The 111627-nt window shown below is 62.5% G+C and carries 111 protein-coding genes and 7 tRNA genes (2 of these 118 cut by a window edge); 30 read left to right on the plus strand and 88 right to left on the minus strand.

Annotation, left to right across the window (positions count from 1 at the left end):
• Positions 1–1911 carry the 5' portion of a radical SAM protein gene (locus tag BLS75_RS19645; protein ID WP_141323324.1) on the minus strand. The gene continues 45 nt to the left of window position 1, outside the view, so 1911 of the gene's 1956 nt are visible here — the first part of the coding sequence; its start codon is at positions 1909–1911; the stop codon falls past the left edge of the window.
• A 36-nt stretch (positions 1912–1947) separates the two neighbouring features.
• Positions 1948–2979 carry a radical SAM protein gene (locus BLS75_RS19650; protein WP_077933626.1) on the minus strand — a complete coding sequence of 344 codons (1032 nt, stop codon included), beginning with the start codon at positions 2977–2979 and terminating at the stop codon, positions 1948–1950.
• Positions 2980–3221: 242 nt separating this feature from the next.
• Here BLS75_RS19650 and BLS75_RS19655 point away from each other — a divergent pair, with 242 nt between their 5' ends.
• Positions 3222–3929 (plus strand): autoinducer binding domain-containing protein, encoded by a 708-nt coding sequence (locus BLS75_RS19655; protein ID WP_072451613.1) that lies wholly within the window; start codon positions 3222–3224, stop codon positions 3927–3929.
• Between the two features lie 265 nt (positions 3930–4194).
• Complete coding sequence (locus BLS75_RS19660; RefSeq protein WP_072451728.1) at positions 4195–4761, plus strand: acyl-homoserine-lactone synthase; 567 nt, start codon at positions 4195–4197, stop codon at positions 4759–4761.
• A gap of 48 nt (positions 4762–4809) precedes the next feature.
• Here the strand turns inward: BLS75_RS19660 and BLS75_RS19665 are convergent, their stop codons facing one another.
• The 4 genes from BLS75_RS19665 to BLS75_RS19680 form a co-directional block, all read right to left on the minus strand.
• Entirely contained in the window at positions 4810–5508 is a 699-nt protein-coding gene (locus BLS75_RS19665) for an HAD-IA family hydrolase (RefSeq protein WP_072451614.1), read from the minus strand.
• A gap of 152 nt (positions 5509–5660) precedes the next feature.
• Positions 5661–5840 carry a hypothetical protein gene (locus tag BLS75_RS19670; RefSeq protein WP_019095883.1) on the minus strand — a complete coding sequence of 60 codons (180 nt, stop codon included), beginning with the start codon at positions 5838–5840 and terminating at the stop codon, positions 5661–5663.
• 90 nt (positions 5841–5930) lie between these two features.
• Entirely contained in the window at positions 5931–6296 is a 366-nt protein-coding gene (locus BLS75_RS19675; protein ID WP_015634733.1) for a glycine zipper domain-containing protein, read from the minus strand.
• Positions 6297–6695: 399 nt separating this feature from the next.
• Complete coding sequence (locus BLS75_RS19680; RefSeq protein ID WP_072451615.1) at positions 6696–7136, minus strand: hypothetical protein; 441 nt, start codon at positions 7134–7136, stop codon at positions 6696–6698.
• 921 nt (positions 7137–8057) lie between these two features.
• Here BLS75_RS19680 and BLS75_RS19695 point away from each other — a divergent pair.
• Entirely contained in the window at positions 8058–8327 is a 270-nt protein-coding gene (locus tag BLS75_RS19695) for a hypothetical protein (protein WP_072451617.1), read from the plus strand.
• 182 nt (positions 8328–8509) lie between these two features.
• On the opposite strand, the gene BLS75_RS19700 is transcribed toward BLS75_RS19695, so the two are convergent.
• Positions 8510–8599, minus strand: a tRNA-Ser gene (locus BLS75_RS19700).
• Between the two features lie 318 nt (positions 8600–8917).
• On the opposite strand from BLS75_RS19700, the gene BLS75_RS19705 reads away from it, so the two are divergent.
• The 3 genes from BLS75_RS19705 (at position 8918) to BLS75_RS19715 (ending at position 11664) form a co-directional block, all read left to right on the plus strand.
• Positions 8918–9607: a crotonase/enoyl-CoA hydratase family protein gene (locus BLS75_RS19705; protein WP_072451618.1), complete on the plus strand. Its 690-nt coding sequence runs from the start codon at positions 8918–8920 to the stop codon at positions 9605–9607.
• Positions 9608–9825: 218 nt separating this feature from the next.
• A complete protein-coding gene (locus tag BLS75_RS19710) occupies positions 9826–10548 on the plus strand; it encodes a lysophospholipid acyltransferase family protein (protein ID WP_072451619.1) in 723 nt (240 codons plus the stop codon).
• A gap of 144 nt (positions 10549–10692) precedes the next feature.
• A complete protein-coding gene (locus BLS75_RS19715) occupies positions 10693–11664 on the plus strand; it encodes a magnesium and cobalt transport protein CorA (RefSeq protein WP_019093266.1) in 972 nt (323 codons plus the stop codon).
• A gap of 43 nt (positions 11665–11707) precedes the next feature.
• On the opposite strand, the gene BLS75_RS19720 is transcribed toward BLS75_RS19715, so the two are convergent.
• The 3 genes from BLS75_RS19720 to BLS75_RS19730 form a co-directional block, all read right to left on the minus strand.
• Positions 11708–12430: an amidotransferase gene (locus BLS75_RS19720; RefSeq protein ID WP_072451620.1), complete on the minus strand. Its 723-nt coding sequence runs from the start codon at positions 12428–12430 to the stop codon at positions 11708–11710.
• A 105-nt stretch (positions 12431–12535) separates the two neighbouring features.
• Positions 12536–14680 (minus strand): 3-hydroxyacyl-CoA dehydrogenase NAD-binding domain-containing protein, encoded by a 2145-nt coding sequence (locus BLS75_RS19725; RefSeq protein WP_072451621.1) that lies wholly within the window; start codon positions 14678–14680, stop codon positions 12536–12538.
• A gap of 25 nt (positions 14681–14705) precedes the next feature.
• Entirely contained in the window at positions 14706–15911 is a 1206-nt protein-coding gene (locus tag BLS75_RS19730; protein ID WP_072451622.1) for an acetyl-CoA C-acetyltransferase, read from the minus strand.
• Positions 15912–16520: 609 nt separating this feature from the next.
• Here BLS75_RS19730 and BLS75_RS19735 point away from each other — a divergent pair.
• Complete coding sequence (locus BLS75_RS19735; protein WP_011060155.1) at positions 16521–16970, plus strand: rhodanese-like domain-containing protein; 450 nt, start codon at positions 16521–16523, stop codon at positions 16968–16970.
• Positions 16967–17773, plus strand: coding sequence for a c-type cytochrome (locus BLS75_RS19740; protein ID WP_011060154.1), 807 nt, complete (start codon positions 16967–16969; stop codon positions 17771–17773). Before BLS75_RS19735 ends, BLS75_RS19740 begins: the two co-directional genes overlap by 4 nt.
• 68 nt (positions 17774–17841) lie before the next feature.
• Here the strand turns inward: BLS75_RS19740 and BLS75_RS19745 are convergent, their stop codons facing one another.
• The 14 genes from BLS75_RS19745 to BLS75_RS19810 all read right to left on the minus strand — a co-directional run bounded on the left by BLS75_RS19745 (position 17842) and on the right by BLS75_RS19810 (position 29417).
• The gene (locus tag BLS75_RS19745; RefSeq protein ID WP_072451623.1) at positions 17842–18615 is read right to left on the minus strand and encodes a transglutaminase family protein; all 774 of its coding nucleotides are present in this window, start codon (positions 18613–18615) and stop codon (positions 17842–17844) included.
• Positions 18612–19562: an alpha-E domain-containing protein gene (locus BLS75_RS19750; RefSeq protein ID WP_072451624.1), complete on the minus strand. Its 951-nt coding sequence runs from the start codon at positions 19560–19562 to the stop codon at positions 18612–18614. The genes BLS75_RS19745 and BLS75_RS19750 overlap by 4 nt, the downstream gene beginning before the upstream one ends.
• Before the next feature lie 11 nt (positions 19563–19573).
• Positions 19574–20983: a circularly permuted type 2 ATP-grasp protein gene (locus BLS75_RS19755; RefSeq protein ID WP_072451625.1), complete on the minus strand. Its 1410-nt coding sequence runs from the start codon at positions 20981–20983 to the stop codon at positions 19574–19576.
• A gap of 440 nt (positions 20984–21423) precedes the next feature.
• Positions 21424–21765, minus strand: a complete 342-nt coding sequence (locus tag BLS75_RS19760; protein WP_011060150.1) for a ribonuclease E inhibitor RraB — start codon at positions 21763–21765, stop codon at positions 21424–21426.
• A gap of 212 nt (positions 21766–21977) precedes the next feature.
• Entirely contained in the window at positions 21978–22211 is a 234-nt protein-coding gene (locus BLS75_RS19765) for a hypothetical protein (protein ID WP_015634724.1), read from the minus strand.
• Positions 22212–22354: 143 nt separating this feature from the next.
• Positions 22355–22963, minus strand: coding sequence for an START domain-containing protein (locus BLS75_RS19770; RefSeq protein ID WP_011060148.1), 609 nt, complete (start codon positions 22961–22963; stop codon positions 22355–22357).
• Between the two features lie 43 nt (positions 22964–23006).
• Positions 23007–23261: a YkgJ family cysteine cluster protein gene (locus BLS75_RS19775; RefSeq protein WP_011060147.1), complete on the minus strand. Its 255-nt coding sequence runs from the start codon at positions 23259–23261 to the stop codon at positions 23007–23009.
• Positions 23262–23431: 170 nt separating this feature from the next.
• A complete protein-coding gene (locus tag BLS75_RS19780; RefSeq protein WP_072451729.1) occupies positions 23432–23932 on the minus strand; it encodes a translation initiation factor 2 in 501 nt (166 codons plus the stop codon).
• 77 nt (positions 23933–24009) lie between these two features.
• Positions 24010–25449, minus strand: a complete 1440-nt coding sequence (locus BLS75_RS19785) for an aminotransferase-like domain-containing protein (RefSeq protein ID WP_011060145.1) — start codon at positions 25447–25449, stop codon at positions 24010–24012.
• Between the two features lie 205 nt (positions 25450–25654).
• Positions 25655–26467 carry an OmpA family protein gene (locus BLS75_RS19790; RefSeq protein ID WP_011060144.1) on the minus strand — a complete coding sequence of 271 codons (813 nt, stop codon included), beginning with the start codon at positions 26465–26467 and terminating at the stop codon, positions 25655–25657.
• On the minus strand, positions 26464–26820 hold the full coding sequence (locus BLS75_RS19795) for a DUF4398 domain-containing protein (protein WP_011060143.1): 357 nt from the start codon (positions 26818–26820) through the stop codon (positions 26464–26466). Before BLS75_RS19795 ends, BLS75_RS19790 begins: the two co-directional genes overlap by 4 nt.
• A 9-nt stretch (positions 26821–26829) precedes the next feature.
• Complete coding sequence (locus BLS75_RS19800) at positions 26830–27654, minus strand: substrate-binding periplasmic protein (RefSeq protein ID WP_072451730.1); 825 nt, start codon at positions 27652–27654, stop codon at positions 26830–26832.
• An 81-nt stretch (positions 27655–27735) separates the two neighbouring features.
• Positions 27736–28665 (minus strand): electron transfer flavoprotein subunit alpha/FixB family protein, encoded by a 930-nt coding sequence (locus BLS75_RS19805; RefSeq protein WP_011060141.1) that lies wholly within the window; start codon positions 28663–28665, stop codon positions 27736–27738.
• Between the two features lie 2 nt (positions 28666–28667).
• A complete protein-coding gene (locus tag BLS75_RS19810; protein WP_015634720.1) occupies positions 28668–29417 on the minus strand; it encodes an electron transfer flavoprotein subunit beta/FixA family protein in 750 nt (249 codons plus the stop codon).
• Positions 29418–29965: 548 nt separating this feature from the next.
• On the opposite strand from BLS75_RS19810, the gene BLS75_RS19815 reads away from it, so the two are divergent.
• The gene (locus BLS75_RS19815; RefSeq protein ID WP_011060139.1) at positions 29966–31630 is read left to right on the plus strand and encodes an electron transfer flavoprotein-ubiquinone oxidoreductase; all 1665 of its coding nucleotides are present in this window, start codon (positions 29966–29968) and stop codon (positions 31628–31630) included.
• Between the two features lie 169 nt (positions 31631–31799).
• Here BLS75_RS19815 and BLS75_RS19820 read toward each other — a convergent pair whose 3' ends face one another.
• Complete coding sequence (locus BLS75_RS19820) at positions 31800–32690, minus strand: AraC family transcriptional regulator (protein ID WP_011060138.1); 891 nt, start codon at positions 32688–32690, stop codon at positions 31800–31802.
• A gap of 180 nt (positions 32691–32870) precedes the next feature.
• On the opposite strand from BLS75_RS19820, the gene BLS75_RS19825 reads away from it, so the two are divergent.
• On the plus strand, positions 32871–33923 hold the full coding sequence (locus BLS75_RS19825; RefSeq protein WP_072451626.1) for an NAD(P)-dependent alcohol dehydrogenase: 1053 nt from the start codon (positions 32871–32873) through the stop codon (positions 33921–33923).
• A 92-nt stretch (positions 33924–34015) separates the two neighbouring features.
• On the opposite strand, the gene BLS75_RS19830 is transcribed toward BLS75_RS19825, so the two are convergent.
• The gene (locus BLS75_RS19830) at positions 34016–34495 is read right to left on the minus strand and encodes a GNAT family N-acetyltransferase (protein ID WP_011060136.1); all 480 of its coding nucleotides are present in this window, start codon (positions 34493–34495) and stop codon (positions 34016–34018) included.
• A 211-nt stretch (positions 34496–34706) separates the two neighbouring features.
• On the opposite strand from BLS75_RS19830, the gene BLS75_RS19835 reads away from it, so the two are divergent.
• From BLS75_RS19835 to BLS75_RS19845, 3 genes are all read left to right on the plus strand, one after another.
• A complete protein-coding gene (locus BLS75_RS19835) occupies positions 34707–35924 on the plus strand; it encodes an MFS transporter (protein ID WP_072451627.1) in 1218 nt (405 codons plus the stop codon).
• A gap of 84 nt (positions 35925–36008) precedes the next feature.
• Positions 36009–36335 carry a hypothetical protein gene (locus BLS75_RS19840; protein ID WP_011060134.1) on the plus strand — a complete coding sequence of 109 codons (327 nt, stop codon included), beginning with the start codon at positions 36009–36011 and terminating at the stop codon, positions 36333–36335.
• Positions 36336–36388: 53 nt separating this feature from the next.
• Positions 36389–36769, plus strand: coding sequence for a Rho termination factor N-terminal domain-containing protein (locus tag BLS75_RS19845; protein ID WP_019094643.1), 381 nt, complete (start codon positions 36389–36391; stop codon positions 36767–36769).
• A 25-nt stretch (positions 36770–36794) separates the two neighbouring features.
• Here BLS75_RS19845 and BLS75_RS19850 read toward each other — a convergent pair whose 3' ends face one another.
• From BLS75_RS19850 to BLS75_RS19945, 20 genes are all read right to left on the minus strand, one after another.
• Positions 36795–37715: a PfkB family carbohydrate kinase gene (locus BLS75_RS19850; protein WP_072451628.1), complete on the minus strand. Its 921-nt coding sequence runs from the start codon at positions 37713–37715 to the stop codon at positions 36795–36797.
• Positions 37708–39174 (minus strand): purine-cytosine permease family protein, encoded by a 1467-nt coding sequence (locus BLS75_RS19855; protein ID WP_041116809.1) that lies wholly within the window; start codon positions 39172–39174, stop codon positions 37708–37710. The genes BLS75_RS19850 and BLS75_RS19855 overlap by 8 nt, the downstream gene beginning before the upstream one ends.
• Before the next feature lie 141 nt (positions 39175–39315).
• A complete protein-coding gene (locus tag BLS75_RS19860; protein WP_072451629.1) occupies positions 39316–40314 on the minus strand; it encodes an ADP-ribosylglycohydrolase family protein in 999 nt (332 codons plus the stop codon).
• On the minus strand, positions 40311–41024 hold the full coding sequence (locus tag BLS75_RS19865) for a GntR family transcriptional regulator (RefSeq protein ID WP_011060129.1): 714 nt from the start codon (positions 41022–41024) through the stop codon (positions 40311–40313). The genes BLS75_RS19860 and BLS75_RS19865 overlap by 4 nt, the downstream gene beginning before the upstream one ends.
• A 70-nt stretch (positions 41025–41094) precedes the next feature.
• Positions 41095–41658, minus strand: a complete 564-nt coding sequence (locus tag BLS75_RS19870) for a DUF1285 domain-containing protein (protein WP_072451630.1) — start codon at positions 41656–41658, stop codon at positions 41095–41097.
• Between the two features lie 18 nt (positions 41659–41676).
• Positions 41677–42279 (minus strand): DUF4823 domain-containing protein, encoded by a 603-nt coding sequence (locus BLS75_RS19875; protein WP_011060127.1) that lies wholly within the window; start codon positions 42277–42279, stop codon positions 41677–41679.
• Positions 42280–42379: 100 nt separating this feature from the next.
• On the minus strand, positions 42380–43348 hold the full coding sequence (locus BLS75_RS19880) for a GTP 3',8-cyclase MoaA (protein WP_072451631.1): 969 nt from the start codon (positions 43346–43348) through the stop codon (positions 42380–42382).
• A 139-nt stretch (positions 43349–43487) separates the two neighbouring features.
• Complete coding sequence (locus BLS75_RS19885) at positions 43488–44126, minus strand: TetR/AcrR family transcriptional regulator (protein ID WP_011060125.1); 639 nt, start codon at positions 44124–44126, stop codon at positions 43488–43490.
• Positions 44127–44938: 812 nt separating this feature from the next.
• The gene (locus tag BLS75_RS19890) at positions 44939–45724 is read right to left on the minus strand and encodes a TatD family hydrolase (RefSeq protein ID WP_011060124.1); all 786 of its coding nucleotides are present in this window, start codon (positions 45722–45724) and stop codon (positions 44939–44941) included.
• An 84-nt stretch (positions 45725–45808) separates the two neighbouring features.
• Positions 45809–46795, minus strand: a complete 987-nt coding sequence (locus tag BLS75_RS19895) for a DNA polymerase III subunit delta' (protein ID WP_011060123.1) — start codon at positions 46793–46795, stop codon at positions 45809–45811.
• The gene (tmk, locus tag BLS75_RS19900; RefSeq protein ID WP_072451632.1) at positions 46788–47420 is read right to left on the minus strand and encodes a dTMP kinase; all 633 of its coding nucleotides are present in this window, start codon (positions 47418–47420) and stop codon (positions 46788–46790) included. The genes BLS75_RS19895 and tmk overlap by 8 nt, the downstream gene beginning before the upstream one ends.
• A 19-nt stretch (positions 47421–47439) precedes the next feature.
• Positions 47440–48639 carry an endolytic transglycosylase MltG gene (mltG, locus tag BLS75_RS19905; RefSeq protein WP_072451633.1) on the minus strand — a complete coding sequence of 400 codons (1200 nt, stop codon included), beginning with the start codon at positions 48637–48639 and terminating at the stop codon, positions 47440–47442.
• A 3-nt stretch (positions 48640–48642) separates the two neighbouring features.
• Entirely contained in the window at positions 48643–49458 is an 816-nt protein-coding gene (gene pabC / locus BLS75_RS19910; protein WP_072451634.1) for an aminodeoxychorismate lyase, read from the minus strand.
• Complete coding sequence (fabF, locus tag BLS75_RS19915) at positions 49458–50702, minus strand: beta-ketoacyl-ACP synthase II (protein WP_011060119.1); 1245 nt, start codon at positions 50700–50702, stop codon at positions 49458–49460. The genes pabC and fabF overlap by 1 nt, the downstream gene beginning before the upstream one ends.
• 110 nt (positions 50703–50812) lie before the next feature.
• On the minus strand, positions 50813–51049 hold the full coding sequence (acpP, locus tag BLS75_RS19920; protein WP_003175607.1) for an acyl carrier protein: 237 nt from the start codon (positions 51047–51049) through the stop codon (positions 50813–50815).
• Positions 51050–51245: 196 nt separating this feature from the next.
• Complete coding sequence (gene fabG / locus BLS75_RS19925) at positions 51246–51986, minus strand: 3-oxoacyl-ACP reductase FabG (RefSeq protein WP_072451635.1); 741 nt, start codon at positions 51984–51986, stop codon at positions 51246–51248.
• Between the two features lie 16 nt (positions 51987–52002).
• Positions 52003–52941 (minus strand): ACP S-malonyltransferase, encoded by a 939-nt coding sequence (gene fabD / locus BLS75_RS19930; protein WP_011060117.1) that lies wholly within the window; start codon positions 52939–52941, stop codon positions 52003–52005.
• 127 nt (positions 52942–53068) lie between these two features.
• Positions 53069–54079 (minus strand): phosphate acyltransferase PlsX, encoded by a 1011-nt coding sequence (plsX, locus tag BLS75_RS19935; RefSeq protein ID WP_072451636.1) that lies wholly within the window; start codon positions 54077–54079, stop codon positions 53069–53071.
• A 3-nt stretch (positions 54080–54082) separates the two neighbouring features.
• A complete protein-coding gene (rpmF, locus tag BLS75_RS19940) occupies positions 54083–54265 on the minus strand; it encodes a 50S ribosomal protein L32 (RefSeq protein ID WP_003179396.1) in 183 nt (60 codons plus the stop codon).
• Positions 54266–54278: 13 nt separating this feature from the next.
• A complete protein-coding gene (locus tag BLS75_RS19945) occupies positions 54279–54806 on the minus strand; it encodes a YceD family protein (protein WP_011060115.1) in 528 nt (175 codons plus the stop codon).
• Positions 54807–54911: 105 nt separating this feature from the next.
• Here BLS75_RS19945 and BLS75_RS19950 point away from each other — a divergent pair, with 105 nt between their 5' ends.
• Positions 54912–55490 carry a Maf family protein gene (locus tag BLS75_RS19950; protein ID WP_041116791.1) on the plus strand — a complete coding sequence of 193 codons (579 nt, stop codon included), beginning with the start codon at positions 54912–54914 and terminating at the stop codon, positions 55488–55490.
• 53 nt (positions 55491–55543) lie between these two features.
• On the opposite strand, the gene sppA is transcribed toward BLS75_RS19950, so the two are convergent.
• The 3 genes from sppA to rluC are packed head-to-tail and all read right to left on the minus strand — an operon-like array spanning position 55544 to position 58163.
• The gene (gene sppA / locus BLS75_RS19955; RefSeq protein WP_072451637.1) at positions 55544–56533 is read right to left on the minus strand and encodes a signal peptide peptidase SppA; all 990 of its coding nucleotides are present in this window, start codon (positions 56531–56533) and stop codon (positions 55544–55546) included.
• 21 nt (positions 56534–56554) lie between these two features.
• Entirely contained in the window at positions 56555–57217 is a 663-nt protein-coding gene (locus tag BLS75_RS19960; RefSeq protein WP_072451638.1) for an HAD-IA family hydrolase, read from the minus strand.
• Positions 57207–58163, minus strand: coding sequence for a 23S rRNA pseudouridine(955/2504/2580) synthase RluC (gene rluC / locus BLS75_RS19965; RefSeq protein ID WP_011060111.1), 957 nt, complete (start codon positions 58161–58163; stop codon positions 57207–57209). The genes BLS75_RS19960 and rluC overlap by 11 nt, the downstream gene beginning before the upstream one ends.
• Positions 58164–58877: 714 nt before the next feature.
• Here rluC and rne point away from each other — a divergent pair.
• Positions 58878–62096, plus strand: coding sequence for a ribonuclease E (rne, locus tag BLS75_RS19970; RefSeq protein ID WP_072451639.1), 3219 nt, complete (start codon positions 58878–58880; stop codon positions 62094–62096).
• A gap of 50 nt (positions 62097–62146) precedes the next feature.
• On the opposite strand, the gene BLS75_RS19975 is transcribed toward rne, so the two are convergent.
• The 12 genes from BLS75_RS19975 to BLS75_RS20030 all read right to left on the minus strand — a co-directional run bounded on the left by BLS75_RS19975 (position 62147) and on the right by BLS75_RS20030 (position 73630).
• Positions 62147–62758: a nucleotidyltransferase family protein gene (locus BLS75_RS19975; protein WP_072451640.1), complete on the minus strand. Its 612-nt coding sequence runs from the start codon at positions 62756–62758 to the stop codon at positions 62147–62149.
• Positions 62755–63750: an XdhC family protein gene (locus BLS75_RS19980; RefSeq protein ID WP_072451641.1), complete on the minus strand. Its 996-nt coding sequence runs from the start codon at positions 63748–63750 to the stop codon at positions 62755–62757. Before BLS75_RS19980 ends, BLS75_RS19975 begins: the two co-directional genes overlap by 4 nt.
• Positions 63750–66065 (minus strand): xanthine dehydrogenase family protein molybdopterin-binding subunit, encoded by a 2316-nt coding sequence (locus BLS75_RS19985; protein WP_072451642.1) that lies wholly within the window; start codon positions 66063–66065, stop codon positions 63750–63752. The genes BLS75_RS19980 and BLS75_RS19985 overlap by 1 nt, the downstream gene beginning before the upstream one ends.
• Positions 66062–66532 (minus strand): (2Fe-2S)-binding protein, encoded by a 471-nt coding sequence (locus BLS75_RS19990; RefSeq protein ID WP_011060107.1) that lies wholly within the window; start codon positions 66530–66532, stop codon positions 66062–66064. Before BLS75_RS19990 ends, BLS75_RS19985 begins: the two co-directional genes overlap by 4 nt.
• A 242-nt stretch (positions 66533–66774) precedes the next feature.
• Positions 66775–67794 (minus strand): UDP-N-acetylmuramate dehydrogenase, encoded by a 1020-nt coding sequence (gene murB, locus BLS75_RS19995; protein ID WP_072451643.1) that lies wholly within the window; start codon positions 67792–67794, stop codon positions 66775–66777.
• Positions 67791–68255 carry a low molecular weight protein-tyrosine-phosphatase gene (locus BLS75_RS20000; RefSeq protein WP_015634698.1) on the minus strand — a complete coding sequence of 155 codons (465 nt, stop codon included), beginning with the start codon at positions 68253–68255 and terminating at the stop codon, positions 67791–67793. Before BLS75_RS20000 ends, murB begins: the two co-directional genes overlap by 4 nt.
• Complete coding sequence (gene kdsB, locus BLS75_RS20005; RefSeq protein WP_011060104.1) at positions 68255–69019, minus strand: 3-deoxy-manno-octulosonate cytidylyltransferase; 765 nt, start codon at positions 69017–69019, stop codon at positions 68255–68257. Before kdsB ends, BLS75_RS20000 begins: the two co-directional genes overlap by 1 nt.
• Positions 69016–69201: a Trm112 family protein gene (locus tag BLS75_RS20010; RefSeq protein ID WP_011060103.1), complete on the minus strand. Its 186-nt coding sequence runs from the start codon at positions 69199–69201 to the stop codon at positions 69016–69018. Before BLS75_RS20010 ends, kdsB begins: the two co-directional genes overlap by 4 nt.
• A gap of 24 nt (positions 69202–69225) precedes the next feature.
• Positions 69226–70236 carry a tetraacyldisaccharide 4'-kinase gene (gene lpxK / locus BLS75_RS20015; protein WP_011060102.1) on the minus strand — a complete coding sequence of 337 codons (1011 nt, stop codon included), beginning with the start codon at positions 70234–70236 and terminating at the stop codon, positions 69226–69228.
• Positions 70236–70664 (minus strand): ExbD/TolR family protein, encoded by a 429-nt coding sequence (locus BLS75_RS20020; protein ID WP_011060101.1) that lies wholly within the window; start codon positions 70662–70664, stop codon positions 70236–70238. The genes lpxK and BLS75_RS20020 overlap by 1 nt, the downstream gene beginning before the upstream one ends.
• Entirely contained in the window at positions 70661–71296 is a 636-nt protein-coding gene (locus BLS75_RS20025; RefSeq protein ID WP_011060100.1) for a MotA/TolQ/ExbB proton channel family protein, read from the minus strand. The genes BLS75_RS20020 and BLS75_RS20025 overlap by 4 nt, the downstream gene beginning before the upstream one ends.
• 102 nt (positions 71297–71398) lie before the next feature.
• Positions 71399–73630: a DNA internalization-related competence protein ComEC/Rec2 gene (locus BLS75_RS20030; protein WP_072451644.1), complete on the minus strand. Its 2232-nt coding sequence runs from the start codon at positions 73628–73630 to the stop codon at positions 71399–71401.
• 139 nt (positions 73631–73769) lie between these two features.
• Here BLS75_RS20030 and BLS75_RS20035 point away from each other — a divergent pair, with 139 nt between their 5' ends.
• Complete coding sequence (locus BLS75_RS20035; protein ID WP_015634695.1) at positions 73770–74285, plus strand: DUF2062 domain-containing protein; 516 nt, start codon at positions 73770–73772, stop codon at positions 74283–74285.
• A 53-nt stretch (positions 74286–74338) separates the two neighbouring features.
• Here BLS75_RS20035 and BLS75_RS20040 read toward each other — a convergent pair whose 3' ends face one another.
• The 4 genes from BLS75_RS20040 to BLS75_RS20055 form a co-directional block, all read right to left on the minus strand.
• Positions 74339–75118 carry an ABC transporter permease gene (locus BLS75_RS20040; protein WP_011060097.1) on the minus strand — a complete coding sequence of 260 codons (780 nt, stop codon included), beginning with the start codon at positions 75116–75118 and terminating at the stop codon, positions 74339–74341.
• The gene (locus tag BLS75_RS20045; protein WP_011060096.1) at positions 75115–76047 is read right to left on the minus strand and encodes an ABC transporter ATP-binding protein; all 933 of its coding nucleotides are present in this window, start codon (positions 76045–76047) and stop codon (positions 75115–75117) included. The genes BLS75_RS20040 and BLS75_RS20045 overlap by 4 nt, the downstream gene beginning before the upstream one ends.
• A gap of 132 nt (positions 76048–76179) precedes the next feature.
• Positions 76180–76803: a glutathione S-transferase family protein gene (locus BLS75_RS20050; protein WP_011060095.1), complete on the minus strand. Its 624-nt coding sequence runs from the start codon at positions 76801–76803 to the stop codon at positions 76180–76182.
• Between the two features lie 42 nt (positions 76804–76845).
• Positions 76846–77505, minus strand: a complete 660-nt coding sequence (locus tag BLS75_RS20055) for a transglutaminase-like domain-containing protein (protein WP_011060094.1) — start codon at positions 77503–77505, stop codon at positions 76846–76848.
• 214 nt (positions 77506–77719) lie between these two features.
• On the opposite strand from BLS75_RS20055, the gene BLS75_RS20060 reads away from it, so the two are divergent.
• On the plus strand, positions 77720–80167 hold the full coding sequence (locus tag BLS75_RS20060) for an acyl-CoA dehydrogenase (RefSeq protein ID WP_072451645.1): 2448 nt from the start codon (positions 77720–77722) through the stop codon (positions 80165–80167).
• Between the two features lie 86 nt (positions 80168–80253).
• Positions 80254–80661 (plus strand): PA2817 family protein, encoded by a 408-nt coding sequence (locus tag BLS75_RS20065; RefSeq protein WP_011060092.1) that lies wholly within the window; start codon positions 80254–80256, stop codon positions 80659–80661.
• 106 nt (positions 80662–80767) lie between these two features.
• Here BLS75_RS20065 and BLS75_RS20070 read toward each other — a convergent pair whose 3' ends face one another.
• Positions 80768–81721 (minus strand): LysR family transcriptional regulator, encoded by a 954-nt coding sequence (locus tag BLS75_RS20070; RefSeq protein ID WP_011060091.1) that lies wholly within the window; start codon positions 81719–81721, stop codon positions 80768–80770.
• Between the two features lie 89 nt (positions 81722–81810).
• Between BLS75_RS20070 and BLS75_RS20075 the strand changes: the two genes are divergently transcribed.
• Both BLS75_RS20075 and BLS75_RS20080 read left to right on the plus strand, forming a co-directional pair.
• Positions 81811–82437, plus strand: a complete 627-nt coding sequence (locus tag BLS75_RS20075) for an alanyl-tRNA editing protein (RefSeq protein ID WP_072451646.1) — start codon at positions 81811–81813, stop codon at positions 82435–82437.
• 41 nt (positions 82438–82478) lie between these two features.
• Positions 82479–83111: a LysE family translocator gene (locus BLS75_RS20080; protein ID WP_015634690.1), complete on the plus strand. Its 633-nt coding sequence runs from the start codon at positions 82479–82481 to the stop codon at positions 83109–83111.
• 121 nt (positions 83112–83232) lie between these two features.
• Here the strand turns inward: BLS75_RS20080 and BLS75_RS20085 are convergent.
• The 6 genes from BLS75_RS20085 to BLS75_RS20110 form a co-directional block, all read right to left on the minus strand.
• A tRNA-Gly gene (locus tag BLS75_RS20085) sits at positions 83233–83308 on the minus strand.
• A 3-nt stretch (positions 83309–83311) separates the two neighbouring features.
• A tRNA-Glu gene (locus BLS75_RS20090) sits at positions 83312–83387 on the minus strand.
• A gap of 104 nt (positions 83388–83491) precedes the next feature.
• Positions 83492–83567, minus strand: a tRNA-Gly gene (locus BLS75_RS20095).
• A 3-nt stretch (positions 83568–83570) separates the two neighbouring features.
• A tRNA-Glu gene (locus BLS75_RS20100) sits at positions 83571–83646 on the minus strand.
• Positions 83647–83750: 104 nt separating this feature from the next.
• Positions 83751–83826: transfer RNA gene (locus BLS75_RS20105), tRNA-Gly, on the minus strand.
• A gap of 2 nt (positions 83827–83828) precedes the next feature.
• Positions 83829–83904: transfer RNA gene (locus BLS75_RS20110), tRNA-Glu, on the minus strand.
• Between the two features lie 379 nt (positions 83905–84283).
• Here BLS75_RS20110 and BLS75_RS20115 point away from each other — a divergent pair.
• A complete protein-coding gene (locus BLS75_RS20115) occupies positions 84284–85042 on the plus strand; it encodes a hypothetical protein (RefSeq protein WP_015634689.1) in 759 nt (252 codons plus the stop codon).
• A gap of 63 nt (positions 85043–85105) precedes the next feature.
• Here BLS75_RS20115 and BLS75_RS20120 read toward each other — a convergent pair whose 3' ends face one another.
• Positions 85106–87076: a methyl-accepting chemotaxis protein gene (locus tag BLS75_RS20120; protein ID WP_072451647.1), complete on the minus strand. Its 1971-nt coding sequence runs from the start codon at positions 87074–87076 to the stop codon at positions 85106–85108.
• 175 nt (positions 87077–87251) lie between these two features.
• Positions 87252–88013, minus strand: coding sequence for an SDR family oxidoreductase (locus tag BLS75_RS20125; protein WP_011060086.1), 762 nt, complete (start codon positions 88011–88013; stop codon positions 87252–87254).
• Positions 88014–88250: 237 nt separating this feature from the next.
• Here BLS75_RS20125 and BLS75_RS20130 point away from each other — a divergent pair, with 237 nt between their 5' ends.
• Entirely contained in the window at positions 88251–89255 is a 1005-nt protein-coding gene (locus tag BLS75_RS20130; RefSeq protein ID WP_072451648.1) for an NADP-dependent oxidoreductase, read from the plus strand.
• A 105-nt stretch (positions 89256–89360) separates the two neighbouring features.
• Here BLS75_RS20130 and pyrF read toward each other — a convergent pair whose 3' ends face one another.
• The gene (gene pyrF, locus BLS75_RS20135; protein ID WP_011060084.1) at positions 89361–90062 is read right to left on the minus strand and encodes an orotidine-5'-phosphate decarboxylase; all 702 of its coding nucleotides are present in this window, start codon (positions 90060–90062) and stop codon (positions 89361–89363) included.
• Between the two features lie 317 nt (positions 90063–90379).
• On the opposite strand from pyrF, the gene BLS75_RS20140 reads away from it, so the two are divergent.
• The 3 genes from BLS75_RS20140 to BLS75_RS20150 all read left to right on the plus strand — a co-directional run bounded on the left by BLS75_RS20140 (position 90380) and on the right by BLS75_RS20150 (position 92924).
• Entirely contained in the window at positions 90380–91144 is a 765-nt protein-coding gene (locus tag BLS75_RS20140; RefSeq protein ID WP_011060083.1) for a response regulator, read from the plus strand.
• Positions 91144–92184, plus strand: a complete 1041-nt coding sequence (locus tag BLS75_RS20145) for a sensor histidine kinase (protein ID WP_011060082.1) — start codon at positions 91144–91146, stop codon at positions 92182–92184. Before BLS75_RS20140 ends, BLS75_RS20145 begins: the two co-directional genes overlap by 1 nt.
• A 113-nt stretch (positions 92185–92297) precedes the next feature.
• Positions 92298–92924, plus strand: a complete 627-nt coding sequence (locus BLS75_RS20150; RefSeq protein WP_072451649.1) for an EF-hand domain-containing protein — start codon at positions 92298–92300, stop codon at positions 92922–92924.
• Positions 92925–92963: 39 nt separating this feature from the next.
• Here BLS75_RS20150 and BLS75_RS20155 read toward each other — a convergent pair whose 3' ends face one another.
• From BLS75_RS20155 to BLS75_RS20200, 10 genes are all read right to left on the minus strand, one after another.
• Entirely contained in the window at positions 92964–94016 is a 1053-nt protein-coding gene (locus BLS75_RS20155) for an AI-2E family transporter (protein ID WP_011060080.1), read from the minus strand.
• Between the two features lie 69 nt (positions 94017–94085).
• Positions 94086–94889, minus strand: a complete 804-nt coding sequence (locus tag BLS75_RS20160) for a DUF4892 domain-containing protein (protein WP_176876762.1) — start codon at positions 94887–94889, stop codon at positions 94086–94088.
• Between the two features lie 8 nt (positions 94890–94897).
• Positions 94898–95557, minus strand: a complete 660-nt coding sequence (locus BLS75_RS20165; protein WP_011060078.1) for a glutathione S-transferase family protein — start codon at positions 95555–95557, stop codon at positions 94898–94900.
• A 50-nt stretch (positions 95558–95607) separates the two neighbouring features.
• Complete coding sequence (locus tag BLS75_RS20170; protein WP_041116759.1) at positions 95608–96462, minus strand: alpha/beta hydrolase; 855 nt, start codon at positions 96460–96462, stop codon at positions 95608–95610.
• Positions 96459–97253, minus strand: a complete 795-nt coding sequence (locus tag BLS75_RS20175) for an alpha/beta fold hydrolase (RefSeq protein WP_011060076.1) — start codon at positions 97251–97253, stop codon at positions 96459–96461. Before BLS75_RS20175 ends, BLS75_RS20170 begins: the two co-directional genes overlap by 4 nt.
• Before the next feature lie 114 nt (positions 97254–97367).
• Complete coding sequence (locus BLS75_RS20180) at positions 97368–97811, minus strand: hotdog fold thioesterase (protein ID WP_011060075.1); 444 nt, start codon at positions 97809–97811, stop codon at positions 97368–97370.
• A gap of 31 nt (positions 97812–97842) precedes the next feature.
• Positions 97843–99510 carry an AMP-binding protein gene (locus tag BLS75_RS20185; protein WP_072451651.1) on the minus strand — a complete coding sequence of 556 codons (1668 nt, stop codon included), beginning with the start codon at positions 99508–99510 and terminating at the stop codon, positions 97843–97845.
• A 171-nt stretch (positions 99511–99681) separates the two neighbouring features.
• Entirely contained in the window at positions 99682–100131 is a 450-nt protein-coding gene (gene sixA / locus BLS75_RS20190; RefSeq protein WP_011060073.1) for a phosphohistidine phosphatase SixA, read from the minus strand.
• Entirely contained in the window at positions 100128–100475 is a 348-nt protein-coding gene (locus tag BLS75_RS20195; RefSeq protein WP_011060072.1) for a DUF4389 domain-containing protein, read from the minus strand. The genes sixA and BLS75_RS20195 overlap by 4 nt, the downstream gene beginning before the upstream one ends.
• 18 nt (positions 100476–100493) lie before the next feature.
• Positions 100494–101519, minus strand: a complete 1026-nt coding sequence (locus BLS75_RS20200; protein ID WP_072451652.1) for an NAD(P)H-dependent glycerol-3-phosphate dehydrogenase — start codon at positions 101517–101519, stop codon at positions 100494–100496.
• A 195-nt stretch (positions 101520–101714) separates the two neighbouring features.
• On the opposite strand from BLS75_RS20200, the gene BLS75_RS20205 reads away from it, so the two are divergent.
• From BLS75_RS20205 to fabB, 5 genes are all read left to right on the plus strand, one after another.
• Entirely contained in the window at positions 101715–103841 is a 2127-nt protein-coding gene (locus BLS75_RS20205) for a TonB-dependent receptor plug domain-containing protein (protein WP_015634679.1), read from the plus strand.
• Position 103842: 1 nt separating this feature from the next.
• Positions 103843–104772 (plus strand): ABC transporter substrate-binding protein, encoded by a 930-nt coding sequence (locus tag BLS75_RS20210; RefSeq protein WP_072451653.1) that lies wholly within the window; start codon positions 103843–103845, stop codon positions 104770–104772.
• Positions 104769–106670, plus strand: a complete 1902-nt coding sequence (locus BLS75_RS20215; protein WP_015634677.1) for an ATP-binding protein — start codon at positions 104769–104771, stop codon at positions 106668–106670. The genes BLS75_RS20210 and BLS75_RS20215 overlap by 4 nt, the downstream gene beginning before the upstream one ends.
• A gap of 248 nt (positions 106671–106918) precedes the next feature.
• A complete protein-coding gene (gene fabA / locus BLS75_RS20220; protein ID WP_011060067.1) occupies positions 106919–107434 on the plus strand; it encodes a 3-hydroxyacyl-[acyl-carrier-protein] dehydratase FabA in 516 nt (171 codons plus the stop codon).
• A gap of 11 nt (positions 107435–107445) precedes the next feature.
• Complete coding sequence (fabB, locus tag BLS75_RS20225; RefSeq protein WP_072451654.1) at positions 107446–108666, plus strand: beta-ketoacyl-ACP synthase I; 1221 nt, start codon at positions 107446–107448, stop codon at positions 108664–108666.
• A gap of 67 nt (positions 108667–108733) precedes the next feature.
• Here fabB and BLS75_RS20230 read toward each other — a convergent pair whose 3' ends face one another.
• The 3 genes from BLS75_RS20230 to BLS75_RS20240 form a co-directional block, all read right to left on the minus strand.
• On the minus strand, positions 108734–110359 hold the full coding sequence (locus BLS75_RS20230) for a methyl-accepting chemotaxis protein (protein ID WP_015634676.1): 1626 nt from the start codon (positions 110357–110359) through the stop codon (positions 108734–108736).
• Between the two features lie 139 nt (positions 110360–110498).
• Positions 110499–110963 carry a DUF3859 domain-containing protein gene (locus tag BLS75_RS20235; protein ID WP_072451655.1) on the minus strand — a complete coding sequence of 155 codons (465 nt, stop codon included), beginning with the start codon at positions 110961–110963 and terminating at the stop codon, positions 110499–110501.
• A gap of 72 nt (positions 110964–111035) precedes the next feature.
• A protein-coding gene (locus BLS75_RS20240; protein ID WP_041116746.1) for an amidohydrolase family protein crosses the window boundary here: on the minus strand, positions 111036–111627 show its 3' portion. It continues 443 nt past the right edge of the window; only the last 592 of its 1035 coding nucleotides appear in the window; the start codon falls outside the window, past its right edge; it ends in the stop codon at positions 111036–111038.

Genomic DNA, 111627 nt, shown 5'->3' on the forward strand with positions numbered 1-111627 from the left:
ACCTATTGCATACTCGATATACCGCACAAACAGCGCGGCATAACCTTTGCTATCAGGTGCTAGATGTTCTGCAAGTTTAATCCACTCTCCAGCATTGGAGAAACGCGCATAAAACAACTGCGTGAACACATAGTCACTGGATACAGGCTTCACACCGGAAAAGTGCTGTTTACCGAAAAATGATATAACCGGCTGAATGCTGCTTGAATTTCGCCCAAACAACTCAAGCAGCCAAGCGTGATAAACATCTTCCTGCAATGCTCTGTCATCAGTTGCCTCACGACTCAGCAAAGCCTTGATGTCGCTGGGCAAGAGTCGCCCCTGGTCATCCCTGCCAAGCAATTTTGCCAAGTCCGTCCAATACGCCGAGCAGTCATCAAGATGTTGCTCCAGATAGAGCGCTATAAATTGGCTGAACGACTTATCTTTGCGATGAGCCTGGCACATCAGGGTGTTGGAGACGTAGTTGAAAAAACTGTATATCCGTTCTCGATCTCCCAGAGCACTTACCAGAAACTCTGGAAAATGAAAGGTCGGCCATTTGGAGTCCGTGGCGATAACACCATCACGACCAAAGGAGTAAGTGGTATCACTTGCAACAAAACCCTGAGTCCGACCTATGCCAAATACCCGAGTACTGGGAATCACATACCCCGCCTCGTACTTGTTTGTCAGTCCACTTTCTTCGAGAAATGCCAACGTACGAGCAATGGTGTATCTGTCCGCATGCGCATTCCCCAGAAAGAACGAGATGAGATTGGAGTACTCAATTGGCGCACTGGCGGTAAACTTCGCCTGCTCTTCCAGCTTTCGCGTTCTTTCCTCATGAATTTCCGCACGTATCGAAGACAGGCTTTTGAGAAAGGTAACGGCCTGCTCTCTCTTGTACGGCACCTTCGCCCGCTTCAGGTTATCTTCGTCCAACGAAAGAATATCGTTCATGGCGCCGGTGTAACCGGCACGCATCATCGTCTTCAGCTCATCGTGACCCAGCGAAGGCAGCGAATATCCTGACCATTTAATCTGGCGCTTCTTATAACGCTCATTAAGACGAATCACCCGCTCGGCCAGCTCCAAGGCGAAACCAGCACCACCGATATTCAGTTCAGAGCAGATAAACCAGAAGTCATAGAGATCGTTTTTTAATAGAAACTCCAGGTCGGCTTCGACCACATCCAGATTACGCTTGTCAATCCGCTTGCCCTTGACGTCAGGTTCAACACAAAAATAGCACTGGAACGGGCATCCACGCGAAACCTCTACAGCAATGGTCGGTGGGGTTTTCGACTGTAATGCCGGGCCGTAAAAGGCCTTGATCTCGTTAACGATATCCAGCCGGTACTCGGTCACTTCGGCTGGCTTGTAGAAACCGACATCGTTATATAGGTACTCAGCCCCGTTCTTGTGAATCAGACCAGGCACAGCCCCCAGGTTTCGGCCGGAGAGAGTGTCGTTGAAGGAGCGAAAGAAGCCGTCTGGACAGCCCTGCAAGCCGAGATCGATTTCCAGATAGTTAGCCAACTTTCTGGCATGAGTGGTAAAACCAAAGCCACCCATGATGATAGGTGCATCCGTCAACTCCCTCACTAGGCGAATCAGGCGCCGGCTGTCTTCAACGGGGTAATAGGTTCTAAAGTAATTCCCAGGCTCGCCATCTACGGCATCATAATTGGAAAGATCAAGGGAGTCCCCTTGCCGCAGATGTATACCAATCATCTTCGGACGCTGGGTCTTTATCACGTTTTTAAGATATTCGTACCAATGTTCAACGTATAGCAAATCAATACGTGTGACCCTGATATCGAATCGCCGAGCAATCTCACTAATCTGAACAAAGGCATACGGATATATCGGACGCCACGGTAAGTTACAACAATTCAGCAATAAGAAATCGGTTTCCTGCATACTCACGGCGCGTCATCCCTGTACAACAGTGCAGAAAGCTATTTAGTTAGCCAAGAACATTGGCAGCTTGAAAACCGCCTTGCGTGAATTACAGCCCTGACAAATCTCCATATTGCCCAACTGTTTCACCCTGCTTTTCACAATCTTCTTCAGGTTGTCATCATCAATATGACCAATATTTGATACGTGCCCAAAATCCTGGAAACAACCGAGTATCTCGCCGGTATAACTGATACTGACGCTGCCATCGCCAATTGCACAAAAATTTCTATTTTCAAGGGTACCCAGCAGGGCATTCAGCATGAACTTGACCTTGCCCATGCCTGTTTTGTACTCGCTCTCAGACAGGTTCAAACCCAACTCGCGCACAAGTTTCTGACGGTATTCACTTTCGAGTTTGGCGTTGATATCCCCCCCTCGGTTCCAGAGCGGGAACAGATAGATCCGCTTGAAACCCAGGCTACGCAAATGTGCGACGGTCGCTGGCAATGTGCTATAGATTGCCGGGCCGCCAGTCAAATGGACAATGACCTTATCCGCCGCGGCCTCGGCCAACGCGGCAATGTTGCGCCAGATTTTCTCGTGGTTCAGGCCAATGTGAACCTTATCGAAAACCTCTTTCTGAATAGAACTGACAGACAGCCTGATGACATCAACGTTTTGTACACAGGCATCTATATTGCGCTGATTGAAAGTGACTGCCGTTGTTGTCACGTCAGTCAAGACTCCGGAGCGACGCATCATTCGCAAGAGCTCATGAAACTCTGGATGAATGGTCGGCTCCCCTCTGCCCGCCAAGTCCAGTTCCCAGACGTAGGAAGGGTCTATCTGCGAAACTATCTTATCCATGGTCTCCAGCGAAATAAAACCATAGTCCTTGATCACTGAGCGGGGGCACATACTGCATGCTGCTGGGCACGATGGCGTTGCCTCAACATTGACAAGTACCTTCTTAAGCACGGGCAGTTCTCTCCATTGATTTTTATATTCCCTGTGGAGCTCATCTAGACTGCCGGCGCGTTCAAACAGCGCAGCCCGTCCGTCCTTCAACAATCTAGAGACATTACCGCTCATCTGTAACTACCACTATTGGTAGGTACTCAGCGAGACGAAGTCTTTACTCTTTCTATTCCGGCAAGACGCCATCGAACAAGTTGCTGGCAAGCGCCCATTGCCACATCTTTTTTCTGACGCCAAACTTACATCTACGCATGTTTCATATTTATAAACTTGATTTCCATCGTAGAACTGGTCAGATTCGCGACGCAACTCGATGTCACCGCAGTACGAAAGGTGACTATACAAGGAGGGTATTTATGAAAAGCTGGCAAGATGACTTACTGATGATAACGGACCTGAAACTTTCCGAAGCTCAAATAGTCAAGCGGATTCAAGATGCGGCTACAACGCTTGAGTTCGAGTACTGTGCTTACGGGCTACAGGTGATTTTTCCCGAGGAGAAAGTCGTGATGTTCAACAACTATCCTCGCCAATGGCAGAGGCGCTACGACACTGAAAACTACCTGGCCACTGATCCAGTAGTGGCGCAAGGTAGACAATCCCAGGCACCGATCATATGGGAGGACGCGGTGTTTCGCGAAGCACCTGTATTTTGGGAAGAAGCACGGGCAGCTGGACTTAAAGTTGGATGGTCGCAGTCAAGTACCAATGCTGCCGGTGCAGCCAGCATGCTATCACTCAGTCGATCGTCACAACCCATCACCCGCCAGGAACTGGATGCCAACGAAATAAAAATGCGCTGGCTGGTAAGTGTGGCTCACATCACACTTTCAAACCGGATCAGCACACGTCTTGCCAACCCCTACGAAGTTAAGCTGACCTCCCGTGAGAAAGAAGTTCTAAAGTGGACCGGCAGCGGGAAGACCTCATTTGAAATATCCTGCTTGCTGGCCATTTCAGAAAACACGGTAAACTTTCATATCAAGAACTCCATTCTAAAACTAAGTGCTGCCAATAAAACTGCGGCCGTTGTCCAAGCCTTCCTCACAGGACTACTGATCTAAATAACAATAATAGAAAATAATAAAACAAACCCAAACCGAAAACTTTCTCTGCCTTCACATTCCCCTTTTGCACCTCAGCCTCAGGAACCCTTCTGCTCTTGAGCCATGCTGGCGCCGGCTGCCCATACCTCCTGTCCGGCGACCAGCACTAATACCGCAAAGCCTTTGCCCGACAAAAAAAGCCACCTACCTACCAATAATGGTAGGTACCCGGCTTTACTGGCTAATTTACGATCACGCTCGACTTGAACGCCGAGGATCTATGATGCGTATTTTTTCCGGAAATGGTAAAGCATTAGGCTCGCAGCTGAAGCAGGACATTGCTTCTTATCGTTATAAGGTATTTGTCGAAAAGCTCGGCTGGCCATTGGATTGCCCCGACCAGTTGGAACTCGACGAGTTTGACCGGGATGACACACTTTACCTCGCGGCCAAAGATGAAACAGGTGCCATTGTGGGTACAGCACGCCTACTACCCACAACCCGCCCTTATCTATTATCGGAAGTATTTCCCGACCTGCTGGGTTCAGATCAGCCGCCCTCTCAAACTCATGTCTGGGAGTTGTCCAGGTTCGCCGCTGTATCGCTCGATAAAGAGACCGATGTTCTGAATGCCTACTCTTCCTCCCAGTCAATGTCGCTGCTACTTGAAGCCTTCGAGTACGCCAAGTCTCTGGGGGCACGCAAACTACTGACGGTTTCGCCGAGTGCAATCGCACGCCTGCTGATCAAGAGAAAGTTCAATATTCGGCGCCTCGGCCCCTCCAGGCTCAGTGAGGGGCTGAGCATCATGGCCCTGGAAATCGACCTGTCTGCAGCACGCAGCCATTAAGGTAGAACGGCCCAGGAGCTCCAGCGCAGCGCCTGGGCAGGCACGGGTTTATGCTGGCCAATCCAGCCTGGGCAAGCCACACGCTGCGGGCTGAAAGGCCTTCAACGATCGCAGGATCGCATCTGCGTGGGCAAACTTGCTATCGGCCATGGCCGGATCGGGCACTGCGATCACGCTCATGCCCGCGGCCCTGGCAGCGGTCACGCCAAATGGCGAATCCTCGAACACCAGACACTCGGCCGGGGCCACCCCCAGGCGACGGGCAGCCGTGAGGAAGATATCCGGCGCCGGCTTGGCCGCCGTCACTTCCGGATCGTCGGCGGTGACGATGGTGTCGAACAGCGCGAACCAGTCGCCATGGCGGGTGGTTTTCTCGCCGAACGACATCTGCGACGAACTGGTGCCCACGGCAATGGGGATCTGGTGTTCCTTCAAGTGCCGCACCAGCTCTTGGGCCCCGGGCATGGCCTGGGCGCGGGGAAAGCGCTCACGCATCAACGGTTCGCGCATCACCAGGAACTCTTCGGCGCTGATGGGCAGGTCCAGGGCCTGGACCACATAACGCGCCAGGTCGCCGGCTCCCCGGCCGATGATGTTCTGCTTGATGGTCCAATCGTAGGTGCGGCCATAACGCTCGGCGATCAACTGGGTGATCTCGGTGTAGATGCCCTCGGTATCCAGGAGCAAGCCGTCCATGTCGAAAATGACGGCCTTGATCGGCCCCAAATCGTTCAACTGTGCATTCATCGCATCTGATCCGTTAGCAAAAGTACATTCCAGGGAGCGGCTCAGGTACGGCCAGTTATTCTTGGCAATTCATCAATTAAAGGATTCAGCAGCATAGCGGTGGGCTTGGGTCGGGAGCAACCGAGGGGGCTGGACGGCGGTTGCTGCGGACCTTAGTCGGCTGCACCAGGCGGGCTCTTGTCGCCTTCCGGCGCCTCTTGCAGAGGTACGCGTGCATCGTCCTGCAATGAACCGGGGTCTTCATTCCCGGGGTCGTTGATCACCTCCGGCTCGTCGGAAGCGGGCTGTGCCTGGCCTGGCGTCTCGCGGGGCATGATCGTCTCCTTGAACATCGGGACTCAGAGCCATGAGTATGGCGAAGCCTGGGGCAAGCCACACAAAAAACCCGGCGCAGGGCCGGGTTTTCTTCAGGCAAGGCAGAATCAGTGACGCTTCTTGTGACCCATGCTGCTACCCAGGGCGCCACCGGCCGCGCCGCCGATACCGGCACCGACGGTCGAGCCGGTGCTACCGCCCAGGCGATTACCGATCAGCGAGCCACCGGCCGAACCCAGGCCACCACCGATGGCCGCCTTGGCCCGGCTGCCTTTGCGCGCCCCGGCCGCACTGCCTGCCGCACCGGCAACACCCGCGCCGATTGCCGCACCGGTACTGCCACCGAGCTTCTGCCCGACCACATTGCCCAACGCGCCGCCAAGCCCGCCACCAATGGCCGCAGTGCCATCGCCGGCCATAGCGCCTTGAGCCAGCAGAAGCCCCACAACCAGGGCAGGTAGAGTTAAACGCATGACTTGAACCTCAAAGAAAGACTGTCGGACTGACAAGAAAGCCCAGTGCCACGCTGGCCAATTCGAGCTATCGCGGCCGCACCCGGGTTGCTCCCAGGTGCCTTGGACAGCTGATTTTAAAAGAGTTTTATCCCCGCGCAAAAAAAAGCCCGCTGGGGAACGGGCTAGGGATGCTGCTTTTAACGGATGGTTCGAGCCTACTCAGGCAGATGTGAAGATTATGTGAAAAGCGCCTGTCAGTGGGAGCAACACCAACAGACCTTGGGCTTCATCCATCCCGAGGCATCTTCAGCTCACCTTACCGAAAATGTTCAGAGCGGGCCGCTGGCAGGCAACGCCTTGGAACGTTGCCAGTGCAACGCCCCGATCTCCGCCACAGAGGCTCGAACGCAGTTGCATTCAACGAATGCTGCGGATGCTGCCTTTATTGCCTTTGACCGTGACCGAGACTTTCTTGAAGACGAAGTAGTTTTCTTCGTTCACTTCATAACGCGGAGCAACGATCAGGTCGGCGCCCGAAGATTTGACTGCCTTGAAAGCCGCAGCGGACTTGACCGCACTGACCGGATCGAGGCCCAGGCCACCCAGTGCACCACCGCCGTCACCACCGTAAGCCACACCGTCGGCAAACTGGCTATCGCCACCGAACTTCAGGAAACCAAACAGGATGTTGACCGACGATTGACCGGAAATCGCTTCGCCCACTGCTACATCCGCCTTCAGGTCAGCCTTGACCTGACTGTCGATTGGCGAAGATGGCTGGCTGATGTTGTAGCTGGTGCAACCTGCGGCGGTGGCAACGAGAGTGGACAATGCGAGGAGTTTGAAAATGGCTTTCACGTTTATTTCCTTATCGCGTTTCATATAAAAGGCATCATCGCTGGATGCGCAGCCCCGTTTGAATCGGGATAAGGAACATATCGTCACTTATAACAAATTGAGATAAGAAAATTCCTAAACATATAGAAAAAAATCTTAATAAATAATCCATAAAGCTCCCCACCGAACAATGGGCCCCCGCCGACCTTTCCCCTGAAAAATCTCCAGGCAATAAAAAACCCCGCATAAAGCGGGGCCGCCTGCATCCTGCGTTACCTTCTCTTCGGCAACGCCCTGGGGAAAAACATCTTGTTGCTGGCTACAGGCACCGCCGCCGCCTTTCTCTTGCTGACAACTGTGCCAGAAGACTCAACCTCTGCTTCGAATGCAGCCTGACCGCAACGCACCAAGTTGTTGATTGGGAACTCATCCCCGTTGTCTTCAATATAAGCAAGACTCCTCATACCCAGCTCCCTCCAACAACCGACCAGTACCGGCAAGCTCCTGATTGCCTGGAAAATACTGCTCGTCACGGCATTTCAGACTAGACAGTCATTTGCCGACCCGCTGTTCAAAGCAGGCAGACGCCGACGAGTGGCTGCATGCCATGGGCGACAATGGATCGCTCCACCTCCCAACCGCACGCAAAGGCTGAAAATGGGCCGGTTGTCATCGGGTTACTACAGCTGGCAATACAGCTTTAAAAACCAGTCTAGAAGCATGCACTCAAGCTCTTCGTTACTTCACCAGCCACCATCATCTAAAAAACCCAGTTTTTTATATTTTTGTCAATAGTGCCGTTGAGCGACTGTGCGAGAGATAGCGCGGTGCTAGGCTTTCCTGGCGTCACACCATGCGAGCGCCCGATCTGTTCAGGCTATTGATAAAGGCAGGTCAGGCTCAGGTATAAGCCGCTTGTCAGATGACTGAAAGGATTCGCACATGAAAAAGTCCATAACTGCTCTGGCCGTATCCGCGACGATCGCTTTCACCGCAACTGTCGCGAACGCTTCCGTACATCCAACCCCGATAATGGCTCCGCAGACCGTCAATCAGGTGACAGTTTCTACTGACACCCCTTTCGGAACCCAAAAAGCAGCGAGCGAAATCCAGATGGCCAGCCTGGCCAGAAGCTGCTCCGATAGCCGATATTCCTGGTGGGAATACAGCGGTTGGGAAATCGTCGGCTGCCTCATAAGCGGCCAGTGGTAACCCTTCAGGCGTAGCTGGTGCGTGGCTTGCCGAATGAGCGCGCACCAGAGCCTGCAACAGGCTGCCCCGGGTCAACCCAACACAACTCCCCCTACCCGTTCCATCGGGACATTTTTCAGACGCCAAAAACCACAAACCCCCGACTTTCTTTAGGAAAATCAGGGGTTTGTGTTTGTAGAATGTGGCGGTGAAGGAGAGATTCGAACTCTCGATACAGTTTCCTGTATACACACTTTCCAGGCGTGCTCCTTAAGCCACTCGGACACTTCACCGTATCTCTTCAAACCGATTCAGTCTGTCGAGGCGCGCTAATGTAGTCGATAGCTTTTCAGATGGCAAACTTTTTTTTCAGAATTTTCATGCGCTTAAGCTCGATCCCCGGCCAAGGGCAATGCAGCCCCCCATGCAATAAGGCAAACCGGCCATTCTTCAGCCTTGCCCACAACCCTATAGAAGAAACCATGCGTTACCTGCTGTGTGATGCAGGGCCCTTAGCGGCCTTGGGGCTGACTCACCAGTCAGTCATGGCGCTTTACCGCAGCTACCGTGGTGGGTAACTTCTGCAGCACTTCAATACAAGGAATTGCGTCATGAGTGAGTTGATTTCCTACCATCTCGAAGACGGTATCGCGACCCTGACCTTGAGCAATGGCAAGGTCAATGCCATCTCCCCGGACGTGATTGCCGCCTTTAATGCGGCGCTGGATCAGGCTACTGCCGATCGCGCGGTGGTAATCATCACCGGCCAGCCGGGGATTCTCTCTGGCGGCTATGACCTCAAGGTCATGACTGCCGGCCCCAAGGAGGCCGTGGCTCTGGTAACCCTGGGTTCGACCCTGGCCCGCCGCCTGCTTTCCCACCCCTACCCGGTGATCGTCGCTTGCCCGGGGCACGCGGTGGCCAAGGGCGCGTTCCTGCTGCTGTCGGCGGACTATCGCATCGGTGTCCAAGGCCCCTTCAGCATCGGCCTCAATGAAGTGCAGATCGGCATGACCATGCACCACGCGGGTATCGAGCTGGCCCGTGACCGCCTGCGTCGCTCGGCTTTGCATCGCTCGGTAATCAATGGCGAGATGTTCGACCCGCAAAGCGCGGTAGATGCCGGCTTCCTCGACAAGGTGGTAGCGCCCGATGAACTGCAAGGCGCCGCCCTGGCCGCTGCACGCCAGTTGAAGAAGATCAACATGGTGGCGCACAAGAACACCAAGCTGAAGGTGCGCAAGGCACTGCTGGATGCCCTGGACAACGCGATCATCCAGGACCAGGAGCACCTGGGCTGAAACCCGCGGATTTGCTACCTGAACCAGCCCGGCCTTCGCGCCGGGCTTTTTACTGCATGCCTTGCCAACAAGCCGCGACCGCTCTAGATCACCATCGCCAGCCATTGCTGGAAACATGTACTTAAACATCGCCCATCTCCCGGCTGAGAACGGTAATTGCCGAAAACAGTGCACATCCGTACACTGCGCCACCTTTTGTCCCCGGGTGGGCCGTTTAGATGCTGTATCTGCTTCGTATGTCGTTGATGGGCTTGCACTTTATCCTGGCAGGCAGCCTGGGCCTGCTGCTCGGCCTGTGCCGCCCATTCAACCCGGACAACAGCCGCCTGTGCGCCCGCTTCTACGCCTGGCCGGCGATGTGCATCCTGCGCCTGCGGGTCAAGGCCGAGGTCGGCCCGCTGATGGACAAACCCCAGGGCTGCGTGATCATCGCCAACCACCAGTCCAACTACGACCTGTTCGTATTCGGCAACGTGGTACCGCGAAGGACCGTGTGCATCGGCAAGAAGAGCCTGAAATGGGTGCCGCTGTTCGGCCAGCTGTTCTGGCTGGCAGGCAACGTGCTGATCGACCGTGGCAACCCGCACAAGGCCCGGCGCTCGATGCTCACCACCACCCACACCTTGCAGCACAAGGACACCTCGATCTGGGTCTTCCCGGAAGGCACCCGCAACCTCGGGGAAGAGCTGCTGCCCTTCAAGAAAGGTGCATTCCAGATGGCCATCGCCGCAGGCGTGCCCATAGTCCCGGTGTGCGTCAGCAGCTACATCAAGCACATGCGCCTGGATCGCTGGAACAGCGGCAAAATCCTGATCCGCTCGCTGCCCGCCATCCCCACGGCCGGGCTGACCCTGGACGACATGCCCCTGCTGATCGCCCAGTGCCGCGAACAGATGCGCGAGTGCATCGCCAGCATGGACCGCCAACTGCAGGCCGCCTGACCCCGGCGCCACAAAAAGCCCGCCTTGCGCGGGCTTTTATTTGTCCGCGAACTCCCTCGCGGCCAGTGACTCTGATGGAGCATTGCAGGCTAAGCTGCACCTGATCTGTCACCGCCCCTTGATAAGAAGAAGTGAACCGGAACCATGGGTAGAGTTGTTGCTGCCGCCGTCTACAGCGGCGGAAAGAAAGTCACGGATATCAGCCTCGACGAAGGGGCCGCCTGGGCCGCCAAGCCCGGCCACTTCGTCTGGATCGGCCTGGAGGAACCCAACGCCCACGAGCTGGCCAATCTGCAGCGCCAGTTCAACCTGCATGAACTGGCCATCGAGGATGCCCTGGAAAAGCACAGCCGGCCGAAGCTGGAAACCTTCGGCGACGCGCTGTTCATCGTCACCTATTCGCCGGTGCGCGAGCAGGGCAAGCTGGAGTTCATCGAAACCCACATCTTTGCCGGCAACGGCTACATCATCACCGCGCGCAACGGCCACTCGGCCTCCTATGGCTACGTGCGCCAGCGCTGCGAGGCGCGCCCGCTGCTGCTGGAGCACGGTGAAGACTTCGTGCTCTATGCCCTGCTGGACTTCGTTACCGAGAACTACCAGCCGGTCAGCGAAGCCATCCACGCGGAAATCGACGAGCTGGAGCGTAACGTCCTCTGCGACTCGCTGAACGAACGGGACATCCAGCACCTGCACGGCCTGCGCCGCGACGTGCTGCGCCTGCGCCGGCATGTAGCGCCCATGGTGGAGATCAGCGAAGAGCTGCAGAAGCTCAGCTTTCCCTTTATCGACAAGAACATGCGGCCGTACTTCCGGGATGTGCAGATTCACGTCACCCGGCAGATGGAAGACCTCTCGACCCTGCGCGATATCGCCAGCCAGACCATCGAGATCGGCGTACTGCTGGAGGCTTCACGGCAAAGCATCGTGCAACGCAAGTTCGCCGCCTGGGCCGCGATCCTGGCGTTTCCGACGGCGGTGGCGGGAATCTACGGGATGAACTTCCAGAACATGCCGGAGCTGAGTTGGCACTACGGCTACTTTGGCGTCCTGGGTTTTATCAGCGTGGGTTGCGTCGGCCTCTGGGCCAGCTTCAAGCGTTCCGGCTGGCTCTGAAGGGGCGACGGCCCTGCGCCTTGCGGCAGGGCCATGGCCGGGTTCAGGCAGCCTCGGGCTTGTGAGCGACGAAACGCATCATCCACTCCGCCACAGTGGTGCCGTGATGGTCGTGCTCAAGGCTGGCCACGCCCTTCTGGTAGATCTGCTCGCCGAGAAATTCCTGGCGCAGGTCCAGCAAGGCGCGGGAATAGTCGTGGATGAACTCGGGGTGGCCCTGGAAGCACAGCACCTGATCATTGATATGGTAGGCCGCGAACGGGCAGAAATCGCTGGAGGCGATCACCGTGGCGTTCTCCGGCAAGGCGGTGACCTGGTCCTGATGGCTGATCAGCAGCGTCAGCTCCTCCACCACCGGGCTCATCCACGGCGCCTTGGCCGCCAGCTTGTAGCTATGAGTACCGACTCCCCAGCCCTGGCTCGCGCGCTCGCTCTTGCCCCCCAGCAGCAATGCCAGCAACTGATGGCCGAAGCAGATGCCCAACAGCTTGTCGCCACGCTCGTAGCGCCCCAGCAGGTAGGTCTTGAGGGTCTGGATCCAGGGATCGGTGCCGAACGAATCGGCCTTGCTGCCCGTCACCAGATAGGCGTCGAATTCCAGGTCATCGCTGGGGTACTCCCCCTGGACCACGTTGTAGACGTTGAATTGGGCAGCGATGGGCTGCTGGGAAAACAGGCGCTGGAACATCTGCCCGTAACCCTGATATTGATCGACCAGTTCGGGACGCAGGATATCGGTTTCAAGAATGCAGATGCGTAGCGACATAAAAAATTCCTGACAAGGCGATGGCAATAATGAACAGTCCAGAGCCTGCCTCGAAATACCACGGCAAGGCAAGCCCCGGATCAGCTCATTGAGCGCCTGTCGGTGTCAGAACAACTGGCCCAGGCGAGCCTTTTCCAGAAGCAGCGTCGGCGGCCGGAAACGTTCGCCATATTGCTCGGCCAGGTACTGCGCACGGGCGACAAAATCCTGCACCCCGTACTGATTGATGAACTGCAGGGCGCCCCCGCTCCAGGCGGCAAAGCCGATGCCGAAGATCGAGCCGATGTTGGCGTCCGCCGTGGAGTGCAACACTCCCTCCTCCACACAACGCACGGTCTCGATGGCCTGGACGAACAGCAGGCGATCCCGCACATCCTGGGGCGAGATCTGCCCGTCGGCCTTGTAGAAGCGCGTGCGCAACTGCGGCCACAAATGCTTCTGGGCACCAGCCGGATAATCGTAGAAACCGCCACCGGCCGCCTTGCCCGGGCGCTTGTATTCGTTGAGCAGCAGGTCGATCACGGCAAATGCCGGATGTTCGATGGCCGGCTTGCCCTCGGCCTGCAGGTCCTTGGCGGTCTGCTGGCGGATATGGCTCATCAGGCTCAGGGAAACCTCGTCGGAAATCGCCAGCGGCCCCACCGGCATCCCGGCCTTGCGCGCTTCGGTCTCGATCATCGGCGCCGCGATGCCCTCGCCGAGCATGGCGATGCCTTCGTTGGTGAAAGTGCCGAACACCCGGGAGGTGAAGAAGCCGCGGCTGTCATTGACCACGATCGGGGTCTTCTTGATCTGCAAGACAAAGTCGAAGCCGCGGGCCAGGGTTTCATCGCTGGTTTTCGCACCCTTGATGATTTCCACCAGGGGCATCTTTTCCACCGGACTGAAGAAATGCAGGCCGATGAACTTGTCCGGGTTCGGCACTGCCGTAGCCAGACCGGTGATGGGCAGGGTCGAAGTGTTGGAGGCGATCACCGCGTCACCGCCGACTACCTGCTGCGCAGCCCGGGAGACCTTGGCCTTGAGCTCGCGATCCTCGAACACCGCCTCGATGATCAGGTCGCAACCGGCCAGGTCGGCATCCTCGGCGGTGGTGCGGATCCGCGCCAGGGTGGCGTCCCGCTGCTCGCGGCTCAACTGCCCGCGAGCCACCTTTTTCTCCAGCAGCGCCGCCGAGTGGGCCTTGCCCTTCTCGGCCGCCTCGGAGCTGATGTCCTTGAGCACCACCTCGATACCCGCCACCGCACTGACATAGGCAATGCCCGCGCCCATCATGCCGGCGCCAAGCACCCCGAGCTTTTTCGTGACCTGCGGCGGCATGCCCTGTGGCCGTGAGCTGCCGGCATTGATCTGGTTGAGCTGGAACCAGAAGGTGCCGATCATGTTCTTCGCCACCTGGCCTGTGGTCAGCTCGGTGAAGTAACGGGTCTCGATCAGTTGCGCGGTGTCGAAATCCACCTGGGCGCCTTCGACGGCAGCGCAGAGGATCTTTTCCGGCGCGGGGAAGCAACCCTGGGTCTTGGTCCGCAGAATCGATGGGGCGATGGCCAGCATCTGCGCAACCTTCGGGTTCGACGGCGTGCCACCAGGGATCTGGTAGCCGCGCACATCCCAGGGCTGCTGCGCGCCCGGGTTGGCGAGGATCCAGGCCCGAGCCTTGGCCAGCAGGTCGTCGCGGTCCGTCGCCAGGGCATCGATCAGGCCTGCTTGCAACGCCTGCTGCGGGCGCACTTTCTTGCCTTCCAGCAGATAGGGCAGAGCCTTTTCCAGGCCCAGCATGCGCACCATGCGCACCACCCCGCCGCCGCCGGGCAACAGGCCCAGGGTGACTTCCGGCAGGCCGACCTGTACCGATTTATCGTCCAGGGCAACGCGATGATGGCAGGCCAGGCAGATTTCCCAGCCGCCGCCCAGGGCCGCGCCATTGATTGCAGCGACCACCGGCTTGCCCAGGGTTTCCAGGGCTCGCAGCTGGTCCTTGAGGGCCAGCACCATGTCGTAGAAAGCCTTGGCCTCGGGCCTGCCGACCTTGATCAGCTCATTGAGGTCACCGCCGGCGAAGAAGGTCTTTTTCGCCGAGGTGATGATCACCCCGGCAATCGATTCCTGCTCGGCCTGCAAGCGCGCCACGGCACCGGCCATGGCGTCGCGGTACAGGGCATTCATGGTGTTGGCGCTCTGGCCCGGCATATCGATGGTCAGGACGACGATCTGGTCCTGGCCTTTTTCGTAACGGATGGCATCGGTCATGAAAGGGATTCCTTGAAGTCGGGGCTCAGAGGCGTTCGATGATGGTGGCGATACCCATGCCGCCGCCGACACAGAGGGTTGCCAGGCCATAGCGCTGGCGCCGGGTTTCCAACTCATCGAGCAAGGTGCCGAGGATCGCGCAGCCGGTGGCCCCCAACGGGTGGCCCATGGCGATGGAGCCGCCGTTGACATTGACCTTGGCCGGGTCGATGGCCATGTCCTTGATGAACTTGAGCACCACCGAGGCAAAGGCTTCATTGACTTCGAACAGGTCGATGTCCTCGACCCGCAGCCCGGCCTTGGCCAGGGCCTTGCGGGTGGCCGGCGCCGGGCCGGTGAGCATGATGGTGGGGTCGGTGCTGGTGACCGCCGTGGCCACGATCCGCGCCCGGGGCTTGAGCCCCAGCTCGCGGCCCTTGGCTTCGGAGCCGATCAGCATCAGCGCCGCGCCGTCGACGATGCCCGAGCTGTTGCCGGGGGTGTGCACATGGTCGATCCGCTCCACATGGCTGTAGACCCGTAGCGCCGTGGCATCGAAGCCCATCTGCCCCATCATCTCGAAACTCGGCTTGAGCTTGCCCAGGCCCTCCAGGGTCGAATCGGCGCGAATGAACTCGTCATGGTCCAGCAGCACGATGCCGTTCTGGTCCTGCACCGGCACCAGGGATTTGGCAAAGGCCCCGCCAGCCCGGGCGCGGGTGGCCTTCTGCTGGGAGTGCAGGGCGAAGCGGTCGACGTCCTCCCGGGAGAAGCCTTCCAGGGTCGCGATCAGGTCGGCGCCAATCCCCTGGGGGGTGAAATGGCTGTGCAGGTTGGTCTCCGGGTCCAGCACCCAGGCCCCGCCGTCGCTGCCCATGGGCACCCGCGACATGGACTCGACGCCGCCAACCACCACCAGTTCCTCGAACCCAGAACGCACCTTCATCGCCCCCAGGTTGACTGCCTCCAACCCGGAAGCGCAGAAGCGATTGATCTGCACCCCGGCCACGCTTACGTCCCAATCCGCAGCCTGGACCGCGGTCTTGGCGATATCGGCGCCCTGATCACCGATCGGCGTCACACAGCCCAGGACCACGTCGTCCACCTGGCTGGTGTCCAGCTCGCAGCGCTGCTGCAGGGCGCGCAACAGGCCCGCGGCCAGGTTCACCGGTTTCACGCTGTGCAGGGCGCCATCGGCCTTGCCTTTGCCGCGGGGCGTGCGTAACGCATCGAATATCAAAGCTTGGGTCATGACGTCCTCGAACCGCTGTGCAGGGGAAAATGTCGAGCTCCCACCTTAGGCGCGGCAGCGTCGGATTCAATGACCGATGCGCTCAGCCGCCTTGACGCCGACGCTCAGACGAACGGTAGGCAGCTAAGGGCTCTGCCGATGAAGGGTCGCGAGCTGTCTAGCCAGAGGGCGGCCAAGGCACGCCCGGGCCGATATATAGCCTTTTAATAAATCAGAAATATAAATTCATATGAATTGGATCTAAGCCAGAGGATTCAAGGCCCCTAAGGTAGAAACTGTAGGAAGTTCCAGACGGATTCTGCACTGGGGCAAGTAAGAAAAAGGACACATAGCCGGTTCATAGTGACTCGTAATGGAGTTCACCCACCGGCATGCATTGACGCTCAGGAATAACAACAAAAGGCATTCAGCCATGTTCAAGCATTCGAAAGTACGTCAGGCGGGGCTCATTCTTTTCGCAACCACACTGCTGTTGATCTTGCCGAATCTCACCAAAGTGATCGGCTGATCTGTGGCTGCTCGATCAACGAGACGGAAAATTGTCCCCGGTTCCTACCGGGGCCCGGACTTGTGTGCCAGTCTTCCTGAGGAACACCAAGGGGAAGACTCATGCGCCATTGGATTGCACTCGCCACACTCCTGAGCGCCTTTCACGCTCACGCCGGAATCATCGACGTCAACCGCGCGGTGGACGAAATCAATGATGGGGCGTTGATCCTAGACCTGCGCAACGAGAGCGACTTTGCCGCCGGCAATGTGCACAACTCGCTGCAGGTCAATCTCGAACTGGAGGATGGCACCGGCATCAGCGCCGAGGGCCTGGCCTATCAGTTGCGCAAAGTGGTGCTGGACCCAAACGCCACCGTGGTGATCTACAGCGACACCAACCAGCACGCCCTTGAAGCCGAAGACACGCTGGTCAAGCACGGCTATTTCGGTATCGTGAACGGCGGCAACTACGAAGAGCTCCGGGACGCCCTGTTCGACCATGTGTCGCGACCGGACGACGTGCTTCCCGGCGACGAACCCACTGACGACGACCCGACGGCCATCAATTGAAAGTATTCCTCCTTGGCGCTGCCCTGCTGCTGAGCAGCCCGCTGCACGCCGCGCAACTGCTGATCGACCTGGGCTCCGCCAGCCACACCTGGCAGACCGAAGAACTGCTAAGGCACCCCCAGGCCCAGACCATAACCATCAAGGACGATGTGTCCTACAAGCGCGACATGCAGTACCGCGCCGTGCCCATGGCGACCCTGCTCAAGGGCCTGAAGGCCGAAGACCATCTTCAAGCCGTGGCCCTGGACGGCTTTGCCGCGGAGCTCAGCGCCGCGCCGCTGCTTGAACGCCAGGGCGCCCAGGCCTGGCTGGCCGTGGAGGACCCGAGCCGGCCCTGGCCTGCGCTAGCTGCCGACAAACCCAGCGCCGGGCCTTTCTATCTGGTGTGGACCGACCCTGCCGCCGGGCATATCAGCCCGGAGCAATGGCCGTTCCAGGTGGCGCGCATCCAGCGCCTGGAGCCAGTGGCGCAGCGCTTCCCGGCCCTGCTTCCGGATCCGCAGTTAGCGGCCACTGATCCGATCAACCAGGGCTTTGCCCTGTTCCAGAAAAACTGCCTGGCCTGCCACCGGCTCAACGGTGCCGGCGATTCACAGTTCGGTCCGGACCTGAATATCCCCTACAGCCCCACCGAGTATTTCAGCGGCGATTTCCTCAAGCGCTATATCCGCGATCCGCAAAGCATGAGGCGCTGGCCCCAGGCGAAGATGCCCGGGTTCAACAACAACGTGCTGCCGGATCAGGAGCTGGACCTGCTGCTGGGGTATCTCAGGCATATGGCGGGGCGCAAGCAGGTTCCCTGAGCCTTGCGACATCGCCTTTGCCACCTCTGGCACCTTCGCCGGCAGCAGGCTCCTAGCGAAAACGCGTGTTACTGCTGGAGCACCCTGGCGTGCATCTGCTCACCGGCGGCGCCCCGGCGCATGCCGCGCACCGGGCAGGCATCCAGGTAGTCCAGGCCCACCGCCAGCTTGAGGTGGCGCTCGGGCCGCGCCAGTTGGTGGGTCACATCGAAGCTGTACCAGGCGCCTTCCAGCCAGGCTTCGGCCCAGGCGTGGCCAAGTAATTGCCCGCTGTCCTCGCGGTACAGATAACCGGAAACAAAACGTGCCGGAACGCCCAGGCTACGGGCACATGCAAGGAAGGCGTGGGTGTGGTCCTGGCAGACCCCGGCGCGCCCGGCGAAAGCCTGCGCCGCACTGGTGGCCACGTCCGTTGCCCCAGGCGTGTAGGCCATGAGCTGGTGCAGCCCAAGCATCAGGTCGATCAACCCTGTGCGATCACGCCGCCTTGCGCATTGCCGGCCGGCGAACTCGCGCAACTGCGCATCCGCCTCGGTCAGGCTGGTGAAACGCAGGAATGGCAAGGGCGACTGGCATTCATGCTCGGCCTCGCGCAGCTCATCGATATCCACTTGGCCACGGGCGCCGATGATCACCGCTTCGTGAGGCTCGTCCAGGGTCAGTACGTGCAGGATGTTGCCGAAGGGGTCCCGTTGCGCACGCACCGGTCGTGGCAGATCCAGCTGCCAGCAGAGCACTTGCTGGCGCTCGCTGTCATGGGGTGTCAGGCGCAGGTACTGGATGCTGGCGCCTACCGGATCGGCGTAGCGATAGGTGGTTTCATGGCTCACGGACAGTCTCATGCCGCCTCCAGATAAGAGCGGTGAATCGCGTTGCCCAACTGGCGCACCAGGGGGATGAAGTCGGTCAGCCAGGCGTGCAGGCCTTCGTCGAGAATCTGATCGATACCGATGTAGCGCAGGCGTGCATCCATCTGCGCCGCCAGACGCTGGGCCGGGCGCCCGTTGTCGCCGGGCAGGCTGGCGAGGATCTGGTCGATCTCCTCGGTACAGGCCCGCAGCGAGCGCGGCACGTCGGCGCGCAACAACAGCAGCTCGGCCACATGCCGGGCGCCGGGGGCCTCGCGATAGACCTCGGTGTAGGCCTCGAAGGAAGACAAGGCCCGCAGCAACGCACTCCACTGGTAATAGGCATGGGCGGTGCCGTCGCACACCGCATCGGCCTGGTCACCGGCCATCTCGTAGCGTGCGTCCAGCAGGCGCAGGGTGTTGTCGGCGCGCTCGATGAAGGTTCCCAGGCGGATAAAGCGAAAGGCGTCGTTGCGCATGATGGTGCCGTAGGAGGCGCCACGAAACAGATGGGAGCGCTCCTTGATCCATTCGCAGAAGCGGTTCATGCCATAGGCACTGAGGCCCTGGCTGGCGATCTGGTGGATGTCCAGCCAGGTGGCATTGACGTTTTCCCACATGTCGGCGGTGATCCGCCCGCGCACGGCATGGGCGCAGGCCCGGGCCGATCCCAGGCAACTGTAGATACTGGCGGGGTTGGCCGGGTCCAGGGCGAAGAAATGCAATAGCTGCTCGGCGTGCAAGGCCTGGTGGCGGGCGTGGTAATCCTCCAGGGTGCCGGTGATCAGCAGTGGCATGGCCAGCTCATGCAGGCCATCGCCGCGCCCGTCCTGGGGCATCAGCGACAGGGAGTAGCTGACATCGAGCATCCGCGCGAGGTTTTCCGCGCGCTCCAGGTAGCGTGACATCCAGTACAGGTCCGAAGCGGTTCGACTCAACATGGCAGGCTTCCTTAATCCTCGACCACCCAAGTGTCCTTGGTCCCGCCGCCCTGTGAGGAATTCACCACCAACGAACCTTCACGCAGGGCCACACGGGTAAGACCACCGGGCACCACACGGGTTTCACCACCAGAAAGGACAAAGGGCCGCAGATCGATATGCCGCGGGGCGATGCCGTTTTCGACAAAGGTCGGGCAGGTGGACAGCGCCAGGGTCGGTTGGGCGATGTACGCTTCGGGCCGGGCCTTGATCCGTACGCGGAACTCCTCGATCTGCGCCGCCGTGGCCGCCGGCCCCACCAGCATGCCGTAGCCGCCGGAACCCTGGGTTTCCTTGACCACCAGTTGCGCCAGGTTGGCCAGCACATGGGACAACTCGGCGGGCCGGCGGCACTGCCAGGTCGGCACGTTCTGCAGAATCGGCTCTTCGTCCAGGTAGAAGCGGATCATCTCGGTGACATAGGGGTACACCGACTTGTCATCGGCCACCCCGGTGCCGATGGCGTTGGCCAGTACCACAGTGCCCGAGCGGTAGGCTGCCAACAGGCCGGGCACGCCGAGCAGGGAATCGGGGTTGAACGCCAGGGGGTCGAGGAAGGCATCGTCGAGACGACGGTAGATCACATCCACCGCCTGCGGGCCGGCGGTGGTGCGCATGAACACCCGGTCGTCACGCACGAACAGGTCGGCACCTTCCACCAGCTCCACTCCCATCTCCCGAGCCAGGAACGCATGCTCGAAAAATGCGCTGTTGAAGCGCCCCGGGGTCAGTACCACCACCGTCGGATTGTCCAGGGGGCTGGAGCTTTTCAGAGTATCGAGCAACAGGTTCGGGTAATGGTCGATGGGGGCGATGCGCTGGGCGGCGAACAGCTCGGGAAACAGGCGCATCATCATCTTGCGGTCTTCGAGCATGTAGCTGACGCCGCTGGGGGTGCGCAGGTTGTCCTCGAGCACGCAGTAGCGGCCGCCGCCGTCGCGTACCAGATCAACTCCGCAGACATGGGCATGGACATCACCGTGCAGGTCCAGGCCCTGCATGGCCAGCTGGTACTGCTGATTGGCCAGGACCTGCTCGGCGGGAATGATCCCGGCGCGGATGATTCGTTGCTGGTGGTAGAGATCGGCCAGAAACAGGTTCAGCGCCCGTACCCGCTGGATGCACCCTTGTTCGATGATCCGCCATTCCCGGGCCGGGATGATGCGGGGAATGGTGTCGAAGGGAATCAGCCGCTCGGTGCCCTGCTCATCGCCGTACAGGGTGAAGGTGATGCCGGCACGGTGGAACAGCAGGTCGGCCTCGCGACGGCGGCGGGCCAGGAGTTCGTCGGGGGTATTGGCCAGCCAGCGGGCGAACTCGCGGTAATGCTCGCGAACCTGGCCGTCGGCCCCATGCATTTCATCAACAGCGCTGTGGTTCATGCCGTACTCCCTGTCACCTGCACACCCGGGCTTCGCCAGCCCTGTGCCTTCGGCACAAGCGCCCCAAAATCAGTCCGTTGCAGCCCAAGGCCGATGCCCGCATAACCGATGCATGCGGACCGCCCCTGCCCCGGCCATGGCTGGCATCGGTCTTGGCTATCACCAGCATAGTCAGAGTTGATTTCACTGCCCGCTGGCCGCTGGGGATAATCGCGCCTATCGAGCAAACACTTCGCCAAGCCTGATGAAGTCGCTGCTGCAACCTTGATGACGCCGATGACAACCGGGTCCGGGCTCTCCCGACCGGTTCCCTCTCCTGACCGGTCTTCCCTTTTAGCCACCCTCTCGGGTGGCTTTTTTTTACCTTGTGCGGGCCCCGAAAACACAATTGGCCGGCCCAGGGGCCAGCCAATTGTCTGTCTCGGTATATCTAGCGCAGGCTATACCAGCCGTCCACGGATCTCCTGTTTCACTCCCCAGCCCTCAATGATGCCGCCCAGGGGCTCGACCACCGCCTCGAAGTCCTGTTCAAAATCCCCGATGCCGCCATAGGTGGCGTACATCACCTTGCTCAGTTCCAGGTACCAGGCGCCGTCGTCACGCACGCTGACCTGGGCATTCAAGGATTCACCGCGAAAATGTCCTGCCGCCCTGCGTGCCCGCTCCTCATCCGGAAAAATGGCGTAGAACTCGATGGGATGGAATCGTGAAAAGTCGAAACCGCCTTCTTTCATGCGGCGCAGCACACTGCTGCTGATGTCTTCTTGAACGGCTGTGCTCATGAAACGTCCTCCTCAAACCGATGGATAGACTTTCCGTGTTTCCCGAACCGCAGGCCAAAGGGACCGGCATCACGACCCGGGGCGGGTCGTCAGGAAACAAGCATGGAGCTGACAAGATCAGAGCCTAGCGAAGAATTCGCTGATCTCGTTTGCAGATTAGCGCCTTGCTCTGGACGTCGCCAGAAATTGCTGCGAAGCGCGCTCTACCCTCTCTAGATCGGCGTGATACTGAGAATCTGAATGCTGTTCTGCTCTTTCAGGCTCTTGAGGGTGGGATCCTCGGTGCGCCCGTCCAGATCGTTCAGGTCCAGTTCGGCACTCACTGGCAACAACTTGGCCCGCACCAGTTGCGCGGCGCGTTCCATCGTCGGTTGCTGGTCGCAGTCGAAATGCTCGACGGACTGGACACCATGATCGTCAACGAAAGTGACTTGCCACTTTTGCATCAGTGCCTCCTCGATAGCCCCATGAGTGGGCTGACAACATCTCGACCCTGAGCAACGGGCAATCGTTCCACCGCGCTGCCGGAACACATCAATGACAAGGCCGCCCGAAGGCGGCCCTGATAATGCTGGCAAAACTCAGCCGATCAAGGCTTTTCGGCGCGAGCCTTGAGTGCCTTCAGGGTGTTGAACGGCGCATCCACCACGAACTTGTTGGCCAGCCAGGACGGCACGCTGCCACCCGGCTCGGTGTGCACCTGGTAAGTCACTTCCACCTGGTCGGCGCCTTTGGGTACGAACTTCCAGTAGCCCTCGACCTGGGCCACCCGCACGAAGCCTTTCTCTTCAGGGATGTAGGTGGGCACGCCCTCCAGTTTGCGGGTCAGGCTACCGTCGGCCGCTTCGCTGGTAGTGATATGCAGCACCGAGTCACGGGCAGTGACTGGCCACGGGGTGTTGAACTGGGTGTAGGTCCAGCTTTGATCGCCCTCGTGCTTGAGCAGTTTCTGGGTCTTGCACTCATGGATCCAGGAGCAGGCGCCCGCCACGTCTTCCTGAAGCGCGCGGAGCTTGGCGATGGAGGTCTTCATGGTGGTCACACCACGGTAGGCCTTGTATTTGGAGCCGGCCACTTCACTCAAGGAGACCTTGATGCCGTCTTCATCCTTGGCGGTTTGCCAGTCTTCGGCGTGGGCCGTTGCCGACAACAGCACGGTTAAACCACAGAGCACAGCCATTCGTTGCAGCGAACCCATTGTCTTATTCCTTATTGTTGAAGTTCCGTTCATTGAGAACACTCTATGCCGCGGTCACTTGTTCCCACCAGCCAATCAGGCGGATGGCTTCTTCGCGGCTTTCGCCACACACCTCGGGATCCGCCAGGAACGCCCCACACACCGCCGGCCGCTCCGGCAGGCCGAACAGCCCGCACAGGTGTTCGACAGAAAGATGCAGGCAACGTTCTCCCGCCGGCTTGCCCTGGGGCATTCCGGGAATCGGGGTGCTGATGGAAGGGGCGATGCAGCAGGCGCCACAACCTTCACGGCAGTTCATGAGGAAAAGCTCCTTGCGACAAGCAGAGTGTTGAATGACGCCCGCCAAGAGTAACCGCTAAAACAGCCGTTTAAAATTACTCAAAGAACGGATTTGACGCACAACCGTGCGTGACTGATCAGTCTCCGACAAAGTGTCGAGCCAACCCGTCACAGAAGAGGATGAAGAATTTACTGCTTGAACTCGAAATCCAGGGCCGCGCCTTCGATATCCCGACGTTCCTCGTTGCGCAGCTGCAATTGCATTTCATTGCTGAGCAAGCGGCCGTTGAGCTGGAACGGGCTACTTTCCTTGGGCTTCTCGCCAAACATCTGCGGCAGCAGCGGCTCGCGCTTGGGTAGCGGCACACTGCCCACCGGCTGCAGGTGCTTGACCATTTCCGGCGGCAGGCTCAAGTCCACCTTGGCACTGGGCAACGGTGTCTTGATGTCCTGATAGGCCCATTTGGACTTGGGCTTGACGGGCGCCTTCTTCGCCGCGGACTTGCTCTTGCTGGCACTGGCCGAAGGCTTGGCCTTGCTGGCCGGAGCCTTCTTGGCAGGGGCCGCCTTAGTGGCGTGGACCGCCCCCGCAGCCGGCTTGTCCTGGGAGGAAGCCGCCTGGACAGGAGCCATGAAGGCGGTTCCCAACAGACAGACACTTAACCAGAGGGCAGGTAGAAAGGCTTTCATGAAAGACAGGTAGATCGACAAAAGGTCCTCTATGCTCGCTTGTTGCAGGCCCCATGACAAGCACAGGGCCACACTGATTAAAATCCGCCCGCCGCCTCCTGGCACAACTGGCTGGCAAGCATTCCCAAAGTCATCAGGGCCCGCTCGGCCTCGCGATTCCAGGGCGTACCGCAATTGAGCCGCACACAGTGGTTGAACTGCTCGGTGTTGCTGAAGATCAGCCCCGGGGCGATGCTGATGCCCTGCTGCAAGGCTCGCACATGAAGCTCCTGGGTGTTGACCCGCCCCGGCAGGCTGACCCAGAGAATGAAGCCCCCGTTGGGCCGGGTGATCTGCGTGCCCTCAGGGAAGTACTGCTGCACCGCCAGCTGAAAGGCGCTGAGATTCTTCCGGTATTCCTGGCGGATGTACCGTAAATGCCGGTCATAACCGCCGTTTTCCAGGTAGGCCGCAACCCCCATCTGGGTCACGCTGCACGCTGAATGGGTGCTGAAGGTCTGCAGGCGCTGGATCTCCTGCTGGTACTTGCCGGCAATCATCCAGCCGATGCGCACGCCGGGAGACAGGGTCTTGGAGAAGCTCGAACAGTAGATCACCCGATCCAGGCGGTCATAGGCCTTGAGGGCCTTGGTACGCCCCACCTCGAACATCAACTCGCCATAGATATCGTCCTCGACCACCTGGATATCGAAATCCGATGCCAGGCGCAGCAACTGCTTCTGCCGCTCCTCGGGCATGGTGCCACCCAGGGGATTGCTCAGGCGTGTGGTCAGCACCAGGGCCTTGATCGACCATTGGTTGGCCGCCAGTTGCAGGGCTTCCAGGCTCATGCCGGTGGACGGATCACTGGGAATCTCGATGACCTTGAGCCCCAGCAAGTCCGCCAGTTGCAGCAGGCCGTAGTAGGTCGGCGACTCCGCAGCAATCAGGTCCCCGGGCCGGGTCAGTACCCGCAATGACATCTGCAGGGCATCGACGCAGCCGTGGGTGATCACCACTTCCGACGGGTCGACCACCACCCCGGCATCGCGCATGCGAATGGCCACCTGACGCCGCAGTGGCTCGAAGCCCGGGCTAAACATGTAACTGAATGCCCGGGGGCTGTGGAACCGGGTGACCTTGGCCAACTGCTGGTGCAGCGCCCGTACTGGCAGATAGTCAACGCTGGGCACTGCGGCCCCCAACGGAAACACACCTTCGCGACGGGACTCCACCAGCACCTGCTGAATGATGCTGCTGCGGGTCACCAGCCCCGGGCGCTCGACCCGGGCGATATCCGGCGTTGGCGCGGTCAGCGCCGGCGTCTGGTGCACGTAGTAGCCCGACTGCGGGCGCGCGCGAATCAGCCCCTGGTCTTCGAGGTTGGCGTAGGCCTGGAGTACCGTGGCGTGGCTGACATTGAGCTGCGAGCTCATCTTGCGTACCGACGGTACGCGCTCCCCCGGCTGGTAGACACCACGGCGAATATCCTCAGCCAGTTGCTGAGCGATACGTTGATAGAGCAAGAGATTGGTCATGGCGCAGCACTCGATTTCACGGCGTTTTATTCTTGTGTGAAACAATACCGGCACAGTTTAGAAGTGTACTGGGACAGTTTCTACAATAGTCGAGGACACGGGGCAGTGAAAAGCATAACTGTAGGGTTTTTGTGAACCTCTTGGCAGGCATAAAAAAACCCGACGCGGGCAAGGCGTCGGGTTTTTCCGTGGCACTGGCGCAGCTTCAGCGAGAAGCGCCCAACTGGCCTTTTTCGTCGGAGAACACGATCTCTACCCGACGGTTCTGCGCCCTTCCCCGCTCAGAAGCATTGGCCTCCACCGGATAGTCGTCGCCATAGCCTTCGACCTGGATGCGTTTTTCATCAATACCCAGGTCCACCAGCACATCCGCCACGGCTTGGGCGCGGTCCTTGGACAACTGCAGATTGCTCTGGCGCTCGCCGGTGTTGTCGGTGTAACCCTCGATGCGCACCACGCGCTTGGGGTTCAACTGGAGGAACTGCACCACCTTGAGCACAGTGCGGTTCGCCGAGTTCTTCAGTTCCGCTTCGCCGGTATCGAACAGCACGTCCCCCAGAGTCATCACCAGACCGCGATCGGTCTGGGTGGTGGCCAGGCTGATGATCTGTTCTTCCAGCCATTTGCCCTGCTGCTGCACGCTGAGCAACTTGGCTTCGCGCAGGGCCAGTTGCAGGCGCTGGCGCTCCAGCTCGAGCTTGGCCGCACGCTCGTTGTTGAGTGCCTGTTCGGTATGCTCACGGGCGATTTCGCTGTAGCGCCGACTCAGGTAAGCGTAATGCTCCACATCGCCACCGCTGCCCCAATAGGTGGAGAGGCGATCGGCACGTGCCAGGGACTCCCCGGCACGGATCACGTCCTTGGGCGCGATACGCAGCACGTTGGAGTCTTCCTTGACCTTCTGGAAGTCGTTACTGGCCTGCTGCAGGGCTTCTTCGCTGTGCTGGCCAGCGCAGCCATAGAGTCCGGCGCATGCCAGGAGTACTGCACTGCCGATGATCCGGGTAGACAGATTCATTGGGCATCTCCCAGTTGCTTGCGCAGGCGAGTGATGCGGGTATTGAGTGCATTCACCTGTTCCTGGCTCTTGCGGGTCAGGACCTTGGCTTCGGCCAGGCGCGCATCCAGTTCGGCCTGTTCGGCGCGCATCCGCGCTTTCTTGTAGGACTCATCCTGCATGTTGCCCTGCGCCCGGGAGAACTTGTCTTCGGCCAGTTTCAACTCGGGCATGTCCTCGGCAGAAGCCCCCACGGCCTTGGCCTGCTCCAGCGTCTGCGCGGTGAGGCGCATCTGCTCGATGGGCGCCGGATCGGTTGCACAACCCGCCAGGGCGAGAACAGCCATGGCGGCGAAAAGAGGTCGAATAGTCACACAAGATTCCTACTGTTTTGGGCTGCTGACGGGTTGCTGCAACTGGGCCTTCCAGCGCTCCAGATTGCGCTGCAGCAAGGTCTCCGTCAGACCGGACGCGGGCAATTCTGTCATCTTTTTGGCCAACTGTCCGCGCAACCATGGGTCATTGCAGGCGGAGTTATGGGACAGCGCAAGGAACAGCCCCGGTTTGTCGATGGGCTGGGGAAACGCCGCCAGATCCGCCGTCATGCCCAGGGTCTGGGCCATGGCCATGCCTGCGTAGCGAGGCGCCAGCACATAGTCCACCTCCCCCAGGAGCAAGGTCTGGAAGACCTGGGTCAGATTCGGCAGGCGCTTGAGTTGCAGATGCTCCTTGGCCATGGCGACAAAGGGCTGAGTCAGCCGGGCCTTTTCCGACATGGCGCCGGGATGGCCTGCCAGGTCTCCCGGCTGGGTGTAACTGAGAGTCGAATCCTTGCGGGTCCAGACCAGATAGTCGTTCTGCACCAGCGCCGGGTGGATGTAGTCCAGCGATTCCAGCTCATTGAAGGTCAGCGGTGCATCGGCGAGCAGGTCCATGCGCCCGGTGCGTACCTCGTCCAGCGCCTCGGAGCGCTTGCCGGCATACAGCACCTCGACCTTCAGCCCCAGCTCCCCGGCCACCTGCTGCAGCAGGTCGGCGCTGGCACCCATCAAGTGCTTGGGGTCCTGAGGGTCACGCCACAGGTAAGGCGGTGCATCGGGACTGCCAGTGACCACCAGACGCTCGCACTTGCCCGCTGCCATCGACAACGATGGCAACAACGTCAGGCCCAACAGCACTGGCCAGCCACTCATGCGGCGCAGATCCATGGCGAAACCCTCCCCCGGCAAAAAACACACATAAAAAAACCCGGCCAAAAGGCCGGGCTCTTTATAAGTGAAGACGCCGGATTAGACCAGCTTCTCCAACTCAGGTACGGCTTCGAACAAGTCCGCGACCAGGCCGTAGTCGGCTACCTGGAAGATTGGCGCTTCTTCGTCCTTGTTGATCGCGACGATCACTTTGGAGTCCTTCATGCCCGCCAGGTGCTGGATCGCGCCGGAGATACCGACGGCGATGTACAGCTGTGGCGCAACGATCTTGCCGGTCTGGCCGACCTGCATGTCGTTGGGCACAAAACCTGCGTCCACCGCAGCGCGGGACGCGCCGACAGCAGCGCCCAGCTTGTCGGCCAGGGCATACAGGTGCTTGAAGTTGTCGCCGTTCTGCATGCCGCGGCCGCCGGAAACGACGATCTTGGCTGCGGTCAGTTCAGGGCGATCGGACTTGGCCAGTTCTTCGCCAACGAAGCTCGACTTGCCGGCATCGTGAGCGGCGCCCACGGTTTCGACTGCAGCCGAACCACCTTCAGCGGCAACGGCGTCGAAACCGGTGGCACGTACGGTGATGACTTTTACGGCAGCCGAGGACTGCACGGTAGCGATGGCGTTACCGGCATAGATCGGACGCTTGAAGGTATCAGCGCTTTCTACCGAGATGATTTCGGAGATCTGGTCGACGTCCAGCTGAGCGGCAACCCGCGGCAGGATGTTTTTGCCGTTGGAAGTAGCGGCTGCCAGGATGTGGCTGTAGCCAGCGCCCAGTTCGGCCACCAGCGGCGCAACGTTTTCCGGCAGTTGGTGAGCGTAGGCGGCGTTGTCGGCCACCAGCACTTTGGCCACGCCAGCGATCTTGGCCGCGGCTTCAGCCACGGCGCCAACGCCCTGGCCGGCTACCAGTACATGCACGTCACCACCGATTTTGGCGGCGGCGGCAACGGTGTTCAGGGTGGCCGGAGCCAGCGCCTTGTTATCGTGTTCGGCGATTACCAAGATAGTCATGATCAGATTACCTTCGCTTCGTTTTTCAGTTTCTCGACCAGTTCAGCCACCGACTTGACCTTGATGCCCGCGCTGCGTGCAGCCGGCGCTTCGACTTTCAGGGTCTTGTTGGTGGAGGCGGTGGAAACGCCCAAAGCATCAGGAGTCAGCGTTTCAAGCGGCTTCTTCTTGGCTTTCATGATGTTTGGCAGAGACGCGTAGCGCGGCTCGTTCAAACGCAGGTCGGTGGTGACGATGGCTGGCAGGTTCAGCGCAACGGTCTGCAGGCCGCCGTCGATTTCACGGGTGACGTTGACCTTGTCGCCGGACACTTCGACCTTGGAGGCGAAGGTGCCTTGAGCGTAGCCGCTCAGGGCTGCCAGCATCTGGCCGGTCTGGTTGTTGTCGCTATCGATGGCCTGTTTGCCGAGGATCACCAGCTGTGGCTGTTCCTTGTCGACCACGGCCTTGAGCAGCTTGGCCACGGCCAGGGAGTTCAACTCTTCAGCGGACTCGACGAGGATCGCGCGATCGGCACCCAGTGCCAGGGCGGTACGCAGTTGCTCTTGAGCAGTAGCAGGACCGATGGAGACGACGACGATTTCAGTCGCTACACCTTTCTCTTTCAGGCGTACGGCTTCTTCCACTGCGATTTCGCAGAAAGGGTTCATCGACATCTTGACGTTGGCGAGGTCGACGCCGGAGTTGTCCGCTTTGACGCGAACCTTGACGTTATAGTCGACCACTCGTTTGACAGCTACAAGAACCTTCATGGATTCCTCGTTACTCTCCGGTGAAAAGAAAGTCGCCTAGGCGAGAACCTGGCGGTTGATGCTCATCGGCACAAGGGCACCTCCAAAAACGCTGGCGCACAAAAAGGTTGACCTTGCTCACGGGGTGATGACCGTTCGTCAGTGGTGACCGACGAGTCATTCATTATCGCGGCGTGTAGACTGCGCACTTTCAAGCTGCGCGCGCGTCACCTTTACTGCCTTTGCCCTGTCTTTAGAGGTGCTCTTGAAACCAACAGTCAGCCTACGGCGAGCGCAAAACCGACCGTATCTTGACCGGAACGCCTTTTCCGGTCAATACGGCAAAATAGCCGTTTATAAGCCGCGCTTCTTTGATTTATCTGGGCTGCGTCCAATTCAAACAAACGTTTGTATTGGACGCTGAGAGTGGTGTAGATATAATGCGCCGCCCAGAGAGAAAGGTCGGCCGTCCTCCCCTTCTCCCCCCATGCGCGATGGGAGAAAGCGGGGATGCAACGCCAAACCTCCAATTAGAAAAAACCGTTGAGCCTTGAGTAGGAGATAGCCTAGTGGAACGCGAATACATGGAATTCGACGTGGTCATCGTCGGTGCCGGCCCCGCAGGCTTGTCCGCCGCTTGCCGCCTTAAGCAGAAGGCCGCTGAAGCCGGGAAGGAAATCAGCGTCTGCGTGGTTGAAAAAGGCTCCGAAGTCGGTGCTCACATCCTTTCCGGTGCCGTGTTCGAACCACGGGCCCTGAATGAATTGTTCCCGGACTGGAAGGAACTGGGCGCCCCGCTCAACACCCCGGTCACCCGCGACGACATCTACGTCCTGCGCAGCGGCGAAACCTCCACCAAGGTTCCAGACTTCTTTGTGCCCAAGACCATGCACAACGAAGGCAACTACATCATTTCCCTGGGCAATCTGTGCCGCTGGCTGGCCCAGCAGGCCGAGAACCTGGGCGTGGAAATCTACCCGGGCTTTGCCGCCCAGGAAGCCCTGATCGACGAAAACGGCGTAGTGCGCGGGATTCTTACCGGCGACATGGGTGTCGACCGTGAAGGCCAGCCGAAAGAGGGCATGTACACCCCCGGCATGGAACTGCGCGGCAAATACACCCTGTTCGCCGAAGGCTGCCGTGGCCATATCGGCAAGCAACTGATCAAGCAGTTCAACCTGGACAGCGACGCCGACGCCCAGCACTACGGCATCGGCCTCAAGGAAATCTGGGAGATCGACCCGGCCAAGCACCAGCCTGGCCTGGTGGTGCACACCGCCGGCTGGCCGCTGGACATCATGAGCAACGAGAACACTGGCGGCTCCTTCCTCTATCACCTGGAAAACAACCAGGTAGTAGTGGGCCTGATCGTCGACCTGTCCTACGCCAACACTTACCTGTCGCCGTTCGACGAGTTCCAGCGCCTCAAGCATCACCCGGTGCTCAAGCAGTACCTGGAAGGCGGCAAGCGCGTCAGCTACGGCGCTCGCGCCATCTGCAAGGGCGGCCTGAACTCGCTGCCGAAGATGGTGTTCAAGGGTGGCGCGCTGATCGGCTGCGACCTGGGCACCCTGAACTTCGCCAAGATCAAGGGCAGCCACACCGCCATGAAGTCCGGCATGCTGGCCGCCGATGCGGTAGCCGACTCGCTGTTCGCCGGTTCCGAAGGCGCCGACGAACTCAAGAGCTACGTCGATTCGTTCAAGGCCAGCTGGCTGTATGAGGAACTGTTCGCCAGCCGCAACTTCGGCCCGGCCATGCACAAGTTCGGCCCGATCATCGGCGCGGGCTTCAACTGGATGGACCAGAATATCTTCGGCGGCAAACTGCCGTTCACCCTGCACGACACCAAGCCGGACTACGCCTGCCTGAAGCTGGCCAAGGACTGCGTGAAGATCGACTATCCGAAACCCGACGGCAAACTCAGCTTCGACAAGTTGAGCTCGGTGTTCATCTCCGGCACCAACCATGAAGAAGAACAGCCTTGCCACCTGAAGCTGACCGACCCGAGCATCCCGCTGAGCCGCAACCTGCCGCTATACGACGAACCTGCCCAGCGTTACTGCCCGGCCGGCGTGTATGAGGTGATCACCCAGGAAGATGGCGAGAAGCGCTTCCAGATCAACGCGCAGAACTGCGTGCACTGCAAGACTTGCGACATCAAGGACCCGGCCCAGAACATTACCTGGGTCACTCCGGAAGGCGCCGGCGGCCCGACTTACCCGAACATGTAAGCCGGTGCGATAAAAGAAGGCCCCCTTTATGGGGGCCTTTTTCATGCCCGGGATTCTCTGGCACAGCACCCTGCAGGAGCCGGCTTGCCGGCGAAGCGCCCCCCAAGCCTTGCTCCGGCCCAAGGGCGCATTCGCTTGCAAGCCAGCTCCTACCAGGGGCGCGGTGTTTTCAGGCGGCGCGTTCTTCGCCCGGGTTGCGTTCGAAGTAGCGCTTGTACTCGCGACTGAACTGCGAAGTGCTTTGATACCCCACCCGATGAGCCACCTGGGCCACGCCCAGCCCCTCTCCCAGCAGCAACTGCTGGGCCTTGAGCAGGCGCAGGCGCTTGAGGTACTGCACCGGCGACAGCAGGGTGCTGCGCTTGAAATGCTCGTGGAAGGTCGAGGTGCTCATGTTGGCACAGCGGGCCAGGGTCTCGACGTTCAACGGCTCGGTGTAGTGCTCGTGCAGGTGATTGAGCGAAGCCGCAACCCGGGCGAACTGCCCCTGCTGCTCCACCAGCGCCCGCAGCGCATCGGCCTGGGGCCCGCGCAAAGCGGCAAAGAGCAACTCGCGCACCCGTGAAGGGCCCATGACCTTGCACTCCAGAGGATCGTGCAGGCAGCGCAACAGGCGTTCCACGCAACCACGCATGGCGTCGTCGAGCACAGCCGAGGTCATCGACTCCAGGGTCTGCGCCGAAGCCGCCCGGCCTTCGGTGACGCCCATGGCCAGCACCAGCTCGCTCAACACCGCCCGGTCGATGGCGATGGAAACCCCCAGCAGCGGCGCATCGGGCAAGGCGAAGGTTTCGCACTCGAAGGGCACCGACAGGGCCTGGATCAGGTAATGCCCGGCACCGTACTCCAGGGTTCGCGTGCCCAGGTAGGCCAGCTTGCTGCCCTGGGCAATGATCATCAGGCTCGGCTCATAGATCTGCGGGCCCCGCGCCACGTCGCAACTGGCCCGCAGCACCTGGACCCCGGGCAAGGCGGTGGCAACGAAACCGTCACGGCTGGCAAGGGGCTGGATCAGCGAGACCAGGGTGGCGTTGGCGTCCAGATGGCGGGTCAGCAGCATGGGGAAAACTTCACGGAAAAAGGGACGAAAACATCATCGCAGGTCTGTACGCCAATGCCGCGTGAAAACCGCCAATGCCGGAGGAATAGGCATGACATGCCGAGGAATCGCCATGGTTGGCCCAGGGCCCGGCGCCGAGAATGCCACGCCTCAATCGTCAATGCTTTTGCGAGGTCCACCATGTACACCGCCATCGGTTATGCCGCCCAATCGGCCACCACTCCCCTCGCCCCCATGAGCTTCCAGCGCCGCAGTCCGCGTGCGGACGACGTCGCCATCGAGATCCTCTACTGCGGCGTCTGCCACTCCGATATCCACCAGGCCCGCAACGAATGGGGCATCGCCGTGTACCCGCTGATGCCGGGCCACGAGATCGTCGGCAAGGTCACAGCCGTCGGCACCAACGTCAGCAAGCACAAGGTCGGCGACCTGGTGGGCGTCGGTTGCATGGTGGATTCCTGCCGCCACTGCGAGGCCTGCGCCGCCGACCTGGAGCAATACTGCCTGCAAGGCCCGACCATGACCTACGCCACCCCGGACCGGGTCGATGGCAGCAGCACCATGGGCGGCTACTCCGACAGCATCGTGGTCAGCGAGCACTTTGTGGTGCGCATTCCGGAGAAACTCGACTTGGCCAGCGCTGCGCCAATCCTCTGCGCCGGCATCACCACCTACTCGCCACTCAAGCATTACGGGGTCAAGCCCGGTGACAAGGTAGGGATTCTCGGCATGGGCGGCCTGGGCCACATGGGCATCAAGTTCGCCAAGGCCCTGGGCGCCGAAGTGACCCTGTTCACCCGCTCCGCGAGCAAGGCCGAAGAAGCCCGCCGCCAGGGTGCCGACCATGTGATCGTATCCACCGACGTGGCGCAGATGCAGTCGGTGGCCGGGCACTTCGACTTTCTCCTGGACACCATCCCAGTGCCCCACGACCTCAACCCCTACCTCGACACCCTGCGCTTCGATGGCGTGCATATCCTGGTGGGCCTGATCGAACCGGTGGACCCGGCGCTGCATGCCGGCAAGCTGGTGATGAGCCGCCGGGTGCTGGCCGGCTCGCTGATCGGCGGCATTGCCGAGACCCAGGAAGTACTGGACTTCTGCGCCGAGCACGGCATCACCTGCGATATCGAAATGCTCGACATCCGCCAGATCAATCAAGCCTATGAGCGCATGATCAAGGGTGACGTGAAGTACCGCTTCGTGATCGACATGGCAACCTTGAAAGGCTGATTCTCGACACCGTCAAAGCATGGCTGGTCGCCGGGGGCGCCGATGGCGTGCGCCTTCGTCGGCACGCCGGCTCCTCCACGAGCAAGCTGGCGTCAGCCGCGAGCAAAGGCGCGCAGCACTTCGCCATCCATGCGGTACTTGACCCATTCCTCCTGAGGCTGGGCGCCCAGGGACTTGTAGAACTGGATCGCCGGCTCGTTCCACTCCAGCACGCTCCATTCGAAGCGCCCGCAATCATTGTCACAGGCGATCTGCGCCAGATGCCGCAGCAGTTGCTTGCCCGCCCCGCCGCCCCGTTGTTCCGGAGTGATGTAAAGGTCCTCCAGGTACAGGCAGTTGCTGCCCAGCCAAGTGGAATAACTGAAGAAGAACACCGCAAAGCCGATCGGCACGCCTTCGCGCAGGCAGATCAGGCCATGGGCCGTGGCCCCCTCGCTGAACAGGCTGCGCTCGATATCGGCGACGCTGGCGATCACTTCATGGCGGGCCCGCTCGTAATCGGCAAGTTCGGTGATGAACGCAAGAATCTGCGGGGCATCGCTGGGCAGTGCAGGACGGATTTCTACGGTCATCGACGGCTCTCTTGTTGGAATCAGGCGGCCATATTAGAACGGCAGCAGAAATACATGCACGACCATTTATGCCAAGCCCCCCGGCCCAGTTCCTTGCGCACGGCACTTACTCCGCTGCCGACTAACCCTGAGGCCTGCAGGAACACAACAAACACCCGGAGGCGCCATGTTAGAAAGCCCGGCATGACTTCAAGCATAAAGAGGCACTTTCATGTCGGCGTGCACCCCGCAGCAGTCCCGGGTCTCGGCCCCGTTATTCGGCCTGTTCTGCCTGGGCAGCTATCTGCTGTCGCTGTCCTACGGCTCGACCTTTCTCCTGTCGCTGCTGATCGGCAGCCGTGGCGGCAATGAACACGATGCCGGCACGGTGATTTCCACAGCCATGCTCAGCACCTTCGTTGCGGTGATCGGCTCCGGGCACCTCTCGGACCGCCTCGGCGCCGCGCGCTCGGTGGCAGTGTTCGGCTGCCTGCTGGCGGTGGCCAGCCTGGGCTTTGCCCTGACCCCGGGGGTCGGCCCCGGCCTACTGTTCTTCGGCCTGACCCTGGGCCTGGGCTGGGGGGTGTTCTATACCCTGGGACCGATCATCGTGGCGATGCTGGTGGAGCCTGCGCAACGGGCCCGCTATTTCGCACTGCTGTCGGGCAGCATGATGACCGGCATCGGCTCCGGCCCCTTGCTGGGGCGCCTGGCCAGTGCCCTGGGCTACCCACTGGCCAGCGCCTTTCTGATCGCCGCCGGTGCCAGCCTGCTGGGTGTGCTGATCTTCTGGCGGCTGGGCGGCCGGCTGCGCCAGCAGGCCAACCACCTGGGCACCGCAGCGGCTGGCATCACCTGGGCTGGCACCGCGCAGGTGCTGTCCTCCCGCGCCGTCTGGCCGATTCTCATGGTGGGCCTGGGAGGTTGCGTATTCGGCGGCCTTTCGAGCTTCCAGACCAGCTACGGCCCCTCCCGCGGCGTCGACTACTCGCTGTTCTTCCTCGGCTTCATGAGCGCCGCCATCGCCAGCCGCCTGCTGATCGCCGGGATCGTGGTCAAGCGCGATCCCTACCGTGCCGCCTGCCTGCTCTCGGGGCTGATGCTGGTGTCGATCCTGCTCTTTTTATTTGCTGTCGACAGCAGCGCCAGCTACCTGCTGGCTGCCGTGACCCTGGGGGTGGGCTATGGCCTGACCTACTCGGTGATCAACGGCCTGGCGGCCAACGAAGCGCCAGCCGGCCGCACCTCCCAGGCGTTGCTGCTGTTCAGCCTGTCGTACTTCATCGGGGTTTTCGGTTTTCCCTGGCTGGCCGGGCGGATCATCGTCGAAGCCGGCATCCAGGCGCTGCTGTTCACGGTGCTCGGCGTGGCGTTGCTGAACTGGCTGATCAGCCTTGGCCGCCTGGGCTGGCGGCGCCTGGGCCACTGGCGTATGGCAGCCGGTGCATAACACCGTTCGTCGATCATCAGGCACCAACCGGCCCCGGCAGCGGACCAATATCAGGTAACGACTCTAACGAATGGAGGCGACACCATGATCAAGGTCCAACTCTGCGCCCTGGCCCTGGCCGGGCTGCTGTCCACTGCTGCCCTGGCCGGCGCCACCGGCCCGACCAACCCGGTTGAAGGCCCGAAATCCCCGGCCACCCAGGGCACGCCGAAGATCAACATCAACCCACCGGCCATGGACGAAGGCTCATTGCCACCGGCGACCGGGACCGACCCGCGCATTCAGGGCAACGACAACGGCCGCCAGGGCGGTGTCGGCACCATGGACTCCAGCACACCCGACAGTGGCAAGACCGGTACCGGCTCGAAAACCACCACCGGCGGCTCAGGTTCTGAAGGCAGCAGCCAGTAACCGCCGGTTCAATCCAGCAGGCCCTGTGCGCCAGGGCCTTGAGGAGAGATGTCATGACTCGAGGAAGCAAAGCCAAATACACCCTGGCCCAGCGCCGCAAGGCCGCGGCCATCGAAGCCAGCTACGAAGAACGCGGGCTCTCGCCGGAGCAGGCCGAAGCACGGGCCTGGGCCACGGTGAACAAGCAGTCCGGCGGCGGTGAACGGGCGGGTGGCTCCGGTCGGGACAAAAGCCCGGCAGACAAGGCCCGGGCCCGCAGCGAGTCGGCCCGGCGCGCGGTGGCCACACGCCACGGGCATGCCCGCAACAGCGCGGCGTCCCTGGGCACCCAGAGCAAGGACAGCCTGATGCGCGAAGCTCGGGCGAAGAAGATTCCGGGACGCTCGCGCATGCGCAAGCAGGAGCTGATCGAAGCCTTGAGCAAGGCCGGCTGACCGGCGGCCAACTGCTCGCCCTGACTCAGCCGCGCGCCAGCAAGGCATCCACTTCGGCACTGCCCGGAGCGGTGGCCGGGCCACGCCGGGTGACGGCAATCGCCGCCGCGGCGTTGGCCCGACGAGCCGCCATCAGCGGCTCGAGGCCCGCTGCGAGCCCGGCGACCAAGACCCCGGCGTGGGCATCACCGGCACCGTTGCTGTCCACCGCCTCCACCTTGAACCCCGGCACCTGCACCGCCTGCCCCTGGCGGCTGACCCAACAGCCGCGGGGGCCATCACGCAGCACCAGCAACGCCGCAGGTGACAACCAGCTTTCGAGCTGCGCCAGCGCCTGGGCAATCTGCGAAGTACCGGTCAATTGCAATGCCTCGGCGCGGTTGCTGCTCCAGATATCGATCCGCGGCAACAGCGCCGCCATCAAGGGTGAATCTGCCGAACCGGCCAACGGCCCCGGGTCGAACATCAATGGGATCGAACGAGGCAGCGCCAGCAACCAGTCCAGCAGGGCCCGTGCCTTGCACTCCTGCAACAGGCTGTAGCCGCTGACATAGAGGTAATCCCCCGCCTCCACCCGGACCCGGGCCAGATCCTCGGCCGACAATTCGCCCTCGGCGCCGATATGGGAAATGAAGGTGCGTTCAGCAGAGGCTTCGGTCAGGGCCACGCACAGACCGGTATCAGCCCCCCTGCCGGGCTCCAGGCTCATCTGTATGCCTTCGCCCTGCATCGCCGCCCGCGCCAGGTCGCCAAAGCGCCCCTGCCCGTGGCGCCCGAGGTAGACCACCGGCAACCCGTTGCGCGCCGCGGCGGCCATCACGTTGAAGCCGCCACCGACCTCGAAGCCCGCAGATTGCGCGAGCACATCGCCTCCGGAGGCCGGCAGGCGCTCTACCGCCATCACCAGGTCGACTATTACCTGGCCGGTGTGCAGCAACCTAGGCATTGGCGTTCTCGACAAAGGCCGCGCGCCGGTCCCGGGCACCGCCCAGTAGAGCGTAACCGCCGCCGGCCACCAGGAAGGTAACGATCCAGCCCAGGCCGTTATGCCCCAGCCAGGAATCTGCCAGGGGCCCGGTGAACCAGACGTCTTCGGCAGTGGTGCCGATGGTGGTGAAACAGAAGCCCAGCACAATCGCCAGCACCCAGGCGCCAAAGGCTCGCCATTCGATGCCGCCCCGGTACCAGTAGGCGCTGCTCGGGCCGACGTTGAGCAGATCATCGGCGCTGTAGTGATGACGATGGATCAGGTCCACCACGAAGATCCCCACCCAGGCGGTGATCGGCACCGCCAGCAGGGAGATGAAGCTGATGAAAGGGCCATAGAAGCTGTCGGCAATCAGCATGAAATAGATCGAGCCGAGGAAGATCGCCACGATATCCACCAGCACCGCATAGACCCGCTTGACCTTGAGGCCCAGGGTCAGCGCGGTGAGGCCGGCGGAATACACAGAGAGGTTGTTGGACAGCAGCAGGCCGCCAAAGGCCGCGACCAGGTAGGGCACGGCCATCCAGGTCGGCAGCATGTCGCGGATCGCGATGATCGGGTCCACTGCCGAGGCCAGGTGATCGTTGCCCACCGACAGCAATCCGCCCAGGGTAATCAGCAACACCAGCGGAATGCCGGCGCCAAACGCCGCCGAGGCCACCAGGCGCCCGGCCGTTACCGAACGGTGCTGATAACGCGACATATCGGCCCCGGAACTGGCCCAGCCAATCCCGGTCCCGGCGGCCATGGTGCCGACGCCGATGATCATCGCGCTCATGGGGGCCGGCGCGGCATTGAAGACCGCCGCCCAGTCGATGGTGGCGCAGAGGAAACCGCCCACCAGCACGTTCAGGGCACCAAAGCCGTAGGTGGCCCACTTCTGGATGACCAGCAAGGTGGCGTGGCCCAGGCCGGAGACGCTCAGGGTCATCAGCACGAAGATGCCGATGAACAGCAGGGTCAGCAGCGGCGCATCCTTGGCCGAGGCCGGGGTCTGAAACAGGATCGAGCTCAGGGACAGCAGGACAAAGGCCGCCGTGGTGGTATTGACCGTCTCCCAGCCAACCCGTGAAAGCATCGACACCAGGGTCGGGCCGATATTGCCCCGCACCCCGAAGATTGCCCGGGACAGGGTCAGGCTCGGCGCCCGCCCGCGCCGGCCGGCTACCGAGATCAGGCCGACCACGGCGAACGACCCCACCGACCCCAGGATGGCCACCAGCAGCACCTGCCAGATCGACAAACCGCGAAACGCCACCAGAGTCGCCCCCAGGGGCAGGCCGAGAATACTGATGTTGGCCGCGAACCAGACCCAGAACAGCTGCAGCGGGTGCCCGTCGCACTCGGCCTCGGGAACCGGCTCGATACCGCGGGTTTCCAGTTGCCCGGCGCCTGATCCGGCCGTGGATGAACTCATGATAAAACTCCTGTTGCCGTTGTTAGGGGTATTGGGCAATTTCGGAAGTCACAGAACATCCCGGCATTCCTGGCCGTGTCATAGCTTTCCATAGCGATCGGCAACATGGCCGCACACCGCGGCCAGTACCTTAAAGGCGGCTCAACGCAGCGCCAGCAGCTGTTCCACCAGAGGCTGCAGGTCCAGCTCATTGACCTTTCGCACCTGCCCGATCAGTTCGCCAGGCCAGATCTCCATCCCCAGGCAAGCGCCGAGCATGGCACCGAGAATCGCCGCGATAGTGTCGGTGTCGCCCCCAAGGCCCGCGGCCATGCACAGTGCCTCGAAGGCCGGCAATTGCCCCAGGGCCACTTGTCGGGCCAGGGCGAAACTCACCACCACCGATTCCTGGGAAGCCACCGAGGTGCCGATCAGCTCGTAGAGCATCCGCGCAAAGCCTTCCCGGTCGCCGTCGACACGCAGGGTGCCGGTCCAGTCCAAGCGAGCACCGATGGTGGCACCCGCTACCCAGTGCCCCTGGGCCTGGGCCTGCCAGGCGACCTGCACACCAAGTGCCAAGGCTTCGGCCAGAGGCTGGCCGTTGATTCCGGCGGACACCACCGCCGCCACCGCCGCCGCGCTGGCAATGCCCAGGCTGGTGTTGTGCGTCACCTGGCAGGCCTCGACCACCGCCTGCAGAAACGTCTCGGGCCGAGCCACATCGGCGGCGATGCCCACCGGCGTGATGCGCATGGCGGCGCCATTGGTGGTGCCATAGCGGCCCGCCTCTTCAACGGACTCCCCGGCGAGGATCACTTCAATGGCGCGTTTGGTGGAAGGCCCCAGCAGATCCTGGGAACCCTTGGCCTGCATCTGCGCCTCCCACTCGATCAGGCTCTGGGCCAGGGCCGCCGGAGCGATCCGGCCCTGCCCCCGGACCAACAGGCGAGCCACCAGGATCGCCTGCTCGGTATCGTCGGTAATGGAGCCCCGGGGCATGTTCGCGGCAATCGGCTGGTCCGGGCCGGCGTCCTCCAGGGTGCGAATGACGCCGAAGCGCTGCTGGATCTGTTCCCGGCTCAAGGATTGGGTCGGCATGCCCAGCGCATCGCCCAGGGCCAGCCCGTAGAAGGCGCCCAGGGCGCGCTGCAATGCATTCACCGCGGCTCTCCGAACTGCAGGTGCATGCGAAAATGCTGCGGGTCCAGCAGGCTTTCGACCTGCTCCATAAAGCGCCCCTGGCGGTCGTAGGTGGTACGCAGGGCCTTGAGGAAGACTTCGCCCGGCGCACGTCCGAGCAATTGGGCATCTTCAGCATTCAAGGGCTCGGCGCCGATCCACTGATCGCCGCGCTCGCCGATATAACCGTAGGCGGCCAGGGTAATGGTCAGGGAATCATCGATCAGGCCGACCCTAGGCAGGCCTTCCAGCTCGCCGGAAGCCGGGATCAGAGAGCGCTCCAGGGACAGCACCCGGCCATCGGTGCTGCGGCGCCGGCGATCGAGGGCGATGAACTGGTCGGTGCCCAGGCGATGCTTGAGGTCCGGGCGCTGGATCGCCTCCAGGCGCAGCACCTCGGTGTTGACCAGCGCACCGCTGTCGGCCAGGGCCTGGGCCCAGCCATGATGCTGATCCAGGGCAACACCGTCGAAGGTGACGATGGAGCCTACGCCGCTTTGCGTGGCGATGTAGTTGCGCCGCTTGAGCTCGGCCAGGGCCTCGCGCAAGGTGCCACGGCTGACACCGAACTCTTCGGCCAACTGATGCTCGCCCGGCAGTTGAAAGCCGTCCTCCAACAGGCCGCTTTCAATACGCCGGATCAACTCGTCGACCACCCTTGTTTTCTTATCGAATCGGACATGTTTGATCATGTCCGGCTTGATACATGAAAGGCCCGAGCCAGAGCAAGAAATATCTTCTTACAGCCGTCTGAAACGCCCGTCAGGGTTCAAGACCAATGGGAAAGAACACCCCGCAACTCCACACCCCCAGCCAATTCTGGCCGTCGATCTGGCGGGCCTGCGCCAGCTCCACCAGTTGGTAGAAGACGTTGCGATGGATCAGCGCTTCAAGATTGTGTCGAACCAGAATGTAAGGCGCCGGTTCCTGGGTCAGGGGGTCGATCACCACCCGCAGCGGGTGCTCATCATTGGCGACCACCTGCTCCTCGACGTTGGTAGAAAAGCGCAGCACCTGAGCCTCGCCCTGCCCTTCGACCTCCAGGGTCACGGCGACGAAGGGTGCGTCATCGACCTTGATGCCGACCTTCTCCACCGGAGTGATGAGGAAATAGTCATCGCCATCGCGGCGAATGATGGTGGAGAACAGCTTGACCATGGGTTTGCGGCCGATCGGCGTACCCAGGTAATACCAGGTGCCGTCGCGGGCGATGCGCATGTCAATATCGCCGCAGAAGTCGGGGTTCCACAGGTGGACCGGCGGCAGGCCTTTTTCAGCCTTGGGAATCTGCGCCAACAGGTCGTTGGCCTTGCCTGGACCACTCATACCGCTCTCCTCCCTCAATCAGTCGCTCAGGCCCAGCAGGCCGCGCGCGTATTGCTGCAACGGCGGACCAAGCAGATCCTGTGGCTTGTTGTCGTGGAACGTCAGTAAACCGCCACGGCTGCGAATCCGCGCGGAATCGATCAGGTACTGGGTACTGGTTTCGATCAACATGATCTGGATGGTACTGGTATCCACCCCCAGGCGGTCCACGGCTTCCTGATCCAGCCACTCGTCAGAGTTACCGATACGGTCATCGGCCTTGGCGAAACGGGCGTAGAGCAGATAGTGCGCCCCCGCTTCCCGGGCTTCGGCCATGGCTTCATTCAGGCCCTCGGGCGCCTTGGCCCGACGCACCATGGGGAAATACTCGACAAAGCCGTTGAAGGCTTCCTCGGCTACCACGTTGGGCCGCGGATAAGCGCCACCCGGCGGTACGAAATGCCCCTGGGCAATGAAAATGAACGAATCCGGTTGAATGCGGAACGAGCTGGTGCGGCGTGTATCACTGTGATCGAGCACCCCCGCATCACTCAGGTGATAGCGCACCCCTTCGCCCATATCACTGACATTCATGCAGCCGCCGAGTGCCAAAAAGGCCAGCAGCAAAACCAGGCTACGCATCCTACCCTCCAAAATCCGGTGACGGAAAACCGGCGAATGGCCACGGGATGCAGCTTCCGCGCCAGCTCCGCCAAGGAAGGGAATTCGTCGGCAAAGCACCTCAGCCGCCAATGATCTTCATCACCGTGGCTCCACCGGAAAAGGCCAGCTCCTGCTTGTCCCCCAAGGCCTTGACCAGCAGCCGCTGCATGGCCGGCAGAGCCTGATGGCGCGGCTTGTCCAGCAGGTCGCCGACATAGTGACGATTGCTCGAAGAAAGGCAGCCGTGCAGCCAGCCCGTGGAGGACAGCCGCAAACGCGAACAGGTGCGGCAGAACGGCACGCTTTCGTTGGCGATCACGCCGAAATGACCGTGCCCGGGAATGGCGTAGCGCACCGCGGTAGCATCCACCGGCGCATCGGCCTGAAGGTATTCGTAGCGCTGGCCGATCAGGTCCAGCAACTGTTGCAGGCTGACAAACTGCTGCAGGAAAGCGTTGCCATCATTGGCCAGGTGGCCCATGCGCATCAGCTCGATGAAACGCAGCTCGTAACCCCGTTCCAGGCAGTAATCCAGCAACGGCATCACCTGATCCAGGTTCTGCCCGCGCAACGGCACCATGTTGACCTTGATCTTCAAACCGGCACTGCGGGCTTGCTGCATGCCATCGAGCACCGTGGCCAGGTCGCCGCCACGGGCAATGCTGCGAAAAGCCGTCGCATCCAGGGTATCGAGGGAAACGTTGATCCGGCGGATACCGGCCTCCACCAGCAACGGCAGCTTGCGCGCAAGCAATTGGCCATTGGTGGTCAGGCTGATGTCGTCCAGCCCCATGCGCCCCACCGCGCCCATGAAGGCTTCCAGCTTGGGACTGACCAGGGGTTCGCCACCGGTGATGCGCAAGCGCTCGATGCCCGCCGCTTCCATCAGGTACGCCACGCCGCGAGCCATTGCCTCGGCCGACAACTCGTCCTGGGCAGCCACCAGCCGCTTGCCGTTGGGCACGCAGTAGGTACAGGCGTAGTTGCAGGCAGACGTCAGACTGATCCGCAAGTTGCGAAAGCGCCTGCCTTGACGATCAACGATCATGGATGACTCCGGCGTAGGAAGGGAGAACCGGGCAAAACCTGACCCAAAAATCAGGTTTTGGCAAGTCCCATGCCTGAGTATATTCCTCGGACACTGCGCCATACAGTTTGTCGATGGCGCAATACAGCGGCTGAATGCCTTAGCTGTTCGAGGTGTCGGGGTCGCGCTTGCGCTTGTTGCCCATGCGCACACCGATGTCCATCAGGAACTGGAAGAAGCCTTCCTGATCTTCCAGCACATTGCTCCAGAACGGCGAGTGGTACAGCGCAACCGCACCATGCACCAGCGCCCACGAGGCACAGTAGTGGAAGTACGGCGGCACGTCTTCAAGCTTGCCTTCACTGATGCGACCCTTGATCAGCAGGGTCAGGCGCTCGAAGTTGGACGCGCGGATCTTGTGCAGTTCCTCGACCATCTCCGGCACCTGGTTGCCCTTGACCACCTTCTCTTCCAGGCGGTCGAACAACCGATAGCGCTGCGGGTCACGCATGCGGAATTCGAAGTAGGCCCGGGACAGGGCTTCCTTGTCCTTGTCGACGTCGGCCGAGTGCAGCAGCTCGTTCAGGTCGCGCTCGTAGTCGAGCATCAGGCGCAGGTAGATCTCCGCCTTGGACTTGAAATGCTTATAGATGGTCCCTTTGCCGATACCCACGGCATCCGCAATCATCTCGACGGTGACACTGTCTTCACCTTGTTCGAGGAACAGCTTGAGCGCGGTATCGAGAATTTCTTGCTCGCGGCGACGAAACTCACGGACCTTACGAGGTTCTTTCTGCATAAGAAAAGGTCTGTTCGGGGTCAAAATCGAAGCCGCGTATTATGCCTAACTTGCGCCAAAATGCACGGATCATCCATCGTTGCTGGTGTTTCTGGCGCAAAAGCCGCCCCGTCAGAACCTTCCAGACAGGCGCCAAAAGCCAGGGAAATCCCGTGAATACGGGGCCGGGCCAGGGTTCAAATAGCAAACTTCCACAGCCGCCAAGCTCCGGATCAGACCGCGAAGTCTGGTTTTTCCCGCAACCAGCACCCTGGATTGCCCCACGCCCTGCGTGCGACGCAAAGACCTCGATAAGTCGCAATTTCATCATTGCCCGGCTGATTCGTCGCTCAGCGGGGGCCAATGCAACTGCCGTCCCACAGCATCAGAGAAGCCCTAGAAGAGCGGAAGAATAATCCGAAAGTATCGATGGCGTTGATAACTGCCAGCCGGACAGGTACCGCAAACTGCAACAGATTATGTAGGCAACCTTCAGGAAAATGCGGCTATTTTTAGTCTTATCGGCTAAAAATCAGGTGATATTCAGCGATCGCGTCGAAAATTGCGATACAGGCAACCCAAATGAGAACTCAAGCGAAGCGCGCGTATTCCAAATTTGTTTAAAAAACGAGCAGGGGCAACTGGACTGAATGCAATAGTGATCAATACTTCAACTGTCGGCGGGACATCTCCCCCAAGTGAAACGCCGATCAAGGTACCGAAGGACCGCGTGCCTTAGTTTTACTCCTAATGGTCTTAACCCGGATTCACCCCCCAGAACCCGGGTTTTTTTTTGCCCGCCATTCAGCGCCAGTGCACCGTACGACCCAGGCTCAGCCCTTGACCCGCGCCAAGGGGAACAGGCGCTTGAAGTTGGCCGTGGTTTGCTGGGCAAAGGCTTCATAGCTTTCGCCCCGCAGCATCGCCAGGAACTCCGCCACCTCGCGCACGTACTGCGGCAGGTTGGGCTTGCCACGATAGGGGATCGGCGCCAGGTAAGGCGAATCGGTCTCCACCAGCAGGCGGTCGGCCGGCACCTGTCGGGCCACGTCCCGCAGGGCATCGGCATTGCGGAAGGTGACAATCCCCGAGAGGGAAATATAGAAACCCAGGTCCAGGGCCGCCTTGGCCATTTCCCAGTCTTCGGTGAAGCAATGCAGCACACCGGCATTGGGCAATGCCGCCTCGCGCAACAGTGCCAGGGTGTCGGCGCGGGCGCCGCGGGTGTGCACCACCACCGGTTTGCCGGTCTGCTGGGCGGCCTGCAGGTGCAGGCGGAAGGATTCCTGCTGCAGCTCGGCGGCTTCCGGCTCGTAGTGATAGTCCAGGCCAGTCTCGCCAATGGCCACTACCCGGGGGTGATTCAGTTCATCCAGCAGCCAGTCCAGGGCCGGCGCTGCGCCGGGCTGCACATCCAGCGGATGCACGCCCACCGAGCAGTCGACATCGTCATAACGATCGGCCAGGGCCTTGACGTCCGCCGCGTTGTCGGCGCTGACACCGATGCACAGGAAGTGCCCTACCCCCCGCTGGCGGGCAGCAGCCAGCGCGGCATCCAGGGAGCCGTCATGAGCGGCGAGGTCGAGGCGGTCAAGGTGGCAATGGGAATCTACGAGCATAGGAGGCTACAACTACATCCGATCAATGAAAGGCCCGGGTTGTGGCGCCCGGGCGGAAACAACGCTGAGTCTAGGCGCTGCGGGTCAATTCTGGGTAGGCAGGGCCGCCCACTGCACCAGCAAGGCTTCCAGCAACAGCACGCGGTTGAGGTTGGCCTTGCTCAGGACCTTCTGGCGCTGGGCGAGGATCCAGTCCTGGATGTTCAGCACCTTGGCCTGGGCGGACTTCTGCGCCAGGTATTGCAGCACCTTGCGCATGTCTTGCAGGCCCAGTCCCTGCTCATCCTGGGTCAGTTGATAGCGCAGGACCAGGTTCGACCAGTCGCAGAACCAGTCGAACAGCAGCAACAAGGGAATGGCACTCCAGGATTCGGCCAGTTGCGTGGGCGACTGCTGCTGTTTCAGCAGCTTCTTCACCCCTTCCACCACTTGCGCCCGCTGCTCGCGAACACCCTGGGCCTGCAGGCTGACCGCTGCCAGCGGCGAACCGGCAGCCAGGGTCAAGAGCTCCACCCGCTCCTCCTCGGAGCAATCAGGCAGGGCCTGGGCCAGCCACTCAAGGCTCATGGCCTCGCTGGGCAGCGGACAGGCCTGCTGCACGCAACGGCTCTTGATCGTGGGCAACAACCGGCTGGGCTGGTGGCTTACCAGCAACAGCACAGTGTTGCCGGAAGGCTCCTCGAGACTCTTGAGCAGGGCGTTGGCGGCGTTGATATTCATCGACTCCACCGGCTCGATCAGCACCACCTTGCGCCCCCCCAACTGGGCTGTCTGGACCACGAAGCTCACCAGTTCGCGGACCTGGTCGACCTTGATCGCCTTGTCCGCTTCCTCCGGCTCCAGCACGTAGTTGTCCGGGTGGCTGCCGGCCAACAGCAACAGGCAGGACTTGCATTGACCACAGGCGTCCAGGCCTTCCGGGCGCTGGCACAGCAAGCGCGCCATCAGCCGCTCGGCCAGGGCCCGCTTGCCGATACCCGCCGGGCCATGCAACAGGTAGGCATGGGCATGCTGGGTACGCCCCGCCAATTGCTGCCAGAGGCTGTCCTGCCAGGGGAAGACTTCAGCCACGGGCGCGCTCCAGCAACTGCGGCAACAAGCTGTCCAGGGACTGCTGGACCTGGGCCAGGGGCTGCGCCGCATCCACCAGCACATAACGCTGCGGCGCCGCTGCGGCGCGGGCCAGGAAGGCTTCGCGAACCTTCTGGAAGAAGGCCTGGCCTTCCTGCTCGAAGCGATCCAGCCGGCCACGGGCACTGGCTCGCGCCAGGCCGACATCCACCGGCAGGTCGAAGACCAGGGTCAGGTCGGGGCGCAACTCGCCCTGAACGAAATCCTCCAGCGCAGCAATGCGCACAAGGCTCAGGCCGCGGCCCGCGCCCTGGTAGGCGTAGGTGGAGTCGGTGAAACGGTCGCACAGCACCACCGCACCGCGCTCCAGGGCCGGGCGAATCACCGTTGCCAGGTGCTGGGCACGCGCGGCGAACACCAGCAACAGCTCGGTATCGGCATTCATGACCTCTTCCACCGGGGTCAGCAGTACATCGCGAATCCGCTCGGCCAGCGGCGTGCCACCGGGCTCACGGGTCAACAGCACCTCGATCCCCGCAGCGCGCAGGCGCTCGGCGAGGTACTCGCGATTGGTGCTTTTGCCCGCGCCTTCCGGGCCTTCCAGGGTAATAAACAAGCCAGTCACGGGCAGTCCTTAATCAATGTCATTGCGGGCTTTTCGCCGCGGGCTCGGGCACAGGCTCGGCAGGAGCCGGAGTCGCAGCCGGCTCGGGCGCAGCTTGCGGGGCGCTTGCCGGAGCCGTCTCCGGGCCAGGGGCTGCAGGCGTCTCCGGTGCCTGACCTGCCGCTTCGGGAACCGCTGGCGTGGCGGCTGGGGCCGGGCTGGAACGGTAGTCGGCGCGACGCTTGAGCTGAAACTCGCGCACCGCGCTGTTGTGGGCATCCAGGTCATCGGAGAACACATGGCTGCCGTCGCCCCGCGCGACAAAATACAGGCTCTTGCCGGGCACCGGGTTGAGGGCGGCGTGAATCGCCTCGCGTCCGACCATGGCGATCGGCGTCGGCGGCAGGCCGGCAATCACGTAGGTGTTATAGGGCGTGGCTTCCTTGAGATGAGCCCGGGTCAACTTGCCGGTGTAACGCTCACCGAGGCCGTAGATCACCGTAGGATCGGTCTGCAGCAGCATGCCAATCTGCATGCGACGCACGAACACGCCTGCGATCTGCCCACGCTCCTGGGGTACGCCGGTTTCCTTCTCCACCAGCGAGGCCATGATCAGCGCCTGATAAGGATCGCTGTAAGGCGCATCGTCGGCACGCTTGCTCCACTCCTTGGCCAGCACATCGTCCAGGCGGTCGTAGGCTTTTTCCAGGAGCTCGGCGTCGGTCATGCCCCGAACGAAACGATAGGTGTCAGGGAAGAAACGCCCTTCAGGGAAAACCCCGGGATGCCCGAGCTTTTCCATCACCTGGCTGTCGCTGAGCCCCGTCAGGGTCTGCTGCAATTTTTCGCTCTTGGCCAGGGCGCTGCGTACCTGGCGGAAATTCCAGCCTTCCACCAGGGTCAGGCTGTACTGCACCACCTCACCGCGCTGCCAGAGGCCGATCAGGCCTTCGGCAGTCATGCCTGGGGTCATGCGGTACTCGCCGCTGTGCAGAGGCTGGCCCGCCATATTGAAGCGCCAGTAAAGGCGCAGCCAGAAGGCATCATCGAGCACACCCTCGGCTTGCAGACGATTGAAGGTGCCGGTGGGCGTCGAGCCGGCGGGAACATCGAGCAACTGTTCCTGGCTCAGGTTCAGCGGTTGTTCCAGGGCCGAGTGCAGTTTCCAGGCACTCGCACCCAACAGCAGTCCTGCCAGGACCAGTCCGGTTTCCAGCAGGAGCAGTAATTTACGTCTCACGAATCAAGCATCCAGTAGTGCGCGGGTAATGCCCTGCAGTTTACGGGTGAGCGCACCCGCCGACCAGCTCATCCCGGCACAGCCAAGCACTGGCCAGACGCCATAGACACTGTTGCAGACAAAGACTTCATCAGCCTGTTGCAGTTGATCGAGACTGATATCCCCGACTTGCGCGGGGATGCCCAATGACTCGGCCTGAAACAATATTTCAGCGCGCATCACCCCGGCCACGCCGCAGCGACCGAGGTCAGCCGTCAGCAGCCGCCCCTGGCTGACCAGGAACAGGTTGCTGAACACGCCTTCGATAACTCGCCCAGAGGTATCTCGCATCAAGCCTTCGGCATGCTCGGCATCACGCCACTCGGCACGAGCCAGAACCTGCTCCAGACGATTGAGGTGCTTGAGGCCGGCCAGCAGCGGCTGCTCGGCCAGGCGCGTGGTACAGGGAAACAGACGAATGCCTTGCTCGGCATGGGCCAGGGGATACACCGGCAATGCGGAGCCCTGGAGAATACGCCGTGCAGCGGTTGCAGGATCGGCGGCATAGCCGCGCTGGCTGTCGCCCCGGGTGAGGATCAGCTTGAGCACACCCTCCCCCAAAGCCGCCGCATACGCCTGCAGCTCACTGCGGATCAGGGCTTGATCCGCCGTCAGCGCCAGGCGCCGGCATCCTTCGGTCAGACGCTGCAGATGCCGCTCCAGCAGCTGCGGGCGCCCGGATTTGACGGCAATGGTCTCGAACAGACCATCACCGTAAGCCAGGCCGCGGTTCTTGAGCGACAGTGCGTCAGCCGGCTGACCATCGACCCAGCTGTGCATCACTCGGAGAACCGGCGGAACACCAGGGAGCCGTTGGTGCCACCAAAACCGAAGGAGTTGGACAGTACTACGTCGATGTCCATGCTGCGCGCGGTGTGCGGCACGAAATCGAGATCGCAGCCTTCATCCGGCTCATCCAGGTTGATGGTGGGCGGCGCGGCCTGGCTGTTGATTGCCAGCACACTGAAGATCGCCTCGATCGCCCCCGCGGCACCCAACAGGTGACCCGTCATGGACTTGGTGGAACTGACCGCCAGCTTGTAGGCGTGATCGCCGAACACGCTCTTGATCGCTTCGGCCTCGGCCAGGTCGCCGGCCGGGGTCGAAGTGCCATGGGCGTTGATGTACTGCACCTGGTCCACGTTGAGCTTGGCGTCGCGCAGGGCATTGGCGATGCAGCGCGCAGCACCGGCACCATCGGCGGGAGGCGACGTCATGTGATAGGCGTCACCGCTCATGCCGAAGCCGATCAGCTCCGCATAGATGGTGGCCCCACGAGCCTTGGCGTGCTCCAGCTCTTCCAGAACCAGGGCGCCGGCGCCGTCGGACAGGACGAAGCCATCACGCCCCTTGTCCCAGGGACGGCTGGCGCGGGTCGGCTCGTCGTTGCGGGTCGACAGTGCACGGGACGCACCGAAGCCGCCCATGCCCAGGCCACAGGCAGCCATTTCAGCACCGCCGGCGATCATCACATCGGCTTCGCCGTAGGCGATGTTGCGCGCAGCCATGCCGATGCAGTGGGTACCGGTGGTGCACGCAGTGGAAATGGCGTAGTTCGGCCCCTGGGCACCCAAGTGGATGGACAGGAAACCGGAAATCATGTTGATGATCGAGCCAGGCACGAAGAACGGAGAAATCCGTCGTGGGCCGGAATCGTGCAGGATGCGGCTGGTTTCCTCGATATTGGTCAAACCGCCAATACCCGAGCCCATGGCCACGCCGATGCGTTCACGGTTGGCATCGGTGACTTCCAGACCGGCGTTGCGTACCGCCTGGAAACCGGCTGCCAGGCCGTATTGAATGAACAGGTCGAGTTTGCGGGCCTCTTTGACCGACAGGTATTCCTCGACATTGAAGCCCTTTACCGAGCCGCCAAAACGGGTGGAATAGGCAGAAAGGTCGGTGTGTTCGATCAGACCGATGCCACTTTGGCCAGCCAGAATGCCCTGCCAGCTGCTTGGCACATCCGTACCCAGTGGCGACAACATACCCATACCGGTGACTACGACGCGTCTACGCGACACAGCACTCTCCTTTTTCTAATGACGACACTTTGTATCAGGCCTAAAGAAAAAACCGCACGCCGTAACGGCAGTGCGGTTTTTCCATGACAGCAAAAGACGACTACAAACGATTAAGCCTGGTGGCTGGTAACGTAGTCGATAGCTGCTTGAACGGTAGTGATCTTTTCAGCTTCTTCGTCAGGGATTTCGGTCTCGAATTCCTCTTCCAGAGCCATCACCAGCTCAACGGTGTCAAGGGAGTCGGCACCCAGGTCTTCAACGAAGGAAGCGGTGTTAACAACTTCTTCTTCTTTAACGCCCAGTTGCTCAGCAACGATTTTCTTGACGCGCTCTTCGATGGTGCTCATACCTTGTTTTCACTCCTAATGGACAAATTCAGGCAGCTGGCCAGTGGGTAAGTGTATAGAAAGGCTTTTCAGCTTTTCAACTGAAAGCTTTGTCCCTCAAACCCTTTGGCCATCTGCCTATAAATTGATTGCAGCTTTATAACGGATTTTAGACAGCTCGTATGACATTTTTTTGAAGCAATCCGTCACATTTGACTCACATATACATCCCGCCGTTGACCGGGATTGTAGCCCCGGTAACGTATGCCGCACCGTCGGATGCCAGAAAAGCGACCACTTGCGCGATCTCTTGAGCCTGGCCCAGACGACCCAGCGGAATTTGCGTCAGCAGTGCTTCACGCTGCGCTTGCGGCAGTTCGCGGGTCATATCGGTGTCGATAAAACCTGGAGCAACCGAGTTCACCGTGATCGACCGCGAACCCACTTCACGGGCCAGGGCACGGCTGAAACCTTCGAGACCGGCCTTGGCGGCCGCGTAGTTTACTTGGCCTGCGTTGCCCATGGCACCCACAACCGAGCCGATACTGATAATTCGACCCCAACGAGCCTTGGTCATGCCACGCAGAACGCCCTTGGACAGGCGATACAGGCTGTTCAGGTTGGTATCGACCACGTCGTACCACTCGTCATCTTTCATGCGCATCATCAGGTTGTCGCGAGTGATGCCGGCGTTGTTCACCAGGATCGCCGGCGCACCAAACTGCTCGGTGATGCTGGCCAGGGCTGCAGCCACGGACTCGTCACTGGTAACGTTCAGCTCAAGGCCAGTGCCCTGGATGCCATTTTCCTTGAGGGTGGCAGCAATGCGCTCGGCACCCGAAGCGGACGTGGCGGTACCCACCACGGTGGCGCCCATACGCCCCAGCTCAAGCGCGATGGCCTGGCCGATACCACGGCTGGCGCCGGTCACCAGTGCAACTTTACCTTGCAGACTCATGCAAGCTTCTCCTAGTTCAGGCCAACGCTGCACGGGCGGCAGCGAAAGCATCTGGGGTGTTCAGGTTAGAGGTCGACACGCCTTCGGCGCAGCGCTTGTTGAGGCCGGCCAGGACCTTGCCCGGACCGCACTCGACCAGCTCGGTGGCGCCATTGGCTGCCAGAGTCTGGACCGACTCGACCCAACGCACCGGCTTGTACAACTGCTCCAGCAGGTCGCGCTTGAGGGTGTCCAGGTCGGCGGCCACAGCGGCGCTGACGTTCTGTACCAATGGAATCTGCGGTGCCTGCCAGTTGATCGCAGCGATCGACTCGGCAAAGCGCTCGGCGGCCGGGCGCATCAGCTCACAGTGGGAAGGCACGCTGACCGGCAGCGGCATGGCGCGCTTGGCGCCCCGCGCCTTGCAGCCCTCGATCGCGCGATCCACAGCCGCCTTAGCCCCGGCGATCACCACCTGGCCAGGGGAGTTGTAGTTCACGGCGCTGACCACCTCGCCCTGCGCGGCTTCAGCACAGGCGGCGACCACATCGGCATCTTCCAGGCCGAGAATTGCAGCCATGCCGCCCTGCCCTGCCGGCACGGCTTCCTGCATCAACTGGCCACGACGCTCGACCAGCTTGGCCGCTTCACCCAGGGTCAGGCTGCCAGCGGCGACCAGGGCACTGTATTCACCCAGGCTGTGACCGGCGACGAAAGCCGGGCGCGCGCCACCTTCGGCCAGCCATACACGCCACAGGGCGATGGACGCGGTAAGGATGGCCGGCTGGGTCTTGTCGGTTTGATTGAGCAGCTCTGCAGGACCTTCCTGGGTCAGAGCCCAGAGGTCGTAGCCCAGAGCATCGGAGGCTTCTTTGAACGTATCGAGGATCAGTGGGTACTGCGCGCCCAGCTCGGCCAACATGCCGAGGGACTGCGAGCCCTGTCCTGGAAAGACGAATGCGAGGGATGCAGACATGTAACAAGCCCCTAATGATCTTGTCGTCGGAGAATTGACGTCACACCGTGTGTGGACGCAAGAAACTGACAGTTGGATGGCCAATTGAACTGAGCGGTCACATTTAAGCACTCCACAGGGAAAACGCCTAAAGCAACAAGTCTTCAAGACGCCCATGCAAGCGGCGCGGCAGGTCTTCCTGGATCTCGATCAACGCCCGCTGAATGGCACTCTGGAAACCTTGAACGCCTGCAGAACCATGGCTTTTCACCACGATCCCCTGCAAGCCGAGGAAACTCGCACCGTTGTGCCGCGCCGGCGCCAGATCCGCCTGCAACCTGCGCATCAGCGGCAAGGCCAGTGCCCCAACAGCCCGGGACAGCAGATTCTGCCTGAACAAGGCTTCTATACGAGCGGCAATCATGGTCGCCAGCCCCTCGCTGGACTTGAGCAGGATGTTGCCGACAAAACCGTCGCACACCACCACGTCCGCCTCGCCCCGATACAACCCATCGCCCTCGACGAAACCGATGTAGTTGAGGCCGCGGGCCTGCTGCAGCAAGCTCGCCGCCAGCTTGACCTGCTGGTTGCCCTTGATGTCCTCGGTGCCGATATTCAGCAAGGCCACCCGCGGCCGCACGATGCCCAGGGTTTCCGCCGCAACCGAGCCCATGATGGCGAACTGCAACAGGTGCTCGGCACTGCAATCGACGTTGGCTCCCAGGTCCAGCAATTGGCAATAGCCACGCTGAGTCGGGATGGCAGCCACCATCGCCGGCCGATCGATTCCGGGCAGGGTTTTCAGCACATAACGCGACAGCGCCATCAGCGCACCGGTATTACCGGCACTGACGCAGGCCTGGACCTTCTCATCGCGCAACAGCTCAAGGGCCACCCGCATCGAAGAGTCCGGCTTGCCCCGCAGGGCCTGGGAAGGCTTTTCGTCCATGGTGATCACCTCGCTTGCAGGGGTAATCGTCAGGCGCGCGCGATCCACAGCCGTTTGACCGGAAATCAGTTCTTCAAGAAGGGAGGGTTGACCAACCAAGGTCAGGTGCAGCGAGGGGGTAGCAGACAGACAAGCAATACTCGCCTGAACAATGCTGCGGGGACCGAAGTCCCCGCCCATTGCGTCAATCGCGATGACTTGAGCGGACAAGGATTACTCGTCAGCGCCCTTGTCGATCACTTTACGACCACGGTATACGCCTTCTGGCGATACGTGGTGACGCAGGTGAACTTCACCGGTGGTCTTTTCTACGGACAGGGTGCTAGCCTCGAGAGCATCGTGGGAACGACGCATGTCACGGGCAGAGCGGGATTTTTTGTTCTGCTGAACAGCCATAATTGATTAACTCCTAAACGTTTGGGTCACGCTTTAACTGCGCCAATACACTGAACGGGTTGGACCGCGTTACCTCGTCCTCGCTCGGTTCGGGCTCATCGAGCCCCGCCGGCTGCTGGCATTCTTCCGGATGATGAGCAGGCACGATTGGCAAGGCAAGCAAAAGCTCTTCCTCGACCAACGCCTGCAGATCCAAAGGATCTTCGCCCAGTTCCAGCACGTCATAACCTTTCGGCAACGACTGGGTATTCGCACCCTCCTTCACCACAGCGTAACTGCACTCACTGTGGATCGGCAGGGTGACCAGCTCAAGACAACGCTGGCAAACCATTTTGACTTCGACGTCGATGGAGCTGTGGATAACTACAGCTTTACGTTCGTCACGCTCGAAAACGAATTTAGCCTGCACCGTACCGACATTGTCGGAAAGCGGGTCGCAGAGTCTCTCCAAATCGGCCAGCAGCAGCTCACCTTGAAGGGTGGTGCCACGGTCAGCCAATTTGCGCGGGTCAACGTGAGGTGGAATCGGGTCATTCAACATAGGCGCAGCATTATAGGGATGCCCCAGGCCATGTCAAAGGAAATTCAGCCCTGTCCGTCACTTGCAAGCCTCGCTAGAATTCCCGGCCTGCCTCAGGAGACGCACATGCTGCCTTTATTACTCGCCTCAAGCTCGGCCTACCGCCGGGAATTGCTGTCCCGCCTGCGCCTGCCCTTCACCTGCAGCTCTCCTGACATCGACGAAAGCCATCGTCCCGGAGAGTCTGCCACGGCCCTGGTGAAACGCCTGGCCGAGGAAAAGGCCCGCGCCCTGGCAAGCAGCCATCCAGCACACCTGATCATCGGTTCCGACCAGGTCGCGGTGCTCGGCGAGCGCATCATCGGCAAACCCCATACCTTCGAAAAAGCCCGCCAGCAACTGCTGGACGCCAGCGGCGCCAGCGTGACCTTCCTCACCGGCCTGGCCCTGCTCAACAGCCAGACTGGCCACTGCCAGGTCGACTGCGTCCCGTTCACGGTCAACATGCGCACCCTGGACAGCACCCGCATCGAACGCTACCTGCACGCCGAACAGCCCTATGATTGCGCCGGCAGCTTCAAGGCCGAAGGCCTGGGGGTCAGCCTGTTCCAGAGCACCGCCGGCAGCGACGCCACCAGCCTTATAGGCCTGCCACTGATCCGCCTCGTGGACATGCTGCTGGCCGAGGGCGTAGAGACACCCTGAGCCGCCATAAAAAAGCCGGCACTCAAGCCGGCTTTTTATTGAGCAACACCCGATCAGCGCAAGGTTGGGCCCTGAAAGCCCATCCACATGGCGATCTGCTCTGCCACGCTGGCACCGAGCTTCTTCGAGAAGCGATCAAATGGCGATTCCTGGACGGTAAAGTCCACCACCTCTTTCTCGCCAATCACATCCCGCGCCACCGAACTGGTATTGCCCAGGCCATCGATCAACCCCAATTGCAGCGCCTGCTCGCCCGACCATACCAGGCCGGAGAACAGCTCCGGATGCTCCTTGTCCTTCAGGCGATCGCCACGGCCCTGCTTGACGCTGGCAATGAACTGGCGATGAGTGGTGTCCAGCACGCCCTGCCAGAACTGGGTCTCTTCAGGCTTTTGCGGCTGGAACGGGTCCAGGAACGACTTGTGCTCGCCCGAGGTATAGGTGCGACGCTCAACCCCCAGCTTCTCCATGGTGCCGACAAAGCCGTAGCCGGCCGCCGTCACACCAATGGAACCCACCAGGCTCGCCTTGTCGGCATAGATCTCGTCAGCAGCGCTGGCGATGTAGTAAGCACCCGACGCCCCGAGATCCGAGATTACCGCGTAGACCTTGGTGTCCTTGTGCAAAGCCCGCAGACGACGAATCTCGTCATAGACGTAGCCGGACTGCACCGGGCTGCCGCCAGGGCTGTTGATACGCAGCACAATGCCCTTGACCTTGGGATCATCGAACGCAGTACGCAGACTGCCGACAATATTGTCAGCACTGGCCGATTCCTTGTCGGCAATCACCCCCGTGATATCGATCACCGCGGTGTAGCTACCGCCACGAGTGGCATTCTTTTCCATGGTCATCAGCGGCGTGAACAACGCCAGCGCCGCGAACAGGTAAACAAAGGTCAACAGCTTGAAGAAAATGCCCCAGCGCCGCGAGCGACGCTGTTCCTGGACACTGGCCAACAGCGTCTTCTCCAGCAGTTTCCAGCTTTTATCATCACCACCTTCAGCGCCCGCCTTGCTCGGCGCCTTCCATTCGTCGGTCATGCCTACTACCCCAGCAAAAACTTAATCGGCACCCTGGCTCAGCCAGGCGTGCAATTGAGGAAAACGGTCGATGGACAAGCGAGGCTCGAATGCCTGCAAGGCCTCGATGGACTGAGCACCGTAGCTCACGGCCACCGAATCCATTCCGGCATTGCGCGCCATCAACAGATCAAAGGACGAATCGCCAACCATCAAAGCCTGCCGCGGCCCAACCCCGCAATGAGCAAGGATTTCCTCCAGCATCAACGGATGAGGCTTGCTGGCAGTTTCGTCGGCCGCCCGGGTGATATCGAAATACTCCTCCCAACCATGGGCCTTCAACACTCGATCCAGCCCTCGCCGGGCCTTGCCAGTGGCGACAGCCAACTGATAGCCCTCATCCCGAAAGGCGTCGAGAGACTGCATCACACCAGCAAACAGAGGCGAAGGCTCTGCCTCGAGAGCAATGTAGTGATCCGCATAATGCTGACGAAAGGCTACCAACTGCCCATCATCTATTTCCGGATACAGTGTGCGAATCGCCTCTGGCAATCCCAGACCGATAATGCCCTTGACGACGTAGTCATCGCGGCGAGGAAAGCCGGAACGATCAGCAGATGCGTGCATCGACTCGACAATCCGACCAATGGAATCGGCCAGAGTGCCGTCCCAGTCGAAGATCAGCAGTTTGTAATCAGGGTGCACTCAGGCGCTCCACGGTCTTGGCCCACATCTCATCCACCGGGGCCTGCAATTTCAGCTCGCCGCCATCGGGCAGCGGCACAGTCAACATATAGGCATGGAGAAACAGGCGCTTGCCGCCCAGCTCACGGATCTCGCGAGTGAAATCGTCATCGCCGTACTTGCTGTCACCGGCAATACAGTGCCCGGCATGCAGGGTGTGCACACGAATCTGGTGAGTACGCCCGGTCACCGGCTTGGCCTCGACCATGGTGGCGAAATCACCGAAGCGGCGCAGCACCTTGAACACGGTCAAGGCCTCCTTGCCCTCTTCGTTGACCTCCACCATGCGCTCGCCGGAGCGCAGGTTGCTCTTGAGCAGCGGCGCACGCACCTGCTTCACCGCCGTGGCCCAATGGCCACGGACCAGCGCCATGTAACGCTTGTCCACGCCATCGCCCCGCAGCGCGGCATGCAGATGACGCAGCATGCTGCGTTTTTTCGCGATCATCAGCAGGCCGGAGGTGTCCCGATCGAGGCGATGCACCAGCTCCAGCTCCTTGGCGTCCGGGCGCAACTGACGAAAGGCTTCGATCACCCCGAAATTCAAGCCGCTGCCGCCATGCACGGCAATCCCGGCAGGCTTGTTGATCACAATCAGGGCCTTGTCTTCGAAGACGATCGAGGCTTCCAGGCGCTGCAGCAACCCTTGAGCCAGCGGCACCGGCTCGTCGCGCTCGGGCACACGCACGGGAGGCACGCGCACCACATCACCCGCTTGCAGCTTGTACTCGGGCTTGATCCGCCCCTTGTTCACTCGCACTTCGCCTTTACGCAAAATGCGGTAAATCAAGGTCTTGGGCACGCCTTTGAGCCGGGCGAGAAGGAAGTTATCAATACGTTGGCCGGCATATTCCGGCGAGACCTCAAGCAATTGAACGCCTGGAGTCGAGGGGGCAGTAGTCGTCATGGCGCGAATGATAACAATTTTTTATGGATTTGAAGCACTTAATGATTGCTGCTATAGTCGCGAACGCCGCCAAAAGCGGCTGGGCAGAGGAACAGCGGCAAACAGCCGGCCCTGACCAACGCAATTCATAAGGACGCAAGGCCGTCCTACGCAGTTTTCACTATCTAACGGAAGAGTTCGGCGTTGTAACAAGCGCAGGTGACATGAGGCCTGAAACCCGTAGAAAGCAGAGTGACTACTCGCCTTTTACGCAGCGATTAACGGCCAGTTCACAAAGTGCAGTCAGCGACAAACGATCCCGAGCGAAAGTTGCGGAAACAACGCCTTTAGCCATGATGCGTGACCTCCCCTTTCGGAGTTCACGGTAAATGCCAACCCGCTGCGGATTCTGCGCGCGGCAGCACCCGAATTATCAGGGATACGTGTAGGGTGGAGATGCACAACCGTCGGACTGTGTAGCATTAGGCTTTATCAAGACGCTTCATCTCGTCCACAGTCGCCGGTTGATTCCTCCTCCTGACAGACTTTTGCTTAAGCGGTGCCTTAGTCACCACAGCAAGCAGGACGCGTAAGTCGCGACTTCGTTCTTAGTTACCCGGACGAACCTCGCTAGACACTCGAGTGGTCAACCACTCCTGACGCACCTGACACCGACCGTGAGAAGTCGTGTGTGCCGAACGCCGTTTCCGGCAGCCCGGAAACCGACGGTACTACATGAAAAGAATGCTGATTAACGCAACTCAACCCGAAGAGTTGCGTGTTGCTCTGGTAGACGGCCAGCGCCTCTACGACCTGGACATCGAGTCCGGAGCCCGCGAGCAGAAAAAGGCCAACATCTATAAAGGCCGCATCACTCGCATCGAACCAAGCCTCGAGGCTGCCTTTGTCGATTTCGGCTCTGAGCGCCACGGCTTCCTGCCCCTCAAAGAAATCTCCCGCGAATACTTCAAGAAAGCCCCCGAAGGCCGCGTCAACATCAAGGACGTCCTGAGCGAAGGCCAGGAAGTCATCGTCCAGGTCGAGAAAGAAGAGCGTGGCAACAAGGGCGCCGCCCTGACCACCTTCATCAGCCTCGCCGGCCGTTACCTGGTACTGATGCCGAACAACCCGCGTGCCGGCGGTATCTCCCGCCGCATCGAAGGCGAAGAGCGCAACGAACTGCGTGAAGCGCTGAACGGCCTGGTGGCACCCGCCGACATGGGCCTGATCGTGCGCACTGCCGGCCTGGGCCGCAGCAGCGAAGAGATGCAGTGGGACCTCGACTACCTGCTGCAACTCTGGACCGCCATCAAGGAAGCGTCCCTGGATCGTTCCGCGCCATTCCTGATCTACCAGGAAAGTAACGTGATCATCCGCGCGATCCGCGACTACCTGCGCCAGGACATCGGCGAAGTGCTGATCGACAGCGTTGAAGCCCAGGACGAAGCCCTGACCTTCATCCGCCAGGTGATGCCGCAGTACGCCAGCAAGATCAAGCTGTACGAAGACAGCGTGCCGCTGTTCAATCGTTTCCAGATCGAAAGCCAGATCGAGACCGCTTTCCAGCGCGTGGTCGAACTGCCTTCCGGCGGCTCTATTGTCATCGATCCGACCGAAGCCCTGGTGTCCATCGACATCAACTCGGCCCGCGCCACCAAAGGCAGCGACATCGAAGAAACCGCTCTGCAGACCAACCTGGAAGCAGCGGAAGAAATCGCTCGCCAACTGCGCCTGCGTGACATCGGCGGCCTGATCGTCATCGACTTCATCGACATGACCCCGGCCAAGAACCAGCGCGCCGTGGAAGAAAAAGTCCGCGAATGCCTGGAAGCCGACCGCGCCCGCGTGCAGATCGGCCGCATCTCGCGCTTCGGCCTGCTGGAAATGTCCCGTCAGCGCCTGCGTCCATCCCTGGGCGAAAGCAGCGGCATCGTCTGCCCGCGCTGCAACGGCACCGGCATCATCCGTGACGTCGAGTCGCTGTCCCTGGCGATCCTGCGCCTGATCGAAGAAGAAGCCCTGAAAGACCGCACCGCCGAAGTGCGCGCCCAAGTGCCGATTCCGGTCGCCGCTTTCCTGCTCAACGAAAAACGCAACTCGATCACCAAGATCGAACTGCGCACCCGTGCCCGCATCGTCATCCTGCCGAACGATCACCTCGAAACGCCACACTTCGAAGTTCAGCGCCTGCGTGATGACAGCCCGGAAGCCAACACCAACCAGTCCAGCTACGAAATCGCAGCGGCCGCCGCCGAAGCCGAAGAAGTCCAGCCAACCGCCGCCACCCGCACCCTGGTTCGCCAGGAAGCGGCAGTGAAGACTGCCCCGGCCCGCGCCAACGCTCCGGTTCCGACCGAAGTCGTCGCAGCCCCTGTAGCTGCACCGGCTCCAGTGGCCGAACCAAGCCTGTTCAAAGGCCTGGTGAAGTCCCTGGTCAGCCTGTTCGCTACCAAGGAAGAGCCAGCCGCACCGGTCGTGGTCGAGAAGCCAGTGACCGAGCGCCCTGCTCGCAGCAACGAAGAACAGCGTCGCAATGGCCGCCAGCAGAGCCGCAACCGTAACGGTCGCCGCGATGAAGAGCGCAAGCCGCGCGAAGAACGTGCTCCGCGTGAAGAACGCGCACCACGGGAAGAGCGTCAGCCACGCGAAGTTCGCGAAGCCCGTGAAGAAGTTCAAGCGGTAGCCCGCGAAGAACGCGCACCCCGTGCACCGCGCGAAGAACGCCAGCCACGCGCCCCGCGTGAAGAGCGCAAGCCACGTGGCGAGCGTGAAGAACGCGTGCGTGAACTGCGCGAGCCTCTGGACGCCGCTCCAGCTGCAGCCGCTGCTACCGCCGCCGTTGTTGCCGAAGAACGTCCGGCGCGCCAGCCTCGCGAAGAACGCCAGCCACGTGCGCCACGTGAAGAGCGCCAACCACGTGCCGAACAGGCTCAAGCCGTTGCCGCCAGCGAAGAAGAAGCGCTGCCGAACGAAGAGCAACTGCAGGAAGACGGCCAGGACAACGCCGAAGGCGAACGTCCACGTCGTCGCTCCCGCGGCCAGCGTCGTCGCAGCAACCGTCGCGAGCGTCAACGTGATGCCAACGGCAATGTGATCGAAGGCTCGGAAGAAAACGCCGAAGAGCCAAGCAGCGCCGATCTGGCTGCCGGCCTTGCGGTAACTGCCGCGGTTGCCAGCACCGCCATCAGCGCCAACGCTGAAGCCGAAGCTCACCAGCAAGCCGAACGTGCTACTGCCGCTGTAGAAGACAAGGCTCCGGAAGCCCCAGTGGTTGAAGCCACCACGCCGGTAGAAGCCCCAGTGGTTCCTGCAGTGGAAGTGGCTCCAGTGGCTGAAGAGCAGGCTCAGGTTGAAGTGGCTGCCGAACCGGCCGTGGTTGTCGAAGCCCAGCCTGTGGTTGCCGAACAACCGGCAGCAGAACCTGTAGCCCAGGCGCCAGTGGTTGAGGAAAAGGCCATCGAGCCGGTTCAGGAAGCCCCTGCGCCAGCCCCGGTTGCCGAGCCAGCAGTGGTGGTTGAAGAGCCTGTAGCGGCCCAGCAGCCTGCCCAGGTTGAAGAGCCGGCTCCGGTTGCAGTACCGGTGGTGGCCGAAGAGCCCGCACCCGCTGTCGAAGCTGAAGCCGCGCCGGTCAGCACCCTGACCAGCAATGGCCGTGCACCGAACGACCCACGCGAAGTGCGTCGCCGCAAGCGTGAAGCCGAGCGCCTGCAGAAGGAAGCCGAGCTGGCTGCCGCTGCTGCTCCGGCTGAAGCCGTGGTGACCGCCGAGCCGGCTCCGGTAGAAGCGCCAGAGGTGGTCGAGGCCGCCCCTGCGCCAGCCGAAGAGACTGCACCGGCGCCAGTGGCCGAACCTGCAGTGGAAGAAGCGGCCCCTGTGGCCGAGCAAGCACCGCGCGCTGTCGAGCACGCTGCGCATGCCGAGGAAGAACAGCACGAGCCTAAACCTCTCGTCTGATTCCAGCAGCCCATGAAAAAGCCCCGCCCGGGTAACCGGGCGGGGCTTTTTTATACCTGGAGCACCTGACAATCCGGAAACAGCAACGCCTGCGGAACGTCCACATCCCAGGTCACCCCCGGATCCGTCACCGGAACTTCCACCACCCGCCCCGAAGCGAACAGTAGCCGGGCTCCCCGATCACCAGACAGGCCCTGCAACGCTGCACCATAAGACCGGCCAAAGCCCACCGGATGACCCAACTCATCCCCCAGCCGCGGCACGCTGATGCCCTCCTCGGTCATTGCCTCCATCACCCGACTGGCGGTGGCGGGCAGGATAAAGGGCATGTCCCCCAGCCAGACCATCCAGCCATGGGCATCGACGCAGGCAGCCACTGCCGCGGCCAGGCTATGCCCCATGCCCACGGAGTCCAGCACCAGTACCTGACAACCGTAGGCACGCGCCAGCTCCACCACCTGGGGTCGATCCGCCGTGGTCACCAGTACTCGCCGGGCAACGTCCACCGGCAGGCTCACCAGCACCTGCTCCAGCACCGGCCGCTGCACCCCGTCACGCCCGCGGCAGGGCGCCAGCAGCTTGTCCTGCCCGGCCCCGGCCACCTGGCGAAAACGCCTGCCCTGCCCCGCCGCCAGGATGATCGCGCAAGGCTTGCGGCTCACCTCACCGTCTCCGCCACTCGCACCGGCAGCTTCTTCTGCACCGGTTCGACACCATTTTTCAGCGCGACGATTTCGGCCAGCAACGACAAGGCAATCTCCGCCGGCGTATGGCTGCCGATGGGCAATCCGACCGGCCCGTGCAAGCGCTCGATGGCCTGCGCCGAAAGCCCCAGCAGCGCCAGATTGTCCCGGCGCTTCTGGCTGTTGGCCCGGGAACCCAGGGCGCCGACGTAAAATGCCCGGGAGTCGAGCGCCGTCAGCAGCGCCATGTCATCCAGGCGCGGATCATGGGTCAGGGCCACCACCGCCGTGCGCTCGTCGGGCTCGATGCTCAGCACCGCATCGTCGGGCATCCCGGCGACAAATCGTCCATCCTGCCCCTCCCAGCCATGCACGAACTCCTGGCGCGGATCGCAGATCAGCACCTCGAAATCCAGCAAGCGGGCCATCTGCGCCACATAGCGCGACAACTGCCCGGCGCCGATCAGCAGCAAGCGCCAGCGCGGTCCATAGATCGCCCGCAGGGTGACCCCGTCAAACGCCAATTCATCGCCACGGTTCGCAGCCTTGAGCAGCACCTGGCCGGTGCCCAGGTTCAGCTCCCGGGCCACGATCTGGTGGGCTTCGCAGCGCTGGAGCAATTCGGCGACCCAGGCCGGGTCGCCAACCCGCTCTTCGGTGAGGCGCAAGGTGCCGCCGCAGGGCAGGCCGAATCGCGCCGCTTCCTCCAGGGTCACGCCGTAGGTCACCAGTTGCACCGGCGGCCCGTGGCGAGACAGGCGCCCATCGCCCTGGCGGCTGATCAGGTCATCCTCGATACAGCCTCCGGACACCGAGCCGGTCACCACTCCGTCGTCGCGCAGGGCCAGCATGGCGCCGGGTGGCCGCGGCGCGCTGCCCCAGGTCTGCACCACGCTGTACAGCAGCACGCCGCGCCCGGCGCGCCGCCATTCCAGGACACTGCGCAGGACATTCAGGTCGACGCTGTCCATCAGGCGCTCGCCTGCTGCCAGCCCTGCAACTGGTAGCGCACCGGCAGGTTGCGTATGCGCTTGCCGGTGGCGGCGAAGATCGCGTTGCACAGGGCCGGCGCAATCGGCGGCACACCGGGCTCTCCCACCCCGCCCAGGGGCACGTCCCCCGGCGGCGTCACCAGGTGCACCTGCACCTGTTTCGGCGCCAGGGACATGCGCGCCACTTCGTACATATGGAAATTATCCTGCTGGACCTTGCCCTCCTTGAAGCTGATCTCCCCCAGCACCGCATTGCCCAGGCCCATGACGCAGGCCCCTTCGAATTGCGAGCGGATACGCTCGGGGTTGATCTGCGGGCCGCAATCCACGGCGATATCGGCCTGATGCACGATCAGCGTGCCATCGTCCTTCACTTCCACCTCGATCACCGCCGCCACATAGGTCACGAAGCTGTAGTGCACGGCCAGCCCCAGACCGCGTCCCTTGGGCAGCGAGCGCCCCCAGCCGGCCGCCTTGGCCGCGGTTTCCAGCACCGTGCGCAGGCGCCCGGTATCAATGGGGTAGCGCTCGGGGGATTCGCCGTAGTTCCACTCTTCGCTCAGGGTTCGGGGGTCGATCTGACGATCCGGCCCCAGCAGCTTGAGCTGGTACTGCAGCGGATCCTGGCCGGCCTTGTGGGCCAGTTCGTCGACAAAACTCTGGATCGCGAAGCCATGGGGAATGTTCGACACCGAACGGTACCAGCCGACCCGGGTATGGGCCGCGGCCTCGGGGTTTTCCAGGCGCACGTTGGGAATCGCGTAGGCCATGTTGGTAAAGCCCATGCCCAGCTCGAAGGCGCCTTCGTGATTCATCCCCGGGGCGAACAGCGCGGTGATGCTCGGCGCCACGGTGCGGTGCAGCCAGGCCGCCGGCAGGCCGTCCTTGTTCAGCCCGGCCTTGAGGTATTCCGCCGACACGGTATGGAAGTAGGAGTTGTGGATATCGTCCTCGCGGGTCCACTGCACCCGCACCGCCTTGCCGGGAAAGGCCTTGGCCAGGATCGCCGCCTCCAGGATGAAGTCGGGCTTGGACTTGCGTCCGAAGCCGCCGCCCAGCAGCGTGACGTTCACCGTGACCTGCTCGAAGCCGATCCCCAGGCGTTCGGCGATTCGCTCGCGGGTCACCTGTGGCGCCTGGCTCGGTGCCCACGCCTCGCAGCGACCGTCCTGGAATCGCGCCACGGCCACCATCGGCTCCATCGGTGCCTGGGCCAGGTGCGGCAGGTAATAGCTGGCCTCCAGGCTGCTCTCGGCACCCTTCAGGGCCTCATCCAGGTTGCCGGTACTGCGCACCACCTTGCCCGGTTGCCGCGCCGCCGCCTCCAGTTGCTTGCGGTATTGGATGGAGTCGTAGCCAGCGTTGGCGCCATCCTCCCACTCGATCCTCAAGGCATCGCGGCCCTTGATCGCCGCCCAGGTGTTGCTCGCCACCACAGCCACGCCGCCCAGGGGCTGGAACTCCGAAGGCAAGGGGCGGCTGTCGATGGGCACGACCTTGATCACCCCCGGTACCTTCAAGGCAGCGCTGTCATCCACCGACTTGACCTTGCCGCCATACACCCGGGGCCGCGCCACCGCCGCGAACAGCATGCCGTCGAAATGCACATCGGCGCCGTACACCGCACGGCCGTTGACGATGTCCTGGCCATCGATGGCCCGGGTGGCCTCCTTGCCGATGTAGCGGAACTCCCCGGGCTGCTTCAGGCGCAGGCTATCCCGGGCAGGCACCGCCAGGGCGCCTGCCGCAGCGGCCAGGGCGCCATAGCCCAGCTCACGCCCGGTGGGCTGGTGAACCACCTTGTGCAACTGCGCCCGACACTGCGCCAATGGCACCTGCCACTGCGCAGCGGCGGCCTGTTCCAGCATGGTCCGCGCAGCCGCGCCACAGCGGCGCATGGGCTCGTACCAATGACGCATGCTGCGCGAGCCGTCGGTGTCCTGGTTGCCGAAACGCACCTCGTCACCCGGCGCCTGGCGAACCTTGACCTGCGCCCAGTCGGCGTCCAGTTCATCGGCCACCACCATGCTCAGGCTGGTGCGCACGCCCTGGCCCATCTCCGAGCGATTGCAGATCACCGTGACGCTGCCGTCGCTGGCAATGCTCACGTAGACCTTGGGGTCATCGACCCAGCCGTGGGGCATGCCGTCGGCACCGAATTTCTTGTCCTCGGCAAAGGCCTCCTGCCAGCCCCAGCTCGCAGCCAGCACCAGGGCCCCGGTGGCCCCCACACCTTTGAGAAAGCCCCGGCGGCTGAGGTTGCTCAGGGCAAAATCCTGCGGTAGGCGGTTCATGCCTTGGCCTCCTGCAGATGGCTAGAAGCCTGTCGGATCGCGGTCTTGATCCGGTTGTAGGTGCCGCAGCGGCAGATATTGCCGAGCATCGCCTCTTCGATCTGCTCGTCGCTGGGGTTGGGGTGAACCTTGAGCAAGGCAGTGGCCGACATGATCTGCCCGCCCTGGCAGTAACCGCACTGGGCCACCGCCGTATCCAGCCAGGCCTGCTGCACCACCTGCCCTACCGGGTCGGTATGCAGGTTGTCGATGGTGCTGACGTTCTTGCCCTGCACCGAGCCTATCGGCGTGATGCAACTGCGCGCCGGGTCGCCGTCGATATGAATCGTACAGGCGCCGCACAGGCCCATGCCGCAGCCGAACTTGGTGCCGTTGTAGCCCGCCACGTCGCGGATAGCCCACAGCAGCGGCATGTCCTCGGTGACGTCCAGTTGATGATCTTGACCGTTGAGCTTCAGGGTAATCATGGGCACGCCCGCATTTTCTGAGTGATGGGGTCGAGTCATCCGCCGTGCAGTACCGCCGCTACGGTGCACGCAGATCGGCTCAGGCTAATCGGGCTCTCTTGTGAAGACAGGCTTCACCGGGCCTTTGGGAACAGCAGAAAGCTGATTCTTAGCCTGCTAAGTTAAGCCGCAATTAACAAAAAAGCCTTGCCCGAACGTCAGCCAGGCAAGGCTTTTTGCTATCCACCGCAAGCCGTCTCTCGCTAATAGAGGTTGGGCTCCATCTCCAGCTCGACACTGAAACGCTCGGCGATATCGCGCTGGATCCGCCGCGCCAGTTCCAGCAACTGCAGGCCGCTGGCGCCGCCATAGTTGACCAGCACCAGCGATTGCAAGCGATGGACCCCGGCATCCGCCTCGCGAAAGCCCTTCCAGCCCGCCTGTTCGATCAGCCAACCGGCCGCCAGCTTCACCTGCCCATCGGCCTGGGGGTAACCCACCAGCCCCGGATGCGACTGCTTGATCTGCGCCGCCAGTGCCGCCGGCACCACCGGGTTCTTGAAGAAGCTGCCGGCATTGCCCAGCACGGCAGGGTCCGGGAGCTTCTCGCTGCGGATGCTGCAGATCGCTCGGCTGACATCGCTGGCCGTCGGCTGTTCGATGCCCTGCTCGCTCAGGCGCTGGCGCACCGGACCGTATTCCAGGTGCAGTTGATCGACACGGTTCAGGGCAAAGCGCACCCGCAGGATCAACCAGCGACCGGCCTGATGCTTGAACAGGCTGTCGCGGTACGCGAACTGACACTGCGCCAGGTCGAATTCCCGCAGCTCGCCGGTCTGCCGATCGAGGGCGGTCAGGCCGGCGAACACGTCCTTGATCTCCACCCCATAGGCGCCGATGTTCTGCATCGGTGCGGCGCCGACGGTGCCGGGAATCAGGCTCAGGTTCTCCAGCCCGGACAGGCCCTGCTCCAGGGTCCACTGGACAAAGGGATGCCAGGTTTCCCCGGCCTCGGCCTCGACCACCACCCGCTGCCCGTCATCGCTGAGCAGGCGAATGCCACGACTGGCCATGCGCAGCACCAGGGCCTGGATATCCGCGGTCAGCAGCAGGTTGCTGCCGCCGCCGATCACCAGCAGCGGCACCTGGTGGGTAGCGCAATAGGCCAGGGCCTCGCGTACCTCGTCGTCGCTGTGGGCCTGGGCAAACCACTTCGCCTTGACCTCGACCCCGAAGCTGTTGAACGGCTTGAGGGACACATCGGCCTGAATGTCCAGGGTCATAGCCGCCCCTTCAATTCGACCACCAGCCGGTCGCAGGCATCCTCGATCAGGTCCAGCACCTGCTCGAAACCCTGCTCGCCGTCGTAGTACGGATCCGGCACTTCATCCAGCGCCGCCTCGTAGCGACGCAGGAACAGGTCCAGCTCGGCCTTGCCCCGGGCCGGTTGCAGGGCCTTGAGGTTGCGCAGGTTGCTCTGGTCCATGGCGAAGATCAGGTCATAGGCAGCGAAATCGGCGCTGCCGACCTGCTGCGCCCGTTGCGCCGACAGGTCGTAGCCGCGCCGCAAGGCAGCCTGCTGGCTGCGCTTGTCCGGGGCCTTGCCGATGTGCCAGTCGCTGGTGCCCGCAGAGGCGACCTGCACCTGGTCACCCAGGCCGGCCTCGTGCAACTTGCGGCGCAGCACGCCTTCGGCGGTGGGCGAGCGGCAGATATTGCCCAGGCAGACGAACAGAACCCGCATCAGGCCTCCAGCAGGCGCCGAACGCGCTCAAGGTCTTCGGCGGTATCGACGCCGGTAGGCGGTGCTTCCAGGGCGTCGGCCACGTGGATCCGCACGCCATGCCACAGGGCACGCAGTTGCTCCAGGGATTCGGTGTTTTCCAGCCAGCACGGGCCCCAACTGACAAAGTCGTGAAGAAAGCCGGCGCGGTAGGCATAGATGCCGATGTGACGGCGATAAGGCACGCCTTCGGGCAATTGCTCACGACTCTGGGCAAAGGCATCCCGGGCCCAGGGCAAGGTGGCGCGGCTGAAGGTCAGGGCCAGGCCGTTGAGGTCGCTGACCACCTTGACCACATTGGGGTTGAACAGGGTCTGCACGTCCTCGATCGGCTCGGCCAGGGTGGCCATGCGCGCTTCGGTGTGGGCTGCCAGGTTGGCCGCTACCTGATCGATCACCGACGGCGGGATCAACGGCTCGTCGCCTTGTACGTTGACCACGATCGCATCCGCGGCCAGACCCAGCTGGGCGGCGACTTCCGCCAGCCGGTCGGTGCCGGAGTTGTGATCTTCCCGGGTCAGCAGCGCCTCGGCGCCAAAGCCCTGGCAGGCCTCGACGATGCGCTGATCATCGGTGGCCACCACGACCCGCTCGGCGCTGCTCTTGCGCGCCTGTTCCCAGACCCACTGGATCATCGGCTTGCCAGCGATCAGTTGCAGCGGCTTGCCTGGCAGGCGAGTGGAGGCGTAGCGCGCCGGGATGACAACGGTAAAGGCGCTGCTCATTTGTCCAGGCGCTCTTCGGTGGTCAGGGTGCGCGCCTCGCTTTCCAGCATCACCGGGATGCCATCGCGAATCGGATAGGCAAGGCCCGCGCCCTTGCTGATCAGCTCGGTCTTGTCGGCGCTGAGTTTGAGGGGGCCTTTGCAGATCGGGCAGGCGAGGATGTCGAGCAGTTTGGTGTCCATGAGGATTCCCTGGATAAAAGCGAATTAAGGCAGCAGACGATCAGGCAGCAGGCGCATCAACTGGGTGTCGAACCAGGCGACGAAGGCCGGCGAAGGCTGGGCATCGACCGCCAGGTACCACCAGTCGTCTGCCGCGAAAGCCCGGCACTTGACCGCATCTTTCTCGGTCATGACCAGCGGCAATGACGGGGTGAAGGTCAAGGCCTGCGCACTGTATTGAGCGTGATCGGCAAATGCATGGGGAACAGGCCGCCAGTGTAGCGTTTCAAGGGTGTTGAAGAAACGCTGGGGATTGCCGATGCCCGCCACCGCATGCAGCGCCTGGCCGGGGGCGAAATGCTCCAGCGCACGGCGCTCGCCACTGCGCAGGTTGACCAGCACCGAGGGCTTGAGATGAAAGGCGAACCCGTCGTCACGGTCATCAACTGCGCCGTTGTAGAGCACCGCGTCGACGCTCTGCAAACGCTCCGCCGGCTCGCGCAGCGGCCCGGCAGGCAGGCAGCGGCGGTTGCCCAGGCCGCGGGCGGCATCGATCAGCACCAGCTCCAGGTCACGGGCCAGGCGGTAGTGCTGCAGGCCGTCGTCGGAGAGGATCAGGTCCAGCGGCTCGGCGGCCAGCAGGGCCTGTACGGCGCGGCCGCGATCCGGGTCGATCATCAGCGGCACGCCGCAGCGCTGGACGATCAGCAGCGGCTCATCACCGGCCACCGCGGCGCAATCTTCGGCGCTGACGCGCCATGGCAGTTGCGCCGGCTTGGCACCGTAGCCGCGGCTGACCACCCCGACCCGCAACCCGAGGCGCTGGCAGTGCTCCACCAGCCACAGGATCAACGGCGTCTTGCCGGTGCCGCCGACGGTGATGTTGCCCACCACGATCAGCGGCACAGGTGGTTGATAGATCGCCCCCTCACCTGCAAGAAAGCGCTGGCGCTTGCCCGTCACCACTCGGCGATACAGGCATTCCAGGGGGCGCAGCAGTTTCAGCGCGGGGTGGCCGTTGTACCAGGCATTGAGCAGGCGATCGGAAAGTGCCATCAGGGTGCCGGGTCCGCCTCGACGGTGGTCATGCGCAGGTGGCTGAAACCGAGCTTGCCGGCTGCATCCATGGCTGTGATCACCGCTTGATGCTGGGTCTTGCCGTCGGCGCTGATGGACAGCGGCAGGTTGGTGTCGCCCGCCGACTCCTTCTGCAGGGCCTCGATCAAGGTCTCCAGGTCATTTTTGGGCAGGACCTGGTTGTTCACCGAAAACACGCCGTCGGCGCTGATGGCGATATCCAGTTGCTTGACCTGCTGGTCTTCGGCCGGCGAGCCGCTGACCGCTTCCGGCAGGTCGACCCGCAGCTCGGTTTCCCGGGTGAAGGTGGTGGTGACAACAAAGAACAGCAGCAGGATGAACACCACGTCGATCAACGACGCCAGGTTGATGTCCACGGTTTCCCGGGGCTTGCGACGGAATTTCACGCTTTGCCCTCGGCCAGATCGACATCGCGGTCGCCCTGGATCACTTCCACCAGCTTGATCGCCTCCTGCTCCATGCCCACCACCAGTTCATCGACCCGGCGTTGCAGGAAGCGGTGGAAGAACACCGAGGGAATGCCCACCATCAGGCCGGCGGCGGTGGTGATCAGGGCTTTGGAAATACCGCCTGCAAGGATGTGCGCGTTGGTGGTCATGCCCGAGCCCATGAACGAACTGAAGATGTCGATCATGCCCAGCACGGTGCCCAGCAGCCCCAGCAGCGGTGCCATGGCGGCAATGGTGCCGAGGGCGTTGAGGTAGCGTTCCAGCTCATGGATGACCCGGGCGGCAGCCTCTTCGATGCATTCCTTCATGATCTCGCGGCCATGCTTGGAGTTGGCCAGGCCCGCCGCCAGAATCTCGCCCAGGGGCGAATCGGCGCGCAGTTCCTTGAGCTTTTCCTTGTTCAGCTGCTTGTCCTTGATCCAGCGCCAGACCTGCCCCAGCAGGTGGGGCGGGGTGACACGGCTGGCCCGCAGGGTCCACAGACGCTCGGCAATGATGCCCACGGCAGCAATGGAACTCAGAATGATCGGCAACATCATCCAGCCGCCGGATTTGACCAATTCCCACACAGTGACAGCCCCCTCGAAAAAGTGCGCCACTCTAACATAGGGGCCGGACGCACCGAAGACCGTGATGTCGCATGCTCACAGGCTTTAATAACCCACGGTTATTTAAGGCATTGCGGGCGGCTCACGCCAGAATCGCTGTTGCTCGCGAAGGCCATGCGCCGCCCCGAAAGCCCCCAGTTGCAGCCTCAGAGCGCCCTGTTCGGCGCTGTCATAAATTGCCATGTCCAGGCGCCGATAGCGTGCCAGCACTTGAGGATGGGGGTGGCCGAAGGCATTGCCCCGCCCACGGGAAATCAGCACCGCGTCGGGGGCCAGCCGTTGCAGCAAGGCCATGGATGAAGAGGTGCGGCTGCCGTGATGGGGGGCCTGCAGCCAGTGGGTCCGCACCGCCAGCGGGCTGTCGAGCAAGGCTCGCTCGGCACGGGCGTCGATGTCCCCGGTGAGCAGCAGGCGCTCGCCGGCAGCCTCGACCTGGAGCACGCACGAAGCCTGATTGCCGTCGGTCGCCGCTGCCCATTGCCACTGGCGAAAGCGCACGCCATTCCACACCCAGCTCAGCCCACTGTCGCAAGGCCTTGCCTGCAGGCCCGCGGGCAAGGCGTCGGGCTGGCCACCGCGGACCTCGCCCACGGGCATTGCGCGCTGCACCGCCTGGGCGCCACCGGCATGGTCGTTGTCGGCATGGCTGAGCAGCATCAGGTCCAGCCGCCGGATGCCGAGCCTGTGCAGGGTCGGCACTACCACTCGCTCTCCCAGGTCGAACTCGGCGACCCGCGCGCCAGCGTCATACAGCAGGGCGTGATCACGGGTACGCAGGATGAATGACAGGCCCTGCCCCACATCCAGCTGCCAGACCTCCACCTCGCCTTCGGGCACGCGCGCCAGGGGTGGCCAGACCGCCAGCAGCAACAGCGGCCAACCCAGAACCCGCATGGGCACGCCCCTGGGCAACAGCAGCAACAGGCAACCCAGAGCATTCATGCCCCATAGCCACAGAGGGATCTGCGGCGGCATCCAGGCCGGCCACCCACCGGCAATCAATCCGAGCAAGCGGAACAACCCGTCCAGCAATCCACCGGCCAGCCACAACAGGCCCTCCCCCACATAAGGCACCGGCAGCAGCAGGCTGCCGAGCAAAGCCGGCGGTAACACCAGAAAGCTGACCCAGGGCACCGCCAGCAAATTGGCCAGCGGCCCGCTGAGGCTGATAGGCAGCCCCAGAGCCAGCAACGGCGGCAGCAGGCCAATGGCGATCAACCATTGGGCCCGGGTCCAGCCCTGCCACCAGCTCCACGCCCCCAGGCGCCCGGCAAAGATCAAGATCAGGATTGCCACTGCGGCAAAGGACAGCCAGAACCCCGCCTGCAAGCTGGCCAGCGGCTCGGCCAGCAACACCGCATTCAACGCCAGCAGCAGGGGCCAGCCAGCCCGCAGATGGCGAAAGCGCATGCGCCAGAGCAGTACCAGGGCGACCATCACACAGGCGCGCTGCACTGGCACATCGAACCCCGCCAGCAGGCCGTAGCCCAGGGCGCCGAGCCAGGCCAGGGCACAGGCCCAGGGCAACCACGGCAAGCGCTCGGGCCAGAGACCATGGCGGGCCAGCCCGGCCACCGCGAAATAGATCACCCCAGCCAGCAGGCTGATGTGCTGCCCGGAAATCACCATCAGGTGGACGGTGCCGGTGTCCTGCAACAGCTGCCAGTCTTGCCGCGTCAGGCCGGAACCGTCGCCCATTACCAGCGCCGCCAGCCCCGCACCGCGTCCCTGAGCCTCGACCTCTAGCAAGCGCTGGCGCAAGCCTTGCCGCCAGGCCTGTGGGGCCGGTGCCAGCAACTGCCCGGCCTTGACCGTGCCGGTGGCGCCGTTACGGCGCGCCAGCAGCCAGGCCTGGTAATCGAAGCCCTGGGGATTCAACAAACCCATCGGTTGGCGAAGCTTGACCGCCAGCCGCCAGCGCTCGCCACTCTTGAGCGCCGGGCCCTCACGCCAGGCCAGGCGCATGCGCCGGGGCAGCCGCTCACGGCGGGCCTGGGCATCTTCCAGCTCGAAACGCACCACGCCGCCCGCCTGCTCCGGCAGGCCGCTCACCCGCCCCTCCAGCCAGCGGGTCTGTGCCTCCAGGCGCGGCGCCAGGCGATCATCAAGGGCCGACTGCGCGGAGACACAGGCCCAGGTGAAACCGAACAGGAAAAATGCCACCGGATGTGTACGAAACGGCAACAGCATCAAGGCCAGTATCGCCATACACAGCAGCAGCCAGCCTGGGGGCAAGGCCGGCATGAAACCCAGCGCCAGCAGCCCCGCAGCCAGCGCCAGCATTGCGCTACGCATCCGCCCGCCCCTCCTTGGGAGTTCATACTCTTGGCTTAGTCGAGGATGGGCAGCGCGGCATTATCATTTGTCACAATGTCTGAATTTTCGCCGACTAGAATCCGGTCATAATCGTCGCCTGACCCGACCGAGAAGCCTTATGCCCCGGCGCTTATTCAAACGTTACATGCCAGATCCGACCAGCATCCGGGAACACAAGTCCTTACGCTTTCTCGGCACCCTGCTGCATGACGCCAACCTCTGGCACCTCAATCGACACTCGGTGGCCCGGGCCATGGCCGTGGGCCTGTTCGCCGCCTTTATTCCCATTCCGATGCAGATGTTGCTGGCTGCGGTACTGGCCATCTGGCTGCGCGGCAATATGCCCATCAGTGTCAGCCTGGTCTGGTTGACCAACCCCATCACCATGCCGCCGGTGTTCTTCTGCACCTACCAACTGGGGGCCTGGCTGATGAACGTGCCGCCGCGCACCCTGCCCGACGAGCTGACCTGGGAGTGGATCAGCAGCCAGCTGGCAACCCTGTGGCAACCCTTCCTCCTCGGCTCGGTGGTGGCCGGGCTGGTGCTGGGGGCCACTGCCTATTGCCTGACCATGCTCTATTGGCGCTGGTGGGTCGCGCGCCAATGGTCCAGGCGCAAGCAGCAACGGCAGTGACCAACGAAAACGGCCTCCCGAGGGAGGCCGTTTGCATGACGCACTAAAGGCATTTACTGACGCATGCCGCGCCCGCTCACCAGCAGCCGTGCGCAACCGATATACAGCACCAGGGTGGCCACCAGCATGAAGGTAATGGCGATGCTGATCTTGATGTCCGACACCCCGAGGATGCCGAAACGGAAGGCGTTGACCATGTGCAGCACCGGGTTGGCCAGGGACACCGTCTGCCAGAACGGCGGCAGCAGGTTGATAGAGTAGAACACCCCGCCCAGGTAGGTCAGGGGCGTCAGCACGAAGGTCGGGATGATCGAGATATCGTCGAAGTTGCGTGCAAAGACTGCGTTGATGAAGCCCAGCAGCGAGAAGATGGTCGCGGTCAGCACTACCACCAGCACCGTGATGCCCAGGTGGTGCACCTGCAGCGTGGTGAAGAACAGCGACAGCAGCGTCACGATGACCCCCACCATCAGCCCCCGCAGCACCCCGCCCAAGGTGTAGCCGATGAGAATGGTATGGGGCGACAACGGCGAGACCATCAACTCCTCGATGGAGCGCTGGAACTTGCTGCCGAAGAAGCTCGATACCACGTTGCCGTAGGAGTTGGTGATCACCGACATCATGATCAGCCCCGGGACGATGTACTCCATGTAGGTGAAACCACCCATGTCGCCGATCTGCCGGCCGATCAGGTTACCGAAGATGACGAAGTACAGGACCATGGTGATGGCCGGGGGCAGCAGGGTCTGCGGCCAGATCCGGGTGAAGCGCCGGACTTCGCGATAGACAATGGTGTTGAGCGCCACCAGGTTGGGTTTGAACTCCGAACTCATACCGCCACCTTCGACAGATTCTTCTCCACCAGGGACACGAACAACTCCTCAAGACGGTTGGTTTTGTTACGCAGGCTCAGCACCTCGATGTTCTGCAGGGCCAGTTGGCCGAACAGCGCGGTGATGCCCACGGCCTTGTCCACCTGGACCTCCAGGGTATGGCTGTCCACCAGCCGGGTCGGATAGCCGGCCAGTTGCGGCGCCACGCTCAGGTCGTTCTTCAGGTCGAGGAGGAAAGTCTCCACATGCAGCTGGCTGAGCAACTGGCGCATGCTGGTGTTCTCGACGATGGTGCCGTGGTCGATGATGCCGATGTTGCGGCACAGCTGCTCAGCCTCTTCCAGGTAGTGGGTGGTGAGGATGATGGTGATGCCTTTCTGGTTGAGCTCGGTGAGAAAGCTCCACATGGAACGGCGCAGCTCGATATCGACCCCGGCGGTAGGTTCGTCAAGGATCAACAGGCGCGGTTCATGCACCAGCGCGCGGGCGATCATCAGGCGCCGCTTCATGCCACCGGACAGGGAACGCGAAGGCACATCGCGCTTGTCCCACAGGCCGAGCTGGGTCAGGTACTGCTCGGCGCGCTGCTTGGCGATCTTCGCCGGAATGCCGTAGTAGCCGGCCTGGGTCACGACGATGTCGAAGGTTTTCTCGAACTGGTTGAAGTTGAATTCCTGCGGCACCACGCCGATGCAACGCTTGAGCGCCGCCGGCTCACGATCCAGGTCGTGGCCGAAGACGCTCACCGTACCGCTGGTCTTGTTCACCAGGGTCGAGAGAATGCCGATGGTGGTGGATTTGCCGGCCCCGTTAGGGCCGAGCAGGGCGAAAAAGTCACCTTCGGCGACATCCAGATCGATACCACTCAGGGCCTGGAAACCGTTGCCGTAGGTTTTGGTTAGCTGCCGGATGGACAGAGCGGAACTCATATCGGATTCATGCACCAAGAAGGGGGAATTTTATAAGTAAGGGCGGCCCGAGCCGATTGCAACGACGCCGGACGCCCGCCATGTTGCGTGCCTGCGTCGTGCAAGTACAGTCACCCGTATCGATAGTGGGTATTAAGTCAACGCGGTCATCACGGCCTGGCGATAGGCCGGGCGCTGTTTCAAGCGCTCATACCAGGCTTGCAGATGGGGCATGGAAGGACGCTCGATGGGCATCTCGAACCAAGCGTAGATGAAACTGCCGAGGGGAATGTCGCCCACGCCGATCTCCTGCCCGGACAGGTAAGGCTGCTCGCCCAGAGCCTGATCGACTCGCGCTAGCAGCTCGGCACACGTGGCCTTGGCGGCGTTGATCTGCGCCCAGTCCTGCTGCTCGGCCGGGGTGCGCAATACGCCCCAGAACAGATGCCGGAAGGGTTCAGCGAAGGTCGAGGTGGTCCAGTCCATCCACTTCTCGGCGCTGGCCCGCAGTTGCACGTCGGCCGGGTACCAATGGCTATCGGCGGCGTAGCGCGCAGCCAGGTAGCGCACGATGGTATTGGACTCCCAGAGCACGAAGTCGCCGTCTTCAATCAGTGGAATCCGGCCATTGGGGTTCAGCGCCCGGTACGCCGGGGTGTCCACCACCCCAAAGGCGCCGCCGGCGTCCAGGGACTCATAGGCGAGCCCCAGTTCCTGCGCGCACCAGAGTGCCTTCCTGACATTCGACGAGTTCTTGCGACCCCAGATCTTCAGCATGACCATCCCTCAGTAATGAATGCCGGGGCAGTCTACGCCTGATCAGCCGCGACTCAAATCGCCGCGCAGGTCTGCCAGCACTTGCGGCTGCTGCGCGTCGAACAGGTGCGGGTAGCATTTTTCCAGGTGGCCGAAAAACAGCTCCTGCGGCACGTCGGCAAACTGCCCGTGGTCCACCAGGTACTCCATCGACTGTTCGCCCTGGCGATTGAAAGGCTGGAAAACGCTGTCCTCCAGGCCGTCGAAATCCAGCGGCGCCACATCGAACATTTCACACAATTGCCGGTTGAACGCCGGCGTGGCCTTGACCCAACGACCCTGCAGATAGAACTCGGTGTAGCCGTGCATGGCGAACACATCGCTGCGCAGCAGCTCCAGCAGCCTGGGTGTGGACAGGTGATTGCGCACATCGGCCAGGCCGATGCGCGCCGGTATCCCGCAATGCCGGGCACAACCGGCGAGCAAGGTGGCCTTGGGCACGCAATAGCTCTCGCCGGTGGCCAGGGCATGGCTGCCGCGCAAGGTCTGGGGATCACGGCTGAAACTGTAGAAGTTGTAGCGTACGGCCTCGCGCACCGCGTAATAGAGGCTGACGGCTTGCTGTCGGGGATCGCGGCTGGCACCGCGATGAGTTTCGGCGAACTCCACCACCGCCGGGTGGTCACTATCGATGAAGCGGCTGGGACGCAGGTACTCGTGCATGGGCATGACCTCCGAGAGGAAGCCTGAGTCTATCGAGGCGTCCGCCCCAGTGATAACGACGTATCGGCCAAAGATCATGGCCCCCACGATCAACCGGGCCCGGCCCGCAAGATACAGTCTTGCGCTGCACCCGCACTGCCCTGCTCACCCGCGCTGTCGAAGGCCGACTACGCTCTGAGGGTGATTTCACCCCTGGTTTCACGGAGGATTGAATATGCTGTTGTTGTGGATACTGGTTCTGGTGCTCGCAGTGGCCTACCTGGCCCATCGCCGTACCGCCCCCCTGCCCGCCCTGGGCGTGGTCGCCATCTACCTCTTGGCCATGGGCGCCTTTAGCCGCGCCCCCGGCTGGCTGCTGCTGATTTTCTGGGTGCTGCTGGCAGCGGTCGCCGCCCCTCTGCTGCTACCCGATCTGCGGCGCAAGTATTTCAGTGCGCCGCTGTTCAGCTGGTTCCAGAAGGTTCTGCCGCCGATGTCCCAGACCGAGCGCGATGCCATCGATGCCGGCACCGTCTGGTGGGACGGCGAGCTGTTCAGTGGCCGCCCCGACTGGAATACCTTGCTGGCCTACCCCAAGGCCCAGTTGACCGAAGAAGAGCAGGCGTTCATCGACGGCCCGACCGAGGAGCTGTGCGCCATGGTCAGCGACTGGCAGATCGGCCAGCACATGGACCTGCCGGCCGAAGCCTGGGCCCACATCAAGGAGCACGGTTTCTTTGCCCTGATCATTCCCAAGGAGTTCGGCGGCAAGGGCTTCTCGGCCTACGCCCACTCCCAGGTGGCCATGAAGCTGGCCACCCGCAGCGGCGACCTGGCCTCCACCGTGATGGTGCCCAACTCCCTGGGCCCGGCCGAACTGCTGCTGCACTACGGCACCGACGAACAGCGCAATCATTACCTGCCGCGGCTGGCCCGGGGCGACGACATTCCCTGCTTCGCCCTCACCGGCCCCCTGGCCGGCTCCGATGCCGGGGCCATGCCCGACACCGGGATCATCTGCAAAGGCCAATGGCAGGGTGAAGAAACCCTGGGCCTGCGCCTGAACTGGGAAAAGCGCTACATCACCCTGGGCCCGGTGGCCACCCTGCTGGGCCTGGCCTTCAAGGCCCATGACCCGGACCACCTGCTGGGCGACCAGGAAGACCTGGGCATCAGCCTGGCGCTGATCCCCACCGACACCCCCGGCGTGGATATCGGCCGCCGCCACCTGCCCCTGGGCGCGGCCTTCATGAACGGCCCGAACTCCGGCAAGGACGTGTTCATTCCCCTGGACTTCCTCATCGGCGGCCAGGAAATGCTCGGCAAGGGCTGGATGATGCTGATGAATTGCCTGTCCGTGGGCCGTTCGATCTCCCTGCCCGCGGTGGGCACCGGCGCCGCCAAATTCACCAGCCTGGTGACCGGCCAGTACGCCCAGGTGCGGGAGCAGTTCAACGTGCCCCTGGCCGCCTTCGAGGGCATCCAGGAGGCTCTGGCCCGCCTCGGCGGCAATGCCTGGCTGATGGACAGTGCACGCATGCTCACTGCCAACGCCGTGGACCTGGGGGAAAAACCCTCGGTGCTGTCGGCGATCCTCAAGTACCACCTCACCGAGCGCGGCCGCGAGTGCATCAGCCACGCCATGGACGTGCACGGCGGCAAGGGCATCATCATGGGCCCCAACAACTACCTGGGCCGCAGCTGGCAAGGGGCGCCGATCTTCATCACCGTGGAAGGCGCCAACATCCTTTCGCGCAACCTGATGATCTTCGGCCAGGGGGCAATCCGCTGCCATCCATTCGTGCTCAAGGAAATGGCCCTGGCCGGTCGCGAAGACCACGACCAGGCGCTGCAGGAGTTCGACGCCCTGCTGCTCAAGCACATAGGTTTCGCCGTGAGCAACGCCGCCAGCACCCTGGTGCTAAACCTCGGCCTGGGCCACTTCGAACACGTTCCGGGAGACAAGGTCAGCCAGGGCTATTTCCGTGCCCTGAACCGCCAGGCCGCGGCCTTCGCCCTGCTGGCGGACTTCTCGATGATGCTGCTGGGGGGCGAACTCAAACGCCGCGAGCGCCTTTCCGCCCGCCTGGGGGATGTACTCAGCCACCTGTACCTGGCGTCGGCAGCGCTCAAGCGCTACCACGACCTGGACTCCCCGGAATACCTGCGCCCCCTGCTCGCCTGGGCCATGGAAGAGAGCCTCGGGCATTCCGAACGGACCCTGGACGAGTTGCTCAGCAACTTCCCCAACCGGGTGTTCGGTTGCCTGCTGCGGGTGCTGGTGTTCCCCTTCGGCCGTCGCCATACCGGGCCATCGGACCAGCTGGATGCCGAAGTGGCGGCGATCATCGGTCGTGCCCAGGGCGATCCGGCCCTGGAAGCGGTGCTTGCCGGCTGCTACCGCCCGCAATCCAAGGACGACCCGGTGGGCGCCCTGCAACATGCCAGCAACCTGCTGAGCGCCGTGCACCCGTTGCACAAGAAGCTCCACGAAGCGCTGAAAAGCGGCCAGGTCAAACCGGCTGCCGGCGAATCGGCCATCGACGCGGCGCTGGAAGCCGGCGTGTTGCAGGCCGCCGAGGCCCAGAGCCTGCACGAGGCCGAGGCGGCGCGGCGCAAGGTCATCGATGTGGATGATTTTGCCAAGGAGGAGCTGACCCTGAGCGAAGGCAAGACCCGCTAGACGGCCGCCTTCGGGGCAGGTCGATTATGAAACCGGGCGCGGGAGCTATATACTCCCGCGCCCGTTTTGCTCTTGAGGACCCTGTCATGTCCAACATCGTCGCCGATCATCTCGTCCTGCTGGACCACCTGCGCAGCATCCTGGTCGCCGTAGGTGAAGCCGAACAGGTGCCCGAGGAAAGCCACGCGCTGTTCCTGGAGCGCTTCGACGAACTGCGCGCCTCGCTGCCGATCGACCCGATCGAAAGCCAGTACCTGGGCCAGGACCTGCTGTGCCAGATCATGCAGCGCTACCCGCAGATCGCCCACCTGGTGCCTCGTGACCTGCTGTGGTTCTTCGCCGGTGACTGCCTGCACTACATGCCCGATGAAGAAATCGACCTGTACCAGGCCCTGGAAGAGCGCCGTTTCGAAGCCGAGCAGAACGACGAGCCCTTCGACTGGAACCAGGAAAAGCAGCTGCTGGCGCTTTCTGCCCAGGACAGCAAGCACTGATCACTGCGCCCGGCGCAGCCAAGGCCCGCACGGTTCGCCCGGCGGGCCTTTTTCATGGGCGCCTTTTAGCGCCGGCTTGTCAGAGAATTCGCTGGCAAGCCAGCTCCTACAGCGGGCGTTCCGCTTTGCCCGGGCGGTTGAGGGTCGGCTCCTTGGCCAGGCACTCCACCAGGTAGTCGATGAAAACCCGCAACTTGGGCGGCAGGTAACGGGTCGGTGAATGCAGCAGCCATGCACCGCCGTGGTAGGAGGCCAGGAAGGTCCACTCCGGCAGCACCTGGACGATCAGCCCCTGCTCCAGGGCATGGCGCGCGGTGAAGTACGGCAGGCTGCCGATCCCCAGGTGTTGCAGCACCGCATCCAGGCGCACCCCGGTGTGGTTGGCCGCATAGCGCCCGCGCACCCCCACCGTGACCGCCTTGCTGCCCTGGGTGAATTTCCAGCGCGCATCGCTGGGGGTCTCGCCCAGGTAGATGCAACTGTGCTGGCGCAGGTCCTGGGGATGGGCCGGCGTACCGTGCTCGGCCAGGTACTGCGGGGTGGCGCAGAGCAGGTGATCGATGCGCAACAGCTGGCGGCCGATCAACCCGGGCGGCGGGCGATCGGTGATGCGGATCGCCAGGTCGACGTTGTCGTCGATCAGGTCGACATCGCGGTCCTCATGCAGCAGTTCCACATCGACCTGGGGATAGCGCCGCAGAAACTCCGGCATGTGCGGGTGCACCACGAAACGCCCCACCGCCTTGGGCACGCTGACCCGCACCACGCCTTCGGCTTCGTGGGTGAACTGGCCGCTGACCTCCATCACCGAACGGGCCGCACTGACCATTTCACTGCAACGCTTGAACACCTCTTCGCCACCGTCGCTCAAGCGCAACTTGCGTGTGGTGCGCTGCAACAACCGGGTGGCCAGGGCCTTTTCCAGGCGCGAGATGCTGCGGCTGACCGCCGAAGGCGAGGAGCCCAGCTGGCGTGCCGCCTCGGAGAAGCTGCCGGTCTCCACGACCCTGACAAAAATGGCCATTTCTGCCAGCAAAGGCAGGGGTAGATTTATGCTCATGACGCAATAGTCCATTGAGTTCCGAACGGATTATCACGCAATTGCCCAGGCCGCATAATAAAAAAACACTGAATTCCAGGGTTAGAGAAATGACGCGGCGCCTGTATTACGACAATGACCAGTTACTGACCTCCGTCGAGGTCCTGAGCTGCATCCCCCACGAACAGCAATTCGCGGTCACCCTCAACGCCACGCCCTTCCACCCCCAGGGTGGCGGCCAGCCCAGCGATACCGGCTGGATCGGCCAGGCCGCCGTTCTGCGGGTGGCCCAGGAAGGCGAGCAGATCGTGCATTACCTGGACCAGCCGCTGGAGCCGGGCATTTTCGAGGCCCGGGTCGATGAGGCCGCGCGCCTGTTCAACAGCCGCATGCACTCCGCCGGGCACCTGATCGGCCACTTCGTGCAAAGCCAGGGCTGGATACCGATCAAGGCCCATCACTGGCCAGGTGAAGGCCGGGTGTCGTTCAAACCGGCAGAGCAGCCCCGGGAGATCGACGGCGCCAGCGTGCAGGACGCGATTGCGCTGTGGATAGAGGCCGACCTGGAACGGCATAGCACAATGGCGGACGGTTCGCGCCAGATCAGCTTTGGCCAACTGCCGGCCTATGGTTGCGGCGGCACCCACGTCAGCCACCTGCAGCAACTGGGCGCGGTGCTCATCACCGCGGTCTCACTCAAGAAAGGCACCCTTTCGGTCAGCTACAGCCTCGACTGAAAACGGCCTGCCACTCAACCACCCTGCTTTGCGGAGTCCGCATGCTCTCCAACTATCTTGGCGAGTTCCTCGCCCTGGCCCTGGTTCACTTTCTCGCGGTGGTCGCTCCCGGGCCGGATTTTGCCGTGACCATCCGCCAGAGCGTGCGCTTTGGCCGCATGACCGGGGTCTGTACCGCCCTGGGCATCGGCGCCGGCATCTCGGTGCACGTGCTCTACACCCTGCTGGGGGTGGGCGCCCTGATGCACGCTACGCCCTGGTTGCTGAGCGCGGCCAAGCTGCTGGGCGGCGCCTACATTCTGTACTTGGGTATCAGCCTGCTGCGCAGCAAGGCCAAGACCAGCCTTCCCGGCGAGGCGCCCACCGATGAGCCCCAACAGACCTTGCTGCGAGCCTTTACCACGGGGTTTCTGACCAATGCCACCAACCCCAAGGCGACCCTGTTTTTCCTGGCGATCTTCACCACCCTGGTCAGCGCCACCACCCCACTGAGCATCCAGGCCCTATATGGCGCCTGGATGTGCCTGGTGAATGCGCTGTGGTTCGTGATCGTCGCGCTGTTCTTCTCCAGCTCTCGGGTGCGCTTGCTGTTCATGCGCCTGGGGCACTGGTTCGAGCGCTGCATGGGGCTGATCCTGCTGCTGTTCGCCGGGCGGTTGCTGCTGTCGCTGTAGGCAAGGCAAACGACAAAGGCCCGCGCAGGTGTACTGGCGGGCCTTTTTTCTGGGCACTGGCTGCAGCGTTGAATCGCAGGCAAACAAAAACGCCGCTCTATGAGCGGCGTTCTTGTGAATTTGGAGCGGGAAACGAGACTCGAACTCGCGACCCCGACCTTGGCAAGGTCGTGCTCTACCAACTGAGCTATTCCCGCAAATGGCGTCCCCTAGGGGACTCGAACCCCTGTTACCGCCGTGAAAGGGCGGTGTCCTAGGCCACTAGACGAAGGGGACACGCTAACCGCAACACATGGTGTGTGTTTCGGCGCCCAGAGCCGCGTCCGAAGACTCGGGTTCTGGTTTCACTCAGCCCCGCCCGAAGGCAGTGCTGCTTAAATTGGAGCGGGAAACGAGACTCGAACTCGCGACCCCGACCTTGGCAAGGTCGTGCTCTACCAACTGAGCTATTCCCGCAAATGGCGTCCCCTAGGGGACTCGAACCCCTGTTACCGCCGTGAAAGGGCGGTGTCCTAGGCCACTAGACGAAGGGGACACGCTAACCGCAACACATGGTGTGTGTTTCGGCGCCCAGAGCCGCGTCCGAAGACTCGGGTTCTGGTTTCACTCAGCCCCGCCCGAAGGCAGTGCTGCTTAAATTGGAGCGGGAAACGAGACTCGAACTCGCGACCCCGACCTTGGCAAGGTCGTGCTCTACCAACTGAGCTATTCCCGCAATGGCGTCCCCTAGGGGACTCGAACCCCTGTTACCGCCGTGAAAGGGCGGTGTCCTAGGCCACTAGACGAAGGGGACACGCTACAGCATTCACTTCCTTCAACGTTTTGCTATTTGCTTTCCGTTGAAAGTGGCGCGCATTCTATGGATGCTTTGGGAGGCCGTCAACCCCCAGATATAATTTTATTTAAATCAATGACTTCGGGGCTGTTTTAGGCCCGCTTCAGGGTTTTCTGCCGTCCGCGCTTTGACGCCTATATTCTGGCACTCGACAAGGCGTTATAGTCCTCCACAGCCGGTGATGGCAATTTGAACCCTGGGATCCCCCGAGGCAAATGCCACCTATATAAGCAGCACAATCCATGCCCGGCTCGTCGAGCGGCGCTATGCGTCTAAATGCCAAGCCACTACACTCGCACGCGAATCCCATAACGAGGTTTTAACGGTGACACCACTCATGATCACCCTGCTGGTAATAGCCGGGATCGCACTATTGATCGCCATTGGCTACATGAACCATGTGGTGGAAAACAACAAACTGGAAAAAGCCCGCACCAAGGTCGAACTCAATGATCGCCTGCGTCGTTGCGGCGAGATCACCGAAACCTTCCCCGGCCAGTTCATGTCACCGGCCCTCAAGCTGCTGCTGACGCGCCTGGAGCTGAACGTCGTTCAGCGCATGCTCAACCTCGATAAAACCGACAGCGCCCTCAAGGCTCGCCTGGCTGAGCTCAATACCCTGGTGGGCCAGGGCGAGTCGATCCCGGTGAACAACCCACCGGCACCGATCCAGACCGAAGCCAAGGCCAAGGACGTGCGCTTCCTGCTGGAGGCCATGCACGGCCAGGTCACTCGCGCCGCCCACGACGGTTTCCTGCAGCCCAACGAAGCCAAGCGCTGGATCAAGGAGATCCGCCACATCCTGGTGCTGCTGCATATCGAGTTCTTCAACAACCTGGGCCAGTACGCCCTGCAGCAGAATCAGCCGGGCCAGGCCCGGCTGGCCTTCGAGCGTGGCGTGCAGTACCTGCGCAAGCAGCCGGACCCGGCGGTCTACAAGGAGCAACTGGAATACCTGGACAAACTCCTGGCCCGGGCCAATGCCATGGTGCTGTCGACCCTGGAACCTGCCCCGGACGAAGACAACCAGCTGACCCAGGGCCTCAAGACCGTAGAAGCCGACGCCGACTGGAAAAAGAAAGCCATCTACGACTGACAGAAAAAACCCTTGCCCGGAACACCCGGGCAAGGGTTTTAGAACGCTGCGCCCTCCCCGCCGCTACAAGCGGAAATGCCCCACCATCCCCTTCAGCTCCACGCCCAACTGCGCCAGTTCGATGCTCGACGCGGCGTTGCCCTGCATCGCCAGGGACGACTGATCGGCACTGGCGCGAATGCTGGTGACACTGCGGTTGATCTCTTCGGCCACCGAGCTCTGCTGCTCGGCCGCAGCGGCGATCTGCTGGTTCATCTGCTGGATCAATGACACCGCCGCGGCAATGCTGCCCAGGGCGCTTTCGGTCTGCAGGGCATCGCTGACCGCCAGCTTCACCAGCTCGCCACTGCTCTGGATCTGCTGCACCGAGGAGTCGGCCGCCGCGTGCAGAGCCGTCACCAACCGGGCGATCTCTTCGGTGGACTGCTGCGTGCGTTTCGCCAGGGCCCGCACTTCATCGGCCACCACCGCAAACCCCCGGCCCTGCTCCCCGGCCCTGGCGGCTTCGATAGCGGCGTTGAGGGCCAGCAGGTTGGTCTGCTCGGCCACGCTCTTGATCACATCCAGCACGCTACCGATGTTGTCGATTTCCGCGCTCAGGCTCTCGATACCACTGCTGGCACGGCTGGCGGAATCCGCCAGTTGCTCGATGCGCTGCATGCTCTGGCGCACCACTTGCTGGCCACTTTCGACCTTGTCGTCCGCCGCCTGGGCGGCTTGGGCGGCCTCCTCGGCATTGCGCGCCACATCGTGCACCGTGGCGGTCATCTGATTCATGGCCGTGGCCACTTGCTCGGTTTCTTCCTTCTGGGTGCTGACTTCCAGGTTGGTCTGCTCGGTCACCGTGGACAGCGACTGAGCCGAACTGGCCAGTTGCTCGATCCCCGCCTGCAGGCCACTGACAATGCCGCTCAGGCCGCTGCCCATCTGCTGCATGGCCTGCATCAACTGACCGATCTCGTCACGTCGGGTCACCTCCACGGTCGCGGTCAGATCACCGGCGGCAATCTGCTGAGCCACGTACATCACACTGCGCAACGGGCGCACGATCAGGCGGGTGACGCTCAAGGCCGCCAACAGCCCCACCAACAGCGCCAGGGCCGAGGAGCCGATGATCAGCAGGGAGTTCTTGTCCAGTTCCCCCAGCATCGAATGCTCTTGCGCCCCGTACGCCTGATCAACCCGCGCCATCACCTGGGCGGCGCGCTCATGCAACTGCTGATAGACCTGCTTCTCCTGGGCCAGCAACCCGGTGTACTCGTTGAGCTTCTCGCTGAAGTTGCCGATATGCCCCGAGACTTCGTTGAGCACCGTCTGATAGCCCGCATCCTTGACCGTGGCCTTCAACTGCTCGGCCTGGGCCAGGGCCTGATCGGCCTGCTCGATCTTGCCCTGCTCGGCGGGCTCCTGGTCGCCGCCCTTGCGGTTCTGATCCAGGCGCAACCGGGCCTCATTCATGGCCTGCAGCATCAGGCGTGAAACCTGGCTGATCTGATTGGCCTGCTCGATGAATTCGGCACCGTCCTTGCCCTGGGATTCCTTGAGCGTATAGGCACCGTCATCCGCCAGCCCCGCCTGCAGCACGTCCAGGTTATTGGCCACGCTGGACACCGACCAACTGGCCATTTCCAGGGCCAGGTCCTTGGCCTGGGTCAGCTCGACGAACTCGTCGAAGGCCTTGCGATAGTCCGCCAGCGCCAGCTCCACATCGCCCATCGCGGTCTGGTTGGCCGCCGACCGCACCTTGAGCTGCTGGGCCAGGGCCTGCAGGCCTTCCAGGCTTTCATGCAGGCTGTCCACGGTCTTGCTGTCACCATGCAGAGCGTAGTCCTGCTCCTGCAGCCGCACCTTGAGCACGCCGCTATTGAGCTGGGACATCTGCTTGAGGCCATCGAAGCGCTGGCTGATGGTCTGCAGGGACCAGACACCGATCCCCGCCACCAGAGCGGTTAGGAGCAACACCAGGGCAAACCCGATGCCCAGTTTCTTTGCCATGCCCAGGTTGGCAAAACGTCCACTTGCGGCCGAAGTCATGGTGCGCAGTCCCCTTCCAATCCCCAATGGCAATAGGGCCATCTTGTCTTGGCGAAGGGTCGCAACGGCATGCACCGGCGCACAAGTCTCTGACATCGGAATAATGGCAAAAAGCTACGCCGAGGTCGTTTTCAGGACACTGGAGGTCGATTCCATCGAGCCCCGGCCATCGGCATCAGATCGCGGTGGCCCCGCCGTCGACCGCCAGTGCATGGCCGGTGGTAAAGGCCGCGCCATCGCTGCACAGGTAGAGCACCGCGCTGGCGATCTCCTCGACCTTGCCGATGCGCCCCACCGGGTGCATGGCCGCGGCGAACTCGGCCTTCTTCGGGTCCGCCTCGTAGGCACGGCGGAACATGTCGGTGTCGATCACCGCCGGGCATACCGCGTTCACGCGGATTTTCTTCTTCGCATATTCGATGGCCGCCGACTTGGTCAGGCCGATCACCGCATGCTTGGAGGCCGCATAGATGCTCATCTTCGGCGCCGCGCCCAGGCCCGCCACCGAGGCGGTGTTGACGATCGCCCCACCGCCCTGGGCCAGCAGCAGCGGCAACTGGTACTTCATGCACAGCCAGACCCCTTTGACGTTGACCCCCATGATGGCGTCGAACTCATCCATGGAGCCCTCCGCAAGGCGGCCCTTTTCGATCTCGATACCGGCATTGTTGAAGGCGTAATCCAGGCGCCCATAGGCTTCGATGGTGCGGGCCATGAGGCTTTGCACATCAGCCTCCAGGGTAACGTTGCACGGCACGAACAGCGCCTCGCCACCGGCCTCGCGGATCAGCGCCACGGTGCCCTCGCCCCCCGCCGTGTCCAGGTCCGCCACCACCACCTTCAAGCCTTGTGCGGCAAATGCCTGGGCGGTGGCCCGGCCGATACCATTGGCTGCGCCGGTCACCAGGGCCACCTGGCCGGAAAACGTCATGCTCATTGCAGGAATCCTCGATCGAATGTGGGTCAGCTACCCGGCCCAATCTAGCCACAGCCGGGGCTGGTGGCGTCAGCACTATCAAAAGCCCGGTTGGATGCTCATGCATTCTGGTGATGAATCTGCCGGGGGCTTTATCAGGGCGATCGATTGGCCTCCATTCGCTGCAGCGGCAAACCTTGCGGCACCGAGGCCAAGGGGCTATCAACTAGGGGTTCATTCATCCCACGAGTGCCTGCCATGACCGCCCCGACCAATCGCCAGTTCCTGCTCGCCAAACGCCCCATCGGACCGGCCACCCGCGATACCTTCACCTACCAGCAGGTGGCAGTGGGCGAGCCCGCCGCCGGGCAGATCCTGGTGCAGAACCAGTACCTGTCCCTGGACCCGGCCATGCGCGGCTGGATGAACGAGGGCAAGTCCTACATTGCCCCGGTGGCCATCGGCGAGGTCATGCGCGCCCTGGGCGTGGGCCAGGTGATCGCCTCCAGCCACCCCGGTTTCGCGGTGGGCGACTACGTCAATGGTGCCCTCGGCGTGCAGGACTACTTCCTCGGCGAGCCCCGGGGCTTCTACAAGGTCGACCCCAAGCTGGCCCCGCTGCCGCTCTACCTGTCAGCTCTGGGCATGACGGGCATGACCGCCTACTTCGCCCTGCTGGACGTGGGCGCGCCCAAGGCCGGCGACACCGTGGCGCTGTCCGGGGCCGCTGGCGCGGTGGGCAGCATTGCCGGGCAGATCGCCAGGATCAAGGGCTGCCGCGTGGTGGGGATTGCCGGCGGCCAGGACAAGTGCCGGTTCCTCATCGACGAGCTGGGTTTTGACGGCGCCATCGACTACAAGAACGAAGACGTCCACACCGGCCTCAAGCGCGAGTGCCCCAAAGGCGTCGATGTGTATTTCGACAACGTCGGCGGCGACATCCTCGATGCCGTGCTCAGCCGCCTGAACGTCAAGGCGCGGGTGGTGATCTGCGGCGCCATCAGCCAGTACAACAACAAGGAGGCGGTCAAGGGGCCGGCCAACTACCTGTCGCTGCTGGTCAACCGGGCGCGCATGGAGGGGTTCGTGGTGATGGACTATGCCGCGCAGTTCGCCGAAGCCGGGCAGGAAATGGCCGGCTGGATGGCCAAGGGGCAGCTCAAGAGCAAGGAGGATATTGTCGAGGGCCTGGAAACCTTCCCGGAAACCCTGGGCAAGCTGTTCAGCGGCGAGAACTTCGGCAAGCTGATACTGAAAGTCTGAACCCGTAGGAGCCGGCTTGTCGGCGATCCGCAACGGCGGCCGGAAAGGGCCGCCAACCGCAAAACCGCTATCGCCGGCAAGCCGGCTCCTACAAGAGGAAGCGTGTTACAGGGCCAGTTCGGCCACGACGTCGGCCAGGGCCTTGGCCGGATCTGCCGCCTGGCTGATGGGGCGACCGATCACCAGGTAATCGGAGCCGGCATCCAGGGCCTGGCGCGGGGTGAGGATCCGCCGCTGGTCGTCCTGGGCGCTGCCCGCCGGGCGAATCCCCGGGGTCACCAGTTGCAGGGACGGATGGGCGCTCTTCAGGGCCTGGGCTTCCAGGGCCGAGCACACCAGGCCGTCCATGCCGGCTTTCTGCGCCAGGGCAGCCAGGCGCAGCACCTGCTCCTGGGGCTCGATGTCCAGGCCGATACCGGCAAGGTCTTCACGCTCCATGCTGGTAAGCACGGTGACGCCGATCAGCAACGGCTTGGGGCCGCTGCGCTGGTCCAGCACTTCGCGGCAGGCAGCCATCATGCGCAGGCCGCCGGAGCAGTGCACATTGACCATCCACACGCCCATTTCCGCGGCGGCCTTGACCGCCATGGCGGTGGTGTTGGGAATATCGTGGAACTTCAGGTCCAGGAACACTTCGAAACCCTTGTCCCGCAGGGTCCCGACAATCTCGGCGGCGCAGCTGGTGAACAGCTCCTTGCCGACCTTGACCCGGCACAGTTTGGGGTCCAGTTGATCGGCCAGTTTCAGTGCGGCGTCACGGGTGGGGAAATCCAGGGCGACGATGATAGGAGTCTGGCAGGCGGACATGAAGGGGCTCTCAGGCAAGTCGAAATCGGCGCGGATTGTAGCGCAAGCCGCGCCGCTCCGGGACCCGATCAGAGGTAAATCCTCCTCAACGGTGCGCAAGAAGGCCGATTGCCCCGGCAATCGCTCCCCCACGCCACGGCATTTGTATCAACCTCGATACACTGACGACACGTCGGCAACAATCCCCGGCGCTACCCTCGCCAGCCGCAACACCTTCGAACAGCACTTCCAGCCCCCGGGCCGGACGCCTATGCTGAAGCCACAACCCCGCCGTCGCCCTCAGGCGCCGGCAGCCTACCTGGCAGACGACCGCACCCATGCAGAACACTTCAGCCCCTCTCAACGAAGACGCCAAAGCATTGGTCAGTGGCGACGACAAACGCTGGAACACCCGGGCCCTGATCGTCGACGACGACGTGCCGATCCGCGAGTTGCTGATCGACTACCTGGCGCGTTTCAACATTCACGCCAGCGGCGTCACCGACGGCGCGGCGATGCGCCAGGCCCTGCAGGCCGAGCACTTCGACGTGGTGGTGCTGGACCTGATGCTGCCCGGCGAAGACGGCCTGTCCCTGTGCCGCTGGCTGCGTACCGAATCGGACATCCCGATCCTCATGCTCACCGCCCGCTGCGAGCCCACCGATCGCATCATCGGCCTGGAGCTGGGGGCCGACGACTACATGGCCAAGCCTTTCGAGCCACGGGAACTGGTGGCCCGGATCCAGACCATCCTGCGCCGGGTGCGCGACGATCGCAGCGAGCAGCGGGCCAATATCCGCTTCGACAACTGGCGCCTGAACAGCGTGCTGCGCCAACTGATTTCCGCCGATGGCCTGGTGGTGCCGTTGTCCAACGCCGAGTTCCGCCTGCTCTGGGTGTTCATCGAGCGCCCGCGCCGGGTACTGAGCCGCGAACAATTGCTGGACGCGGCCCGCGGCCGATCCATCGAGGCCTTTGATCGCAGCATCGACCTGCTGGTCTCGCGCCTGCGGCAAAAGCTCGGCGACGATCCGAAGTCGCCGCAACTGATCAAGACCGTGCGCGGTGAAGGCTACCTATTCGACGCCCGGGACATCGGCTGATGCGCGGGCGGTTCGATACGCTGTTCGGCCGCCTGTTCGGCGTCTTGCTGATCGCGATCGTCCTCGCCCACCTGCTGGCGTTCTTCTGGTTTCACCACTACGGCCCGCCCCCGCCGCCGCCCCCTCCCGATTCGGCGCAGTTGATCAATGGCCAGCCGCCGCCCCCTTATCCAAGGCGCCCGCCACGGCCCTGGTTCGGCGGCCCGCTGGTGCCCCTGACGTTCCAGTTCATCTCCCTGATCATCGCTGCCTGGTACGGCGCCAAGCTGTTGTCGCGGCCGATCCAGCGCCTGAGCGCCGCCGCCGAGCGTTTGAGCGAAAACCTCGACAGCCCGCCCCTGGAAGAGGTGGGCCCAAGGGAAGCTCGGCAAGCGGCCAGCACCTTCAACCAGATGCAGAAGCGCATCCGCGAGCAGGTGCAGCAACGCGGGCGCATGCTCGGTGCCGTCTCCCACGACCTGCGCACCCCGTTATCAAGGCTGAAACTGCGCCTGGAGCAGATAGAGGACAGCAAGCTGCAAGGGCAGATGCGCCAGGACCTGGACGACATGATCAAGATGCTCGACGCCACCCTCAGCTACCTGCACGAACAACGCACCAGCGAGGCCGAGCAATGGATGGACGTGCAGGCCCTGGTGGAGTCGCTGTGCGAGAACGCCCAGGACCAGGGCGCCGACGCTCAGGCCCAGGGCCATTGCGCGCCGCTGCTGGTGCAACCCATGGCGTTGCAGTCATGCCTCAACAACCTGCTGGACAACGCCCTGCGCTACGCCGGCCAGGCAACCCTGGCCCTGGAGGACGACCGCGGGCAACTGCTGATCAGGGTCATCGACCACGGCCCGGGGATTGCCGCCGACAAGCGTGAAGCGGTGTTCGAGCCATTCTTTCGCCTGGAAGGCTCGCGCAACCGCAACTCCGGCGGCGTAGGCCTGGGCATGACCATCGCCCGTGAAGCGGCGGAGCGCCTGGGCGGCCAACTGATCCTCGAAGAAACCCCCGGCGGCGGCCTGACCGCGGTATTGCGTCTACCCAGGCCTTGAGCGCCTTGTGTGGCGGCAGTTACAAACCACCAATACCCAGGACAACTCCCCCCCTGAGGCTGCTTGGGCCGGTGTACCCCACCGGTTCTATTCATCCGCAGGGAGTGAGCCCCATGATCGATAGCCTCAGCAGCAACTATTCGAGCTATTACAGCTCCAGCAGCACCAGCCGTGGCCAGCAATTGCACAAAGAGCTGTTCGCCAAGCTCGACAGCAACGGTGATGGCGCGGTGGATCAGGACGAGCTGAAAAACGCCCTGTCGCAGAAAAGCGACAACGGCATCCTGGTCAGCCTGAGCAAGAACTTCAGCGACCTGGACAGTGACGGCAGCGGTAGCTTGAGCAGCGATGAAATGGCCGCCATGGCCCCTCCTCCGCCCAAGGACCGCGCCCCCGATACCCAACTGGCGGATGCCCTGCTCGGCGCCCTGGACAGCGATGGCGACGGAGTCATCAGCAGTGACGAACTGAGCACAGCCCTGCAAGCCTCGGGCAACAGCTCCACCAGCAGCGACACCAGCTCGGCTCTGCTGAAGATTCTCGACAGCGACAGCAGTGGCGGCATCAGTAGCGATGAGCTCAAGGCCGCGTTGCAGGCCGGAAGCAACCAGGACAGCGCCCCCCAGGACCCGCAGGCCAACCTCGCCGAAGCTCTGGGCAAGATGATCGCCAGCTTGAGCAAGCAGTATCAGTTGGACACCAGCAGCAGCCTCGGCGGCAGCGTCAACGTCGCTGCCTGACGTCCATTGCCGCTCCCGGGGGGAGCGGCAATCGGTGGTTCAACGCGGCTCCTGGGCCCGGGCCTGGCTGGCGCTCCAGTCCAGCAACAGGCTGTAGGCCACCGCCAGCAGCGTCGGGCCGATGAACAGGCCGATAAAGCCGAAGGCGATCAGGCCACCGAACACTCCCAGCAGCACGATCACCAGCGGCAGGTTGCCGCCGCGGCTGATCAGGTACGGTTTGAGCACGTTGTCCACGCCGCTGATGATGAAAGTGCCCCAGATCCCCAGGAACACCGCCATGCCGTACTCGCCTTTCCAGGCCAGCCAGGCGGTAGCCGGGATCCATACCAGGGGTGGGCCCATGGGAATCAGGCTGAGCAGGAAGGTGACGATCCCCAGCACCAGCGCCCCGGGCACTCCGGCAATCAGGAAGCCGATCAGCGCCAGCAGGCCCTGGGCCGCCGCGGTGCCGATCACCCCGTTGACTACCCGTTGCACGGTGCCAGCCACCAGGTCGATGTAGTAGCCGGCGCGCTCGCCGATCAGGCGCTCCAGCAACTTGTGCACGAACAGCGCCAGGCGCGGGCCATCGCGGTAGAAGAAAAACACGAAGACGATGCTCAGGGTCAGCTCCAGAATGCCGCCGCCGATCTGCGCGCTGCGAGCCAGCAGCCAGTTGCCCACCTGCCCCAGATAAGGTTTGACCGCCAGCATCAGGGCCGCGCCCTGCTGGTCGATGCTGTTCCACAAGCCCACCAGGCGCTCGCCCACCAATGGCAGGTTGCCGAGCCACTCTGGAGCGGCGGGCAGGCCGTCGACCTGCACGTCCTTGATGAAGGCCGTGGCATCGCGCACATGGTCCGCCAGGTTGAGGCCGAGCCAGACCAGCGGCGCGGCCACCAGCACCATCCAGCCCAGGGTCAGCAGGGCCGCTGCCAGGGATTCTCGGCCATTGAGCCAGCGGGTCAGCAGGCGCATCAGCGGCCAGCTGGCAAACGCCAGCACGGCGCCCCAGAACAGCGCTGACCAGAAAGGCGCCATGACCCAGAAGCTGGCACCGAACAACACCAGGAGCAGGATCTGCACCAGCAGGCGATCGTTATTGGGCATGAAATGTCTCGCGCAAGAAGAACCAGTGAAGAGTAGGCGAACCCGCGAGCGCGGGCTGCCTGAAACAGCTTAACGCAGTAGTTCGAAATGCAGGCCTGCTACGTCGGTGTTACCGGTTTCCATCCGCGAGGCCAGCACGCCCTGGCCAATCAGCGCCTGGCGCCAGGCTTCGGCCTGCTTGCCGGACAGGCTGATGCGCAGGGTGGTGTCCAGGTTCAGCCCGCGGGACAGCAGGTTGAGCCAGGTGGGCTGGGGCTCGGCGAGTTTCGGCAGGTCCAGCTTGCCGGTGTCCTTGAGCTGGCGCAGCAGGGTGGCCGAAGTGGGTAGCAGGTCCCCCAGCGGCGCGCTGGCGTCGAACTGCTCCACATGCAGGTAGGCCCTGCGGTTACCCCGGGTGATGCTGTACAGGGCTACCAGGGAGTTGTCCTGGGGCGCCGCCAACCGCAGCAGCAGATAGGCCTGCTGTTCATCGGCGCCAAACAGCTTGGCGTTGCCGAATACTTCGTTGGCCCACAGGCTGCTTTCACCGCAATCGCGTGCCTGGCACCAGAACAGCAGCTCGGCGCCCTGCTTTTGCAACGCCTCCCTGGCCAGGGTGAAGGCTTCGTTGGATGTGCGCTCGGCGGGCAACTGGTAAGTGATGGCGGTGAGCTTGCCGCGGGCATTGACCTGGCCATCGAAACGCAACTGGCCGCTGATACGGCGGATCGAACCCAGGGGGTAGACGCGCTCCTGCTCCACTTCGGGGCGGTAGTCGACGATCTGTGCATCGGTCAGACGGGGGACCAGGGGCAGGTCGTGGCTGCCCGGCAGATCGGCGGCAAGCACCAGGGTACTTGCCAGGGACAGGCCCAGAACACTGATTGAACGCATGGAAACTCTCATCGGATAAGCATGGCCTGGGCGCCCTTGACGACGCTGGCATCGTCGCTACGTTGTGGAACCTGCAAGCCTCGCTGCACTGCAGGGCGGGCCTCCAGGGCCGCCATCCAGCGTTGCAACGCCGGCAGGCCCTGCACCGAAACCCCGGACCATTCATGGCCGCGCACCCAGGGGAAGGTGGCGATGTCGGCAATGCTGTAGTCGCCGGCCAGGTACTCGGCCTGTTGCAGGCGGCTGTCGAGCACTTCGTACAGGCGCCGGGTCTCGTGCTGATAACGGTCGATGGCGCCCTGCAGCTTCTCCGGGAAATAGCGGAAGAACACATTGGCCTGGCCCTGCATGGGCCCGACCCCGCCCATCTGGAACATCAGCCATTGCATGACCAGCGAACGGCCCTTGGGATCGGCCGGCAACAACTGGCCAGTGCGTTCGGCCAGGTACACCAGGATCGCGCCGGACTCGAACACCGGAAAATCGCCATTGTCGCGATCGACGATGGCCGGAATACGCCCATTGGGATTGATCTTCAGGAACGCTGGGGCCTTTTGCTCCTTCTTGTCGAAACTCAAGGCGTGCACCTCATAGGGCAGGCCGAGTTCCTCAAGCAGGATGGAAACCTTGTGACCATTGGGGGTCGCAGCGGTGTACAGATCTATCATGGTTGTCTCCCATTTCAACCCGCCCAGCCTCGACAGTTGATCCCGTCAAGTCAAGGAACGGCGAAAAACCGATTGAAACAGTCTGCGACAAAGGTGGCACCCGCCTCGTCGTTGAGGTGCAGGTGATGCCCGCCGGGCAACTGCTCAACGCTGAAGGGTAGACGCTGCAACAAGGCCTGGTGCTTGGCCAGCATGCCATCGGCGGCCACCACCAGTTGCGTCGGGCAGGCGACCCGCTGAACAAAGGACATGGCCTGCTCCTCTGTCAGGCGCAGCGGCGAAGCCAGGGTCAGGCGGCTGTCGCTGCGCCAGGTATAGCCCCCGGGCACCGGCATCAGGCCGCGCTGGGCCAGCAGTTCGGCCGCCTCACGGCTGACCGCCACCAGGCCCTTCATGCGCGCCTCGATGGCCCGTTCCAGGGTGGCGTACACCGGCTTGCTCTTGTTCTGCAGATTCAGCTGTGCCTGCAACGCCATGCCCAGGCGCTCGGCGGCGTCCTCGCCATTGGCCGTCGGTGGGATCACCCCATCGATCAGGGCCAGGTGGCTGACCCGCTCCGGCATCGCCGCCGACAGCACCAGCGAGACGATCGCCCCCAGGGAGTGACCGATCAGGGCAAAGCGCTTCCAGCCCAGTTGCTCGGCGGCTTGCAGCACGTCATAGACGTAGTCCCACAGGGCATAGCCGGCCCCCGCCGGGCGATGCCCGGAATGACCGTGGCCGGCCAGGTCCAGGGCAACGATGCGCAGGCCGGCGAGCTTGGGCGCCAGCCGGGCGAAGCTGTTGGCGTTATCCAGCCAGCCATGCAGGGCGATGACCGGCAGACCGTCCTCGGGCCCGAATAGATGGGCCGCCAGTTCGATGTGCGGCAGGTTCAGGCGGACTTCTTCGACGGCGTGGCTCATGCAGGGCTCCGTTGCCAGCGTGTGAACAGCTCCTTGAGCAGCGCCGCGGTGTCCTGGGGGCGCTCAAGGGGAAACATGTGGCCACCGGGCATGGTCAGCGACTCGCCCAGGGGCATGCGCCCGACCGCACTGGTGTGATGGCGCATCACCACCCGGCTCTGCTGTCCGCGCACCACCGCCAGCGGTACCTTGAGCTGGCGCGCACTGCCCGGGCTGGTATGAGGCACGCCGCGGTAGATGCTGATTTCCGTGGCCGGGTCAAAACGCAGGCGCAAGCGATCCCCCACCTGCTGCAGGCCGTGCTGCAGGTAAGCATCCAGGCAATCGGGATCGAAGGCCCGGAACAGCGTCTTGCGGGAGAAGTAACTGCGGGCGGCCTCGATGTCGGCAAACTCTTCGCGACGCCCCAGGGTGCGCCCGGCCGGAGTCAGCCGGTCGATGAAGCCCAGGCGCTTGGCGGCGCGGATCACCCATTGGTCGGCCCGGGTCAGCACCGGCGAATCGAGCATCACCACCCCCCGATACAGCTCCGGGCAGCGCAGGGCCGCGTGCAGGTGCAGCACACCACCCAGCGAATGCCCCACGCCCCAGACCGGCTGGGCCTGCTGTTGCAGGTGGTGGATCAGTTCATCCACCAGGCTGCGCCAGTTGTCGTCCACCGGAAAGCGCGGGTCGTGGGCATGCTGCTGCAGATGAGCCACCTCGAATTCCGGCGCCAAGGCTGCAAACAACTTGCCGTACGTGCCGGAGGGAAACCCATTGGCGTGAGCGAAAAACACCTGTTGCGACATACCGACCTATCCATCCACCAAACGAACACCGATTGTCCGCAGGCCCTTGCACCAGGGCAATGACCGTAACAGACAGGAATGCTGACACCCAGGCTCAGCCTATGGCGCGTTGCCTCATTGCGCCGGCGGGTTCTGCCCGAGGGGCACTACCGCCATGGTCAGGCGCGAGACGCAACTGGCCTTGCCTTCATCACTGCTCAGGCGGATGTCCCAGACATGGGTGGTGCGCCCGATATGAATGGCCTTGGCCACCGCCGTGACCCGCCCGGTGCGCAAGCCCCGCAGGTGATTGGCATTGATCTCCAGCCCCACGCAGTAGAACTTGCTGGCGTCGATGCACAGGTAGCTGGCCATGGAGCCGACGGTTTCCGCCAGCACCACCGAGGCCCCGCCGTGCAGCAGCCCGTAGGGCTGGTGGGTGCGATGGTCGATGACCATGCTCGCGGTCAGTGACTGCTCGTCATAGGACTCGAAGCGAATATCCAGCACTTCGCCGATGGTGTTCTTCTGGATCGCGTTCAGTTGCTCGATGTTCGGAGTGGTACGCCATAGACTCATCGCCGCTTCCCTTATGGGTGGTTATTGTCGGTCAATCCTGCCACAGCACGGCTTCGCTGCGCTCGCTCCAGGCTTGAAAACTGCCGCCATAGGTGGCTTCGATCACATTGCGCTTGATCTTCAGGGTTGGAGTGAGAAAGCCGTTTTCCACTGCCCAACTGTCCTTGACCACCACCAGCCGATGCAGCCGCTCGTGCTTGTCCAGGCTGCCATTGACCTGGGCCAGCAGGCTTTCCAGGCTGCTGTGCAAGCCTTCCCGGGCACTGCCGGCGGCGGCCTGCGCGCCCGCAGCCGAAAGCACGCAAAGGCCCAAGGGGGCAATCAGCCCGTCGCCCACCACGCACACCTGCTCGATATGGGCATGCACCGCCAGGCGGTTCTCGATGGGCGCCGGGGCCACGTACTTGCCCTTGCTGGTCTTGAAGATCTCCTTGAGCCGGCCGGTCAGGCGCAGGTTGCCGGCGGCATCCTGCTCCCCCTTGTCACCGGTGCGCAGGAAACCATCCTCAGTGACGGTTTCGGCGGTCTTCTGCGGGTCCTTGAAATAGCCCAGCATAGTGGCTCCGCTGCGTACCTGAACCTCCCCCGCCTCGTCGATGCGCACCTCGACTTCCGGGCAGGGCCGGCCAATCCAGCCGGGCACATGCTCACCGGAGCGGCCGATATGGGAGTAGCCGCAGCTCTCGGTCATGCCGTACACCTCCAGCACGTCCAGCCCGAGGCGTCGATACCAGTGCAACAGGGTCTGGGGCACCGGTGCCGCTCCCGACAGCGCCACCCGCAACGCGTCCAGCCCGAGCCCGCTCAACACCTTGTGGCCGACACGCTTGCCGATAAAGGGCAGGCCCAGGAGAAAATCCAGGCGCTTGGCCGGCACCTTGCTGTAGACCCCCATCTGGAACTTGGTCCAGATCCGTGGCACGCCAAACAGCGCGGTGGGCCGGGCTCGCTGCAGGTCGGCGAGGAAGGTGTCCAGGCTTTCGGCGAAGAACACCGTCTGCCCGGTATAGATCGCCGCCATCTCGACAAACATGCGCTCGGCCACGTGGCACAGGGGCAGGTAGGACAGCAGCCGGTCCTCGGGGCCCAGGCCGAACATCTGCACACCATGGCTGGCGGCAAAGCCCAGGTTGCCGAAACTGTGCATCACACCCTTGGGCAGCCCGGTGGTGCCGGAGGTATAGATGATGGTGGCCAGCTGATCGGCCGCAGGGCTCGGGCTATCCTCGAGCGGCGGACAGCGCTGCAGGTCTTCCCAACTGAAATCGAAAGGGCCTTCGGGGGCCAGGGGCAAGCGGATGGTGGGCAGCCCGGCCTTGATCCCGAGCGCCATTTGCGGCCAGTCGTCCAGCTTGCCGATAAAGGCCAGGGCCGACTCGGAATGCTCCAGCACCTGGGCTACCGACTCGGCCGTGAGATTGGGATACAACGGCACCGAGACATGCCCGGCGATCCAGATCGCCAGGTCGGCAATGACCCAGTGCGCGGAGTTCTTGCCAATGATTGCAATGTGGCTGCCGGAAGGCAGCTGGCGCTCGCGCAGCCATTGGGCGGCACGCCGGGCCTGCTGGCCCACCTCGAACCAGCTCAGTTCCTGCACCTGCCCGCCGGCACTGGGCTGGACAAGAAAGCGCTGCTGGGGATGACGAGCCTCGCGCTCGTAGAACACTTGCAGGGGCAAACGAAAAGCAGCAGACATGACTCGCTCCTTTGTTCTTATTCTGTTCGCGACACCAACCAAGCACTTGCTTGGTGGACTATTCCACGCACAAAGGAGCGCTGCAAGTTAAGAAATGTAGCGGATCGCAACCGGGGATCGGTGGGTTCGAGACAACAACGGCGGCCCGGGCATGCCCTGCCGCCGCGTCCATCAAGGGTGTGTCACGGCATTCAAGGTCATCAGCCCCGCCAGGGGCCAGTCGCCTTCGAGCTCCGCCAGGCTGGCGGTGTTCATCGGCTGCGGATCACGCAGGTGGCCGTGCTGCAACAGGCCGATCAGGTTGCCCACCAGGGGTTGATGGCTGACCAGCAGCAGGTTGTCGGCACTGTCCAGTTGCTCCAGCACCTGCAGCGGGTTGGCCTCGGGGGTGAGCCAGGGCACGGTGCGGATCTCGCCTTCGAACCCCAGGGCCTCGCGCACCAGCTGTGCAGTCTGCTGGGCACGTACATAAGGGCTGGCGAGGATCGCGGCGATGGGCTGGCCGATCAGGTGCGCGGCGCTGCCCAGCACTTCCTCGCGACCGTGGGCCGTGAGGTTGCGCTGGGCATCGGTCGGCGCATGGGACTCGGCCTGGCCGTGACGCAGCACCCACAGCTTCACAGCTTGGGCTCCTCGTCACGAACCGGGTGAGGCGCTGGCGGCACGCTATGGGGAGCTTCGCCTTCAGGCGCCCGGGGAGCGGGCCAATCGGCGAACGGCCAGGGTTTCTGTTCGGTATGGAAGCTGCCGAAACGGCCGATCTGCGCCAGGAACTGGCTCAGGCTATCGCCGAAGTTCATCAGGCCGGCATTCGGCGCGCCGTAGATCAGGCGATAGATCAACTGCACCAGCACCAGCGCGCCCAGGAGAAACTGCGCCACCTGCCACACCAGCACGAATATCAGCATCCACAGCACCCGCAGGAGGATGGACTCGTATTTGGCTTCGGAATTCGTATCGTTCATGTCTGGCTCCTGTGCTGCTCAGTTGAATCCGCTGGTGGAGATAAAGTCGACGTCGGTTTTCGGCTCGCCGCGCATCAAGAGCTCGATTACCTGGTTCAGCGTACGCCCTTCGAACAGGATCGCGTGCAGGCCGGCCACCAGCGGCATGTAGACCCCCAGCTCCTGAGCCTTGACCTTGAGCACCTTGAGGGTGTTGACGCCCTCCGCCACCTCACCCAGTCGGGTCACCGCCTCTTCCAGGCTCAGGCCCTGGCCCAGGGCAAAGCCCACCTGGTAGTTGCGGCTCTTGGGCGAGGAACAGGTGACGATCAGGTCGCCGACCCCGGCCAGGCCGAGGAAGGTCATGGGGTTGGCGCCCTGGCTCACGGCAAAGCGGGTCATTTCCGCCAGCGCCCGGGTAATCAGCATGCTCTTGGTGTTTTCCCCCATGCCCAGGGCCACCGCCATGCCGGCGATGATCGCGTAGACGTTCTTCAGCGCCCCGCCCAGTTCCACGCCGAAGCGGTCGGCGCTGGCATACACACGGAAGGTGCGGCCGTGCAGCGCGGCCTGGACCCGCTGACAGAGCTCTTCGTCTTCACTGGCGACCACGGTGGCGGTCAGGGCGTGCTCGGCCACTTCCCTAGCCAGGTTGGGGCCGGAAAGTACGCCGATGCGCGCTTGCGGGGCGATGTCCTGGAGGATCTCGCTCATCAGCTTGAAGGTCTGGGCCTCGATGCCCTTGGTCAGGCTGACCAGCAGCTTGCCGCAGAGCAGCTCGGCGTGGGGCGCCAGCACCGAGCGCAGGGCGCTGGAGGGCAAGGCGACAAAGCACAGGTCACTGTCATTGAGGGTGGCCAGCAGGTCGGTGACCGGCTCCACCGCCGGATGAATCTTGATGCCCTTGAGATAGCGCGGATTCTCGCGGTTGACCCGAATGGCCTCGGCCTGCCCGGGGTCGCGCATCCACTGCCGCACCCGGTGACCGTTCTCGGCCAGCAGATTGGCCACGGCGGTACCAAAACTTCCGCCTCCCAGGACCGCAATAGGGCGCTGTTGTGTCATATGCAATCCGTTAATCCATAGCAGTGGCGATGGCGGCATTATACGGGGCGGTTTTCTCACCACCAGCCCCAGGTGCCATTCAGGCAACCTGTCGGGAACACGTGGAGTCATTCGGGGAATGTCGGGCTTATCGACTGGAAAACTCGACTATCTCGGTTAACATGCGCGCCTTCCATCAAGATTCAAGGCTGTGTCGTGTCCGCTGGCCCCTCACCTCTTCGTCTGTCGCTGCTGCTGGGCATGCTGTTCGGCCACTCGGTGCTGGCCGACGATCTGTTCCTGGACGGCACCGCCCTGCCCGAGGTCCTCACCGCCACCCGCCTGAAACAGTCACCTGCCGCGGTTCCCGGCAGCATGACGGTGCTCGACAACGAGTTGATCAAGGCCAGCGGCGCCCGGGACATCAGCGAACTGCTGCGCCTGGTGCCGGGGATGATGGTCGGCGCCATCAGCGGCAACCAGGCCACGGTCAACTACCACGGCACCAACGCCAGCGAAGCCCGGCGCATGCAAGTGCTGATCGACGGGCGTTCGGTGTATCGCGCCGGCCTGGCGACAGTGGACTGGAGCGATATCCCGGTGGCCATGGAAGACATCGAGCGCATCGAGGTGTTTCGCGGCCCCAATACCGTCAGCTACGGCGCCAACGCGCTGATGGCGGTGGTCAACATCATCACCCGCGCCCCGGCCAACAGCCATGGCACGCGGGTCAAGCTGACCCGGGGCCAGCGCGGCATCAGCGACTGGTACGCCAGCCAGGGTACCGGCTGGGAAAGCGGCGACCTGCGCCTGTCGCTGTCGGGGCAGGAAGATGATGGCTTCGACAAGAATCGCCTGGGGGCCGACTACCGCGACAGCAAGCGCTTGAACCGCTTCAGTCTGTCCGTGAGCCAGATGCTCAATGAACAGCAGAGCATCGACTGGCAATTGAATGCCAAGGAAGGCACCAACCAGCGGCCCTATACCTATCAGCCGGTGTTCCACGGGGTAACCCAGCAAGGCAACAACTCCGATGTGGTGGCCAAGGACTACGCCGGGTCACTGCGCTGGAACCTGGAGCTCAATCCACAGCACAGCCTTTATATCCAGGGCTCGGCCCAACACTGGGACCGCCAGCAGACCTGGCGTGCCTGCGACGCGGCAATTTCCTTCAGCCCCGAGCTGACACGCCTGTGGCAACTCAACCCGAACTACGCCGAGCGCCTGGCGCGCCACATGCCCGATTATTTAAGCGCGACGCCCGGTGGAACCCCGACGGAACAGGCATTGGCCAACCAGGTCATCGACCAATGGAAAACCGGCGGCGGCAAGAATACGGTCTGCGGCAACATCGACCAGAGCTCTCGGGAAACCCGCTACGACCTGGAGCTGCAGGACACCCTGAGCCTCAGCGACAACCTGCGGCTGGTCAGCGGCATGAACTATCGTTACGACCGGGCCGACTCCGAAACCTACTTCAACGGCACCCTCGACGACACCACCTGGCGCCTGTTCGGCCAGCTGGAGTGGCGGGCCAGCGAACATTGGCTGATCCAGGGCGGGGCTATGTACGAAGACACCCAGCTGACCGGCAACTCCCTGACCCCGAGGATCGCGGTCAACTACCTGATCAACCCGCGCCACGGCTTGCGGGCGGTGTATTCGGAAGCCATCCGCTCCCCGGACATGTTCGAGAACAACGTCAACTGGAGCTACCGGGTCACCGGCCTGAGCACCCCGGTCTACGGCCAGAACAGCGCCCAGTACTTCGTCAAGACCCGTGGCCCCGGCAACCTCGACCAGGAGCACATGCGTTCCCGGGAACTGGGCTACAACGGTTACTTCGTCGACCAGGCGCTGAACCTCGACATCAAGCTGTTCTATGACGAAATCACCGGGATGATCAGCGAGCCGCTGCGCAACAACCAGTACATCGCCAGCAACAGCAACGCCTCACGCTTCGCCGGTACCGAGAGCCAGCTGGACTGGCAACTGAGCCGCGCCGACCGCCTGCGCCTGACCTACGCCTACGTCCATGCCCAGGCCAGCAACCGCCTGGACCAGCGCCTGACCGCCAGCAACAGCGGCTCCGCCGGCTGGCTGCGCAATTGGGGCCAGGGCTGGTCCAGCGCGCTCTTCTACTATGGCGACAGCGCCCTCAACGGCTACCGATTCGAACGGGTCGACACCCGCATCGCCAAGCGCCTGGCCCTGGGCAGCAAGACCAGCCTGGAACTGGCCGGCACCCTGCAGCAACGGCTCGACCACCAGCCCACCACCTTCGCCGACAATCTCTACGACTCGCGCCACGTGGTCTACTTCAGCGCGGAGCTCGAGTTCTGACATGGGCCACTGTCGGCCCTGGAAGGCCCTGCGCATACATCGTCGCCTGTGCCTGTGCCTGCTGGTACTGGGCATGCTGCTGGGCAACCCGTTGTGGGCGGCCGATGTGCTGCTCACCGCCAGCGACGACAACAGCAGCGTGCGCACCTTCACCGAAGAACTGGCCGCCCAGCGCCCCCGGGACCAGGTGCGCTTCGTCCCCCTGGCCCAACTGCCGCCGCCGGGCCAGTTGCCCGGCAGCACGCGCCTGATCCTGCTGGACCCGCAAAGCCTCGACTGGCGCCTGCAAGATCCCTTGGGCCCGCCGACCCTGGTCCTGCGCATCAGCCGCCTGCAGGCCCAACAGCGCCTGGCGCAAAGCCCTCATCCACGGTTGAGCCTGCTGTGGAGCGATCCGCCCCTGGAGCGCCAGTTACGCCTGATCCGCAGTGTTCTGCCGCAGGTGCGCCGGGTGGGGGTGCTGTACAGCGCCGACAGCCGGTTCCTGCTCAAGGAGCTGCACCTGGCCGCGCAAACCCTGAACATGGAAATCATCGCCGAACCCTGGGACAGCACCAGCGACAGCCGCCCGCTGCAGAACCTGCTGCGCAACAGCGAAGTGCTGCTGGGCCTGGATGATCCGAAGCTGTACAACCCGAAAACCGTGAAGAACCTGCTACTGAGCAGCTACGCCCGGCAACAGGCGCTGATCGGCCCCAATGCCGGCTTCGTCCGGGCCGGCAGCCTGGCCAGCACCTACAGCGACCAGCAGGACTGGTTGCAGACCCTGGACAGCCTGCTCGACCAACCGCCGGCTCGCTGGCCCCGTGCGCTATACCCGACGGCTTTCAAAGTACTGAGCAACCCACAGGTGGCACGCTCGCTGGGCATCGAGGAAATCGACCCGCAGGCCGTTGCGCGCCAGTTGAGTGAAGGAGAGAAGCACCCATGACATTGCGTCGCCGATGGGATATCCAGACCCGCACTCAGCTCATCAGCCTGGGCCCGGCCCTGCTCCTGACCCTGCTACTGATCAGCTTTTTTACCTTCGTGCGTATCCAGGACTTGCGCCAGGAGCTCAACCACACCGGGCAACTGATCGCCAATCAACTGGCGCCAGCCACCGAGTACGGGGTGATCTCCGGCAACAACGAGGGCCTGGAGAGCCTGCTGCAGGCAACCCTGGCCACGCCCCACGTGCACTTCCTGGAGGTGCAGGACAGCGCCAACAACATCCTGGTGTACGTGGAACAGCCCTCGGCCAGCCACAACCACGCGCAGCAGATCAAGGTATTCCAGGCCCCGGTACGCCTGCAGCGCATCCAGGTGCACAACGACTTTCTGCAGAACGACCCGGCCAGCGTGGCTGCCCAGGGCGATGGTTACCTGGGCCGGGTGATCGTCGGCATGTCCAACGACGCCTTCAGCCAGCGCCAGCAGGAAATCCTCCTCAAGGCCGCCATCCTCGCGCTGTTCGCCCTGCTCTTCACCTTCCTCCTGGCCCGGCGCCTGGCGGCCGGCCTGGCACAGCCGATCCGCGCCATGGGCGATGCGGTGAAGGCAATCCAGGAAGGGGATTTCAAGACCCCGCTGCCGATCGTCGACGATGGCGAGCTGGGCAACCTGGCCCGGCACATCAACAACCTCGCCGCCGGCCTGGAACTGGCCAGCCGCGAGCAGCACCAGGCCATGTCCCAGTTGATCCAGACCCGGGAAGAGGCGGAACGGGCGAACAAGGCCAAGTCGGATTTCCTGGCGATGATGAGCCACGAGCTGCGCACACCGATGAACGGTGTACTGGGCATGCTGCAACTGCTGGAAACCACCCAGATGACCCAGGAACAGAGCGAGTACGCGGCGCTGGCGTCGGAGTCCACCGAACACCTGCTAAAGGTGATCAACGACATCCTCGACTTCTCCCGCATCGAACGCTCGGCCCTGGAACTGGAGCACATCCCGTTCAACCTTGCCGAACTGATCACCAGCTCGGCCCAGGCCTTCCAGCACAGCGCCCTGCAACGCGGCCTGGACTTGCAACTGCGGCTGCCGCCGGGCATGGAGTCGCTGCAGGTCAAGGGCGACCCGACGCGAATCCGGCAGATCCTGGTCAACCTGATCGGCAACGCCCTGAAGTTCACCGAGCAGGGCAGCATCACCATCGAGCCCCAGTGGCAGGCCCTGGATCACGAACTGCTGTGGTTCACCTGCGCAGTGCGCGACAGCGGTATCGGCATCAGCCCGGCCAGCCTGGAGCTGATGTTCGACGCCTTCCAGCAGGCCGACAGTTCGATTTCCCGTCGCTATGGCGGCACCGGCCTGGGCCTGCCCATCGCCCGCACCCTGGCCGAGCGCATGGGTGGCACCCTGCGGGCCCAGAGCGAGGAAGGCCGAGGCTCGGTGTTCACCCTGGAAATCCCCCTGGCGCTGTTCCAGCAGAGCCTGCCGGTACTGGCCCCGCGGGTGAGCAGCAATCAGCACTCCGGTGAAGGCCGCAACGTGCTGCTGGTGGAAGACAACCCGGTGAACCAGACCGTGATCCAGGCCATGCTGCGCAGCCTGGGGTTCACCGTGAGCATCGTCACCGACGGCGCCCAGGCGGTCCGCAGTGCCGAAAGCCTGATCTTCGAGGCGATTCTGATGGATTGCCGACTGCCGCTGGTCGACGGTTATGAAGCCACCCGGCAGATCCGCCAACTGCCCGGCTGTGCCGATTTACCGATCATCGCCCTGACCGCCAACGCCTTGCAGGGCGACCGTGAAGCCTGCCTTGCAGCGGGCATGAACGACTACCTGGCCAAGCCTTTCAAGCGCGCGGATCTGCAGCAAATTCTCCAACGTTGGGTGCAATAACCGGCTATTTTCCAACAGCTACGACTGGCGTCATGGGCGAAAGTGCGGCAGTCTTAGGCACCCGACGGGGCCCTGAAAAGGCCCTCAAAAAAAATTTCAGTGCACAAGTGTACATTCATGCCCTTTGCGCTGTGACTTTCACTACAACGCAATAGTCTATGAGTAGGCTGCCGGCTCGAGGCATGAACGCTTCGATCGGCCGGGAAGATTTGCCCAACCCTGCCGCACGGGACTATTGAGGAGCTCGCATGACCAAACAAAACGCCTTTACTCGGGAAGACCTGCTGCGCTGCAGTCGCGGTGAGCTGTTCGGCCCAGGTAACGCGCAACTGCCCGCCCCCAACATGCTGATGGTGGATCGCATCACCCATATCAGCGAAGAGGGTGGCAAGTACGGTAAAGGTGAGTTGGTCGCTGAGCTGGATATCACTCCAGACCTGTGGTTCTTCGCTTGCCACTTCGAAGGCGACCCGGTGATGCCAGGCTGCCTGGGCCTGGATGCCATGTGGCAACTGGTGGGCTTCTTCCTCGGCTGGCAGGGCTTGCCGGGCCGCGGTCGCGCCCTGGGTTCGGGGGAAGTGAAATTCTTCGGCCAGGTCCTGCCGACCGCCAAGAAAGTCACCTATAACATTCACATCAAGCGCGTGCTCAAGGGCAAGCTGAACATGGCCATCGCCGATGGTTCGGTCAGCGTTGACGGCCGCGAAATCTATACCGCCGAAGGCCTCCGGGTCGGCGTGTTTACTTCAACTGACAACTTCTAAGGGTTATCCGCATGCGCCGCGTCGTTATCACAGGTCTTGGCATTGTTTCGTGCCTGGGCAATGACAAAGAGACCGTCTCCGCTAACCTGCGTGCAAGTCGCCCTGGCATCCGCTTCAACCCGGAATATGCCGAAATGGGTCTGCGTAGCCAGGTTTCCGGCTCCATTGACCTGAACCTCGAAGAGCTGATCGACCGCAAGATCTATCGCTTCGTCGGCCACGCGGCGGCTTACGCCTACCTGGCCATGAAAGACGCCATCGCCGACTCCGGCCTGAGCGAAGAACAAGTGTCCAACCCGCGCACCGGCCTGATCGCCGGCTCCGGCGGCGCCTCGACCCTGAACCAGATGGAAGCGCTGGACATCCTGCGCGAGAAAGGCGTCAAGCGCGTTGGCCCATACCGCGTTACGCGGACCATGAGCAGCACCGTTTCCGCCTGCCTGGCCACCCCGTTCAAGATCAAGGGCCTGAACTACTCCATCGCTTCTGCCTGCGCCACCAGTGCTCACTGCATCGGTACCGCCATGGAACAGATCCAGATGGGCAAGCAGGACATCGTCTTCGCCGGTGGCGGTGAAGAAGAGCATTGGACCCAGTCGTTCCTGTTCGACGCCATGGGTGCCCTGTCCACCCAGTACAACGAAACCCCGGAAAAGGCCTCCCGCGCCTACGACGCCAAGCGTGACGGTTTCGTCATCGCCGGCGGTGGCGGCATGGTGGTGGTCGAGGAGCTGGAACACGCTCTGGCCCGTGGCGCCAAGATCTACGCGGAAATCGTCGGCTACGGCGCCACTTCCGATGGCTACGACATGGTGGCTCCAAGCGGCGAAGGTGCAATCCGCTGCATGGAAATGGCCATGTCCACCGTCGACACCCCTATCGACTACCTGAACACCCACGGCACTTCGACCCCGGTCGGCGACGTCGCGGAAATGAAGGGCGTGCGTGAAGTGTTCGGCGACAAGGCCCCGGCCATCAGCTCCACCAAGAGCCTGTCGGGTCACTCCCTGGGCGCTGCCGGCGTTCACGAAGCGATCTACTGCATGCTGATGATGGAAGGCAACTTCATGGCCGGTTCGGCCAACATCGACGAGCTGGATCCGGAAGTGGCCGATATGCCGATCCTGACCAAGACCCGCGAAGATGCCACCATCAACACCGTGATGAGCAACAGCTTCGGCTTCGGTGGCACCAACGCCACCCTGGTCATGAAGCGCTGGCAGGGCAAGTAAGCCCCGCCGCTTCGCCGAATGAAAAAGCCCCGACCGGTTCGGGGCTTTTTTTCGCCTGCCAGAAGGCTCAGACCGAGAAACGCGCCACCATGCTGTTCAGGTCCACCGCCAGGCGCGACAACTCCTGGCTGGCCGCACTGGTCTGATTGGCCCCGGCGGAGGTCTGCAAGGCCAGGTCGCGGATGTTCATCAGGTTGCGGTCCACCTCCCGCGCCACCGCCGCCTGCTGCTCCGAGGCGCTGGCAATGACGATGTTGCGCTCATTGATCTGGGTGAAGGCCGATGCGATTTCCTCCAGCGCCTGCCCTGCCGCCTTGGCCACCTCCAGGGTCGAATGGGCGCGGTTGTTGCTCTGCTGCATGGAACTGACGGCCTGGTCGGTGCCCTGCTGGATACCACCGATCATCTGCTCGATTTCCTGGGTCGACTGCTGGGTCCGATGAGCCAGGGCCCGGACTTCATCGGCCACCACTGCGAACCCGCGTCCCGCATCCCCGGCCCGTGCCGCCTCGATGGCCGCGTTCAACGCCAGCAGGTTGGTCTGCTCGGCAATGGAACGGATCACCTCCAGTACCTTGCTGATGCCATAGACCTTCTGCGCCAGATCCTCCACCTGGCTGGCATTGGCCGTCACGTCCTGCGCCAGCGACTCAATCGAGAGCACCGTCTGGTGCACCTGCTCGCGCCCGTGCTGGGCGATGCGGTCGGACTCCCGCGAGGCTTCGGACGTGGCCACTGCGTTACTGGCCACCTCCTCCACCGCTGCGGTCATCTGGTTTACCGCCGTGGCCGCCTGTTCGATCTCCAGGCTCTGCTGATGCAGGCCACGGGTCGCATCCTCGGTGACACAACTGAGCTCTTCCGAGGCCGAGGCCAGCTGGCTGGATGAATCGGAGATGCGCCGGATGGTTTCCCGCAGGCTGTGCTGCATGGCCTTGAGCGCGTGCAGCAGGCGCGCCGGCTCGTCCCTGCCGGTCACCGTGATAGTGCCGGTCAGATCGCCGCCGGCCACCACTTCGGCCACATTCAACGACTGCGCCAGAGGCAGGACGATACTGCGGGTCAACAACAGGGCCAGGCCGATGGTCACCAGCGCCGCCAGGGCAATCATGCCGATCACCCATACCCGCGACTTGCTGAACACCGCCTGGGCCAGATCGGTGGCATGGGTCGCGCTTTGCTTGTTCAGCTCCACCAGCTCGTGCAGGGTCGCGGCCATCTCATCGGCCAGCTGGTTCATTTCGCCATTGACCACCTTGACCGCTTCCTCCAGCTGGTTCTGGCTGGAGAGCTGCATGACCCGTTCCTGGCGTTGCAGGTACTGTTTTTCGATGGTCTTGAAGCGATCGAACAGGACCCGCTCCTGAGGCAGGAGGATCAAGGATTCGTAGCGGCTCTGGGCAACCCCCAGGACACTCTTGATCTCGTTGATCTTGTTTTCGTTCTGGGTGATCGCCTGCGGGTCGCGATTGATCAACAACCGCAGGGTCAGGGCGCGAATGCGCAGCAGGTCCTGGTTCATTTCCCCTACGGACATCACGCTGGGCAGCCAATTGCTTTCCACTTCATCGGACTGCTGGCGCATATTGCCCATCTGCATCAAGGCGAATGCCCCCAGGGCAAACACCATCAGCGCCAGCAAGCCGAAACCCAGGCTCGCCCGTAACGCAATGTTCAGACTTCTAAGACTCATTCCTCTGGCTCCTTCCTAGAGCGCTGCAAGAACTTGCAGCAGGGTGCTCTTAGACGGTATCGGGCCATTGGAAAATTGCGTAAGACAAAAACGTGATATCAAAACGCCCTAGCACTCCAATACTTGGGCGTAAAACGATTCAGCGCACAGAAAATCGCTGTTCTGCCAACAATCGGTCGCCCTGGAAGACCATGAAACGCCACTCGCCCGGGACCACCTCATGGCTTTCGGTGAACTCATAGGCCATCACGTCCTGGGGAGCGTTGGGCACCAGTTTCTGAGTGATTTCGAACTTGTCATGGCGTACCCCGTCCGGCGTACGGATGCCCGGCGTCAGGTAAAGAAGAGTCAGGGGCTGATCTTCGGCCACCTTGCCCAGCAACTGGTAACGCATGCCGAACTTGGTCCCCAGCCTGGCGGGCACCACGGAAGTCTGCTGGATCTTCTCGTTGCTGCGGCGCAGCACCCGCTCCCCCGATTGCAGCTCGGCCTTGGGACCTTCGAACACGCCGTATTCCACCGGCCCTTCGACACGGACTTCGGCGCAGGCCAGGCCACTGAAGATCATCAGCGCCGCCAGTGCGCTTAAACGAGTGAGGTGCATATCGCGCTCCTTGATTGAGATGGCGCGAGCTTATGAAGCAGGCATGACAGGCTGATGACAGTCTGGCGCCTGCTAGGGACGATGGTTGGCGGGAAGGATGGCGAGGAAATTGTCATGGGCCACCTTGCGTGCTACCTCCTGCGGCAAGGCGTCAAGAAAGCCATCGAACCCCCGCAGCTCGCTCCCCAGTTTGTTGAAGCGCCCGACCACGTCCGAACCCAGCATGAAGCGCTCCGGGAAACGCTCCACCAGCTGCAGCCAGGCCGGGTCGGGGTTGCCCTGCTTATCCAGCAGATAGGGCGTGAGCAGGCTCCAGGACAGGTCGATGTAGAGGTTGGGGTAGCTCTCCAGCAGCCGCGTCAGGGTCGGCAGCAGGAACTCCAGCCGGGTCTGGTGACGATGGATCTCGGCACTGGTGCCGGCATGGGCCCAGATAAAACGCGTATGGGGGTGATTGCGCAGCGGCTCTTCGATTTCCGCCAGGTACAGCGGATTGCGCTCGCGCTTGGAGGTGATGTTGGAGTGCAGCATAACCGGCAGGTCGTTCTCGGCCGCCAGGTGATAGACCTTGGTCATCGCCTCGTTATTGGCCCGCGGCGTGTCGCCGGCGGTCAGTGCGGTGAGATCGTCGTGCCGGGTGAAGACCTCGCCGATGCCCTGCCAC

Origin of the sequence: Pseudomonas sp. NFPP12, assembly GCF_900103205.1 — a bacterium.
Taxonomy (GTDB): Bacteria; Pseudomonadota; Gammaproteobacteria; order Pseudomonadales; family Pseudomonadaceae; genus Aquipseudomonas; species Aquipseudomonas protegens.

What these genes read in the sequence shown, in the direction of transcription:
- BLS75_RS20120 (WP_072451647.1), bottom strand. Translation starts at nt 87,076, where the DNA reads ATGACTTCGGCCGCAAGTGGACGTTTTGCCAACCTGGGCATGGCAAAG.
- BLS75_RS19830 (WP_011060136.1), bottom strand. Translation starts at nt 34,495, where the DNA reads ATGACCGTAGAAATCCGTCCTGCACTGCCCAGCGATGCCCCGCAGATT.
- BLS75_RS19760 (WP_011060150.1), bottom strand. Translation starts at nt 21,765, where the DNA reads ATGAGCACAGCCGTTCAAGAAGACATCAGCAGCAGTGTGCTGCGCCGC.
- BLS75_RS20175 (WP_011060076.1), bottom strand. Translation starts at nt 97,253, where the DNA reads ATGTCGCAACAGGTGTTTTTCGCTCACGCCAATGGGTTTCCCTCCGGC.
- BLS75_RS20065 (WP_011060092.1), top strand. Translation starts at nt 80,254, where the DNA reads ATGTCCAACATCGTCGCCGATCATCTCGTCCTGCTGGACCACCTGCGC.
- BLS75_RS19665 (WP_072451614.1), bottom strand. Translation starts at nt 5,508, where the DNA reads ATGAATGCACAGTTGAACGATTTGGGGCCGATCAAGGCCGTCATTTTC.
- lpxK (WP_011060102.1), bottom strand. Translation starts at nt 70,236, where the DNA reads ATGGCACTTTCCGATCGCCTGCTCAATGCCTGGTACAACGGCCACCCC.
- BLS75_RS19725 (WP_072451621.1), bottom strand. Translation starts at nt 14,680, where the DNA reads ATGACCGATGCCATCCGTTACGAAAAAGGCCAGGACCAGATCGTCGTC.
- BLS75_RS20125 (WP_011060086.1), bottom strand. Translation starts at nt 88,013, where the DNA reads ATGAGCATGACGTTTTCCGGCCAGGTGGCCCTGGTGACCGGCGCAGCC.
- BLS75_RS19730 (WP_072451622.1), bottom strand. Translation starts at nt 15,911, where the DNA reads ATGACCCAAGCTTTGATATTCGATGCGTTACGCACGCCCCGCGGCAAA.
- BLS75_RS20030 (WP_072451644.1), bottom strand. Translation starts at nt 73,630, where the DNA reads ATGCGTAGCGCAATGCTGGCGCTGGCTGCGGGGCTGCTGGCGCTGGGT.
- BLS75_RS20000 (WP_015634698.1), bottom strand. Translation starts at nt 68,255, where the DNA reads ATGCGGGTTCTGTTCGTCTGCCTGGGCAATATCTGCCGCTCGCCCACC.
- BLS75_RS19825 (WP_072451626.1), top strand. Translation starts at nt 32,871, where the DNA reads ATGTACACCGCCATCGGTTATGCCGCCCAATCGGCCACCACTCCCCTC.
- BLS75_RS19735 (WP_011060155.1), top strand. Translation starts at nt 16,521, where the DNA reads ATGCGCCATTGGATTGCACTCGCCACACTCCTGAGCGCCTTTCACGCT.
- pabC (WP_072451634.1), bottom strand. Translation starts at nt 49,458, where the DNA reads ATGCACAGCTGGGTCGATGGTCAGCCGGCTGACGCACTGTCGCTCAAG.
- BLS75_RS20050 (WP_011060095.1), bottom strand. Translation starts at nt 76,803, where the DNA reads ATGCTGAAGATCTGGGGTCGCAAGAACTCGTCGAATGTCAGGAAGGCA.
- BLS75_RS19850 (WP_072451628.1), bottom strand. Translation starts at nt 37,715, where the DNA reads ATGCCTAGGTTGCTGCACACCGGCCAGGTAATAGTCGACCTGGTGATG.
- BLS75_RS19845 (WP_019094643.1), top strand. Translation starts at nt 36,389, where the DNA reads ATGACTCGAGGAAGCAAAGCCAAATACACCCTGGCCCAGCGCCGCAAG.
- BLS75_RS19655 (WP_072451613.1), top strand. Translation starts at nt 3,222, where the DNA reads ATGAAAAGCTGGCAAGATGACTTACTGATGATAACGGACCTGAAACTT.
- BLS75_RS20210 (WP_072451653.1), top strand. Translation starts at nt 103,843, where the DNA reads ATGGGCCACTGTCGGCCCTGGAAGGCCCTGCGCATACATCGTCGCCTG.
- BLS75_RS19800 (WP_072451730.1), bottom strand. Translation starts at nt 27,654, where the DNA reads ATGGATCTGCGCCGCATGAGTGGCTGGCCAGTGCTGTTGGGCCTGACG.
- BLS75_RS20165 (WP_011060078.1), bottom strand. Translation starts at nt 95,557, where the DNA reads ATGATAGATCTGTACACCGCTGCGACCCCCAATGGTCACAAGGTTTCC.
- BLS75_RS20075 (WP_072451646.1), top strand. Translation starts at nt 81,811, where the DNA reads ATGACGCGGCGCCTGTATTACGACAATGACCAGTTACTGACCTCCGTC.
- BLS75_RS19985 (WP_072451642.1), bottom strand. Translation starts at nt 66,065, where the DNA reads ATGAACCGCCTACCGCAGGATTTTGCCCTGAGCAACCTCAGCCGCCGG.
- BLS75_RS19890 (WP_011060124.1), bottom strand. Translation starts at nt 45,724, where the DNA reads ATGCTCGTAGATTCCCATTGCCACCTTGACCGCCTCGACCTCGCCGCT.
- BLS75_RS20200 (WP_072451652.1), bottom strand. Translation starts at nt 101,519, where the DNA reads ATGACACAACAGCGCCCTATTGCGGTCCTGGGAGGCGGAAGTTTTGGT.
- BLS75_RS20140 (WP_011060083.1), top strand. Translation starts at nt 90,380, where the DNA reads ATGCAGAACACTTCAGCCCCTCTCAACGAAGACGCCAAAGCATTGGTC.
- BLS75_RS19710 (WP_072451619.1), top strand. Translation starts at nt 9,826, where the DNA reads ATGCTGTATCTGCTTCGTATGTCGTTGATGGGCTTGCACTTTATCCTG.
- BLS75_RS20185 (WP_072451651.1), bottom strand. Translation starts at nt 99,510, where the DNA reads ATGTCTGCTGCTTTTCGTTTGCCCCTGCAAGTGTTCTACGAGCGCGAG.
- BLS75_RS20070 (WP_011060091.1), bottom strand. Translation starts at nt 81,721, where the DNA reads ATGAGCATAAATCTACCCCTGCCTTTGCTGGCAGAAATGGCCATTTTT.
- BLS75_RS19840 (WP_011060134.1), top strand. Translation starts at nt 36,009, where the DNA reads ATGATCAAGGTCCAACTCTGCGCCCTGGCCCTGGCCGGGCTGCTGTCC.
- BLS75_RS19990 (WP_011060107.1), bottom strand. Translation starts at nt 66,532, where the DNA reads ATGATTACCCTGAAGCTCAACGGTCAAGATCATCAACTGGACGTCACC.
- BLS75_RS19870 (WP_072451630.1), bottom strand. Translation starts at nt 41,658, where the DNA reads ATGAGTGGTCCAGGCAAGGCCAACGACCTGTTGGCGCAGATTCCCAAG.
- BLS75_RS19670 (WP_019095883.1), bottom strand. Translation starts at nt 5,840, where the DNA reads ATGTTCAAGGAGACGATCATGCCCCGCGAGACGCCAGGCCAGGCACAG.
- rpmF (WP_003179396.1), bottom strand. Translation starts at nt 54,265, where the DNA reads ATGGCTGTTCAGCAGAACAAAAAATCCCGCTCTGCCCGTGACATGCGT.
- acpP (WP_003175607.1), bottom strand. Translation starts at nt 51,049, where the DNA reads ATGAGCACCATCGAAGAGCGCGTCAAGAAAATCGTTGCTGAGCAACTG.
- BLS75_RS20195 (WP_011060072.1), bottom strand. Translation starts at nt 100,475, where the DNA reads ATGAACGATACGAATTCCGAAGCCAAATACGAGTCCATCCTCCTGCGG.
- BLS75_RS19775 (WP_011060147.1), bottom strand. Translation starts at nt 23,261, where the DNA reads ATGAACTGCCGTGAAGGTTGTGGCGCCTGCTGCATCGCCCCTTCCATC.
- kdsB (WP_011060104.1), bottom strand. Translation starts at nt 69,019, where the DNA reads ATGAGCAGCGCCTTTACCGTTGTCATCCCGGCGCGCTACGCCTCCACT.
- BLS75_RS20170 (WP_041116759.1), bottom strand. Translation starts at nt 96,462, where the DNA reads ATGAGCCACGCCGTCGAAGAAGTCCGCCTGAACCTGCCGCACATCGAA.
- BLS75_RS19650 (WP_077933626.1), bottom strand. Translation starts at nt 2,979, where the DNA reads ATGAGCGGTAATGTCTCTAGATTGTTGAAGGACGGACGGGCTGCGCTG.
- BLS75_RS20230 (WP_015634676.1), bottom strand. Translation starts at nt 110,359, where the DNA reads ATGAGTCTTAGAAGTCTGAACATTGCGTTACGGGCGAGCCTGGGTTTC.
- BLS75_RS20130 (WP_072451648.1), top strand. Translation starts at nt 88,251, where the DNA reads ATGACCGCCCCGACCAATCGCCAGTTCCTGCTCGCCAAACGCCCCATC.
- BLS75_RS19785 (WP_011060145.1), bottom strand. Translation starts at nt 25,449, where the DNA reads ATGACCAATCTCTTGCTCTATCAACGTATCGCTCAGCAACTGGCTGAG.
- BLS75_RS19705 (WP_072451618.1), top strand. Translation starts at nt 8,918, where the DNA reads ATGAGTGAGTTGATTTCCTACCATCTCGAAGACGGTATCGCGACCCTG.
- BLS75_RS19720 (WP_072451620.1), bottom strand. Translation starts at nt 12,430, where the DNA reads ATGTCGCTACGCATCTGCATTCTTGAAACCGATATCCTGCGTCCCGAA.
- BLS75_RS19805 (WP_011060141.1), bottom strand. Translation starts at nt 28,665, where the DNA reads ATGACTATCTTGGTAATCGCCGAACACGATAACAAGGCGCTGGCTCCG.
- BLS75_RS19750 (WP_072451624.1), bottom strand. Translation starts at nt 19,562, where the DNA reads ATGTTGAGTCGAACCGCTTCGGACCTGTACTGGATGTCACGCTACCTG.
- BLS75_RS19810 (WP_015634720.1), bottom strand. Translation starts at nt 29,417, where the DNA reads ATGAAGGTTCTTGTAGCTGTCAAACGAGTGGTCGACTATAACGTCAAG.
- BLS75_RS20010 (WP_011060103.1), bottom strand. Translation starts at nt 69,201, where the DNA reads ATGGACACCAAACTGCTCGACATCCTCGCCTGCCCGATCTGCAAAGGC.
- sppA (WP_072451637.1), bottom strand. Translation starts at nt 56,533, where the DNA reads ATGACCGACGAATGGAAGGCGCCGAGCAAGGCGGGCGCTGAAGGTGGT.
- BLS75_RS19695 (WP_072451617.1), top strand. Translation starts at nt 8,058, where the DNA reads ATGAAAAAGTCCATAACTGCTCTGGCCGTATCCGCGACGATCGCTTTC.
- BLS75_RS19790 (WP_011060144.1), bottom strand. Translation starts at nt 26,467, where the DNA reads ATGAATCTGTCTACCCGGATCATCGGCAGTGCAGTACTCCTGGCATGC.
- BLS75_RS20180 (WP_011060075.1), bottom strand. Translation starts at nt 97,811, where the DNA reads ATGAGTCTATGGCGTACCACTCCGAACATCGAGCAACTGAACGCGATC.
- pyrF (WP_011060084.1), bottom strand. Translation starts at nt 90,062, where the DNA reads ATGTCCGCCTGCCAGACTCCTATCATCGTCGCCCTGGATTTCCCCACC.
- BLS75_RS19660 (WP_072451728.1), top strand. Translation starts at nt 4,195, where the DNA reads ATGCGTATTTTTTCCGGAAATGGTAAAGCATTAGGCTCGCAGCTGAAG.
- fabD (WP_011060117.1), bottom strand. Translation starts at nt 52,941, where the DNA reads ATGTCTGCATCCCTCGCATTCGTCTTTCCAGGACAGGGCTCGCAGTCC.
- BLS75_RS20215 (WP_015634677.1), top strand. Translation starts at nt 104,769, where the DNA reads ATGACATTGCGTCGCCGATGGGATATCCAGACCCGCACTCAGCTCATC.
- murB (WP_072451643.1), bottom strand. Translation starts at nt 67,794, where the DNA reads ATGACCCTGGACATTCAGGCCGATGTGTCCCTCAAGCCGTTCAACAGC.
- BLS75_RS20035 (WP_015634695.1), top strand. Translation starts at nt 73,770, where the DNA reads ATGCCCCGGCGCTTATTCAAACGTTACATGCCAGATCCGACCAGCATC.
- BLS75_RS19865 (WP_011060129.1), bottom strand. Translation starts at nt 41,024, where the DNA reads ATGATCAAACATGTCCGATTCGATAAGAAAACAAGGGTGGTCGACGAG.
- BLS75_RS20160 (WP_176876762.1), bottom strand. Translation starts at nt 94,889, where the DNA reads ATGCGTTCAATCAGTGTTCTGGGCCTGTCCCTGGCAAGTACCCTGGTG.
- rluC (WP_011060111.1), bottom strand. Translation starts at nt 58,163, where the DNA reads ATGACGACTACTGCCCCCTCGACTCCAGGCGTTCAATTGCTTGAGGTC.
- fabG (WP_072451635.1), bottom strand. Translation starts at nt 51,986, where the DNA reads ATGAGTCTGCAAGGTAAAGTTGCACTGGTGACCGGCGCCAGCCGTGGT.
- BLS75_RS20045 (WP_011060096.1), bottom strand. Translation starts at nt 76,047, where the DNA reads ATGAGTTCCGCTCTGTCCATCCGGCAGCTAACCAAAACCTACGGCAAC.
- BLS75_RS19875 (WP_011060127.1), bottom strand. Translation starts at nt 42,279, where the DNA reads ATGCGTAGCCTGGTTTTGCTGCTGGCCTTTTTGGCACTCGGCGGCTGC.
- BLS75_RS20080 (WP_015634690.1), top strand. Translation starts at nt 82,479, where the DNA reads ATGCTCTCCAACTATCTTGGCGAGTTCCTCGCCCTGGCCCTGGTTCAC.
- BLS75_RS19755 (WP_072451625.1), bottom strand. Translation starts at nt 20,983, where the DNA reads ATGAACCACAGCGCTGTTGATGAAATGCATGGGGCCGACGGCCAGGTT.
- BLS75_RS19835 (WP_072451627.1), top strand. Translation starts at nt 34,707, where the DNA reads ATGTCGGCGTGCACCCCGCAGCAGTCCCGGGTCTCGGCCCCGTTATTC.
- BLS75_RS19715 (WP_019093266.1), top strand. Translation starts at nt 10,693, where the DNA reads ATGGGTAGAGTTGTTGCTGCCGCCGTCTACAGCGGCGGAAAGAAAGTC.
- BLS75_RS20235 (WP_072451655.1), bottom strand. Translation starts at nt 110,963, where the DNA reads ATGCACCTCACTCGTTTAAGCGCACTGGCGGCGCTGATGATCTTCAGT.
- BLS75_RS20055 (WP_011060094.1), bottom strand. Translation starts at nt 77,505, where the DNA reads ATGCACGAGTACCTGCGTCCCAGCCGCTTCATCGATAGTGACCACCCG.
- BLS75_RS19770 (WP_011060148.1), bottom strand. Translation starts at nt 22,963, where the DNA reads ATGGGTTCGCTGCAACGAATGGCTGTGCTCTGTGGTTTAACCGTGCTG.
- BLS75_RS19820 (WP_011060138.1), bottom strand. Translation starts at nt 32,690, where the DNA reads ATGCTGCTGACCCGCCATCTGGACGCCAACGCCACCCTGGTCTCGCTG.
- BLS75_RS19780 (WP_072451729.1), bottom strand. Translation starts at nt 23,932, where the DNA reads ATGAAAGCCTTTCTACCTGCCCTCTGGTTAAGTGTCTGTCTGTTGGGA.
- fabB (WP_072451654.1), top strand. Translation starts at nt 107,446, where the DNA reads ATGCGCCGCGTCGTTATCACAGGTCTTGGCATTGTTTCGTGCCTGGGC.
- BLS75_RS19745 (WP_072451623.1), bottom strand. Translation starts at nt 18,615, where the DNA reads ATGAGACTGTCCGTGAGCCATGAAACCACCTATCGCTACGCCGATCCG.
- BLS75_RS20150 (WP_072451649.1), top strand. Translation starts at nt 92,298, where the DNA reads ATGATCGATAGCCTCAGCAGCAACTATTCGAGCTATTACAGCTCCAGC.
- BLS75_RS19950 (WP_041116791.1), top strand. Translation starts at nt 54,912, where the DNA reads ATGCTGCCTTTATTACTCGCCTCAAGCTCGGCCTACCGCCGGGAATTG.
- BLS75_RS20060 (WP_072451645.1), top strand. Translation starts at nt 77,720, where the DNA reads ATGCTGTTGTTGTGGATACTGGTTCTGGTGCTCGCAGTGGCCTACCTG.
- BLS75_RS20155 (WP_011060080.1), bottom strand. Translation starts at nt 94,016, where the DNA reads ATGCCCAATAACGATCGCCTGCTGGTGCAGATCCTGCTCCTGGTGTTG.
- BLS75_RS19980 (WP_072451641.1), bottom strand. Translation starts at nt 63,750, where the DNA reads ATGGACAGCGTCGACCTGAATGTCCTGCGCAGTGTCCTGGAATGGCGG.
- BLS75_RS20040 (WP_011060097.1), bottom strand. Translation starts at nt 75,118, where the DNA reads ATGAGTTCGGAGTTCAAACCCAACCTGGTGGCGCTCAACACCATTGTC.
- BLS75_RS19880 (WP_072451631.1), bottom strand. Translation starts at nt 43,348, where the DNA reads ATGATCGTTGATCGTCAAGGCAGGCGCTTTCGCAACTTGCGGATCAGT.
- BLS75_RS19945 (WP_011060115.1), bottom strand. Translation starts at nt 54,806, where the DNA reads ATGTTGAATGACCCGATTCCACCTCACGTTGACCCGCGCAAATTGGCT.
- BLS75_RS19885 (WP_011060125.1), bottom strand. Translation starts at nt 44,126, where the DNA reads ATGCAGAAAGAACCTCGTAAGGTCCGTGAGTTTCGTCGCCGCGAGCAA.
- rne (WP_072451639.1), top strand. Translation starts at nt 58,878, where the DNA reads ATGAAAAGAATGCTGATTAACGCAACTCAACCCGAAGAGTTGCGTGTT.
- BLS75_RS19675 (WP_015634733.1), bottom strand. Translation starts at nt 6,296, where the DNA reads ATGCGTTTAACTCTACCTGCCCTGGTTGTGGGGCTTCTGCTGGCTCAA.
- BLS75_RS20145 (WP_011060082.1), top strand. Translation starts at nt 91,144, where the DNA reads ATGCGCGGGCGGTTCGATACGCTGTTCGGCCGCCTGTTCGGCGTCTTG.
- fabA (WP_011060067.1), top strand. Translation starts at nt 106,919, where the DNA reads ATGACCAAACAAAACGCCTTTACTCGGGAAGACCTGCTGCGCTGCAGT.
- BLS75_RS20115 (WP_015634689.1), top strand. Translation starts at nt 84,284, where the DNA reads ATGATCACCCTGCTGGTAATAGCCGGGATCGCACTATTGATCGCCATT.
- BLS75_RS19855 (WP_041116809.1), bottom strand. Translation starts at nt 39,174, where the DNA reads ATGAGTTCATCCACGGCCGGATCAGGCGCCGGGCAACTGGAAACCCGC.
- BLS75_RS19765 (WP_015634724.1), bottom strand. Translation starts at nt 22,211, where the DNA reads ATGCAAAAGTGGCAAGTCACTTTCGTTGACGATCATGGTGTCCAGTCC.